The sequence below is a fragment of the Sanguibacter suarezii NBRC 16159 genome (assembly GCF_001552735.1).
GTDB classification, from domain to species: domain Bacteria; phylum Actinomycetota; class Actinomycetes; order Actinomycetales; family Cellulomonadaceae; genus Sanguibacter; species Sanguibacter suarezii.
This window is the reverse complement of sequence record NZ_BCRT01000022.1, coordinates 1-110,705: the sequence shown is the minus strand read 5'-3', so window position 1 is coordinate 110,705 and position 110,705 is coordinate 1. Positions and strand designations below refer to the sequence as shown.

Genomic DNA, 110,705 nt, shown 5'->3' with positions numbered 1-110,705 from the left:
GGTGCCCCGGTGGGCACCGCACGTCATGTGGTCTGTCTGCGGGTGCGTCAGCGACGGCTCTTGCTCGTCGCCCCCACATAGATGGAGATGAAGATGATCGACACGACGATCGAGATGATCCAGCGGATCCAGTCGATCCCGGCCGTGTCCTCAACACCCAGCAGGCCGGCAAGCCAGTAGCCGACCAGCGCACCGAGCACCCCGAGGATGATCGTCCACAGCACCCCGATGGGTTGCGACCCCTTCATGAACAGCCGTGCGAGCGCTCCGATGACTGCACCGAAGATGATGAGTCCGATGAGTTCCATGTCGCTACCTCCTGGTTCATGGCCGCTTAACTGCGACTTTGCACAATGATCTTGTCAACGACACAGGAACACCGCATCTTGGGAGGGTGTGATCTGGACCTCTCCGCGCTGGCACGGTTGCCTCGACGATCAGCCGCCGACTGCCTCGAGCACGCCCGCCCCGAACTTCTCAAGCTTGGCCGCCCCCACACCGCTGACTGTCCCGAGCTCGTCGAGCGTCGACGGGCTGAGCACGGCGATGTCTCGAAGGGTCGCGTCGTGGAAGACGACGTAGGCCGGCACCCCGGCCTCCTTGGCCGTCGCACCGCGCCAGGCCCTCAACCGTTCGAAGACCGCAGCGGCAGAACCGTCCAGGTCCACCACAGCCTTTCCGCCGCGAGCCCCTGATCGTGGGGTGCGTGCGGCCTTGGCTGCCTTGGGGGCCTCCCGGCGCAGCATCACCGGCCGGCCGCCGGACAGCACCTCGGCGCTCGCCTCGGTGAGCTCGAGGGTCCCGTACCCCTCGCCGTCCACCCCGAGCAGACCGCGGGCCAGCAGCTGGCGCACGACGCCGCGCCACTCGCCGTCGGACAGGTCGGCGCCGATGCCGAAGGTGCTCAGCGACGTATGGCCGAGCTGGGTGACCCGAGGGGTCTCCTTCCCCAGCAGGATGTCGACGAGGTGTCCGGCGCCGTAGCGCTGGCCGCGGTCACGTTCCAGGCGCACCACGGTCGAGAGGAACTTCTGCGCCGCGACCGTCCCGTCCCAGGTCTGCGGCGGCGCGAGGCAGGTGTCGCAGTTGCCGCACGGCGCGCTGACCTGGCCGAAGTAGGCCAGCAGCTGCACGCGGCGGCACTCCACCGTCTCGCACAGCCCGAGCATGGCGTCCAGGTGAGCGGAGAGCTTGCGCCGGTGCGCGGCGTCGCCCTCGGAGGTGTCGATCATGCGGCGCTGCTGGACGACGTCGGCCAGGCCGTAGGCGAGCCATGCGGTGGAGGGCGCGCCGTCACGACCGGCGCGGCCGGTCTCCTGGTAGTACCCCTCCACGGACTTGGGCAGGTCGAGGTGGGCGACGAAGCGCACGTCCGGCTTGTCGATCCCCATGCCGAAGGCGATGGTCGCGACCATGACGAGGCCGTCCTCGCGCAGGAAGCGCGACTGGTTGGCGGCACGCACCTGGGCCCCGAGACCCGCGTGATAGGGCAGCGCCGGGATCCCCTGGGCGACGAGGTACTCCGCCGTCTGCTCGACCGACTTGCGGGAGAGGCAGTAGACGATCCCCGCCTCGCCGGGGTGCTCGGTGCGCAGCAGCTCGAGGAGCTGCGCCTTCGGGTTGTTCTTCGGTGCGATGCGGTACTGGATGTTGGGGCGGTCGAAGCTGGCGACGAAGTGCCGGGCGTCGGTGAGCTGGAGCCGCCGGGCGATCTCGGTGTGGGTGGTCTCGGTCGCCGTCGCGGTGAGCGCGATGCGCGGCACGTCCGGCCAGCGCTCGTGCAGCACGGACAGCTGGAGGTAGTCGGGACGGAAGTCGTGCCCCCACTGGGAGACGCAGTGCGCCTCGTCGATCGCGAACAGCGACACCTGGCCACGGTCGAGCAGGGCCAGGGTCTCGGGCACCCGCAGCCGCTCGGGGGCGAGATAGAGGAGGTCGAGCGTCCCGTCGAGGAAGGCGTCCTCGACAGCCCGGCGCTCGTGGGGCATCTGGGTGGAGTTGAGGAAGCCGGCACGCACCCCGAGCGCAGACAGCGCGTCGACCTGGTCCTGCATGAGGGCGATGAGCGGGGAGACGACGACGCCGACGCCGGGCCGCACGAGGGCCGGCACCTGGTAGCACAGGGACTTTCCACCACCGGTCGGCATGAGCACCAGCGCATCCCCGCCCTCGATGACGGTCGCGATGATCTCCGCCTGGTCACCGCGGAAGGCGTCGTAGCCGAAGACCGAGCGCAGCACGTCGAGCGCACTGAGAGGGGCGTCGGAGGCGGCGGGCGGCGGGGTTACATCGAGCGAAGTCACCTGCCCACTGTAGGCGGCGCCGCTGACGTCCCGGGCTGGTCCACAGGCGGGCATCGCCGATCCCCCGGATCACTGCACCTGATCAGCAGGTCTAAGATGCAACTTGTATCTATGGTGCGATCGAAAGAAGTCCTCCCATGCTCCAGGGCCGCCCGCTGTGACCGGTGACAACTACTCCCCCGGGGCCAGCACCCCGCGTACCCCGCCCCCGGCCTCCGCCGCAGACCGCGCGCACGCCCTCCTGCACGAACGGATCCTCGACGGGACGCTGCCGGGCGGCACCCTCATCAGCGAGGGACAGATCGCCGACGAGCTCGGCGTCAGCCGCACCCCGGTGCGCGAGGCCTTCCTCCGGCTGCAGGCCGAGGGGTGGATGGACCTCTTCCCCAAGCGCGGGGCCCTGGTACGCCCGGTCCAGCCCGGCGAGATCGCCGAGGTGGTCGAGGCCCGTCAGGTGATCGAGTCCGCAGCGGTCGCCAAGGTCGTCCGGCACGGCGACGACGCCGCACGGCTCGCCGCGCACCTGCGCGAGGTCGTCGCCGCCCAGGACCGCGCCGCCGCGGCGGGCGACCTGGCCGCCTTCGCCCGGGCCGACGTCGACTTCCACCAGGGCATCGTCGACGCCGGCGACAACTCGATCCTGCGGGAGGTGTACCGGACGCTGCGGGACCGTCAGCACCGGATGACCGCCCGCTCGGTGCGAGCGCGCGACGGTCAGCTCCAGGCGATCGTCGCCCAGCACACCGCCCTCGCCGCCCTCATCGCCGACCAGGACGCCGCCGGCTTCGCCGAGGCGCTCGGCGCGCACATGAACGACATCCACCGGGACCTGCTGCGATGACTGCCGCCACCACCGTCGAGCCCGCCCGCACCGCGTCACCGCGCACTCGCCGACCGATGGCCCAGCCCTGGCTGCGCGCCTGCGGCGGGCTCTTCGCCGTCGCATGGGGCGGCAACGAGTTCACCCCGCTGCTGGTCATGTACCGCCACGAAGGCCTCGGCTCCCTCGCGGTCAACGCCCTGCTCGGCGCGTACGTGCTGGGGATCGTCCCCGCGCTGCTCATCGGCGGTCCGCTCTCGGACCGGTACGGGCGCCGTCCGCTCATGCTGCCCGCACCCCTCATCGCCATCGCCGGCAGCGCCCTGCTCGCCCTCGGGCCGCACATCCCGACCCTGCTCTACGCCGGGCGGGTGCTCTCCGGGATCGCGCTCGGCCTCGTCATGGCGGTGGGGACGAGCTGGGTCAAGGAGCTCTCCCAGCCGCCCTTCGAAGACTCCGCCGACGACGGCCTCGGCGCACGCCGCGCCTCCCTCGCCCTGACTGCGGGCTTCGGCCTCGGTGCGGCCGTCGCCGCGGCCCTGGCCCAGTTCGGCCCCGCGCCGACGGCCCTGCCCTACGTGGTCAACATCGTCATCACCCTCGCGCTGTCCACCCTCATGCTCTCCGTCCCCGAGACCCGGCCGCGCACCCTCACCCCCGGACGGCTGCGCGACGACCTGCGCGTCCCGGCAGCCCGCCACCGCCGGTTCCTGCTCGTCGTGGTCCCCGCGTCACCGTGGGTGTTCGGCGTCGCCGCGAGCGCCTACGCGATCCTGCCCACCCTCGTGGCCCACCAGCTCCCCGGCTACGAGACGGCGTTCTCGGGGCTGCTCTGCTTCATCGGGCTCGGGTGCGGCTTCATCACCCAGCAGCTCGCCAAGCGGGTGGACACCCCGCACAGCTCTCGCGCGGTGGCCGTCGCCCTCGTGGTGACGGTGGCCGGGATGCTGCTGGCGGTGTGGGCCTCGGCCACGCTGAGCATCCTCGCCACGCTCGTCGCGGCGGCCGCGCTCGGCTCGGCCTACGGTCTGCTGCTCGTCTCGGGGCTCATGGAGGCGCAGCGGATCGCCGACCCGGACGGACTCGCCGGCGTCGTCGCGGTGTTCTACTCCCTCGCCTACGTCGGCTTCTTCGTCCCGGTGCTGCTCGCAGCGCTCGCCGGCAGGTGGACGTACCCGCAGATGTTCACCGCCGGCGCGGTGATCGCGCTCGGCTGCCTCGCCGTCGTCGTCTCCAGCTGGCGCAGGCACCTCCCCCAGCGCCTCCACGAGCCGGCGCCGGCCGGGCAAACCGGCCCGCTCGCGTGAGCGCGGGCAACCCGTGAGGCACGCCACAGGGCGCCGCCCCATCCCTGCGGCTGCCCGCGTCGAACCATAGATGCCCCGGCACCCGTCGGGGACGCACAGCACCAGGACCTGAGGCAGACTTGTGCGCGTGGCAACCGCCAGGACGAGTGGACCCGACGCCCTAGACGCAGCGCTGATCGCCTGCGCCACGGGCACTGCAGACACGTTCGCTCCCGTCTACGACGCGTTGTCCCCCGCCGCATACGGCACAGCCCTGGCGGTCCTGCGCGATCCGGACCACGCGGCAGAGGTGACCCAAGACGTGATGGTCGAGCTCTGGCAGACCGCTGCGCGCTTCGACCCGGCGCGCGGCTCCGCCCGCACCTGGGTCGTCACGCTCGCCCGACGCCGTGCGGTCGACCGGGTGCGCTCGGAGCAGGCACGCCGTCACCGCGACCAGCGGGACATGGACCAGTCCGGTGCGACCGCGCAGTACGACGTCGTAGTGGAGCATGTCGAGCAACGGCTCGAGGCCGCGGGCGTGCGACGCTGCCTGGGGTCGTTGACGCAGACCCAGCGTGATGCCGTGCTACGGGCCTACTACGGCGACCGCACCTATCGTGAGGTCGCTGAAGACCTCGGCGCCTCGTTGCCCACGATCAAGAGCCGCATCCGTGACGGGCTCATCCGACTTCGCACGTGCCTGGGGGTGGACCATGGCTGACGACGACCACGACCTCCTGCCCTCCTACGCCCTCGATGCCGTGGACGACACCGACCGGCACGCCGTGGAGCGCCTGCTCGCCGCCGACCCGGACGCTCGACGCGAGCTCGACGAGTACCGGGAGGTGGTCGCGGCATTCACCGTCGACGAGCGTCCGCCGACCTCGCTGCGCGACCAGGTGCTCACCCGCGTCGCCGCGGACGCGAGGCACAGCACCGAGACCGCGAGCGCCACCGGCGCCGCGCCGTCCCCCCGGCCGGTGACCCGGACCTCCCACCGTCCCGTCGCCCACCCGCTGCGGCGCCGCCTGGCCGCCCTCGGCATGGCTGCGGCCGTGGTGGTCGCCGTCGCGATCCCGACGACGATCGCGATCCAGTCCCAGCAGACCCAGCGCGAGCTGCAGGCCGAGGCCGACACGATCGCCCAGATGCTCGCCGACCCCGACGCCCAGGTCCTCACCGCTGAGATGGACGGTGGTGGTGAGGTGAGCGCCCTCGTCTCGGCCGGCCACGTCATGCTCGCCGCCTCCGGCATGGCCGACCCCGGTGACGGCCACGACTACCAGCTCTGGGCGATCAGCGGGGACACCATCAGCTCCGCCGGTCTCATCCATCCCGTCGACGGGTCGGCGACGGCGCTGCTCGAGGCGCCTGCCGGGACCACGCTGGCCGTGACGCTCGAACCGGCCGGAGGGTCTGACCAGCCGACCTCCGAGCCTCTCGTCGCCGTCGAGACCTGACCGGCGCACGAGACCTCACCCGCGGCCCCCCTGAGCTGGCGCACGTCGTCGGACCGCTGCGCACGAGCGGGCCCGGGCACGACACAGGCCCGCTCCCCAGGCGGGAGCGGACCTGTGCCCGGGGGGGCTGGTGTCAGGACGTCGGCATGAGGACCGAGTCGATGAGGTAGACCGTGGCGTTGTCGGTCATCACGCCACCGCAGAGCACCTGGGCGTCGTTGACCATGAGGTCGTCGCCGGAACCGGTGACCGTGACGGTCCCGCCCTCGACGGTGGTCTGGTCACCGGTGACCTCGTCGGGGGTGAGCTGGCCGGGGACCACGTGGTAGGTGAGGATCTTGGTCAGCGTGTCCGAGTCTGTCTTCAGACCCTCGATCGTCGCTGCGTCGATCTGCGCAAAGGCGTCGTCGACCGGTGCGAAGACCGTGAACTCTCCGCCGTCGAGGGTCTCCACGAGGTTGACGTCCGGGTTGAGCTGACCGCTCACCGCGGCGGTGAGGGTGGTGAGCATCGGGTTGTTCGAGGCTGCCTCGGTCACCGAGGAGGTCGACATCCCCTCGATCGATCCTGGTCCTTCAGGGACAGCGGCGGCGTAGGCCTCGCACTCGGTGCCCACGAGGTTCGCAGCCGGGTCTGCCATGGTGTCTTCGCTCTCCATCGACTCCTCGGTGGTAGCCGCTGCTGACGAGCTGTCTGTGCTGTCGTCGTCGTTGCTACAGGCGGACAGCCCGAGCAGTGCGAGCACGGCAACACCTGTGATCGTGTACGAGGTGCGGTTGCGAACGTTCATCGGAGTCTCCTCGGGTCGTCACCCCGCTCGTGCGGGGCGTCTCGCACGAGGTTCGGAGGCAGGGTGGGGCGCGGATGGGTCCAGCACGGGACGTGTTCCTCGGCGGTCCCTCTACCTCCCGGTCAGCCCGCACTCATAGGCCAAGATGACGGCCTGGACCCGGTCGCGGAGACCGAGCTTGGCCAGCATGTTGCCCACATGCGTCTTGACCGTCGTCATCGACAGCACGAGGCGCTCGGCGATCTCCGCGTTGGACAGCCCTTCCGCGACGCACCGCAGGACGTCAAGCTCTCGGGGCGTCAGCGCTCGGAGCGCCGGGCTCACAGCCCCCGATGGTGGGGCGGCCGCGCCGCTCGGCAGGTGCGCGGCAAAGAGGTCGAGCATGCGGCGCACCACCCGCGGAGCGACGACGGAGCTCCCAGTCGCTACCGTGCGGATCGCGTCGACGAGCTCCTCAGGACGCGCGCTCTTGACGAGGAACCCGCTCGCGCCCGCGCGAAGGGCCGCGAAGGCGTACTCGTCGACGTCGAAGGTGGTCAGGACGAGAACGCGTGTGGAGGGGTGATCCTGGGCGAGGAGCCGGGTGGCCTCGATGCCGTCCATCCCGGGCATGCGGATGTCCATGAGCACGACATCGGGCGCCAGGGCGGCGACCTGGTCGACAGCGACAGCGCCGTCGGAGGCCTCACCGACGACGTCCAGGTCGGGCTCGGCGTCGATCACCATGCGCAGTCCCATGCGCAGCAGCGCCTGGTCGTCGACCAGCAGCACCGTCGTCATGGTCACCCTTCCGTCGCACACGGCAGCACGACGAGGACACGCCAGCCACCGCCGGTCCGTGGGCCGGCCAGGACGTGGCCGCCGAGAAGCGCAGCCCGCTCCCGCATCCCGGAGAGGCCGCGACCTGATCCCTGCACGCCGGGCATCATCGCACCGGTCCGCTCCAGCCCGGGCGAGGCGTCGTCGAGCACCTCGACCTCGACGTCGGTGTCGCTGCGGCGCACGGCCACCTGGACCGACGTCACGCCGTGGGCGTGCCGCAGAGCGTTGGTCAACGCCTCGGAGACGATCCGCACGAGCGCCAGCCGCACAGTGGTGTCCAGGGGCAGGGCCACGTCGAGGCCCGTTGCGGTCAGCGGGAGGCCAGCAGTTCGGAACCTGTCGACGATCGTCTGCAGGTTGATCTCGGTCGGTTCCATCGGATCCAGGTGCGCCTCACGCTCGTCCGCCGGGTCGAGCGCTCCGAGGACCCCCTGCATGTCTGACAGCGCGGACCGTCCGGTCCGGGAGAGCTCACGCAGCGCCTCGCGCGAACGGTCGGGGGCGTGGTCGAGGACAGCAGCTGCACCGTCCGACAGAGCGATCATCACCGAGACGCTGTGCGCGACGATGTCGTGCATCTCGCGCGCGATCCGGGCACGCTCGGAGGCGCGCCCGAGCGCCGCGCTCGCCTCGTGGTCACGTGCCGTCGCCTCGCGGCGGTCGACGACGGCCTGCGCGTCCAGCCGCCGGGCCCGCACGCCGGACCCGGTCGCGACCGCCAGGAGCAGGAGGACGAGCAGGAATGCCGCCGAGGCAGTTCGTCGGCCTGCCGAGAACTCAGGCTCAGCCATCCGATGGACAGTCTCGATCCCCTCCGGCAGCACGAAGCCCGCCCAGAGCGCCATCTCGCCCGCACCGATGTCTTGCCACCGCCACATCGCCGCCGTGAGCGCGACGAAGACGACGGCCACCGCAGCCCACGTGACCGGGGCCGACCGCGCGCTGGCGACGCGATAGACCGCGATCGCGACACAAGCACCGAGGATCCCCAGGACGCCGCTCGTGACCAGCGAGAGGATCCCGAGTGCCGTGAGAACCACAGCAACCACGAGCGGCCGCGCCCGCCCGACCGCGAGCGCTGCGGCAGCCAGAGCCGTGCCGGCGAGCCACGCTGCCGGCACCGACCAGAGCTGGACGGCGCCCTGGGGGAACATGCCCAGCTGGACGATGCCCTCGACCGTCGACCGGGCGAGCAGCGCCGTGAGGCACCCGCTCAGCACGACGACCAGCGCCGTCACTGCGGCGGTGCGGGAGGCGGGCAATGTGCCGTCCTTCTCAGGCATGGTGCCTACCTTCTCATCTGAGACGGGCAGCGGGTCACTGCCGAGCCGCCATCGTCACGTCGGAGTGCCGCAGCCGGACAGCCGCGGCCAGCAGGACGACGACGACCCACCCGAGGAGGACGAGGGCCGCACCACCGACCCCCAGGGTCGGCCCGAGGTTCGCGGCCTCGGTGGCGGCGACCTGCGCGTCGTCCTGGAGGAGCCTGGTCCCGACGCCGGGCAGCAGCGAGCGCACCGTGTCGCAGATCCGTCCCGGGTTGGCCGCGAGCGCACTGTCGAGCACGAGGAGCAGCCCGATCCCACTGACGAGTGCGGCCGCCGGGTGGCGCAGGAGGGAACCCGCGCCCAGGCCGAGAAGTGCCACGCAGACGATGTACACCGCGAAGCCCGCGAGGGGGCGCCACGAGCTGGCCTCGGCGAGGGCCAGGGGCAGTCCGGCGGTGTCGCGCTGCGCGGCGGTGACGAGGATGGACGCCGCGAGGGCGAGCATCGCGGTGACGAGCGCCGCAGCGACGACGACGAGTGCCTGCGCTGCGAGAACCGGGAGCCGTCGCGGGACTGCGGTGTAGGTCGTCGTCGCCGTCCCCCAGGTGTAGTCGGCGGTCCCCACCAGCACGCCGAGGACGAGGGCGCCGAGCTGAGCCACGACCGCGCCGGAGACGACGAGAGCCGTCCCTGAGGTGCCATCGCCGGTCTGGACGAACAGCCCCAGACCGAGAGCGACGCTGGCGGCGGCGGCGACCGTGGCGAGCGCCGTCCACCCGGTCGACCGCACGCTCGCCAGACGCGTGCCCTCCGCCGCCACGACACGGGCGAAGGTCACGGTCCGCCCTCTGGCTCCGGAGGCCCTGGCCGGGCGCCACTGTGACATCGTCACGTCAGATCACGGGTACGTAGGCGGATGCCGGCTGCGACGAGCGGCAGGAGGATCCACGCGGCGAAGACCAGACCGCCGCCGACCGGGCCGAGGTCAGGTGCGCCGTCGGGTCCTGCGCTGTCCGGAGTGGTCGTCATCCGGTACGCGGCATTAGAGGGCATGAGTTCCATGACCGTGCTGACTGGGTCGAGCTCGGTCACCACAGTCTCGGTCGAGACCCCCACCTGGGGCGGCGAGGCGAGATCTGCAGCGAGGACGAAGCCGACGGGCAGGACGAACACCAGGGCGAGGGCCACTGTCACCGCCAGGACGGTCCGGCGCACGAGCGAGCCGACGGCCAGCCCGAGCAGCGCCATCCCGAGCAGCAGCAGGCCTGAACCCAGAAGCACCTGCGGCGTCCACTGGGCGGTGAGGTCCAGCGGGATGTCGCGCGAACGCGCCGCCGGCAGCACTCCCAGGACCAGTGCCGCCAACGACACGACCGCGACCACGCCTCCGACGAGCGTGGTGACGAGGACCTTGGCCATGAGGACGGGGAGCCGGCGCGGGACCGCTGTGAACGTCGTCCGGAAACCCCCGGCGCGGAAGTCTCCCGTGCCTGCGAGGACTCCGAGCACGAGCATGGAGAGCTGGGAGAGCACGAGGCCCTGCGACAACGAGCTGAGCGGTTCGAAGCCCGGGTCTCCGGATGAGGCGTTCGCGGAGAGATAGGCCGTGACCCAGGTCAGACCGACGGTGACTGCCGCGGTCCAGGCTGTGGAGCGCAGGCTGACCAGCTTGCTCCACTCCGAGGCGACGACCCGGAGGACGGTGGGACCCTTCGTGGTGGGAGCAGGGCGGGACGTGGGGCTGGACGTGGCCCGGTCTGTTGCCGCGGCGGTCACCGCGCACCTGCCTCGGGGCCCACCGTGGTGGCGCGTCCGCGGTACTCCACGGCGTCTGCCGTGAGCTCCAGGTAGGCGTCCTCGAGAGAGCCCCCCTCGGTCGCCAGCTCAAAGACCATGGCACCGCACCGGCCGGCGGCGACGCCGACCTCGTCGACGGATACCCCGCGGACGCGGAGCACCCCCCGCGGCGTCCCCGGCTCGACGGACAGCACCTCGGCACCCAGCGCGCAGAGCGCCCTCTCGAGCGCCTCCGGTTCGCTCGATCGCACGCGGACCGTACCTGCACGTTCGGAGCGGTCCACGATCTCCTGCACCGTCGCGTCGGCGAGCAGGCGGCCGCGGCCGATGATGACGACCCTGTCGGCGCACAGCGCGAGCTCGTGCATGAGGTGGGAGGACAGCAGGACGGTCCGCCCCTGGCGGGCGAGGTCGCGCACGAGCCCGCGCACCCAGAGCACACCGTCCGGGTCGAGCCCGTTGACCGGCTCGTCGAGGATGAGCACCTCCGGGTCACCGAGCAATGCGGTGGCGATCCCCAGCCGCTGCCCCATGCCGAGAGAGAACGTGCCCGCGCGGCGTCGCGCCACGGGCTCGAGGCCCGTCATGGCGATGACCTCCTCGATACGTGACCGGCCGATGCCGTGGGTCCGCGCATGGGCGAGGAGGTGCCGGAAGGCGGTGCGCCCGGGGTGCACCGAGCGCGCGTCCAGCATGACCCCGACGGCGTGCAGCGGGGCGTCGAGGTCGGCATACCGCCGACCGGCGACCGTCGCGGTGCCCGACGTCGGTCGTTCCAGCCCCACGATCATCCGCATGGTCGTCGATTTCCCGGCACCGTTGGGTCCGAGGAACCCGGTGACCGTGCCGGGGCGGGCGATGAAGCTCAGCCCGTCCACGGCAGTGGTCGCTCCATAGCGTTTCGTCAACGCCTCTACCTGGATCATGTGCCGTCCCCTCGTCATGGCCGACTCCCTCGGTCCGGGAGTCTGTCTGCCGTCGACGCTATGGCGGACGCCCGTGTCCACGGGACCTGCTGGCGACCGAGATCGCTCGCGGCGCCGCCTCCTCCTCAGGGATGAGACGCGTCATCCCTGCTGCGGGTCCCCCAGACCGGAGATGACCTGCACCTTCACCCCCGGCGGAGCGGAGCACGTAGCCTGGGACCAAACCGTCCCCCGATCGAGGAGAACCATGCCCTGGACCGTCAACGCCGTCGTCGCGCTCGCCAAAGATGAGCCCGTCTCGACCGTGCAGATCATCGTCCCCGACCCCGGACCCGGTGAGGTCGTCGTCGACGTGGCTGCCTGCGGCGTCTGCCACACCGACCTGCACTACCGCGAGGGTGGCATCACCGACGACTACCCCTTCCTGCTCGGCCACGAGGCCGCCGGGACCGTGTCGGCGATCGGTGAGGGCGTCGAGAACGTCGCCGTCGGCGACGCCGTCGTGCTCAACTGGCGCGCGGTGTGCGGGCTGTGCCGGGCGTGCCGTCGCGGCCGCCCGCAGTACTGCTTCGCGACGCACAACGCGACCCAGAAGATGACCCTGCTCGACGGCACGCCGTTGAGCCCCGCGCTCGGCATCGGTGCCTTCGCCGAGAAGACGCTCGTGGCCGCCGGCCAGGCGACCAAGGTGGACCCGGGCGTCGACCCGGCCGTCGCCGGGCTGCTCGGCTGCGGTGTGATGGCCGGGCTGGGCGCGGCGGTCAACACCGCTCCCGTCCAGGTCGGTGACACCGTCGCGGTCATCGGCTGCGGCGGCGTGGGCTGCGCGGCCGTGGCCGGCGCGAATCTGGCCGGCGCACGCCGGATCATCGCGATCGACCTCGACGACTCCAAGCTGGAGTGGGCACGGACCCTGGGGGCCACGCACACCATCAACTCCTCCGGCATGGACACCGACGGCGTGGTCGCGGCCATCGCCGCCCTCACCGACGGCGTCGGCGCCGACGTGGTGATCGACGCCGTCGGGCGTCCCGAGACCTGGAAGCAGGCCTTCTACGGCCGCGACCTCGCCGGGACCGTGGTGCTCGTGGGCGTGCCCACCCCGGAGATGACGCTCGAGATCCCGCTGGCCGACGTCTTCGGTCGCGGCGGGTCGCTCAAGTCCTCCTGGTACGGGGACTGCCTGCCCGAGCGCGACTTCCCGGCGCTGCTGGAGATGTACAGCCAGGGCCGCCTCCCGCTCGACGCCTTCGTCTCCGAGCGGATCGGCCTCGGCGACGTCGAGCAGGCCTTCGCCACCATGAAGTCCGGCACGGTCCTGCGCTCGGTCGTGGTCCTGTGACCGCGCGGGTCGAGCACCTGGTCACGTCGGGGACCTTCTCCCTGGACGGTCAGACCTTCGACGTCGACAACAACGTGTGGATCCTCGGGGACGACTCCGAGGTGGTGGTCCTGGACGCCCCGCACGACGTGGACGCGATCGTCGAGGCGGTCGGCGGGCGCACGGTCGTGGCGATCCTGGCCACCCACGCCCACGACGACCACGTCCGTCAGGCGCCCGTCCTCGCGGAGCGTCTGGGTGCTCCCATCTGGCTGCACCCGGCCGACCGCGAGCTGTGGGCCCTCACGCACCCCGGCACCGCGCCCACCCACGACCTGACCGACGGCCAGGTGATCACCGTCGCCGGGACCGACGTGCACGTCCTGCACACCCCGGGCCACAGCCCCGGGTCGGTGTCCTTCTCGGTGCCCGAGCTCGCCGTCGTGTTCACCGGCGACACGCTCTTCGCCGGTGGGCCGGGGGCGACCGGGCGCAGCTTCAGCGACTTCCCGACCATCGTGGAGTCGATCCGCACCCGGCTGCTGACGCTGCCGCCCGAGACGGTCGTGCACACCGGGCACGGGGACTCCACCACCATCGGCGCCGAGGCGCCGCACCTGGCGGAGTGGATCGCTCGAGGCCACTGACTCCCGCGGTGCGGACCGGTCGATCCTGCGAGGACGACCGGTCCGCCCCGGCAGGACCGCGTGACGTTGCCTATGCTCGGAGCATCGGTCACCCACGACGCGTGAACCTGCGGAGGCAATGATGTCTACTCGTCCAGTTCGAGTCGTGATCTACGGCTGCGGGAACATGGCCCGGGTGATCACCGGGTACCTCGTCGACAAGGGCGCCGAGATCGTCGGCGCGATCGACACCGACCCCGCGCTCGTGGGACGTGACCTCGGCGAGGTCGCGGGGCTGACGGAGCCGCTCGGGGTGACCATCTCCGACAACGCCGAGGGCGTGCTGGACGCGACCATCCCCGACGTCGTCGTCCTCACCCTGCTGTCGCTCATGACGGACATGGAGCCGTTCTTCGAGGACTGCGCCTCCCGCGGCATCAACGCGGTGTCCACCTGCGAAGAGGCCTTTTTCCCCTGGAACACCTCCCCCGAGATCACCGCCCGGCTCGACGAGCTCGCCCGGCGCAACGACTGCACCCTGCTGGGGACCGGCTACCAGGACGTCTTCTGGGGCTCGCTGGTCACAGCGACCGCCGGCGCGACCCACCGGATCGACACCATCCGGGGGTACTCGACCTACAACGTCGACGACTACGGCATCGCCCTGGCCCAGGTCCACGGGGTAGGGCTGGACCTGGCCACCTTCGACGCCGAGATCCGCGCGGCCGCGCTGCCCTCCTTCGCGCTCAACGTGCCGCCCTGGCTCGCCGGGGCGCTGGGCCTGGACGTGTCGTCCATGACCCAGGAGCTCGAGCCGATCTTCGCCAGCGGAGCGATCACCTCCCGCACCCTCGGCCGGGAGCTGCCCCCGCACGAGGTCATCGGCATGCTGGCCCGGGCCACGGCCGAGACGGTCCAGGGTCCGACGCTGATCATGGAGGTGGTCGGCAAGGTCTACGGCCCGCGCGACGTCGACCACAACGACTGGATCATCGAGGGCGAGCCGCGGACCGAGCTCGTGGTCACCGAGCCCAAGACCGTCGAGCTCACCTGCGCCACCACGGTCAACCGCATCCCCCAGGTCATCGACGCCCCGGCCGGTTTCATCACCGGCGACCAGCTCGGTCCGGTCGCCTACCTGACCGGGCCGCTGACCACCAGCCTCGGCATCGACTGAGCCGGTGGCTGACTTCACGCCGCAGCTGGTGCTGCTGCGCCACGGTGAGACCGAGTGGAGCCGCGACCGCCGGCACACCGGGCGCACCGACCTCACCCTGACCAACGACGGCGAGGCTCAGGCCGTCGCGGCGGGCCGCTTCGTCGCTCGGCTGCCGATGCTGGACGGGCGTCGCTTCGCGCAGGTGCGCACCAGCCCGCTGCTGCGGGCCCGGCGCACCGCGGAGCTGGCCGGGTTCCCTGATGCCCTGGTGGACCCCAACCTCATGGAGTGGGACTACGGCCCCGTCGAGGGACGCACCTCCCGGGAGGTCAGCGACGACGCCGGACGCGAGTGGCAGATCTTCCGCGACGGCGTGCACCCCGGCGCCCCACCGGCCGCGGACGACTCCGCCGGTGACGGCACGCGGGGCGAGACCCTCGCCGAGGTGGCGCACCGGGCTGCGCAGGTCATCGAGGAGGTGACCGAGACCCTGGACGACGGCGGGGACGTGCTGCTCGTGGCGCACGGGCACCTGCTGCGGGTGCTCGGCGCGCTCTGGCTCGACCTCGACCCGGGCGCCGCGGCCCGCTTCGAGCTGGGGACCGCGGCGGTCTGCGTGCTGGGCGCCGAGCACGGCCTGCGGACGGTCGCCGGCTGGAACCTTGTGACGTGGTCGCCATGACGGCACCGGCAGCAGGCGAGCCGGGCGCATCCGGCCGTGAGGCTCCTCGTGAGAGGTGGCCCCATGTCGTCGTCGTCGGCGGCGGGTTCGCCGGCGTCGCTGCGGTGCGTGCGCTGGCCAAGGCCCAGGTGCGGGTCACCCTCGTGGACCGGCGGGTCTACAACACCTTCCAGCCGCTGCTCTACCAGGTGGCCACCGGAGGGCTGAACCCCGGTGACGTCATGTACTTCCTGCGCAGCCTGCGGGTGCGCCAGCGGAACCTGCGCGTGGTCCACGAGCAGCTGGTGTCCATCGACACCGACGCCAAGACCATCCAGCTGCTCGACGACGCCGTCATCAGCTACGACTACCTCGTGCTGGCCAACGGCGTCACGACGAGCTACTTCGGAACGCCGGGGGCGAAGGAGCACGCCTTCGCGATGTACTCCCGGTCCCAGGCCCTGGCCATCCGCGACGCGCTCTTCGTGCGGCTCGAGCGGGCGGCGGTGGGCGCGGACACCGACGGGCTGCACCTGGTGGTCGTCGGCGGTGGGGCGACCGGGGTGGAGGTCGCCGGCGCCCTGGCCGAGCTGCGCGACCAGGGACTGCGCCCGGCCTACCCCGAGATCGCCGGCGACGCCTTCCGGGTGACGGTGGTCCAGCGCGGGGACGAGGTGCTCAAGGCCTTCCCCGCATCCTTGCGCCGCTACGCCAAGGACCAGCTCACCGCTCGCGACGTCGAGCTGCGGCTGGGAGCCGGTGTCGCGGCCGTGCTGCCCGACGCCGTCGAGCTGACCGACGGCACCCGGATCAGCTCCGACCTGACGATCTGGGCGGCCGGAGTCGCCCCGCACGAGGAGGTCAGCCGCTGGAACCTGCCGCTGGACGAGCACGGGCGCGTGCGGACCGGACCGGACATGCGCGTCGTGGGGCTCGATGCGGTGTTCGCCGCCGGGGACATCGCCAGCACTCCCTTCGACCTGCCCCAGCTCGCCCAGCCGGCGATCCAGGGGGGTCGCCACGCCGGCCGGCAGATCCTCAACCTCATGGCCGGGCGGCCCACGACGCCCCTGCGCTACCTGGACAAGGGCACCCTGGCTGTCATCGGGCGGCGGTCTGCTGTGGGCGACATCGCCGGCAAGCTCCGCCTGCGCGGGCTGCCCGCCTGGTGGGTGTGGCTCTTCGTGCACGTGGCGGGGCTGCTCGGGTCACGCAACCGGTTCACCACGATCGCCGGGCTGCTCTCGCGGTACTCGGTCGGCTTCCACCGCAGCCCCGTGCCGATCGTCGGCGAGGTGCCCTCGGTCCGTCCGTCGAGGACTCAGCCGGCGCAGGACCCTGCACCGGCGGCGGCAGCGCCGGATCAGTCCTCCAGCCGCTCGTCCCAGTAGTCGCCCAGCAGGGTGGCGGTCGCGGCAGGGTTCTCCTCCGCCGGGCAGTGCCCGGCGTCCGGGATGACCCGGTACGGCGCGTCCAAGACCTCGGCCATCTCCTTCTGCCACGCCTGCGGCCAGGCGTCGTCGGTCGCGCCGTGCGCGACGAGCACCGGCAGCCCGGTCTCGCGCAGCTCGACCGTGCGGTCCGTGGTGTCCCACAGGACGTCCATGATCGCCCGCAGGTTGTCCGGTGAGGTGAGCTCGGCCCGCAGCCTGCGGTAGGCGTCGTAGGGCTCGAGGTCGGTGGCGGGCAGCTCGGCCAGGGCCGGGTTGGCGTTCGCCCACAGGCCCAAGGAGCCGCTCTCGTCGACGATCGAGCGCAGGTCGTCCTTGCTCGAGCCGAAACCGCGCGGCCCCGAGCACAGGAGCACCACGTCAGCGAAGGCCTGCGGGGACCGCAGGGCAGCCGCGCGGGCGACGAGGCCGCCGAAGCTGTGACCGACGAGGTGGACCGGGGCACCGCCGCCGACGATGTCAGCGACCTCGCAGGCATCGGCGGCGAAGTCCTCGAGCCGGTAGGCGTCGTGCCCCTCGGGGGCGACAGAGTCGGCCTGACCACGCTGGCTGTAGGCCCAGACGTCCCAGCCCTGCGCGGCGAGCAGCGGCAGCAGCGGGAGGAAGTCTTCCTTCGACCCGGTGAACCCGGGGACGAGGAGCACCGTGCCGCGCGCTGCGGCGACAGGCTCGGCGTGCAGGCCGGTGAGCTCGCCGACGGTGGTGCGGATGGTCACAGGGGCGACGCCGTCGACCAGCGGGAGCGGGCCGAAGGCCTCCCAGGGACGGACGAGCACGCTCGGGGTCTGAGGATCGTTGGAGATCATGAGCGTCGACTCTACGTGCTGATCCCGTGACTGGACGACTCGTTTGCACTAATGTATTGAGTCATTGATCAATGACTCGATCGGAGCACGGCAATGACGCCTGTTGTCTGGATATCCGGCATCACCCTGGTGATGCTCATCGCACTCGTCGCGGTGACGGTCGGGGTCGTCGTCACCCTCACCCGCCGCACCCGCAGGCCCGGCGACGCCCGCGAACCGCTCACCGCAGCGAGCGCAGCCCGCACCCACGCCCGACGGATCCACATCGCCGCCTGGTGCGCCCTCGTCCTGGCGATGGTCACCATGACGGCCGTCGCGTCCTCGGCGCGCGGCCTGGAGGCCGGGCGGATCACCGGCCTCGTCCTCGCCGCCGGCGGGCTGACCTTCCTCGCGGTCTCTGCCCTGGGCGAGATCACCTGGCCGCGCCCGACCGGCTCGGTCCGCACCGCCACCCTGGTCCGTCGCACCGTCCGCGACGTCACCCCACGCCCGGCGGCGGTGCTGCTCGGCGTCACCTCCGCCCTGCTGCTCGCCGCGCTGGTGGCCGGCGGGCTCACCGCGCTCCCGGACGGGCGCAGCTACGGCCGGACCACCATGGCCGCCGACGGCGTGGCCGTGACCTGGGCGTCCAGCCCGTACCCCGGATGGTTCTACGCCGTGCCGCTCGCCCTGGCGGCCGCCGTCATCCTCCTGGCCTGCGGCGGGTGCCTGCTGCTCATCGCCCGGCGCCCGGCGATCACGGACACGGCATCGACCTGGGACCTGGCGATGCGCCAGCTCAGTGCGCAGCGGGTGCTGCGGGGCGCAACGCTCAGCCTCGGCGCGACGGCGGCTCCCGTCTACGGGCTGCTCGCCCTGCCCTTCCTGCGGGAAGGTCCGTGGGGCATCGCCGTGCTGCTGCTCCTGGGCGCCCTGGCCTCGATCGGTGTGGCCGCGGCGGCTGTCGCCCTGCCGGGCACCGTGGTGCCCGCAGCACCGGAGCAGGCGCGCCGCACCGGATGGGCAGTGGCGTGAACGGGGACCTGAAGATCACCATCGACCTGGACTCCGGCGTCCCGCCCTACGAGCAGATCCGGTCCCAGATCATGGGGCACGTCGCGGCCGAGAACCTCTCCCCCGGCGACCGCCTGCCCCCGATCCGCGCGCTCGCGACCGACCTCGGTCTGGCGGCGGGGACGGTGGCCCGCGCCTATCGCGAGCTCGAGCTCGCGGGAGTGGTGACCACGCGGCGTCGGGCGGGGACGGTGATCTCGGACGGGGCGGTCGCTGCGGACGTGCTCGTCCAGCAGGCCGCGCGGGCCTTCGTCGACCAGGTGCGCGGGGCGGGCCTGTCCGACGAGGCGATCCTCGACGCCGTGCGCGGCGCCCTGCTCAGCCCGCCACCGACCGTCTAGACCCGCCTAGACCCACCCAGCCCGCTTGCCGTCGCCTCGCCCAGCCCGTGCTGGGCGAGCCAGTCCACGACCGCCGCGAGGTAGGCGCTGCGTGCCGGCTCCGGTGAGAGCGCGAGGTCATGGATGCCGCCCTCGATCTGCACGACCGTCACGTCCGACCCCAGGGCGGGGGCGCGCGCGACGATCTGGGCCACGTCGAGGATCACGTCGCAGCGGTTGAGGTCGGGGTTGTCCGCGCGGTTGGGTCCGCTGCGGGTCGAGGCGCACACGAGCACCGGACAGTCGAGGTCCAGCCCCCGGGCCAGGCGAGCCTGGCCCGACCGGATCGCCCGGAGCCAGCCAGCGAGCACCGCGAAGCCCTCCGGCGGCTTGAGCCGCCGGTCGTACTCCCACTCCCCGCCGGACTCGCGGTGCAAGGACCGTGAGTACTCCGACGGCGCGTGCTTCACCACCACGTACCGCGCGCGCCCGCCGACGACGTCGAGGAGCGCGGTCCCCACGACCCGGTCGACAAACGGCCGGTTGAGGTCCAGGAACGGGCTGTTGAGCACGAGGGCGTCGACCGTCGCCCGCCCGGTCGCGCTGTGCGCCCACAGCGCGGCGAGCAGACCGCCGGTCGAGTGCCCCATGAGCACAAGACGCTGACAGCCCAGCTCCTCGCGCAGGATCCGCGTCGCGGCCGCCAGCTCTTCGCCGTACTCACGCAGGTCCATGCAGAAGTTCGGGGTCTGGTGGGGCAGCAGCGAACGACCGTAGCCGTGCAGGTCGATCGCCACGAGGTCGAGTCCGTGTGCGGCCAGGTGCGCGGCGAGGTGCGTCTGGAAGAAGTAGTCGACGAAGCCGTGGATGTAGAGCACCACGGGCCGGTCAGGGCGGTCCGGCGGGTCTGGCCAGCCCGGCTGGTCTGGCCGGTACGTGGCTGCTCGGGCGTCGAGGGTGGCCCGCCGCGTGACGAGGGTCGCGACGACCTCGCCGTCGTCGTCAGGGAGCAGCGGCACCGTGCGCGCGACCCAGTCTCCCCCGAGCACGTCGGGCAGCCACGGGTCGCTCTCCGCCATGAGAGCCAGTCAATCACCTCCCCGCCGGTGGCGACCCGCCGGGACGGTGCCACGATGAGAGGGAGAAGCCCTCCACGACCGCCAGGTGCCGCCATGTCCCAGCTCCGCGCGTACAACCTCTCGATGTCTCTCGACGGCTTCATGGCCGGGCCCGACCAGAGCCTGGACGACCCCCTGGGCGTGGGTGCCATGCGCCTGCACGAGTGGGTCTACCCCACCCGCGCCTTCCGCGCGGACCACGGGCTCGACGGCGGCACCGAGGGGCTGGACGACAGCTTCGTCCAGCGCGGCACGACCGGGATCGGCGCGACGATCATGGGTCGCAACATGTTCGGCCCGGTCCGCGGGGACTGGGGAACGTGGGCAGAGGACCACGACGGCGAGCCGTGGACCGGCTGGTGGGGGCCCAACCCGCCCTTCCACCACCCCGTGTACGTGCTGACCCACCACCCCCGTCCGCCGCTGACCCTGTCCGGCGGGACGACCTTCCACTTTGTCTACGGCGGCGTCGAGGACGCCTATGCCCAGGCCACCGACGCTGCGGGGGACCTCGACGTGCGGCTGGGCGGCGGTGCGTCCACGGTCCGCCAGTTCCTGGCGGCCGGGTTGGTCGACGAGATCCACGTGGCTGTCGTGCCGATCCTGCTCGGGTCGGGCGAACGTCTCTTCGGCGAGCTGGGTGAGCGGGCCAGAGACCTCGACTGCGTCGAGATGGTCGCCTCCCCGACCGTCAGCCACGTCCGGCTGGCGCGCCAGAGCGGCTAGGCCCGTCGGCAAGGCCCGGCGGCTAGAGCGAGACGCCCACCAGCACCGGCTCGGGGACGAGCTCGATGCCGAAGGTGTCGCGGACGCCGTCGCGCACGGTGCGGGCCAGGCGGACGATGTCCGCGGCCGTGGCCGACCCGCGGTTGGTGATCGCCAGGGTGTGCTTGGTGGACAGGGTGGCCGGGCTGTCCGGGCCGTCCACGCCGTAGCCGCGGGTGAAGCCCGCCTGCTCGATGAGCCAGGCCGCGGACGTCTTGACCAGGGTCTCGTCGATCCGGCCCAGGCTCGGCCCGGTCGTGGTGATGGGGATGGCTGACCGCACGGGGTACACCGGCGCGCCCTTGGGCAGGGAGGCGGCGAGCTCGGCGGGCAGGATCGGGTTGGTGAAGAAGGATCCGGCGCTCCACCGGTCGTGGTCCGGGGCGGCCGGGTCGGTGTCCAGGAGCATCCCCTTGCTGCCGCGCAGCTCGAGCACGGCCTCACGGACCGCGGCGTTCTCGGCGCGCTCACCGACAGCGACGCCGAGCCGACGGGCGAGCTCGGGGTAGGCGATCGGGGCGGACAGCGTCCCGAGGCGGAACTGGAAGCTCACGTCGAGGACCACGTACCGCGGGCTCGGGTACCACGGGGCGAGCGGGTCGACGGGGTCCGTCGACCCTGCTCCGGTCAGGGCGTCGGGCAGCTGGGTGGACCGCTTGAGCTTGGAGGTGCGGTAGCCGAAGTTGAGGTCGGTCAGCGCCAGGGTGCGCACCCGCGACTCTCCGCGGTCCCACACCCGTACGGTGGCCACGGTCCCGGAGACCTCCTGGCCGTAGGCGCCGATGTTCTGCACCGGAGCCGCGCCGACGGTCCCGGGGATGCCGGACAGCGCCTCGACGCCCACCCAGCCGTTCTCGATGACCTCGACGACGAGGTCGTCCCAGCTGTGCCCGGCCGGGACGGTGACGCTTGCCCCGCCGCAGGTGTCCGCGCTCTCCAGGTGGATCCCGGTGCGCGTGTCACGCAGCACCACCCCGGAGAACCCCTCGTCCGCCACGAGGAGGTTGGAGCCGCCGCCGATGATGAGCAGCGGCTCTCCGGCGTCGTCCACGGCGCGCACCGCGTCGATGAGCTCGGCCTCGGTGGAGGTCGTCACGTAGGAGTCGATCTCACCGCCGACGCGCAGCGTGGTGAGGTCGGCGAAGGTCGGTTCGGTCAGAGCTGGAAGATCAACGGTCACTTCACCAGACTAGTTCGCTCCGGTGCCCGGCGCTGGCGCTCCTCGGGCGAGGCCACGACCGCGGACACCAGCAGGCCGAGCACCAGGGGCAACGCGATCGACAGCAGGGCGTTGCGGTAGCCGATGTGCGCGGCCAGCTCCCCCAGCAGCGGCGGGCCCGCGAAGAACGCGGTGTAGCCGATGGTCGAGACGACGCTCAACCGTCCGGCCGCGCGCACCGGGTCGTCGCTCGCGGCGCTCATCCCCACCGGGAAGCCCAGCGCGGCGCCCATCCCCCAGCCCACGACGCCGACCAGGGCCAGCGGCAACCACGGGCTCAGACCGAAGAGGACCAGACCGGCCAGCGCCAGACCAGCCGACAGCCGCAGGACGGTCACCCGCCCGTACCGGTCGAGCAGCGCGGTGCCCAGCAGGCGCATGCCGGTCATCGCGGTGAGGAAGATGAAGAGGGACAGCGCGCCGGTCGAGTGCGAGGAGTCGAAGCCGTCCACGACTGCCAGGCTGAGCCAGTCGTTCGCAGCGCCCTCGGTCAGCGCGGCGGCGAGCACCACGACGCCGATGAGCAGGGTCCGGCGCTCCAGCCACGCCCCGAAGGGGTTGGGCTTGGCCGTCGTGACGGCGACAGCGGGGTCGACGCCGTCGAGCTCGCGGCCCTCGGGCGCACCAGGCGCTCCGGGCGCAGCCGCTGACACCGCGGCGGACTCCACCACGGCGTCGGGCAACAGGTAGCGGACGGCGACCAGCACGAGCACGAGGGAGACCACGACCGCGGCGCACAGGTGCATGAACAGCGACATCTCGACCCGTGAGGCGAGCGCCCCCAGACCGGCCCCAGCCATGGTGCCGAAGGAGAAGCTGGCGTGGAAGCGCGGCATGATCGCCCGGCCCAGGCGCTGCTCGACGGCGGCGCCCTCCAGGTTCATCGCCGCGTCCCACACACCCAGACCGATGCCGGACAGAAAGAGCCCGGCGATGGCCAGCGGCAGCGAGGCGTGGGTCACGCCCGAGGCCGCCAGGACGAACCCGGTGACGTTGATGGTCGCGAAGATCGCGATGGCCAGGCGACCACCGATGTGCTGGACGATCCACCCGGACAGCGGCAGCGCGATGATCGACCCGATGGCGGCGATGAGCACGAAGCGCCCCATCTGCGCCGGGTCGTAGCCGAGCAGGTCTCGCACGAGCGGGAGCCGCGACGCCCAGTTGGCGAAGTTGAACCCGGAGAGGAAGAAGACCGCGTAGACGGCCTTGGCCGCCGTGGAGACGACGGCCTCGTCGCGGCGCTGGCTCATGCGTCGACGCGTTCGTGGACGGCGAGCGGCACCGGAGCGGGGGCGCCGGCGTCGAGCAGGGCGGCGTCCAGGACGGCGGCGTCGAGGACTGCCTCGTCCTGGTCCTCTGCGTCACTGCTCGCCTCCCGCACCGGCGAGCCGCCATGGGCACCCGGCTGGGCAACGGTCGCGCCCTCAGGAAGGATCTTGGTCACGTGCTTGGACAGCAGGAGGCTGGCCACGAGCGCGACGACGATGAGAGTGAGCGCGTGCCGGGCGCCGATGGCCTCAGCGGCCAGGCCGAGCAGCGGAGGTGCAGCCAGGGAGGACATCGAGGCGAAGGCAGAGACGACCGAGACGCGGGCGGCAGCCTTGAGCGGGTCGTCCGAGGCGGCGGCGATCGCGAGCGGCACGGCGAGGGCAGCACCCATTCCCCAGAGCACGGCGCCCAGGCCGGCGACGACGAGGGTGGGTCCGAAGCCGAAGAGCAGCAGACCGACGATGGCGATCACACCGGACAGGCGCAGCGTGACCACACGACCGTAGCGGTCGATGAGGCGCGTGCCGAACATCCGGATGACGGTCATGGCGGTGACGAAGGCACCGAAGACGAAGGCGCCGATCGCCTCGGTCTCGGCGAAGCCGTCCACGACGGCGATGGGCAACCAGTTGTTGGCCGATCCTTCCGACAGCGAGGCCGCCATGCAGACGATCCCGATGAACAGCGTCCGCGGCTCCCGCCACGCGGCCAGGGCGGAGCCGAGGCTCGCCTTGCGGGCCCCCATGGCGGCACGCGCTCCCGTGGTGCCGGCCTCCGGGACGACGACGCCGGCGCGGATCTCGGCCTTGCGCACGCGCGCCGTGCGCGCGGTGTCCGCGCGGTCCCAGCGGACGGCGTCGGGCAGGTGCGTGTCCAGGACGACGTGCGGGATGGAGACCAGGCGCCAGACGAGGGTGATGGCGGCGATGGTCGAGAACTGCACGATGATCGGCACCTCGAGCATGGAGGCACCAGCGCCGATGAGCGAGCCCACGACGGCACCGATCGAGAAGGCGGCATGGAACTGGGGCAGGACTGCGCGGCCCATGCGCCGCTCGACAGCCGCGGTCTCCACGTTCTGCGGGACGTTCATGAGGGCGATGGACATGCCGTTGAGCACGAGCCCGATGGCGAGGACGAGGGTGGACCCGATGGTCGGACCGATGCCCTCGAGGGTGAGGGCGAAGAAGCTGGCGATCGCGGCCACCACGAGCACCCGCCGTCCGCCGAAGCGGGCGACGATCGATCCGGCGAGCGTCACCGCCACGAGCGAGCCGACGGCACCGACGAGCAGCACCGCGCCGAGCTCAGAGGTGCTCAGTCCGAGCAGCTCGCGGACCGTGGGCAGGCGCGCGAGCCAGCTGGAGGTGTTGATCCCTAGGAGCAGGAACAGGCCGAGCAGGCCCATCCGTGCGCGGTGGACCTGCTGTTCGGGAGTGGTTGGAGCCTTAATGCGTTGTTCCCTCGTCTTCGAATCGATTCGATCGCCCTCCACGATTCGATCGAATCGTTTCGAGGCAGTGTCACAATTGTCGGGTACGCTGGCGGCCTCCGTCAATTGGGTTACTCGAGCAAAAATGTGAGGTGGACGTGTCGGCACACAAACCGACCCTTGCGAGCGTCGCCGAGGCGGCCGGGGTCTCCCTGTCCACTGCCTCGCTCGCCTTCGCGTCCTCGGGACCGATCGCGGAGAAGACCCGCGCCAAGGTTCTCGCGGCCGCAGCCGACCTCGGCTACCGGGGCCCCAACCCGCTGGGCCGCCAGCTGCGCTCAGGGCGCACCGGGATCGTGGGGGTCGTCATCGGCGACCAGCTGCGTCGCAGCTTCCGCGACCCGGTCTCGGTCCAGGTGCTCGACGGCCTGGCCAGCACCCTCGGCGCCCTCGGGCTCGGCGTGCTGCTCATCCCCGGCACCCCGCCGGTCGACGGACGCCGCGTCGTCGCCCCCCTCGTCGAGGACGCGGGCATGGACGTCGCGATCCTCATCTGGGGCGTGCACGCCAACGACCCCACCCTGGACGCTCTGCAGCGCCGCGGGGTCCCCGTCGTGGTCGGCGAAGGCCACCCCGTCGAGGGCGCACCCCTGGTCGGCATCGCCGACCGGACAGGCACTGCCGAGCTCGCGCGGTACCTGCTGGACCTCGGCCACGAGCGTTTCGCCTCGATCACGCTGCCCTTCGGCTTCGGCGGCCACGCCGGCGAGGTCGACCCGGCCGGACCGGTCGACTGGACCGCCACCCAGCACCGACTCGAAGGCCTCGCCGACGCGGGGATCACCCCGGTCGTCTGCTGGGAGGCCGAGGCGTCCCTCGTCGAGCAGGGGCACGCCGCCGCACTGGCGATCCTCTCCCCCGATCGCTTCCCCGACCCGTCCCAGCGCCCGACGGCGATCATCGCCCAGTCCGACCTGCTCGCCGCCGGTGCGATCCTCGGCGCGCGCGAGCTGGGCCTGCGGGTCCCCGAGGACGTCTCGATCGCCGGCTTCGACGGCCTCGACCTGCCGTGGCTGGGCGCCGACGTGCTCACGACCGTCAAGCAGCCCCTCGCCGAGAAGGGCGCAGCCCTCGGCCACGCCGTCCAGAGCCTGCTGGCGGGCGACGAGCCCACCGTGACGATCCTCGACGTCGAGCTCGTCATCGGCACCACCACCGCCCCGCCACCAGCCCCCTAACCGGCCCCGCCCTCCACGCCCCCGAGCGTCCGCACCCCCGAACTCGTGAGCGGATCGCCGAACTCGTGAGCACGGGCGGTTGCGAGGTGAAAGAACGGGTCCTGCTCACGAGTTCGCCGAAGGGTTCACGAGTTCGGGAAGGGGCGTGCAGGAGCACGGAGAGACGGTGCGAGCTGAGAGCGTGGCGTGGTGGCGCCGGGCTCGGGGCCTAGAGGGCGACGACGGCCTGGGACTTGCCGAGGACGCGGGCGCCCTCGAAGGTGACGGTGAGGTCGACGCGGACGGTGCGGGCCTCGAGGTCGATCGCACCGATCGCGGCGGACACCTCGACGACGGCCTCTCCCGGGTTGGGGACGGCGACCGGACGGGTGAAGCGCGTCTGGTAGTCGACGACGGCGCCCGGGTCACCGGCCCAGTCCTCCACGAGAGCCACAGCCGCACCCATCGTGAACATGCCGTGGGCGATGACGCCGGGCAGGCCGACGCTCTCGGCGACGGTGTCGTTCCAGTGGATGGGGTTGAAGTCACCGCTCGCGCCGGCGTAGCGGACCAGGCGGGCGCGGTCGACGACGACGGACCGGGTGCCGATGACGTCACCGACGGCGAGGGTCGTGATGTCAGGGCGGACGGCGCTGACGGGGGACGTGGCGCTCACAGGCCTTCTCCTCGCACGGCCAGCGTCGACGTCACGGTCGAGACCAGCTCGGTCGCAGCGCTCACAGCGTCCAGGGCGTAGATGTCGCAGCGGGTGGTGACCATCGCCAGTCCGGATCGCTCGGTGATCGAGGCGACGGTGAGCACGGTCACCAGCTCGTCTCCGGCGTGGATGGGGCGGTGGTGGACGAAGCGCTCGTCAGCGTGCACGACCCGGGTGAAGTCGACCCTCGCGGCCGGGTCTTCGATGTACTGCGCCTCGGCCCGCTGAGCGACGATGACCGCGAAGGTGGGAGGCGCGATGAGGTCCGGATAGCCCAAACCCCGCGCAGAGTCCACAGAGTGGTGCGCGGGGTGGGTCGAACCTACGGCAGCGGCGAACTCACGGATCTTCTCCCGACCAACCGAGTACGGGGCGTTGGCCGGATACTCGCGCCCGACAAAGTCGAGGTTGACGGAAGAAGTCGTCATCGCTGCTGCGTGCTGACCGAGACGGTCAGCGGGTCTCGCGGTGGGCGTTGTGCTTGCCGCAGCGCGGGCAGAACTTCGCCAGCTCGAGACGGTCGGGGGTGTTCCGACGGTTCTTCTTGGTGATGTAGTTGCGCTCCTTGCACTCAACGCATGCAAGCGTGATCTTGGGGCGAACGTCAGTACTCTTAGCCACGGTCGTGCCACCTCTCGCGCCGCCGGGGCGCTACGTACTTCGTTGACGCGCACCGCCGGCCGGCGCGCGCAGTGTTGCCAGTGCTGGTAGCGGGGGCGGGGCTCGAACCCGCGACCTCACGATTATGAGCCGTGCGCTCTGACCAACTGAGCTACCCCGCCGCATCGATGCTCAGCGACCGGCATGAGAAAAATATTCCCACGCCGACCGGCATCGCACCAACAGAGCCCCCGATGGGAATCGGACCCATGACCTCAGTCTTACCAAGACTGCGCTCTACCACTGAGCTACGGGGGCAGCGCGGAAAACGATACATGCATCTGGGCTGGTTCATGAAATCGGCTCCCGGGGGAACGATCTCGGCCCTTGCGATCCGCGACGCGCCAACGATACATGAGCCGAGGCCTCCTTCGCACCACCCGCCCACCCGCGGGCACGGGGCCTCTCGCAGGGGGGCCGCAGGGCGCCGTGCGGGAGACGACGACGCGGCTGGCAGGGGCCGACACGGGCCGTCCGGGAGGCCGTCCAGCGGCCGTCGAGCACCGCGACCAGGTCGTCGATCGCGCCGACCGGACACGTCATGGACGCACGGGTCGAGGATGCACAGGTCGTGGATGCACAAAGGGCGCCATCCGATGGATGGCGCCCTCATGTGTGGCGGCTGAGGGATTCGAACCCACGTAGCATTACACGGCAGATTTACAGTCTGCTCCCTTTGGCCGCTCGGGCAAGCCGCCGAGCTTCTCCTCCGGATCTGCCTCATGACCTCAGTCATGGAACCGATCTGCAGGAGCGAGACAACGATACAAGACAGACCCGGTGAGAGGAAATCGGCGCCCGGACGGCTGGCGACGGGGTCTACCAGGACGTGCTCGGCAGCCGTCGCTCGTATCGTTGACCCGTGCCCGAGACCCTCGCCTCCCCCACGACCACCACCCCGGACAGCCGCACGCCGTCGGTGCGCTGGGGGATGACGCTCGGGATCGCGTGCTACGTCATGTGGGGCGCGCTCCCCCTCTACTTCCCGCTGCTCTCCCCCGCGGGCGCCCTCGAGATCATCGCTCACCGGGTCGTGTGGAGCCTGCTCTTCTGCCTCGTGCTGTTGCTCCTGACCCGCCAGATCCGCCAGTTCGTGCAGGTGCTGCGCTCGCGCCGGTTGCTGCTCGCACTGTCCGTGGCCGCCGTCCTCGTCGCGGTGAACTGGATGATCTACGTCTTCGCCGTGACCTCCGGTCATGTCGTGGACGCCTCGCTCGGGTACTTCATCAACCCCTTCGTCACGGTGCTGCTCGCCGTGATCGTGCTCAAGGAGAAGCTGCGACCGGCCCAGTGGGTGGCCCTGGGCTTCGGCCTGGCGGCAGTGATCGTCATCACCGTAGGCCTGGCCGCCGTGCCGTGGCTCTCCCTCGGCCTGGCACTGACCTTCGGCTTCTACGGTCTGATCAAGAACCGCGTGGGCCCTCACGTGTCGGCTGTGCCCAGCCTCGCCGTCGAGACCACCGTGCTCACCCCGGTGGCCCTGGCCTACATCCTCTGGCTCACCGCTCAGGGCACGAGCACCTTCCTGCAGGACGGCGCGGGGCACGCCCTGCTGCTGGCGTCGTCGGGCATCGTGACCGCGCTGCCGCTGCTCTGCTTCGGTGGCGCGGCCCGCATCCTGCCGCTGCGAGTCATCGGGATGCTGCAGTACATCGCTCCGATCATGCAGCTCCTCGTGGGAGTCCTCGTCTTCGACGAGCACATGCCGCCGCTGCGGTGGGCGGGCTTCGCCCTCGTGTGGGTCGCCCTGACCATCCTCACCGTCGACGCGCTGCACGCCTCTCGCGCGATGCGCCTGTCCCCCACCCGCTGACCGACCCAGTGGCCGGCGTCGGCACGCTCCGCGCGCCCGCGACGTCGCGGACCAGGGCAGATCGCCTCCCACCACCGCAGATGCGGTGGGGCTGGTGCGGCCGGATCGGATACGGTGGGATCAGCCCATTTCTACAGTGCGACAGGAGACCTATCGTGGCTGATTCATCGATGGACATCGTGAGCAAGGTCGACCGCCAAGAGGTCGACAACGCTCTCAACCAGGCAGTCAAGGAAGTAGCCCAGCGCTACGACTTCAAGAACATCGGCGCCTCGATCGCGTGGAGCGGCGAGAAGATCGTCATGACCGCGAACTCCGAGGAGCGTGTCCTGGCCATCCTCGACGTGCTCGAGACCAAGCTCATCAAGCGTGGGGTCTCGCTCAAGCACCTTGACGTCCCGGAGAACGGTCCCCAGCTCTCGGGCAAGGAGTACCGCCTCGAGGTCAGCCTCAAGGAGGGCCTGGCCGGCGAGAACGCCAAGAAGGTCACCAAGATCATTCGCGAAGAGGGCCCCAAGGGCGTCAAGACGCAGATCACCGGTGACGAGGTCCGCGCGACCAGCAAGTCCCGCGACGACCTCCAGGAGGTCCAGGCCCTGCTCAAGGGCGCCGACCTCGACTTCGCGGTCCAGTTCACCAACTACCGCTGAGGTGACGGCCCCGCAGGTCGTCGCGACCGACCTCGACGGCACGCTGCTGCGCAGTGACGGGTCCCTCTCGGACCGCACCCGCAGCGTGCTCGCCGGTCTTGACGACCGCGGGATCCACGTGGTCTTCGTGACCGCACGGCCACCGCGCTGGCTCGCCGCCGTCGCCGGCGCGGTGGGCGGGCACGGGTTGGCGATCTGCCTCAACGGCTCGTGCGTGGTGGAGGTCGCCACCGGGACCGTCTCCCAGGTCCACGGCTTCGACGCCCCGGCCCTGGCGGAGGTGGTAGCTGACCTTCGTGCGGCGCTGCCCGGCGTCGAGCTGGGTCTGGAGCGGCCCAGCGGCGCCGTGTTCGACCCGCACTACACCCACGACCATCACGCGCCCGCAGACGCCCACCGATCGACCGTCGAGGACCACCTCGACGAGCCGGTGGGCAAGCTGCTCGCGCGCCTCACGTCCATGCCCGACGACGCGTTCTTCGCGCGGGTCGAGTCCGTGATCGGGGCCCGCGCCCAGCTGGCCTACTCCGGCGCGACGGGGCTCGCGGAGATGACCGCTCCGGGGGTGAGCAAGGCCGCTGCCCTGGCCCGGTGGTGCACCGGGCACGAGGTGGACGCCCGCGACGTCTGGGCCTTCGGCGACATGCCCAACGACCTGCCGATGCTCACCTGGGCAGGCACCTCCTTCGCCGTCGCCAACGCCCACGACGCCGTGCTGGCCGCAGCCACCCACATCACCGCCTCCAACGACGACGACGGCGTCGCCCAGGCGCTCGAGGGGCTGCTCGTCCCGTAGGCGAGGGCGCTGCCCACCTCAGGGCTGCGCCTGCCTCAGGGCTACGACCGTCAGCCCCGGTTCACACCCGTGGGGCGCCGGGCAGCCCGGCCATCCGCTCCAGGCGGTTGATCCGCTCAGTCATGGGCGGGTGGGTCGCGAAGAGCTTGCCCATGCCGCCGCCGCGGAAGGGGTTGGCGATCATCATGTGCGAGACGTCCACGAGGTTCTGGTTCTGCGGCAGTGGCATGCGCTGCGTCCCGGCCTCGAGCTTGCGCAGGGCGGAGGCGAGGGCTAGGGGGTCGCCGGTGAGCTTGGCGCCGTCCTCGTCGGCGTCGTACTCGCGGGTGCGGGAGATCGCCAGCTGGATGAGGCTGGCCGCGACCGGCGCGAGGAAGGCCATGAACAGCGCGGCGATGGGGTTGCCTCCGCGCTCCCGGTCCCCGCCGAAGAACATGAGGAACTGCGCCAGCCCGGTGATGATCCCGGCGAAGGCAGCAGCGATCGAGGACGTGAGGATGTCGCGGTTGTAGACGTGCATGAGCTCGTGGCCGAGCACCCCGCGCAGCTCGCGCTCGTCGAGGATGGCCAGGATGCCCTCCGTGCAGCACACAGCCGCGTTCTGCGGGTTGCGCCCGGTGGCGAAGGCGTTCGGGGCAGGCGTCGGGGAGACGTAGAGACGGGGCATGGGCTGGCGCGCCGCCGTCGAGAGCTCGCGGACGATCCGGTACATGACCGGCTGCTCGATCTCGCTCACGGGCCGGGCGTGCATGGCCCGGATGGCGAGCTTGTCGGAGTTCCAGTAGCCGTAGGCGGTGCCGATCAGGCCGATCCCGCAGAACAGCACCAGCATCGATGTGCTGCCGCCTCCGACGATCGCCCAGAGCCCGAGCAGGAAGGCCCACATGATGCCGAACAGGACGGCAGTCTTGAGGCCGTTGAAGTGCTTGTGTCCCACGTGCGCCACCTCTCTCCACCTCGTGCGTCGCGGTGCCAGGAATGCACACGACGGACGACGCACGTCTGCACATGTCAACGCACAGGCCCCTGTGAGCGTTCCCGATTCAGGATACTCACAGGGGCCTGGCGGTGCTGTGTGACAGCAGGTGACAGCAGGTGGCAGCACGTGACTGCTGCCGGACGGCGGACTACTGCTGTGCGCCTCGGGCGATCTCGATCATCTCGTCGCGGGAGATGACCTTGATCCGCTCGCGGCCCTTGGCCTCACCGAGGGCGCGCTCGTGGGCGTCGAGCAGCTCCCAGCCGGACCACTCGATGACCTCGACGCCGCGGTCGGCGAGGAAGCTCGTGATGGCGTCCGGGTCCGGCTGGGTGGCCGAGGCGAAGCCGTCCTGGGTCAGGGCGTCCTCGACGAGGTTGCGGATGGTCTCCGAGGCGTCGGACTTGGTGTGCCCGATGAGACCGACGGGGCCGCGCTTGATCCACCCGGTGCAGTACACGCCCGGGACCTGCTCGCCGTCGATGTCGACGACGCGACCCTCGGCGTTGGGGATGACGCCCTTGCGGTCGTCGAACGGCAGCTCGGGCAGCGGCGAGCCGAAGTAGCCGACGGCGCGGTACACGGCCTGCACGGGCCAGTCGTGGAACTCACCGGTGCGAGAGACGGTGCCGTCGCCGTTGAGCCGGGTGCGCTCGGTGCGCAGCGCGTCGACCTTGCCGTCGCCGTCGGTGTCGAGGATCTCGGCCGGGGCGTGCAGGAAGTGCAGGTGCAGACGACGCGAGGCGGAGAAGGTCGACGGGTCGTTGAGGGTCCAGTCCGTGAGCGTCTTGACGATCTGCTTGGTCTGGTTGGACGAGCCGATCGCGGCGATCGATCCCTCGTCGAACTCGAAGTCCTCGGGGTAGACGATGACGTCCACGTCGCGGACGTGGCCGAGCTCGCGGAGCTCGAGCGGGGAGAACTTCGCCTGGGCGGGGCCACGACGGGCGAAGACGTGCACGTCGGTGACCGGGGAGCTCTTCAGTCCCTCGTAGACGTTGTCCGGGATCTCGGTGACCAGGAGGTCGTCGGCGTGCTTGGACAGGATCCGGGCGACGTCGAGGGCGACGTTGCCGGCGCCGATCACGGCGACCTGCTGAGCCTCCAGCGGCCAGGTGGTCGGCACGTGGGGGTGGCCGTCGTACCAGGAGACGAAGTCCGCTGCGCCGTAGGACCCGTCGAGGTCCGCGCCCGGGATGGGCAGGGCGGCGTCGGTGATCGCACCGGTCGAGAAGATCACGGCGTCGTAGAACTGACGCAGGTCGTCGAGCTTGAGGTCGATGCCGTAGTCGACGTTGGACAGCAGGCGGATGTCGCCGCGCTCGAGGACCTTGTGCAGCGCAGTGATGATCTGCTTGATCCGCGGGTGGTCGGGGGCGACGCCGTAGCGCACCAGCCCGAACGGGGCCGGCAGGCGCTCGAAGAGGTCGATGGACACGTCGAGATCCGTCTTGGACAGGATGTCGGCGGCGTAGATGCCGGCCGGGCCGGCCCCCACGATGGCCACGCGGAGTTGACGGTCAGTGCTCACGGAATTTCATGCCTTCCGGTTGGAGTCGGCGAGTGCATCTGGGGTTCAGATCTCAAGACTTCTCAAAGTCTAGGCGCATGCGCAAGATGCCAACATTCCCAAACATCTCGCCCTGTGGATACAGCGTCTCGCAGGACGGACGAGTGTTACACCCGGTAAATCGGGTCAGATGAGGATGAGAGAGTCCTGAATCTCACGGATCTGGGCGAAAGCTGAGTCGACCTGCGTCCCGGCGCACGTCCCCGTGATCTGCACCACATCAAAGACCGGACCCGCTGGCAGGACGCACATCCGCAAGGCCTGCACAAGAGTTCCACCCTTCCCGTCGGAAAAGTAGCCCTCGACCCGCAGTCCGCTCACACCGAGCATCTCGGCGGCGTCCTCACGCAGCGTCTCGGTGAAGCGCGGCAGAGCCTTGAGCCGCTTGGCCACGTCCTTGCGGGCAGCGGCGACGGTGAAGTCAGCGCCGAAGCGCGTGACCGTGACCAGCACGTTCGGGCGGAACTGGCCTGCCGGCACCTCCTGGGCGAGAGCGAGCGGCAGCCCGACGCCCGCCAGCCCGACCCAGCCCTGCGGCTGGGCCACCTGCAGGCTCGGGTAGGCGGGGAAGGCGTCGCTGGGGAAGGTCAGCACGTCACCCATCAGTCCTCCGAGGCCACATCGAGGAGGGGCAGGTCGGCCGGGGTCACCAGGCGCGAGGTGACCGCGTACTCCACCAGCCGGGACCGGCGGTTGGTGGCCAGCTGCTTCGGTCCCCCGCGCAGACCCTTGACACCCATCCGGTCGAGCTTGTCGCAGACGTTGTCGAGCTTGCGGTTGAAGCGGGTGGTGGCCCATCCCAGCCGCTTGGCGGCCTCGGCGGTCGAGGGGATCTCGCTCAGGCCCGCGCCGTCACGCTTGAGCATCGGCTCGCACAGCGAGACGATGAGCTGCTTCTGGCTGGTGGTGAAGGAGATGGCGCCGATGGTCGTCTCGCCCACGAGCGCGTCGTCGGGCACGATCTCCTGGGACGGGGTGCCTTCCAGGTGCACGAGCAGCTCGTAGGTCGTGGGGCCCGCGGTGAAGACGACGGTGGTCGTGCTGAAGACGATGGGCAGGCGGTTGCCGGGCGAGAGCCAGGACTGCACGCCCCCGCTCGCGTCGCACACGGTCACCGAGATGAGCGAGCCGATGTTGGACAGCCACCAGATCCCGTCGGTGTGGGTGAACCTCAGGAACCGGCGGTGCAGGTAAGGGTTGTCGTCGATGGTGAGGTCGGCCTCTCGGCCGATGTCGAAGGGTTCGTCCAGGCTCGGCCGGAACCACTCCCCGCAGTAGTCGATCGCGAGTTCTGTCATCGCACCCAGGCTCCTTCGTCCGCATCGCACGCCGCCGTGCGCACCAGGCGAGCAGTCCTGCGCCCACCTGCCCGCAAACTGTATCGAACAAGTGATGCACACCGAGGCGCCCGCGCCGCGATCTCGCGGGCTTCACCCGCTCCCTCGACGGGTTCACCCGCTGGCGCGGACCGGCACCACTCAGACGAGGCCGCGGAAGGTCAGCGTGATGCCGTCACCGAGGTCGACGACGTCCCCGTCCGCCACGAGGGTGGGCTCCGAGGGGTGCAGCCGGCGCAGCGGCTGGCCTGCGCGCAGCAGCATCGTGCCGTTGACCGTGTCGAGGTCGACGAGCAGCACGTGCCACCCGTCGAGGCGGATCTCCACGTGGGAGCGGGAGATGTCCTGGCTCGGGCTGGGGACGGTGACCAGCCGCTGAGCGACCGGCGAGGCGGTTGCCTGGGCCTGCGGGAACCGGCCGACCACGATCGGCACGCTGAGGTCGACGCTCTCCCCGGTCGAGATCTCGACCTGCCCGAGCGAGGGGCGCTCGACGAGCTGCGCCGTGGGGCTCAGACCGCCCCCGCACTGCGCGCAGGCCAGACGGGACGGGGGGTTGGGGTGACCGAAGAAGCAGGACCGCGCCAGGATCGTGGTCCCCTGCGGTGCCGGGTCGCGGAACGGCGCGACCGTCACAGCCACCTGCTGCGCCTGCGGCAGCACCGGCGGCACGTGCACGACGGCGGAGGTGGGCGGAGGTGGGGGCGGCGGCGGAATCGCACCGGTCGTCGTGGCGGGGACCGGAGGAGCCGGGCTGGGTGCCGCTGGCGCGGGAGCCGGGGTGAGAGCTGGAGCTGCGTGAGGGGCAGGAGACTCGGGAGACGCAGCGGCGGCTGCGGCCGGCTCGGGAGCCGCCGTGGTCGCAGCGGAGGAGGTCGAGGCCTTGATCTCAGCCAGCGCCGAGGCGAAGAAGGTGGTGTCGTCGAAGTCGTCCTCGTCGGCCTCCTCAGCCTCGTGCTCCCACTCCTCGGGGACGGAGGCAAGGGTCCGCCCGAAGTCCGTCTCGCCGTGGTGGGTGGGCATCAGCCCGTCTCCCGCTGCGCTCAGCGCGTGGGACGGGCTCATCGCGTGAGCCGGGACCGGCGCTCGCGCAGGCACCGCGGAGGCGAGAGACCTGGCACCGTAGCCGACAGCGGGGTCGGCCTCTGCGTCGGCGTCGGCGTGGGCCTCGGCGGCACTGATCCCCGGGGCATCACTCTCCGGGCCACTGAGGCCATCAGCTGCGCCGGCACCCGCACCGTCATCCCCCGCGACGGCCACGTCTCCCAGTCCGTCCACGACGTCCCACCGCAGCCGCTCAGCCTGGACGATCCCGTCCACGATGGCCAGCGGCGGCGCCGCGTCGGCATCGGCGCCGGTCACCAGCTCCATCCGCACGACGTCGCCGATGGTCTTGTCCACCCAGGTGGTCACGTCGGGTCCGCTGACCTTCTCGGTCGCTTCCTGGGGCGCGCCGCCGGGCGCACGGTCCGCCGCGCGCGTGGTCACGACGGCGGAGAAGGCGCCTCGCACGGCGACCTGCACCACAGCAGGCTCAGGAACGACGGACGCACCGAGGTCGGCGCTCGCGCCGTCGGTGGCACCCGCAGCGTCTCCCGCGCCCAGGACGACGACCGCGAAGGACGGCAGGGCACGCCAGGTCGGGTCGAGCACCTCGGTCACGGTGTCCAGCAGCGTGGCCAGGTCCCAGCCACCGGGCGTCGCCGTGGACGTACCCGGTGCGCGGGCCGCGTCGACGGCCTCCCAGAGGTCAGCGGCCACCGCGGTCCCCACGCAGGCGTCGACGAGGACGACCGCGCCCGGGCGCACCAGCGCGAAGGCCGGTCCGGGAGCGTAGTGAATCGACATGGCTACCTCTCTGAGATGGGGAGACCAGCGCGACGCACCGGACCCTACCGACTATGCCGGATGAGCGGAGCCGTCCAGCTGCCTGTCCGCGGACGCGCTCTGCGCGCCTACCGGCTGCTCCACGTCGACGACGAGGACGGTGATGTTGTCCCGCCCGCCCGCCAGCAGGGCGTAGTTGACCAGCTGGTCGGCGGCGAGCTGGGGGTGCGGCTGCTCGCGCAGGACCTGCGCGATCGCGTCGGGGGCGACCTCCTCGGTGAGGCCGTCGGAGCAGATCATGAGGCGCTCGCCCGGGACGATGGGCAGGTACCAGCAGTCCAGCTCGGGTTCGACCATCCCGCCGAGCGCACGGGTGATGACGTTCCTGCGGGCGAAGGTCCGGGCCTCCTCCGGCGAGACCTCCCCCGCGGCCACCAGCTCCTGGACGAGCGAGTGGTCCGTGGTGACCTGGCGCAGCTCCCCGCCGGAGAACCGGTACGTCCGTGAGTCACCGACGTTCGCCACCAGCCAGCACGGCACGCCGTCACGCTCGACGACGACGGCGCCGGTCACCGTGGTCCCCGCGTTGCGGCCGGGGCGGGTGGCGATGCGGGACACCGCCCGGTGGGCGTCGCTGACAGCGGCCTGCAGGTCCGCCTCGGAGGCGCTCCCGGCATGGCCGAGGGAGCAGAGCACGGCGACGGCGGTCGCGCTGGCCTGGGCACCGGCCTCGTGGCCGCCCATCCCGTCGGCGACGAAGTACATCCCGCGCTCAGCGTGGAAGGCATCCTCGTTGGCCGGGCGGCGACGGCCGGCATGGCTGGTGGCCCCCCACCGCAGTGGAGGGACGGAAGCGGGGGCAGGGTGACGCTGGTCCACTCGCCGTCCACCTGCCTGTCCCGTCGGATGCTCATGTCCGACGCTAGCCGTCGCACGGCGAGCCTGCGATGGGGACAAGTCCCCAGCCCAGACTGTCCTGATCAGGACGTTCGGTCCACCAACGACTCGGCGAAGGACACCAGGGCGTCCTTGACGGGCCCGGCCGGCAAGGGCTCGAGCTCGCTGACCGCGGCGGCTGCCCAGGCGACCGCCTGGGCGCGCGTCTCGGCGACGACGTCGTGCAGGCGCAGGGCGGCGACTGCGGCCTCCAGTGCCTCGTCGGAGGTGAGGTCGCCGTCCAGCAGCGCCAGCAGCGCGGCGTCCTGCTCGGCGGTCTCCGACGGGCTTCCCGCACGGCCACGGAGCAGCAGGACGGGCATCGTGGGGACCTGCTCACGCAGGTCGGTCCCCGGGGTCTTCCCGGTGAGGTGCCCGTCCGAGGTGAGGTCGATGACGTCGTCGGCGAGCTGGAAGGCCACGCCGAGCTTCTCCCCGTAGCTGGCGATGATCTCGACGACCTCCGGGGAGCACCCGGCGAACATCGCACCGAAGCGGCCGGCGGTCGCGATGAGCGACGCGGTCTTGTCCGAGAGCACCTGGATGTAGTGCTGGATCGGGTCGTCCTGCGGCGTGGGGCCGACGGTCTCGTGGAGCTGGCCCAGGCACAGCCGCTCGAAGGCCTCCGCCTGGATCCGGACGGCGTCCGGGCCGAGGCCCGCGACGACCTGCGACGCCCGCGCGAAGAGCAGGTCTCCGGTGAGGATCGCGACCGAGTTGCCCCAGACCTCGTGGGCCGAGGGAGCACCGCGGCGCAACGGAGCGGAGTCCATGACGTCGTCGTGGTAGAGCGAGGCGAGGTGTGTCAGCTCCACCACGACGGCCGCGTCGGCGACCTCGGGGCGGCTGGCGTCCCCCAGCTCGGCTGCGAGCAGGGCGAGCATCGGGCGCAGCCGCTTGCCACCGGCGTCGACCAGGTGTCGGGACGCGGAGTCGGCCAGCAGGTCGACGTTCGCCACAGAGCCCCGCAGGCGCTCCTCCACGTCTGCAAGCCGTGAGGCGAGCCTCTCGGCGAGCTCGGGGTCAGGGAGTGGCAGCCCAATCGAAGCAGTAGTCACAGGTAGAACTTAGCCGGTGCGCGGCCAACATCGTGCACTGACACTCACCCGACGTCCGTCACACGGGCGATGAGATCGAGCACAGGGGCCGGCACGATGCCCAGCAGCAGCACTCCGGCAGCCATGATCGAGATGGTCGCCGCACTGAGCCCCTCCGACCTCACCACGACCACGGCCGGAGCGCCGGTAGCCACCACGACCGACGTCTGAGCCGGGTTCATCGCGATCTGCTCGCCTCCCACCAGCACCTCCGCAGGCACCTCGGCCACCTCGACGACCTCGGTGACCGTCTCGGTGGGCGGCATGAAGAACATGATGACGATGACGCGGATGTAGAAGAACACCGCCACAGCCGAGGCGAGCACACCGATCACCGCGAGCACCGTCCCGGACCCCAGGAGAGGGCTGCCCTCGACGGCGGCACTGAAGGCGGTGAACTTGGCGATGAAGCCCGCGGTGAGCGGGATGCCCGCGAAGGACAGCAGGAAGATGGAGAAGCAGGTGGCCAGCCACGGGCTGCGTCGCCCCAGACCGGCCCACTGGCCCAGGTGGGTCGCCTCACCGAGGACCTCCCCGCCCGGCCCGGTCTCGCGGACCAGCGTGATCACCGCGAAGGCGCCGATGGTCGCGAGGGAGTACGCGAGGAGGTAGAAGATGACTGCCTTGATCCCCGCGTTGTTGAAGGACAGGATCCCCACCAGCACGAAGCCGGCGTGGGCGATCGAGGAGTATCCGAGCATGCGCTTGATGTCGGTCTGGGTGGCACCGACGACGGTCCCCACGATCATCGTGGCGATGGCCACGACCCACAGCGCGACCTTGACGGCCTCGAGCATGTCGATCGAGCCGGAGAAGCCGCCGGTGTAGATGAGACGCAGCAGCGCACCGAAGGCCGCGACCTTGGTGCAGGCCGCCATGAACCCGGTGATGGGTGTGGGCGCGCCCTGGTAGACGTCAGGGGTCCAGGCCTGGAAGGGCACCGCACCGACCTTGAACAGCAGGCCGGAGATGACCATGAGGATGCCCACGAGCCAGAGCAGCTCCCAGTTCTCCGGCGCACCACCCTGGGCGACCGCACCGGAGATGCGCCCGATCGCGTCGAAGCGCACGGAGCCGGAGTAGCCGTAGAGCAGCGCGGCACCGAAGAGGAAGACCGCCGAGGCGAAGGCCCCCAGCACGAAGTACTTGAAGGACGCCTCCTGCGAGAGCAGGCGGCGCCTGCGTGCCATGCCCGAGAGCACGTACAGCGGCAGCGAGAGCACCTCGAGGGCGATGAACATCGTCAGCAGGTCCCCGGCCGCGGGGAAGATCATCATGCCGCCGACGGCGAACATGAGCAGCGGGTAGACCTCGGTCTGGACCAGGCCCAGTCGCCGCGCCAGCTCCTCGTGCTCGGAGCCGGGGATCGACGCGGCGCTCGGGGTGAAGGCGTCCTGCTTCACCGCGGTGCGGTCCACGACGACGGCCAGCGCGAAGAAGGCCATGAGCACGATGGTGCCCTGGAAGAGGAGTGCGACGCCGTCGAGCTGGAGCACCCCGCCGAAGACGACGACGCCACCGGGGCCGCCCTCCCCCAGCCAGGTCACGCCCTGCCACACGATGACGGCGAAGGCGGCCGCCAGCGCGACCATGGTCATGACGACCTGGACCGTGCGCCGGTGAGCGGCAGGGACGAAGGACTCCACCAGCACACCGAGCACGCCGGCGCTGATGACGATGATGAGCGGGGTGAGCGCGAACCACGCCACCTCGGGCGCGACGAAGGTTCCCGCGGCTGCGGCCGTCTGTGCTGCCTGGGCGATCATGAGTCGCTCCCCTCGGTTGACGCGTCAGAGGACTGTTCTGCGATGGCGCCGTCGGTGACCACGCCTGCCACGCTCACCGCAGCCGGGTCCCTGACGAGGTCGAGGGCAGGGGCGGGGTAGAAGCCGAAGATCAGCAGGACCGCGATGAGCGGAGCCACCACCCACTTCTCCCGTCCGGACAGGTCCGGGGTGCTGGAGAGCTCGCTGCGGACCGGACCGGTGAAGATCCGCTGGTAGGTCACCAGGATGTACAGCGCCGCGAGGATCACCACGAAGGCCGAGACGATCGCGGCGACCGGGTTGGTCTCGAAGGCGCCGATGAAGACGAGGATCTCCGAGACGAAGGGGGAGAGACCAGGCAGCGACAGCGCGGACAGACCGGCCACGAGGAAGGTCCCGGCCAGCACGGGGGTGACCTTGGCCAGGCCGCCGAGGTCGGCGATGTTCCGCGACCTGCCCGACGGGGACCGCAGGATGATGAACCCCGCGATGAGGAACAGCAGCCCGGTCGAGATCCCGTGGTTGAACATGTAGAAGGAGGATCCGGCCACGCTCACCTCGGTGAAGGCGAAGATCCCCAGGATGATCACACCGAAGTGGGAGACCGAGGTGTACGCGATCAGGCGCATGAGGTCCTGCTGGCCCAGAGCGAGCAGGGCGCCGTAGAGGATCGAGATCACCGCGAGCACGATGATCACCGGCGCCGCCCACTGGGAGGCGCCCGGGAACAGCGGCAGGCACAGGGTGAGCATCCCGAAGGTGCCGACCTTGTCCAGCACACCCACGAGCAGCACGGACGTGCCAGCCGGTGCGTGCTCGGCGGCGTCGGGCAGCCAGGAGTGCACGGGGAACATCGGCGCCTTGATCGCGAAGGCGAGGAAGAAGCCGAGGAAGAGCAGCCGCTCGGTGACCGGAGCCATCTCGAGCCCGGTGAGGTTGGCGGTGAGGAAGCCCTGCTCCCCGCCCGGCCCCTGGAAGAACAGCGCGATGACCGCGACGAGCATGATCAGCCCGCCTGCCAGGGAGAAGATGAGGAACTTGATCGCCGCGTAGCGGCGGCGGGCGCCCTCGCCGAATCCGCCGATCATGAAGTAGACGGGGATGAGCATCGCCTCGAAGACGACGTAGAACAAGAAGACGTCGCGGGCGGCGAAGATGAGCACCATGCACGTCTCGAGCAGCAGCACGAGCGCGAGGTAGTGGCGGAGCCGGCGGGCACCGACGAGGGCGACCTCCGAGCCGGGCTCGCCGGCGGTCACACCCTGCTCACGCCAGGCGGCACCGATGACGAGCGGGACGAGCAGCACCGACAGGACGACGAGCAGCAGGGCGACACCGTCGACGCCGAGGGCGTAGCTCGCCCCGATCTGCGGGATCCACTCGTGCTGCTCGCTCAGCTGGTGGACTCCGGCGGCCGAGGTGTCGAAGGCCGCGACGGCCAGGGCCACCAGGACGAGCTCGACGAGGGAGAAGCCCAGTGCGACGGGTCGCACCAGGGACAACCGGCTGGCCGGCAGGGCCCACAGGACGAGCGCACCGACGAGCGGCACGACGACGAGGATGGTGAGCCAGGGAATGGTCGGATCGATAGTCATCAGGGCGCCCCTCTCAGTTCCACACGAACAGGACGACGACAACCAGCACAAGGAACCCCGCAAGCATCATGGCGGCGTAGGACCGCACGAATCCGTTCTGCATCCGCTTCACACCGGCGCCGATCAGCGCCAGCATCCCCGCCAGGCCCATGAAGGCGCCGTCGACGACCCTCTTGTCCAGGTAGACCAAGGACCGGGTGAGGTACTGCCCCGGACGCATGAACAGGTTCTCGTTCACAGCGTCCTGGTAGAGATCCACGCGAGCCGCCCGGGTGAGCGGGGTGCCGTGCGGAGGGGTGAGGGGCACGGCTGAGGCCGCGTACTGGCGCCAGGCCAGGAATGCCCCGATGAGCACGAGCACGATGGTGGTCACCACGATGACCGGGATCGGCAGCACCGGGTCGTGGTGAGCCACGTGACCGGTGACCGGCTCCAGCCAGGTGGTGAAGCCGCCGCCGATGGCGAGCACCCCGCCGAGGCCGGCGGAGCCGACCGCAAGGATGATCATCGGCCACGTCATGAGGGCAGGTGACTCGTGGGGGTGGCGCACCGGCAGCTCGGAGCCGTCGGAGAGGTCCTTGGTCCAGCGCTTGTCCCCGTAGAAGGTCATGAAGAACAGCCGCGACATGTAGAAGGCGGTGATCCCTGCGCCGACCAGCGCCACCATGCCGAAGACCCAGGGCTGCCAGCCGTGGCCCTCCCCGGCGGCGAAGGCGGACTCGATGATCTTGTCCTTGCTCCAGAACCCCGAGAACGGCGGGATACCGAGGATGGCGAGCCACCCCAGACCGAAGGTCACCCAGGTGATCTTCATGAACTTCGACAGCGCGCCGTAGTGGCGCATGTTCACGTCGTCGTCCATGCCGTGCATGACCGAGCCGGCGCCGAGGAACATCCCGGCCTTGAAGAAGCCGTGGGTGATGAGGTGGAAGATCGCGAAGGCGTAGCCGATCGGTCCCAGGCCCGCGGCGAGCATCATGTACCCGATCTGGGACATGGTCGAAGCGGCGAGGGCCTTCTTGATGTCGTCCTTGGCGCAACCGACGATCGCTCCGAAGAGCAAGGTGATCGCACCGATGATCGCGGTGACCAGGAGCGCGTCCGGGGCGCCGGTGAAGATGGGGCCGGAGCGCACCACGAGGTAGACACCGGCGGTGACCATGGTTGCTGCGTGGATGAGCGCGGAGACCGGCGTGGGGCCGGCCATCGCATCCCCGAGCCAGGACTGCAGCGGGAACTGTGCGCTCTTGCCGCACGCCGCCACCAGGAGCATGAGCGCGATCGCGGTGAGCGTGCCCTCGTCGGAGATGCCCGGCGCCTCGGTCAGCACCGTGGAGAAGTCCAGCGCACCGAAGGTGTTGAACATGAGCATGAGCGCGACGATCATGCCGACGTCGGCCACGCGGTTGACGATGAACGCCTTCTTCGCGGCGGTCGCGTTGGCCGGGACGTGGTTCCAGAACCCGATGAGCAGGTAGGACGCCAGACCCACGCCCTCCCAGCCGACGAACAGCAGCAGGTAGGAGTCAGCCAGCACGAGCAGCAGCATGGCCGCGACGAAGAGGTTGAGGTAGGCGAAGAACCGGCGGCGGTCGGCGTCGTGCTCCATGTAGGCCACGGAGTACACGTGGATGAGGGTGCCGACGAAGGTCACCAGCAGCACGAAGGTGAGGCTCAGCGGGTCGATCCGCAGGCCCGCCTCGACGGTGAGGGGCCCGGCGTCGATCCAGTCGAAGAGGTTGACGTCGACCACCCGGTCGCTCGCGTCCCGGCCCAGCAGGGCGACGAGGACGAGCGCGGCGACGACGAAGCTCGCCCCGGAGGTCGCGACGCCGAGCCAGTGGCCCCAGGCGTTGCTGCGACGTCCGGCGAGCAGCAGCACGGCGGCGCCCAGCAGCGGGATGGCGATGAGCAACCAGGCAGCATCGATCATGGAGTTGTCCACTCTGACCGTTCCCCTGTCAGTTCTTCAGCAGGTTGGCGTCGTCGACCGACGCGGACCTGCGGGTGCGGAAGATGGACACGATGATGGCGAGACCGACGACGACCTCGGCGGCGGCGACGACCATCACGAAGAAGGCGATGACCTGACCGGTGAGGTCCCCGTGCATCCGGGCGAAGGTCACGAAGGCGAGGTTCGAGGCGTTGAGCATGAGCTCGATCCCCATGAACACGATGATCGCGTTCCGTCGCAGCAGGACCGTCGCGGCACCGATGGAGAAGAGGATCGCGGACAGGACCAGATAGTTGGTGAGCTCCATCTCAGCGCTCCTCCTCGGTGGTTCGGGGGGACTGCTCCTGCGCAGGGAGCGGCGCCTGCGGCTCCACCAAAGGCTCTACCGGCGGCTCTGCCTGCGGCTCGACCAGCCGTTCCACGGCCGGGCGGACCGGACCGGTGGGAGTCTGCGTGCTCTGCTTGAGCTCGGTGAGGATCGGCAGCTCGTTCTCGAGCGGAGCGCCGCGCTCCTGACCGCGCACCCGCAGCACCCGCGAGACCGAGGCCTCGATGGGCTGACCGTGCGGGTCCAGGGCCGGCACGTCCATCGCGTTGCGCTGGGCGTAGACGCCGGGTGCCGGCAGCGGCACGAGCGACTTGCCGCCGAGCACGCGGGCGTCGGCCATCTCCTTCTGGCCCACCCGCGGGGTGAGCCGCGCCTTGTGGGTCAGGGTCAGCGCCGCCAGGGCCGCGGTGACCAGCAGGATGCCGACGACCTCGAGGTCGAAGACGAAGTCGGAGAAGAGGATGCGGGCCAGCCCCACTGGGTTGGTCTCCGCGTTGGCTGCGGCGAGGCCGACCCCCTCGGGGAAGGCCACCCGGGTGATGACCCCGACCAGGACCGCGCCCAGGCCCAGCCCGAACAACCAGCCGGCCAGGCGCTGACCCTTGATCGTCTCCACCAGGGAGTCCGAGGCGTCCACGCCCACGAGCATGATGACGAAGAGGAAGAGCATCATGACCGCGCCGGTGTACACCACGACCTGGACGATCCCCAGGAACGGGGCCTCCTGCGCGACGTACAGCACGGCCAGGCAGATCATGACGAAGACGACGCAGAGGGTCGCGTGGACCGCCTTGCGGGCGAAGACCAGCCCGAGGGCAGCCAGCACCATGAGAGGGGCGACGCACCAGAAGAGGACTGCCTCGCCACCGCTCACCATCAGCGCACCGTCCCGGTCGACGGAGCGGCCGGAGACGACGGCGAGGAGGGCGCTGCTGATGACGCTGACGAACCTGACGCGGCGGCGACGGCTGCGCGCGCGGAGTCGAGGGTCGGGTCGTCGGGGCGGTGCTCGGCGACCCAGTCCACCTGCTCGGCGACGGGGCCGGTGATCTCACCCCGGTAGTACTGGGTGTCCTCGGTCCCGGGGACCATGGGGTGGGGCGCGGCGAGCATGCCCTCACGCAGCGGGGCCAAGAGGTCCTCCTTCTCCCAGATGAGACCCGCGCGGGTGGGCCCGGCAAGCTCGTACTCGTTCGTCATCGTCAGGGCGCGGGTGGGGCAGGCCTCGATGCACAGCCCGCAGAAGATGCACCGCAGATAGTTGATCTGGTAGACGCTGCCGTAGCGCTCACCGGGTGAGCGGTGGGCACCGTCGGGCAGGCCGGCGTTGCTGGCGCCCTCGACGTAGATGGCGTCCGCCGGGCACGCCCAGGCGCACAGCTCGCAGCCGATGCACTTCTCGAGCCCGTCGGCGTACCGGTTGAGCTGGTGGCGGCCGTGGTAGCGGGGCTTGGTCGGCACCTTCTCGAAGGGGTACTGCTCGGTCACGGTGGGCCGGAACATCGAGGCGAAGGTCACGCCGAAGCCGGCGATCGGGGCGAGGATCTCCCCGATCCCGGTGGGCGGCTCGATCTGCGGCTCGTACGGCTCGTGCGGCTCGTGCGGCGTGCGCTCGTCACTCATCGTCGTCCTTCCCGGTGGTCGAGGTGTCGGTCGAGGAAGGTGTCCCCGGGGCTCCCGCGCCGATGGCGGCACGGGCGCGGCGCTCAGCGCGCGGTGAGGGCGGGAGCTTCTGACCAGGCAGCGGCGGCACCGGGTACCCGGCGGCGAAGGCGTCGAAGGCCTCGTCGGAGCCAGCGGCTCCTGCGGCTCCCGCAGCCCCGGCCGGGGCCTTCTCCGGGATGAACCGCAGCACGACGATCACCACGATCGCGACGGCGAAGATCACCACACCCACGGTCTGCAGGTTGACGTCGTGGAACTCACGCAGGCCGCGGATGATCGAGACGCAGACGATCCAGCCGAGGGCGAAGGGGATGAGGACCTTCCAGCCGAAGCGCATGAACTGGTCGTAGCGCAGTCGCAGCACCGTGCCACGGACCCAGACGAAGAGGAACATGAACATCCACATCTTCACCAGGAACCAGGCGATGGGCCACCAGCCCTCGTTGAACATGCCGTCGTTGATCGACGAGATCGGCCACGGTGCGCGCCACCCGCCCAGGAACAGCGTCGTGGCAACGGCCGAGACGTTGATCATGTTGATGTACTCGGCGAGGAAGAACCAGGCGAACTTCATCGAGGAGTACTCGGTCATGTAGCCCGAGACGAGCTCTCCCTCGGCCTCGGGGAGGTCGAAGGGCAGGCGGTTGGTCTCACCGATCATCGAGATGACGTAGATGAGGAAGGCCGGGAAGAGCGGCAGGATGAGCCAGTAGTCGGTCTGGCCGGCCACGATCTCACCGGTGGACATCGATCCGACGACGATGAACACGCTCACCAGGGACAGGCCCATGGCCAGCTCGTAGCTGATCACCTGGGCGGTCGAGCGGACCGCGCCGAGCAGGGGGTAGGTGGACCCGGAGGCCCAGCCGCCGAGGATGATGCCGTACACCCCGACCGAGGCGCAGGCCAGGATGTACAGGACCGCGACCGGGAAGTCGGTCAGCTGGGCCGGGGTGGTGATGTCCGTGAAGGGGATCCGCACCTGCGGGCCGAGCGGGATGACCGCGAAGGTCAGCAGCGAGCAGAACACCGCGATCATCGGGGCGATGAGGTAGACGAACTTGTCCGCCGCCTTGACCGTGATGTCTTCCTTGAGCAGCAGCTTCATCGCGTCGGCCAAGGACTGCAGCAGCCCGAAGGGTCCGTGCACGTTGGGGCCGGGCCGCACCTGCATGCGGGCCACGACCTTGCGCTCGAACCAGATCGCCAGCAGCACGCTGGTGAGCAGGAACACGAGGATGAGGACAGCCTTGACGAGATACGTCCAGAAGGTGTCGTTGGAGAAGTCGACCATCACGCGTCCTGCCCTTCGACGTTCTCGGACCCGGGGCGAGTGTCGCCGTCGTCGGGCCGGGAGACCTCGACGATGGCCCCCGGTCCGACGCCCAGGGTGCGGTGCACCTGCGAGCCGGGAGAGTTGAGCGGCAGCCAGACGACATGGTGAGGCATGTCCGTGACCACGAGCGGCAGCGTGATGCTGCCCGACGCCGTGGAGACGGCGACGAGAGCGCCGTCACCGGGGAGGTCGAGCGCCTGGGCGGTGCCGGCGGACATCCGCGCGACAGGCCGCTTGGCCGTGCCGGCGAGGAAGGCCTCGCCGTCCTGACCCCGGCCGCAGTCGAGCAGCATGCGCCAGCCGGCCAGGACTGCCTGGCCCGGTACCGGGCTGGGCGGCTCGTGGGCCGAGACGTCCGGGGCAGGCACCCGGGCGCCGTCCCAGGGGCCGAGCTGGTCGATCTCGGCACGCACCGCGTCGAGGGTGCCCAGGCCGAGCTGGACGCCCATGGCGTCGGCGATCGCGTCGAGGACGCGGTGGTCAGCCATCGCCACGGAGTCCAGCGCCTGGCCGAAGGGACGCACACGTCCCTCCCAGTTCCAGAACGCCCCGGCCTTCTCGGCCGGCGGGGCGACCGGGAAGACCACGTCGGCGTGGGCGGTCACGTCAGAGGCGCGGACCTCGAGGGAGACGACGAAGTCGGCCACCTCCAGGGCCGCCCGTGCGGCGTCAGGGTCGGGCAGGTCGCCGAGCTCGACCGAGCCGGTCACCACGGCGCGCAGGTCGCCGTCGGCGAGCCCGGCGAGGATGGCGGCGGTGTCGCGGCCGGAGGCCTGCGGGAGGGACGGTGTCCCCCACGCCGCGGCGAGGTCGACGCGCGCGGCGGCGTCGGCCACCGGACGGCCCCCGGGCAGCACCGAGGCGAGCGCACCCATCTCGAGCGCACCGCGCTCCCCCGCACGGCGCGGGATCCAGGCGACGCGGGCGCCGGTGCGCTGCGCCAGGCGCAGCGCCGCGGAGTATCCGCCGGGCACGGCGGCCAGCCGCTCACCGACGATGACGATCGCACCGCCGGCCCCGGCGGCACCCTCGAGGGCGAGACGTACGTGAGCGAGGTCCTCCTCGGAGCCGATCGCGTCGAGCACCTCGGCCTCGGTGCCCGGGGCGGCGCGCAGCAGCGTGCCGCCGTCGGCTCCGATGCGAGCCAGGCCGCGGGTGGCGAAGGGGGCGATCGAGTAGGCCTTGAGGCCGTTGGCGAGGGCGCCCTTGCGCAGCCGCAGGAAGACGATGCCGGCTTCCTCCTCGGCCTCGATCCCCACGAGCAGCACCACGGAGGCCCGCTCGAGGTCGGCGAAGGTCACCCCGATCCCGGACCCGGCCACCGTGGAGGCGAGGAAGGCCTCCTCCTCGGCGGAGTGGTCACGGGCGCGGAAGTCGATGTCGTTCGTGTCCAGGGCCACCCGGGCGAACTTGGCGTAGGCGTAGGAGTCCTCGATGGTCAGTCGACCACCGGTCAGCACGCCGACGCCCCCCGCGGAGCGACCGTCAGCGCCCTGCGCGGCGCGCAGCCCGGCGGCGGCCGCGTCGAGGGCCTCCATCCAGCTGGCAGGACGCAGCTCGCCGCGGAACCCGCCCTCGCCGCGCTCACGGATGAGCGGGGTGGTCAACCGGTCCGGCGCGCTCTGCCAGGTGAAGGCGAAGCGGTCCTTGTCGGTGATCCACTCTTCGTTGACGGCCGGGTCGTCCCCCGCCAGACGGCGCATGACCGTCCCGCGGCGGTGGTCCACCCGGATCGCCGACCCGGAGGAGTCGTGCTCGGAGACCGACGGCGTCGAGACGAGGTCGAAGGGCCGCGAGCGGAAGCGGTAGGCCGCCCCGGTGAGGGCGCCGACCGGGCAGATCTGGACGGTGTTGCCCGAGAAGTAGGACGCGAAGGGCAGGCCGGACTCGTCCGGCTCGGCGAAGCCCGCCGGGGTCTCCGCCCCGACCAGCCCTGGGTCGACGTCGTCCCAGCGGTCGATCGAGGAGTCGGCGAAGCCGAGGACCGACGGGTCGAAGCGGCCGATCTGCTGCTGCGCTCCGCGCTTCTGCAGGTCGATGAAGGCGTCTCCGGCGATCTGCTTGGAGAACCGCGTGCAGCGCTGGCACAGCACGCAGCGCTCCCGGTCGAGCAGGATCTCGGTGGAGATGGCGATCGGCTTGGGGAAGGTCCGCTTGACGTCGATGAACCGGCTGGTCGCCCGGCCGTTGCTCATCGCCTGGTTCTGCAGCGGGCACTCCCCGCCCTTGTCGCACACCGGGCAGTCCAGCGGGTGGTTGATGAGCAGCAGCTCCATGACCCCCTGCTGGGCCTTGTCGGCGACCGGGGAGGTGTGCTGGGTCTTGACGATCATGCCCGGGGACGCCTCGAGCGTGCAGGAGGCCTGCGGCTTGGGCATCGGGCGGACGTTGCCCTCCCGGTCAGGCATGGCGACGTCGACCAGGCACTGGCGGCAGGCGCCGGCCGGCTGGAGCAGCGGGTGGTCGCAGAACCGCGGGATCTGGATGCCCACCTGCTCGGCTGCCCGGATCACCAGGGTGCCCTTGGGCACGGCCATCTCCACGCCGTCGATCGTGAAGGTCACGAGGTCCGCCGCAGCGGGGCCCTTCTCGACAGCGCCCTTGTTGTCGGTGACGGTCATCAGTGGCCTCCTGCGCCAGTTCCCGCGAGCACCGCGCGCGGCTTGGGCGTGTAGTCGAACAGAGCAGAGCGCTCCGGGGGGAACAGCTCGCTCACGGGGGTGTGCATGCCGGCCTCGAACTCCTCGCGGAAGTACTGGATCGCCGAGGTGATGCACGACGTCGCGCCGTCGCCGAGGGCACAGAAGGCGCGGCCGAGGATGTTGTCGCAGGTGTCCAGCAGGGTGTCGATGTCGGTCTGGGTGCCCTGACCGAGCTCGAGCCGACGCAGGATCTGCTTGAGCCAGTACGTGCCCTCCCGGCAGGGGGTGCACTTGCCGCAGGACTCGTGGGCGTAGAACTCCGTCCACCGCGTCACCGCGCGGACCACCGAGGTGGTCTCGTCGAAGATCTGCAGCGCACGGGTGCCGAGCATCGAGCCGGCCTTGGCGACCGACTCGTAGTCGAGGGGCACGTCGAGGTGGGCGGCGGTGAAGATCGGCGTGGAGGACCCGCCCGGGGTCCAGAACTTCAGCTCCCGGCCGCCGCGGACCCCTCCCGCCATCTCGAGCAGCTCGCGCAGCGTGATACCCAGCGGCGCCTCGTACTGACCCGGGCGGGTGACGTGCCCGGACAGGGAGAACAGACCGTGACCGGCCGAGCGCTCGGTGCCCATGGACGTGAACCACTGCGCCCCCCGAGCCACGATCTGGGGCACGGAGGCCACCGACTCGACGTTGTTGACCACCGTCGGGCGGGCGTAGAGCCCGGCGACGGCGGGGAACGGCGGCTTGAGCCGCGGCTGCCCGCGCAGACCTTCGAGGGAGTCCAGCAGAGCCGTCTCCTCACCGCAGATGTACGCACCGGCTCCGGCGTGCACGGTGACGTCGAGGTCGAAGCCCGAACCCTGGATGTCCTTGCCCAGGTACCCGGCGGCGTAGGCCTCCTCGACAGCCTTGAGCAGGCGGCGATAGACGTGCAGCACCTCACCGCGGACGTAGATGAAGGCGTGGTTGCAGCCGATCGCGTAGGACGTGATGATCACGCCCTCGATGAGGAACTGCGGGGTGGCGAGCATGAGCGGGATGTCCTTGCAGGTCCCCGGCTCAGACTCGTCGGCGTTGACGACGAGGTACCGCGGTCCGCCGTCGGGGGCCGGCAGGAAGCCCCACTTCATGCCGGTCGGGAACCCGGCGCCGCCGCGTCCGCGCAGGCCGGAGTCCTTGACCGTCTGGACGACGTCGCCGGGAGGCTGGGCGAGCGCCGCGCGCAGGCCCTCGTAGCCGCCGTTGGCGAGGTAGGTCTCCAGCGTCCAGGACTGGTCGGCGTCCCAGAAGGCTGACAGCACAGGGGCGAGCACGGTGGGGTGCGGTGCGTCCGTGGTGGCTGGCTGGTCGCTCATCGCTCTGCCTCCGGGGTGGTGTCGGCAGGGCCGACGGGTGGACGTTCGGCGCTCGACTGCTCGGCGCCGGTGGAGGGGGCGCCGTCCGTGGGCTGAGCGCCGGAGGCGTCACCCGTGGCTGCGCCGCTGGTGTCCTCGGTGGCGCCGTCGCCCTGGTCGGGCTGCTCCGTGCCGGGGGCGACCCAGCCGTGCTCCCGGGCCAGGACGGTGCCGGCGACCGTCGGGGCTCCGGCGCCCACGCCTTCGTCGGCGCGGCCGTCGGTGAAGCCGGCGAGCACCCGGGACATGGCCTTGAAGTCGCAGACGGACAGGGCGCCGCGGCTGGGGGCGACGTCCTTGCCCAGGCGCAGGTCGTCGACCATGGCGGTGGCGCTGGCCGGGGTCTGGTTGTCGAAGAACTCCCAGTTGACCATCACCACGGGGGCGTAGTCGCAGGCCGCGTTGCACTCGACCCGCTCGAGGGTGATCGCGCCGTCCTCGGTGGTCTCGTCGTGCCCCACGCCCAGGTGGTCGCTCAGCTCGTCGAAGATCTCGTCACCGCCCATGATCGCGCACAGGGTGTTGGTGCAGACGCCGACGGTGTACCGGCCGTTGGGCCGGCGCTTGTACTGGGTGTAGAACGTGGCGACCGCGGAGACCTCGGCGGGCGTGATGGACAGCATGTGCGCGCAGAAGCCGATGCCGTCGCGCGAGACGAAACCGTCCTCGGCCTGGACCAGGTGCAGCATGGGCAGCAGCGCCGAACGGGCCTGCGGGTAGCGGGCGATGATCGCGCGGGCGTCCGCCTCGAGGCGGGCGAAGGTGACCGAGTCGTAGCCGGACCCCGGACGGGGTCCGGGCCAGCCGCCGGTCGGCTGAGTGTCGATGCTCATCGGTCCACGCCTCCAAGAACTGGGTCGAGTGATGCCACGGCCACCACGACGTCAGCCACCTGGCCGCCCTCGCACATGAGCGCCACGGCCTGCAGGTTGTTGAACGACGGGTCCCGGAAGTGCGCCCGGTAGGGGCGCGTGCCGCCGTCGGACACGATGTGCGCGCCGAGCTCACCGCGCGGGTGCTCCACGGTCTGGAAGACCTGACCGGTCGGCACCCGGAAACCTTCGGTGACCAGCTTGAAGTGATGGATCAACGACTCCATCGACTCGCCCATGATCTCCTTGATGTGATCGAGGGAGTTGCCCATCCCGTCGGTCCCGATGGCCAGCTGGGCCGGCCAGGCGATCTTCCGGTCCGCGACCATGACCGGCTCGCCGGTGGACTTCTCCAGGCGCTCGATGCACTGCGCGGCGATCTTCAGCGACTGGTAGCACTCCTCGATGCGGAGCACCACGCGGGAGTAGGCGTCAGCGTCGGTCGAGGTGGGCACCTCGAAGTCGTAGGTCTCGTAGCCGCAGTACGGGTTGGCCTTGCGCACGTCGTAGGGCAGGCCCGCCGAGCGCAGCACGGGACCGGTGACCCCCAGCGCCATGGCGCCGGCCAGGCTGAGGTGCCCGGTGCCCTTGAGCCGCGAGACGAAGATGGGGTTGGCGAGCATGAGGTCGGTCAGCTGCTTGATGTACTTGCGGACCTCGGTGTCCACCCGCGCGAACTCCTGCGCCAGGCCGGCTGGGACGTCCTGGGCGACTCCGCCGGGACGGACGAAGGCGTGGTTCATCCGCAGCCCGGTGATCATCTCGAAGATCCGCAGGATCTCCTCGCGAGCGGTGAAGGAGATGGTCATGACGGTCGTCGCGCCCATCTCGTTGCCACCGGTCCCCAGGCACACGAGGTGGCTGGCGACGCGGTTGAGCTCCATCAGCAGGACCCGGATGACCTGGGCACGCTCGGGGACGTCGTCGGCCACGCCGAGCAGGCGCTCGACGGCCAGGCAGTACGCCGTCTCCTGGAAGAAGGGCGCGAGGTAGTCCATCCGTGTGCAGAAGGTCACACCCTGGGTCCAGGTGCGGAACTCCATGTTCTTCTCGATGCCGGTGTGCAGGTAGCCGATGCCGCAACGGGCCTCGGTGACCGTCTCCCCGTCGATCTCGAGCATGAGGCGCAGCACGCCGTGGGTGGACGGGTGCTGAGGGCCCATGTTGACGACGATGCGCTCTTCGCCGAGCTCGGCGATCTCCGCGGCGATCTCGTCCCAGTCGCCGCCGGAGGCCTCGAAGCTCGGCAGGCCGGCGTCGTCCACCGGTGCCTTGGTCGCGTGCGGGCGACCCTGTGATGGCGTCATGAGTACGACCTCCTCGTGTCCGGCGGGGGCACCGTGGCGCCCTTGTACTCCACGGGGATGCCGCCGAGCGGGTAGTCCTTGCGCTGCGGGTGCCCGGGCCAGTCGTCAGGCATCTCGATGCGCGCGAGGGCCGGGTGGCCGTCGAAGATGATGCCGAAGAAGTCCCAGGTCTCGCGTTCGTGCCAGTCGTTGGTCGGGTAGACCGTCGTCGTGGTCGGGATGTGCGGGTCGGCGTCCGGGACGGCGACCTCCAGGCGCAGGTTGCGTCCGTGGGTGATCGAGGTGAGGTGGTAGACGGCGTGCAGCTCGCGGCCGGTCTCGCTCGGGTAGTGCACCCCGGAGACGCCCAGGCTCAGCTCGAACCGCAGGTCCTGGTCGTCGCGCAGCGCCTGGCAGACGGCGACGAGGTGCTCGGGCGCCACGTGCAGGGTCAGCTCGGAGCGCGTGCTGGAGGCGAAGGGCGGGTCGACGAGAACGCTCTCGATCGCGGCATCAGCGTCCACGCCGGCCTCGGCGAGCACCTCGGCCAGGACGTCCACGACCTCGTCGTACCAGCCACCGTAGGGGCGGGGGCTGGCCGAGGGCATGACGACCGGGCGGACCAGGCCGCCGAACCCGGAGGTGTCTCCGGTCCCGTGCACCCCGAACATGCCGGTGCGGACCTCGACGACCTCGAGAGGAGGTCGGCGACGCTCGGTCCCGGCGAGGGCCTCGACGTCGCCGCCAGGGGTGACGTCCGTCATCGCAGGAGCCCCTTCATCTCGTGGGTGGGGGTGGCCACGAGCGCGGCCGCCTCGGCGGCGCGGGCCGCCTCCTTGCGGTTGACCCCGAGCGGCTCGTCCTGGATCTGCTTGTGCAGCTCGAGGATCGCGTTGATGAGCATCTCCGGGCGCGGGGGGCAGCCGGGCAGGTAGATGTCCACGGGCACGATATGGTCGACGCCCTGGACGATCGCGTAGTTGTTGAACATGCCGCCGCTGGAGGCGCAGACGCCCATCGACAGCACCCACTTGGGCTCGGCCATCTGGTCGTAGACCTGGCGCACGACGGGGGCCATCTTCTGGCTCACGCGGCCGGCGACGATCATGAGGTCAGCCTGGCGCGGGGAGGCGCGGAACACCTCCATGCCGAAGCGGGACAGGTCGAACCGGCTGGCGCCGGCCGCCATCATCTCGATCGCGCAGCACGCCAGACCGAAGGTCACCGGCCACAGCGACCCCTTGCGGAAGTATCCGGCGAGGTCTTCGATCGTCGTCAGGAGGAATCCTGAGGGAGCCTCTTCGATCCCCATGTCTCAAACCCTTTCGTCGAGCAGAGTGTCGTGCGACGGTGCGGTGGTCAGACCCACTCGAACCCACCCCGGCGCCACTCGTAGATGAACGGCACGGTGATGAGCGCCAGGAAGGCGAGCATCGCGACCAGACCGAAGGTGGCCAGCGTGGTGAAGTCCACGGCCCACGGGTAGAGGAAGACGACCTCGATGTCGAAGATGATGAAGGTCATCGCCACGAGGTAGTACTTGATCGGGAACCGCCCGCCGCCAGCAGCCTGCGGGGTCGGTTCGATCCCGCACTCGTAGGCGTCGAGCTTGGCCCGGTTGTAGCGCTTGGGACCGATGAGCGCGCTCGCACCCACACCGCCGAGGGCGAGCACCAGGGCGATTCCCATGAGGACGAGAAGAGGGACATACGGATTGTTCATGCGGAGCGCACCACCCTGGTCAGACCCGCGATGACTCGGTCGACGACGTCGCCACCGTGGGGTTCGTAGCAGTCGGACAGGAGCTTGACGACGAACTTCATGATCAACGGCCGGGGCAGCCCGTACTTCGTGCACAGGTGCATGACCTGCGGGTGCTCGATGAGCTTCACGAAGTACCGCCCGAGCGTGTAGTACCCACCGAGGTCGCGGCGCATGATCTCGGGGTAGGTGGCGAGCGCCCGCTCGCGGGAGGCGTCGGTGCCGCGCACGCGGGCCTGCGCGACGACGTCGGCCGCGGTCCGGCCAGCCTGCATGGCGTAGGCGATGCCCTCACCGTTGAAGGGGCTGACCATCCCGCCGGCGTCGCCGACGAGCATGAGGCCGCGGGTGTAGAGAGGCTTGCGGTTGAAGCCCATCGGCAGCGCGGCGCCGCGCACCGGGCCGAGCTGGTTCTCCGGGGTGAAGCCCCACTCCTCGGGAGTGTTCTCCATCCACCGGGCGAAGAGGTTCTTGTAGTCGATCTTCGTGGCCGCGGCGGTCGAGGACACCGAGCCGAGGCCGACGTTGACCGTGCCGTCGCCCAGGGCGAAGATCCAGCCGTAGCCGGGCAGCAGGTTCGACTTGCCGGGCTTGCCGTCCCACAGCTCGAGCTGGGACTCCATCCACGGGTCGTCGTGACGGGGGCTGGTGAAGTACGTGCGCACCGCGACGCCCATCGGGCGGTTGTTGGCCTTCTCGATCCCCAGCGAGGTGGCCATCCGGGCCGAGACGCCGTCGGCCGCGATGACGACGGGGGCACGGTAGGTGCGCTCCTCCCCGGCGCGGCGGCCGGCCTCGTCCACCGGGCGTGCTGTCACGCCGACGACGCGGCCGGTGCGCTCGTCGGTGACGGCGCCGGTGACGTTGGTGCGCTCCATGAGCTTGGCGCCGGTGGCGCGGGCGTGCTCGGCCAGCGTCTGGTCGAGGTTCATCCGCGAGCGCGCGAGCCCGTAGGAGGGGTAGGACTTGAGCTCGGGCCAGGGGAACTCATAGGACCGTCCGCCGGCGACGGCGCGCAGCCCGACGTTGCGGATCCAGCCGTCCTCTTCACGGGTGGGAACGCCCATCCGGACCAGCTCGCTGACCGCGCGCGGGGTGAGCCCGTCGCCGCAGATCTTGTCCCGGGGGAAGCTGGACTTCTCCATGAGCAGGACGTCGAGGCCCGCGGCGGCGCAGTAGTGGGCGGCGGCAGAGCCAGCCGGCCCTGCGCCCACGACGATGACGTCTGCGTCATCGCTGCCTGTGAGTCTCATGTCCTGCCTCTTCGCGAACCGAACGGGTCGTGCCTGGGGGAAAACAGACGCAGCGCCGTGGGGGCGCGCCGACGAGCCATCGTTTGTGAATCGGATCACAATCAATGACGCCACTCTAGTCACGGTCCTGCCCGATGTCTGCTTAGGCATGCCTTCCTTAGGCCTGCCCCGCATGTCCGTCGCACAAGCCGCGGACCTGCGTCGACTATGTTCTGCGCAGGGAGACCGACCCCCTCGTGGGCGCCTGCCAGGACGCTCGTGCGCTCGCTGAGCGAGCGTCTGCCACCTGACCGCACGAGGGACCGGAGCACCATGCCGACGCCGCACCGCTCGCCGCTGGACCACATGCTGGGACGCTCCGTGCGGCTGCTCGTCGCGGGCGCGCTCGCCGCGACGCTGGTCGCCTGCTCCGGCTCCGCTCCCGTCGACGAGGCCGGCGCGTCCTCGTCCCCCTCCCTCGCGGCGCCGGTGACACCGTCTGACTCCGCGACGCAGACGCCGCCGCCACCGACGTGCGCGGTGGAGTACACCGTGACGAACCAGTGGCAGGGCGAGTTCCAGGCCGACGTCGTCGTCACGGTCCTGGCTGCTCCCGTGGCCACCTGGACGCTGGGGTGGACCTTCGCCGACGGCCAGAGTGTGGGACAGACGTGGAACGCGACCGCGAGCCAGACCGCGACCGCGGTCTCGATGACCTCCGTCGAGCACAACGCCGCGCTCGACGTCGGGGAGAGCGCCACCTTCGGCTTCATCGCGTCGTGGCAGGGCTCCAACGGCGTGCCGACAGATTTCACCCTCGACGGGGAGCCGTGCACCGGCCCGGCGCCGGGCACGCCCGCAGCTCCGAGCGCCGGGCCCCCGGCTGGACCTGCGCCCCAGGCCCTGACCGGCTTCTACACCAACCCGGCCACGCAGGCCGCGACGGCCGCCCAGGCCGCCTCGGGCGAGACGCGGACCCTGCTCGACAAGATCGCCCAGACCCCCCAGGCGCTGTGGGTGGGCAGCTGGTCCAGCGCGGACCAGGCGCGCGCCTCGCTGGCCGACCACACGAGCCAGGCGGCCGCCGCCGGACAGATTCCGCTGGTCGTGGTCTACGCCATCCCCGGCCGCGACTGCGGCAACCACTCCGCGGGCGGCGTCGCCACGAGCGAGTACGCGGCCTGGATCGACACGATCGCCTCCGGCATCACGGGGACCCCGTGGATCGTCCTGGAACCCGACGCCCTCGCCCAGCTCGGCGACTGCGACGGTCAGGGCGACCGGGTGGGCTACCTCCGGTACGCCGCCGAGAAGCTCACGCTGGCCGGTGGACGCGTCTACGTCGACGCCGGGCACCCGGCGTGGTTGAGCGCCGCCGAGGCCGCCCGGCGGCTCGCTCTCGTCGGCTTCGACCACGCTGCGGGCTTCGCCCTCAACACCTCCAACTACCAGACCACCGAGGCCTCACGGGCCTACGGCGAGGAGGTCTCGGCGCTGGTGGGCGGGAAGACCTTCGTCGTGGACACCTCGCGCAACGGCGCGGGGCCGGACGGCACGCAGTGGTGCAACCCCGGCGGGCGCGGGCTCGGAGAGCCGTCGCAGATGGTCTCCGACGGCACCCGGCTCGACGCGCTCATCTGGGCCAAGGCGCCGGGAGAGAGCGACGGCGCCTGCAACGGCGGCCCGGCCGCGGGCCAGTGGTGGCAGGACGGCGCCCTCGAGCTGGCGCGCAACGCCAGCTGGTGACCGCCCGTCCGGTCAGTCCGTGCGGGTGCCGCGGTGCAGCGCGACGATGCCACCGGTGAGGTTGCGGTAGCCCACCGAGCTCCAGCCGGCCGACAGCATGAGCCGGCCCAGCTCCTCCTGGTCCGGCCAGGCGCGGATGGACTCAGCCAGGTACTCGTAGGACCCGGCGTCCTTGGTCACCATCCCGGCGACCTTGGGCAGCGCGCGCATGAGGTACTCGCTGTACACCGTGCGCAGCGGGGCCCAGGTGGGTGCGGAGAACTCGCAGATGACGATGCGTCCCCCGGGGCGGACCACCCGGCGCATCTCGGTGAGCGCACCCAGGGTGTCCACGACGTTGCGCAGGCCGAAGGAGATGGTCACCACGTCGAAGGACTCGTCCGCGAAGGGCAGCTGCGTCGCGTCGCCGGCCGTGAAGGGCAGGTCGGGACGGCGCTCCTTGCCCACCGCGAGCATGCCGAAGGAGAAGTCGCACGGCACGACCTGCGCGCCGGCCGCGGCGAAGGGCTCGCTCGACGTGCCGGTGCCCGCAGCCAGGTCCAGGACGCGGTCGCCCGGACCGGCGCCGACGGCCTTGACCGTCGCCCGACGCCACGAGCGGTCCTGCCCGAGCGAGATCAGGTCGTTGGTGAGGTCGTAGTGGCGAGCGATGCCGTCGAACATCGAGGCGACCTCGGTGGGCTTCTTCTCCAGGCTGGCGCGTGACATTGCCCCATCGTCTCATCTGAGCGCAGGTGGCGGCGCACCCCCGCGCGGGCGCCGTGGGACGGCACCACGCCCACAGGATGAGTCGTAGGCTTGGTGGCGATGAGTTCCCAGCCGGCCGCCCCGAGCGATTCCCCCCAGCCCCGCCCCACAGCCCTCGTGGTCCGCACCACGTCGCTCGACGGCGATCTCGACACCGACGTCGCAGCGCTGCTGCGCCTGCTCCCGGCCACCGGCCCGCTGGCGTGGGTGCGCCGCGGCGACGGCCTGGTCGCCTGGGGCGAGGTGGCCCGGATCGAGACGACGGGCGCCGCGCGCTTCGCCGACGCCGAGGCCGCCTGGGCCCGGCTGCGCGCCCACGCGATCGTGCGAGACGACATCATGCTGCCCGGCACCGGCCCGGTCGCCTTCGGGTCCTTCGCCTTCGATGAGTCCTCCGCCGCCGGCGGGGTGCTCGTGGTGCCGCGCGTCGTCGTCGGCCGGCGCGGTGAGAAGTCCTGGATCACCACGATCACCACGGCCGACGCCGTGCCCGCGCTGAGCCCGGCGCCCACGCTCACCGAGGTCGTCACCGAGGCGGGCGGCGCCACGCCGATCTCCTCCCCCGGCACGGTGACCTACTCCCAGGGAGCCGTCACCGACGACGCCTGGACGGCCGCCGTCGAGGAGGCGGTGGACCGGATCCGAGCAGGGGCGCTGGAGAAGGTGGTCATGGCGCGCGACGTGCTCGCCCGCACGAGCGAGCCGATCGACCCGCGCTGGCTGCTGACCCGCCTGGCGGACTCCTACGCCGGGTGCTGGACCTTCAGCGTGGACGGCATGGTCGGAGCGACGCCCGAGCTGCTCGTGCGCAGCGAGAAGGGGCTGGTCACCTCCCGCGTGCTCGCCGGGACGATCCGCCGGACCGGCGGCGAGGAAGCAGACCTGGCGCGGGCCGCAGTGCTCGCGCACTCCTCCAAGGACCTCGAGGAGCACGAGTATGCGGTCACCTCGGTGGCTCAGGCCCTCGAGCCGTTCTGCCAGTCGCTCAACGTCCCCGAGACACCCTTCGTGCTGCACCTGCCCAACGTGCTGCACCTGGCCAGCGACGTCACCGGGGTGCTGTGCACCACGGGCGAGACGACGCCGTCGAGCCTGTCGCTCGCTGCGGCGCTGCACCCCACGGCTGCGGTCTGCGGCACGCCCACCCCGGTGGCCAACGCTCTCATCCGCGAGATCGAGGGTATGGACCGGGCCCGGTACGCCGGGCCGGTGGGATGGATGGGCGGCGACGGGGACGGGGAGTGGGGCATCGCCCTGCGGTCCGCCGCGCTCGACCCCGCCGACCCCCACCGGATCCGGCTCTTCGCCGGGTGCGGGGTCGTGGCCGCCTCCGACCCCGACGCCGAGCTCGCCGAGACCGAGGCCAAGCTCGAGCCCATGCGGCACGCGCTGGGCTGAACGCCGCTGACCGCCGCTGTACGCCGCTGGGCCGCACCGGGTCGGGATGCCACAAAGGCCAGCGCTCGGGGGGAGAGCACTGGCCTTTGCCTGTCCTCGCCGGGTGATCAGGGGGGCGAGTCACCCGTGAGGAAGCCTGTTGAGTTCTAGCCGCGCTGGCCGGGGAACAGCTGTCCCAGGTCAGGGATGGCGCTCGGGCTGTCGGAGCCGCCGCGTCCGGAGCCGAATCCACCCTGCCCGGAGCCGCTCTGGCCCGAGCCGCTCTGTCCGGAGCCGTCCTGGCCCGACCCATCCTGGCCGGAGTTGGACTGGGCTTCCTCGGCCTTGGTGACCAGGGTGGCCTCGACGTCCAGGGCCTCGCCGTCGCGGACCACGGTCAGGATGACCTCGGTGTCCGCGGGCAGCGCCCGGACGAAGCCGGTGAGGGACTCCGCGCCGGTCACGGCCTCGCCGTCGATCGCGACGATGACGTCACCGACCTTCAGCCCGGCCTTCTGCGCCGGGGACCCGTCCGAGACGGACTCGACCACGGCGCCCTGACGGGTGGTGCCGTCCGCGGTCCCGGTGCCGTCCGAGAGGCTCACGCCCAGGAAGGCGTGCTCGGCGGAGCCGGCCTCGATGAGCTGGGCACCGATGTTCTGGGCGAGGTTCGCCGGGATGGCGAAGCCGAGGCCGATCGAGCCGGACTGGCCCGAGCCGGAGGACAGCGAGGCGATCGAGGACGTGATGCCGATGACCTCACCGCTGGCGTTGAACAGCGGACCACCGCTGTTGCCCGGGTTGATGGCGGCGTCGATCTGGATCGCGTTGGTCACCACGGCAGTCTGGTCCGCGGTGGTCGTGGCCGTGCTGACCGGACGGTTGACCGCCGAGACGATGCCCGTGGTGGCCGTGTTGGACAGCCCGAGCGGGTTGCCCATGGCCATGACCGGCTCGCCGACGACCACGTCGGCCGAGTCAGCGAAGACCGCCGACTTCAGGTCGCTGGGCGGGTCCACCAGCTTGACGACGGCGAGGTCGGTCGCCGGGTCGAGACCGGTGATCGTCGCCTCGTAGATGCGCCCGTCGTAGAGGGTCACCTGGACGGTGTCGTCGTTGGCGCCGGCGACCACGTGGTCGTTGGTGAGGATGTGTCCCTCGTCGTCGATGACCACGCCGGATCCTTCACCGGATCCCTCGGGGGTGGTCACGGCGATGGCGACCACGGACGGAGCCACGGCCGAGGTGACCTTCTGCCAGTCGGGGTTGGTCACGGTGGACGAGGCCACGGGGACCGAGACCGACGAGTCGCTCTTCTGCCCGATCGACCCGAAGGCCGAGGAGGTCGTGGTCGTGGAGTCCTTGTCGCCGTCGAACTGGCCGGTCACCGCGGCCGTCCCGAGGCTGGCGAGCACCGCGGCGGCGACTGCGGTGACGGCCACCGGGGCCATCATGCGACGCTTCGCGGAGCTCTGTGCGGGCTGTGCGGGCTGGCTGCGCTCGGCCGACGAGCTCATGTACTGCTGGTGCACGGCGTAGGGCTGCTGGGTGTGCGGCGCCTGGTGCTGCTGTGCGTCAGGTGCCGGGGGCACAGGGGGCAGCGGCGCGGTCGCGCCGGGCTGGGCGGGGCCGGCGGGGCGCACCTGGTCGATGCGCTGCGTCGGCTCGCCAGAGTGCTCAGGGTTGAAGCCGTTTCCGGGAGTCTTGTCGTTGATGCTCATGGGGTCCACCTTCCTTCGACTGAACCCCACTTAACCGTGTCGAACTGTGATGCGGCTTGAACTTCCCTGAGGATTTGCTGCGAATTATCGGCGATCACACCGACGCCCGGAGGGTCGCGAGCAGCTCTCCTTCCTGGGTGGCACGGCCGTCGCGGCTGACGGCGACCTCGACGACGGAGAGCCCCGGACGCGGGTGCGCAAGCACCTCTGCCAGCGTCGCCAGGTCGTCGAGCAGCTCGTGGTGCACGCCGTAGCCGGCGCACAGCGCTCCCAGGTCTGCGCCGTGCGGCGTGGCGAACACCCGCTCGAAGAGCATCGGGTTCCCGGTCCGGCCGTGCTCGAGCCCGGCGAAGATCGACCCGCCGTCGTCGTTGACCACGACGATCTGCAGCGAGACCGCCGGTTCGAAGGGCCCGCGCAGCAGCCCGCCGACGTCGTGCAGGAAGGTCAGGTCACCGAGCAGGGCCCGCACGGCGCCGCCACCGGTCCCCGGCCCGTGCGGCGGGGTCTGCAGGCCCAGGGCGACGCCGATCGCGGTCGAGACCGTGCCGTCGATCCCGGCCAGCCCGCGGTTGGCCACCACCGCCGGCGGCTCCGACCAGCGCGCCACGAGGTCGAGGTCGCGCACCGGGCTCGACGACCCGACCACGAGCGCGTCGTCCGGCCCGCTCGCCGCAGCCACCGCGTCGACGACCGCGAGCGCCGTGAGGCCCTGGGAGAGGTCCGCGCTGGCCTGCGCGACGACGTCCGTCGCGGCCTTGGAGGCTGCCCGCCACGCCTGGAGGGCGTCCACGCTGCGCAGCTCGAGGGGGTTGGTGAGCCAGTCCGCAGGCACGTGGTCGAGGACGAAGGAGGCGTTGCGGGCGGCGTCGGGCCACTGCTCGGCGCCGGTGGCCACGACGACGACGCGCACGTCGGGGCGGGCCAGCAGCTGCTGCACCGGCCGGGAGACGGTCGGTCGTCCCAGCAGGATCACCTGACGCACCTGGTCGGCCAGATCACTGATCCCGAGCACGAGGCGGTGGGCGCGGATGAGGTTCTGGCCGCCGGCGGCCCCTGAGCAGGCCTCGGCCAGCAGCGGCCAGCCCCGCGCCTCGGCCAGCATCCGGGCCACCGGACCAGCGCCGTCCCCGGCCACGACCACGGTCGCCGGCTCGGTGTCCAGGCGCAGCTCGTCCACGAGCGGGTCGTCGGCGGGCGGTGTGCGGGCCAGCACCGTCCCCAGTCCCTGGCCCAGCCCGGTGGGGCCCTCGTCGTCGGCCAGCGGCGCCTCTCCGGACAGGCCGTCGCCGCTGACGTCCATCGCGGCGAGCTCCTGCGGGCTGGGCGCGAGGGGCTCGCGGTAGGCGAGGTTGAGGTGCACCGGCCCCGGGTGCGCGCTGCGCGTGCCCGACGCCGCGGCGATCGCGCGGGTCACCAGCGCGCGCAGGTCGCGCAGCTCTTCGGGGCGCCCGGACGGCGCAGGGACGTCCACCGCGAGCCGGGTCGCCGAGCCGAAGATCCCCACCTGGTCCCCGGTCTGGTTGGCGCCCGTGCCGCGCAGCTCGTGCGGTCGGTCCGCGGTGAGCAGCAGCAGCGGGATGCCGCTGTAGTGCGCCTCGAGCACCGCCGGCAGGAGGTTGGCCACCGCGGTCCCGGAGGTGGTGACCACCGCGACCGGAGCCGTGGGCTCAGGGCCGTCCTGCCCGCCGGCCCGCAGCTGGGCGGCGCGCGCCAGCCCCAGGGCGAGGAAGCCGGCGTCGCGCTCGTCGACACGCACGTGCAGACGGATGAGCGGCGAGCGCCCTCCCGGCATCGTGTGCCCGGCGGCGAGGGCGAAGGCGTAGGCCAGCGGCGCGCTGCGCGAGCCGGGCGCCAGCACGACGTCGCGCACGCCCAGCCGGACGAGGGAGCGGACGAGGTCTCGCGCTGCGGCGATGGACGGCGAGGTGGTCACGGGGTGGTGTCTCCTGACGTGGTGTCTCGGGACGGCGCAGGCAGGGCCTGGGCCAGCCGGGCGACGCGGGTTGCGCGCTGCTCCCAGCGCTGGGCGACGCCCGGGTCGAGCAGGTGGGCGTCGGTCGCGGCGAGGCTCACCGCGTCCGGGACAGGGCGGCGGACCTCGATCATGCCGCCGGTGGGCAGCAGCGGGTCGGGGACGGTGTCGTGGACGAGGAGCTGGGAGGTCGCCAGCCCACAGGCATGGTCGAGCCGGGGCAGCGCCGCAGCGAGCGCGATCCCGGCAGCCAGCCCGACCGAGCTCTCCAGCGCCGACGAGACGACGACGGGCAGCCCGACCTGCTCGGCCAGGTCCAGGCAGGCCCGCACCCCACCGAGGGGCTGCACCTTGAGCACGATGATGTCGGCGGCCTGCGCCCGGACCACCGCGAAGGGGTCCTCGGCGCGCCGGATGGACTCGTCCGCGGCGACCGGGACGGAGGTGCGGCGCCGCACCTCGGCGAGCTCGGAGACCTCGGCGCAGGGCTGCTCGACGTACTCCAGGCCGCCGGCCGCGCGGTCGAGCACGCGCAACCGCTCGACGGCGGTCTCCACGTCCCAGGCGCCGTTGGCGTCGATGCGGATCGCCCCACCCGGACCGAGGACGTCGCGGACGGCCTCCAGCCGGGCGATCTCCTCCCCCACGCCCTGCCCGCGCTCGGCGACCTTGACCTTCGCGGTGCGGCAGCCTCCGGAGGCCAGGACGATCCGGTGGGCGCGCTCGGGGTCCGTCGCCGGGACGGTGACGTTGACCGGGACGTGGGTGCGCACCGGCGCCGGCCACCCCAGGTGAGCGGCCTCCCAGGCCGCGCGCCACCAGGACACGGACTCCGCGTCGTCGTAGTCCCAGAAGGGGGAGAACTCACCCCAGCCGGCCGGACCGGCCAGCAGCACGCCGTCGCGCACGTCGATGCCACGAAACCGGGTGGTCAAGGGGGTGGAGTAGACGTTCACCACCCCAGGTTAGGCGGTCGAGGGCGACCTCCGCCCGTGGCGTCAGCCGAGCCCCGTGCCCTCCAGCGAGGACGACGGCCGCTGATCGGGCAGGCGCAGCATCCGGAAGGAGTTCCCCAGCCCCAGCAGACCGGCGAGGACCGGCACGAGGAGGGCCACCTGCAGCGACAGGTTGCGGGCATCGTCGTTGATGGACACCACAGCCTCCTCGACGGCAGGCGGCTGCCCCGTGATCTGCTCTGCCAGCTGTGTGTTGCTCATGACCTCGGCGTCCTCCTCGAGGGCGGCGGCGATCTGCTGCTGCTCGGCGGGCGGGATGACCGAGCTGTCCTGGGTCATCTGCGTGAAGCTCACAGACAGCGCAGCCAGCAGGATGCCGCCGGTCATCGCCAGGCCGAAGGACAGCCCGAAGGACCCGGCCGCGGAGTTGACGCCGGCTGCCTCGCTGACGCGTTCCTCCTCGACGGGGGCCAGCGTGTAGTTGTTGAGCTGGGAGACGAGCAGGCCCAGTCCGCACCCCGCGACGGCGAGCGGGATGGCCGTCCACCAGCCGCTGTCCACCCTCGGGACCACCGGGATGATGGCGCCGATCCCGAGGGTGGCGAGCAGGAAGCCGGCGCGGATGATCGCGGCGGGGCGCCGTCGCCCGGCCGTCCTCCCGGCCATGACAGCCGCGGCGAACATGGTCAGCGACAGCGGTGCCAGCGAGAGGCCAGCCTGGAGCGCGTCGTACTCCAGGGTCATCTGGAAGAACAACGGCAGGGCGATCATCGCGCCGCCCAGCGTCACCTGCTGCAGCATCTGGCCGGTGACCCCGGTCGTGAAGCTCGGGTGCCGGAAGAGGTCGGGATCGAGGAGGGTCACGCGGCCGGCGCGCCTGCCCCGGACGAGCCACCGGGCCAGCGCCACGAGCGCCGCGACCCCGATCACGATGAGCAGGCCGACGTACTCCCCGCCCTCCTGCCACACGAGGATCCCGAGCACCACGCCGCCCATGCCGATCACCGACAGCACGGCTCCGACGACGTCGACCCGGCGCTGGCCGGTGTAGGGGACGTCACGGACCAGCCTGATCTGGCTGAGCACGACGGCGATGACGAGCACCTCGAGGGCGAAGCCCACCCGCCACGACAGGTAGGTGGTGACGAAGCCGCCCAGCAGCGGACCCACCGCGGCGGCGATCGCCGCTGCCGCACCCACCAGCGCGTACGCCTTCTTCTGGGCGGCGCCGGTGAAGTTGCCGTGGATCAGCGACTGCATCGCCGGGAGCAGGAGGGATGCGCCCAGACCACCGATGACCGCCCAGAAGACGACGATCGCCGTGAGGCTCTGGGCCAGGGTCATGGCCAGCGCACCGAGGGCGTAGGCGCACAGCCCCAGGACGTAGGCCCGCTTGCGTCCGATGAGGTCCCCGACCTTGCTGTTGATGAGGATGAACGCCGCCGAGACCAGAGCTTCCAGGGCGATGGCGGACTGCACGCCGCTGGCCGTGGTGTCGAGGTCGGTGATGACCGCGGAGATCGACACGTTCATCAGCGAGGTGTCGACCACCAGGACGAACATCGCCGCAGCGAGCAGCAGCATCAACCGCCGGCTCGCTGGCCCCGGCGCGCTGCCCTCCGGCGACGCGTCGTCGTCTCGCCGTGTGCCCATGTCGACGCCCCTCGGCTCGCGATGCGCCGTCCGGGCGGGTCCGTCGCTGTCTTCATCGTATCGAGGCAGCCCACGCTCGGCGCTGTGGAGGACGGGGCTCGCGGCCCCTCCCCTAAGGTGGTCGGATGAGCGCACTCCCCACCACGGTGTCCCAGACCTTCGAGCCCGAGCGCTGGCGCGTGGTCGCCGGCTTCGAGGGCCTGACAGACATCACCTACCACCGCGGCGTCGACCGGACCGGGCCCGTCGAGCGTGACCTGCCGGTCGTGCGGGTCGCCTTCCACCGTCCCGAGGTCCGCAACGCCTTCCGCCCGCACACCGTCGACGAGCTCTACCGCGTCATGGACCACGCCCGGATGACCTCTGACGTGGCTGCGGTGATCCTCACCGGCAACGGCCCCAGCGCCAAGGACGGCGGCTGGGCCTTCTGCTCAGGAGGCGACCAGCGCATCCGCGGGCGCGACGGCTACCGGTACACCACGGACGACGCCTCGGGGCAGGCCGCGCAGACGGCCGACCACATCGACCCCGCCCAGGCCGGGCGGCTGCACATCCTCGAGGTGCAGCGCCTCATGCGCACCATGCCCAAGGTGGTCATCGCCGTGGTCAACGGCTGGGCAGCCGGTGGCGGGCACTCCCTGCACGTGGTCGCGGACCTGTCGATCGCGAGCCGCGAGCACGCCCGGTTCAAGCAGACCGACGCCAACGTCGGGTCCTTCGACGCGGGCTACGGGTCGGCGCTGTTCGCCCGGCAGGTCGGTCAGAAGCGGGCCCGTGAGGTCTTCTTCCTGGCGCGGGAGTACTCCGCCCAGGACGCGTACGAGTGGGGCGCCGTGAACGAGGTGGCCGACCACGCCGACGTGGAGAACCTCGCCCTGGAGTACGCGCGGATCATCGCGACCAAGTCGCCCCAGGCGATCCGCATGCTCAAGTTCGCCTTCAACCTGGCCGACGACGGCCTGGCCGGGCAGCAGGTCTTCGCCGGTGAGGCGACGCGGCTGGCGTACATGACCGACGAGGCCGTCGAGGGGCGTGACGCCTTCCTCGAGCGGCGCGACCCGGACTGGTCGGGCTTCCCGTACTACTTCTGACCCGGCGGCGACGTCCTGACCCGGGTCCTGCGCCGGCCGCCCGGGTCAGGTCCCGAGCAGCTGTCCGATGACGGCGATGAGGTCACGACCGAAGTAGGCCGCGCCGAAGGCGACGGCGAACAACGCCCCGAAGGCCGCCAGCACGGGGAAGACGGACGACGCCTTGCTCGGCTCGTCCCCCGGCTCGTAGCCGCTCACCTTGCGTGAGGTGACCGTCTTGGCCGGGATGGTCGTGGGTGCCACGGCACGCGGGGTGGTGCGTGCAGCGGTGGAACGCGCAGAGCGCGGGGTGCCCGGTGTGCTGATCCCAGCCGGTCCTGAGTGGGGGACGTAGGTTGCCATACATCAAGGATGCGCGCGGACGGCCTGCGCGCACGTCGGGCTGGCGGCTGGTTCTGACGGCCCCGCGGTCATCCGGTGGGCTGACTGCCGGACGCCCGGCTCCACCCAACGGATGAGCCGGGCCCGGCGGTGGCGATCAGCCGGTGGTGACCGACCCGGAGCTCGTCGGCATGAGCTCGACCCAGGTGTTTCCCGGTGCGAGGGTGATCGGCGTGCCGTCGGCGGCGGTCAACGAGAAGGGTGAGGCGGCGTCGGGCTTGGTCCACGTCGCGGTGACCGACTTGCCGCCCGAGGCGACCACGGCCTCGCCTGAGCCGATGACCTGGGTCTCGGGGACCGGGGTGCCCGCCGGATCGAGGAACTCGGTGTTGACCATCTCGACCTTGAGGACGACGACGTTCTTCGCGGCGAGCTGCGCACCGGTCGAGGAGACCGCAGGTGTAGTCCCCTCCGACCGCAGGAAGGTCCCCGAAGCCTCGTCCCAGGCCCAGTTCGGCTGGCTCGAGGCAGACATCACGACGGCGATCGATGAGGTCGGCGTCCCCGAGACGACGGCCGAGGCCTGAGCAGCGTCGGCAGCGAAGAGGAACTCCCCCTTCGGGGAGTCCTGGTGCGCCGCGTCTGCCTGCTCGAGGAAGGTCGCCGGGGTCCCGAAGACGTTGTGCGGGGCACGGCGGTCCTTGGTCCGGTAGAAGCCGGCGCTGCCGGCGTCGTTGCTGATGACCTGAAGGCCGACGTCGCTCACCGACTGGACGAAGGGAGGCTGTCCGCCTGAGAAGGCCATGAGTCCGGTGGTCGGGGCGATGATGTTGGCATCCATGGGACGCACCGAGCGGATCGGTCCGACGGTCTCGGGCACCTGAGAGTGGTAGACGGCGATGTAGCGGGTGATGCCCCCCTCAACGACTTCTTCCCACACGACGTCGGAGTACTCCAGCCCGGTCTGGGGGCGGGCCTCGCGGGAGTTCTCCACCTTGATCGCCAGGGCCGGTCGGTTGACCAGCTCAGAGGACGTCACCCCGGTCAGCGCCCAGGTGGTCGGGAGCGCAGGGTCGGGAGCCGCGGACTTGTCTGACGTCGCGTCCGTCGTGACTTCAGCAGTCGAGCTCGCGGGGTCAGAGTCAGAGGAACACCCGGCCACCAGCAGGCTCGCAGAGACCACGGTGGCCGCGAGCGCACCCCAGGGTGCGCGGCGGCGCACGGGGGTTCCGGTAGTCGGCACGCTGTGGATTCGCAGCACGGTGAGTACTCCTCGGTTCGATATGTCAGTCAGTCGGCGGGGCCCGGACCGCCCAGCAGATCTGCGCGAGTCGGGACCACCCTAGGGGCCGATCTACGCTGATCTGGTGACCGGCACACCCCAGAGCGTACATATTCCCCTCCCCGATCCCACCAATCAGGTGGTAGACCGCGTGCGAGAGCAGGTCACGGCGGCGCTGGCCGCACCGGACGGGTCGCCGGGGGCCGAGCTCCGCGTGCCGACCTCCGGCTCGACGGGTCAGCCGCGTCAGGTGGTCCTGTCCGCCCGAGCCGTGCGTGCCTCCGGCGAGGCGACGGCGTCCCGGCTCGGGGGGCACGGGCAGTGGCTGCTCGCCCTGCCCACCACGCACGTCGCCGGCCTCCAGGTGGTGGCCCGCTCGGTGCTCGCCGGCACCACCCCGGTACTCATGGACCTGCGCGACGGCTTCCGCTCGCAGCACTTCGCCGAGGCCACCGGCCGGCTCACCGGCGAGCGCCGCTTCACGTCCTTGGTGCCCACCCAGGCCCACCGGCTGGTGGCCGACGCCGCAGCGGGCTCCCCCGCCGGCCTCGAAGCCCTCGCGCGCTACGACGCCGTCCTGCTGGGCGGGGCCGCGCCGGCGCCGGCCCTGCTCGCTGCGCTGGCGCAGGCCGGCGTCCGCGTGGTGACGACCTATGGCATGTCCGAGACCGCGGGCGGCTGCGTGTACGACGGCGTCCCGCTCGACGGCGTCGCGGTGCGGGTGCACGAGGGACGGATCGAGATCAGCGGACCGGTGCTCGCCGAACGCTACGCCGACGACCCCGTCGCCACCGCGCAGGCCTTCCGCACCGGCAGCGACGGGGTGCGGTGGTTGCGCACCAACGACGTCGGCGTGCTCACCACGGTCGACGGCGTCGACCGTCTCACGGTCCAGGGCCGCGGGGACGACATGCTCATCACCGGCGGCGTGAACGTCGCACCGGCCGCGGTGGAGGCGCTGCTGACCGGGGCGCACGGGATCGCCCAGGCGTGCGTCGTCGGGCTGGCGGACGCGGAGTGGGGGACGACGGTGGTGGCCGTGATGACCCTGGCACCAGGAGTGGAGCAGACCCCGCAGGAGCTGCTCACGCAGATCCGGGGCCACGTCACCGATATCCTGGGAGCCCCGGCCGCTCCGCGTCACGTCGTGATCGTCGACGAGCTCGCTCAGCGCGGACCGGGGAAGATCGACCGACGCGAGGTCGCGAGCCTCGCAGCTCGCAGGCTCGGCCGGACCGGTTCGACGTCGCACAACTGATCGGAGCCCCATGGCAACGCCCTCTGAGTGGATCGCTGGCGCCCGCCCGCGGACCCTGCCCGCCGCCGCGACCCCCGTGCTCGTGGGCTCGGGGGCAGCCGCCCAGGTCGACGGCTTCGCGGCGCTGCCCGCCGTCCTCGCCCTGCTCGTGGCGCTCGCCCTGCAGGTAGGGGTGAACTACGCCAACGACTACTCCGACGGCGTGCGCGGCACCGACCTCGACCGCGTGGGACCGCTGCGCCTGACCGCTGCCGGGGTGGCCCGCCCGTCCCAGGTCAAGACGGCGGCCGTCACCGCCTTCGGTGTCGGTGCGCTGTTCGGCCTCGCCCTGGTCGTGGTCTCCGGGCACTGGTGGCTCATCGCGGTCGGAGCCCTCGCCATCGCGGCGGGGTGGTTCTACACCGGTGGCAGCAAGCCCTACGGCTACCTCGGTCTGGGTGAGGTCGGGGTGTTCATCTTCTTCGGCCTGGTGGCCGTGCTCGGCACGACCTACACGCAGATCGACCGGGTGACCGTCCCCGCGCTGCTCGGCGCCGTGGCGGTGGGGCTGCTCGCCTGCGCCATCCTCATGGTCAACAACATCCGCGACATCCCCACCGACGCGGTCGTCGGCAAGCGCACCCTCGCGGTGCGGATGGGTGACCACCGGGCCCGGCGGGCCTACGTCGCGATGATCTGGCTGCCGCTGCTCCTCGGCGCGGCCTGCGCCCTCGTCAACGGCTGGGCCGTGATCGTCCTGCTGCTCGCCTTCCCGGCGGCGCTGCTGAGCATCCCGGTGATCGCCGGGGCACGGGGCCGTCTCCTCGTCCCGGTGCTCGCCGCGACGGGGATGTACGAGCTCGCCTTCGGCGTGCTGCTGGGGCTAGGGCTCGCGATCTGAGGACGTCTCGTCCGCGACGGGCGGCTCCTCGGCGGCGGCGCCAGCGCCTCCCGACACGCCCGGGCGGCCGGCGGCCGTGTCTACCTGCTCGTCCTCGAAGGCGGCGTCGCCGCTGACGGCGCGGCTGAACCGCTCGCCGGTCTCCTCGCGGGTCTTCTTGCGACCGGCGAGGTAGACCGCAGCGGCCTCACGCTGGGTGCCGAGCACCAGGTAGGACACCATGAGCGCCAGCACGATCGCCAGCACGGGAAGCAGCAGGTCACGCACGCCGACGGCGTAGAGCACCACGCCGAGCACGAGGATCAGGGCGAGGCGGAGCACAGAATAGATGATGAAGGGCATCCACTCAGCGTAAACGCTTAGGCTGGAGAGATGTTCCGCGCCATCGCAGTCATCGCAGCCTTCGCACTCCTCGTCTACGCCCTCGCCGACTTCGCCACCAGCGACGAACGCGACCGTGGGGGGATCCCGGGCTGGTTGTGGGTCGTCATCATCATCGTGCTGCCGTACTTCGGACCGATCGCCTGGATCGCGTTCAGCCGCTCGCGCCGTGGGCAGGCAGTGCTCCCGGGCGCTCCGTCGGCCGGCAACGGGCCGAAGGCACGCCGGCGACCCAGCGGCCCCGTCGCTCCCGACGACGACCCCGAGTTCCTCTGGCGTCTCGCCCGCGAGCAGCAGCGTCAGGGACGCCCCGCCACGCCGGGTACCCCCGGCACCCCGGACGGCCCTCCCGCCCCGCGCACGGACGGCCAGACGCCGTCGCAGCAGGACGCTGCCGGGCACGCACCGCGCGAGCAGGGACCGCACGGCCCCACGCCGGGCGGGACGTCCTCGCACGAGCCCACCTCACGGGACCAGACGCCCCGCTCGGGAGCCCACGACGACCCGGACGCCGCACCTGAGGGCTGACCGTCCGCCCCATCGGCGTCTTGATCGGCGACTGGCCGCTGAGCGGCTGGCCCGCGCCAGGAATCAGGAGTTGGGCGCGTTCTGCACTCCCGAGTATGAGTGCAGCCCGGAGAAGAGGATGTTCACGCCGGTGAAGTTGAACAGCACGCAGGCGTAGCCCACCAGGACGAAGTAGGCGGCACGCCGGCCGGACCATCCGCGGGTGGTGCGGGCGTGCAGGTAGGCCGCGTAGACGACCCAGACGATGAAGCTCCAGACCTCCTTGGGGTCCCAGCCCCAGGGACGTCCCCACGCGCCGTCGGCCCAGATGGCACCACCGATGATGGTGAAGGTCCACAGCACGAAGCCGAGGGCGTTGAGGCGGAAGCTCAGCGCCTCCAGGGCGACCGGGTTGGGGATGGCGTCGAGGAAGCGCCAGTTGAAGAACCTGCCCGCCAGGACGTTGCGGCCGCGGACGACGGTGCCCTGACCGTGCAGGAAGGTGGACCCGTGGTCCCGGGAGTCGCGTAGCAGCTGCAGCAGGCTGACGGCGAAGGCGACGGTGAAGACCGCCGTGCCACCCACCGCGACGCCCACGTGGATGACCAGCCAGTAGTTCTGCAGCGCGGGCTGGACCTCGTCGGCCACCGCGTGGAACACGTTGAGCGCCAGGACCAAGAAGGTGACCGCGAGGAAGGTGATGATCACGCCGAGGAAGCGGACGTCGATCTTCAGCTGGAGCAGCAGGAAGATTCCCACCGCCACGAAGGTCCCGGTGAGCCAGAACTCGTACATGTTGGCCCACGGGACGTGCCCGGCGGCCACGCCGCGGGTCACCACGGCGACCGCGTGGATCATGAAGCCCAGCCACAGGGTGGACATCGCGATGCCGAGGGCCTTCGACGTGCGGCGCCCGGTGGCGGGGTCCTGGGGGAAGACGGGCGAGGCGGCGGGAGCCTTGGAGCCGGCGCCCACGGCGACGGGCACCTGCGCACGCCGCTCCGCCTGCCGCTGGCCGATCGCGTCGGACATCTTCGACAGGTCCATCGCGAAGGCGATCATGGCGACGGTGTAAGCCGTCGCTGCCCCCCAGGCGAGGAGATCGCTGATCTCAGAGAGGTTCATCGGACGGCCTTTCAGGAACGGTGCTCGCAGGAGCAGGGCTGGCGGGAGCGGTGCTGGACTGAGCGGAGGGTGGTTCAGGAGTGTCGGCAGTGTCGGCGGGGTCGAGGCGGCTGATCGCCGCGACGAGCGAGTCCACCTCGCCCTGCAGGCCCATGTCGTCGCCCCGTGCCAGGCCGGCCACCTCCACCACTGTACGAGGGGTGCCGTCGGTCGCCAGGGTGCGGGCTCGCACCCAGACCCGGCGGCGGGGGGTGAACAGGGACACCGAGACGCCCAGGAGGGCGGTGAGGGCGAAGACGAGCACCCACACCAGGGACGGGTCGTACCGCAGGTCGAGGGCGACGAAGCGGGGCAGCTCGCTGAACTCGATGGTCCCCAGGCCGTCCGGCAGGTCGACCGTGGTCCCCTTGCCCACGATGAGCGTGACCGGGGTCCCGTCCTCCTCGACCGACTGGGTCATCTCGTCGGTCTGCAGGCGGTAGACGTTCTGCGGCACGCCGTCGTCCAGCCCGAGGTCACCGCGGAAGACGGTGAGCACGAGCGCGGGGTTGATCGGGTCGGGGAAGATCGAGCGCGCACCGTCGTCGGTGATCTCGGCGGTGGGGAGGAGGTAGCCGACGAGGCCGATCTGCTCCCCCGTGGAGACGTCAGGCACCTTGATGACGCCCTGGGAGGTGTACATGTCGTCCTCGGGAAGGAAGGGGACCGGGCCCGAGAACGCGACCTCACCTGCGGCGTCGCGCACGGTGACGTAGGGCGCGTAGCCGTTGCCCTGCAGGTACACCTTGGCCCCGGACTGGCTCAGCGGCTGGTTGACCTTGATGGTCTCCTGGCGCTCAGAGCCGTCGGTCTCGCGGACCGTGACGGTCGCCACGAAGTCCTGCGCCTTGGCGTCGGTGATGCGGAAGGTCGACTCGAAGGAGTCGAGGGTCATCGAGAACGGGCGCAGGGAGTCCTCGGTGAACAGCGCCCCGCTCTCGAAGGTGTCGTACTCCACGACGGAGTTGGCGAAGCCGCGGCCCTCGGTGATGAGCACCTGGCCCCGGTACTCGAGCAGCTGCCCGGCGCCGAAGGAGATGAGCAGGCCAAGCAGGGAGATGTGGAAGAGGAGGTTGCCGCTCTCCCGCAGGTAGCCACGCTCGGCGCTGACGGTGCGTGCGCCGTCGGCCTCGGTCGCGGTGACCACGCGGAAGGTGGGCAGCCCGAGGAAGCGCCGGCGCAGGTGGGTCCGGGCGGCGTCGACGACGGCGTCGGGGTCGGTCTGCTCTCCGGCCAGCTCGAGGCGCCCCTGGGCGGGGAACCGCGCGAAGCGGCGCGGCGTGCGCGGCGGGGCGTCACGCAGGTTGTGCAGGTGCGCCTTGACCCGCGGCAGGATGCAGCCGACGAGGGAGACGAACAGCAGGATGTAGATCGCCGAGAACCACACCGAGGCGTAGACGTCGAAGAACCCCAGCCGGTGCAGCCACTCCCCCAGGGTGGGGTTGTCCCGCATGTACTGGGCGACCTCGGCCGGCGCCTGCGCGGTCTGGGGGAAGATCGAGCCCGGCACGGCCGCCACGGCGAGCAGCATGAGCAGGAAGAGGGCGACGCGCATCGAGGTCAGCTGGCGCCAGACGAAGCGCAGCATCCCCCGGACGCCGATCTGCGGCGCGCTCGCGGGCGCCGCGTCGGTGCCGGCGAAGGAGTCGTCGATCCCCTCCGGGCGGTAGGACCGGTCCTGCGCCTGGGGCGCCTGGTTGTCCGGCTGGTCGGTCTTCTCGGCCACTAGATCACTGTCCCTGTTCCACCGATGAACCCTTGCATGGCGCGGCTCCACTGCCCCCACAGGCCGGTGACCAGCGCCAGGCCGATGAGCACGAGCATGGTGCCCCCGATCCGCATGATCGCCAGACGGTGACGCCGCAGGAAGGCGAGCCCGCGCTTGGTGCTCTGCGTCCCGAGCGCGATGAGCAGGAACGGCAGTCCCAGCCCGACGCAGTAGAAGACGGCGAGCAGTCCCCCGCGCGCCGCCGAGCCCTCCGTGAGGGCGAGGGCGTTGATCGCGGTGAGCGTGGGACCCAGGCACGGCGTCCACCCCAGCCCGAAGACGAAGCCGAGCACCGGGGCGCCCCACAGGCCCGCCGTCGGGGAGACGTGCATCCGTCGCTCCCGCTGCAGGAACGGCATGGCGCCCAGGAAGGCCAGCCCCATGAGGATGACCACCACGCCGAGCACCCGCATGAGCAGGTCCTCCCACCGCACCAGGAACGACCCGACGGTGCCGAAGAGCACCCCGATCGAGACGAAGACGAAGGTGAAGCCGGCGATGAACAGGCTCACCCCGAGCACCACGCGTCCTCGCCCGGCCGACGGCGCGGTGGCGACCTGACCCCGCGCGCCGCCGCGGGCCCCGCCGCGACCGGGCGCACCGACGGTCGCGGCCGACAGACCGCTGACGAAGCCGAGGTATCCGGGGACCAGCGGCAGCACGCACGGCGAGGCGAAGGACACGAAGCCGGCCAGCAGCGCGATCGGCACGGCCAGCAGCATGGAGCCGCTGAAGATGGTGGTGCCGACCGAACCGGCGATGCTTGCGACCACCTGGGTGGGCTCGGTCAGCAGAAGGGTCGAGGACACGACGGGATCAGGCTCCCGGGGTCTCGGCGAGGACGTCGTCGATGAGACCGTCCAGCGTCGTGGCGTCGACCTGACCGAGCACGCGGGCGGCGACCCGGCCCTGCCGGTCCAGCACCACGGTGGTCGGCACGGCCTGGACCGGGACCACCTTCTGCAGGGAGGCCACCACTGATCCGGTCGTGTCGGCGATGGACGGCCAGGTGATGCCGTGCTCGCGCTCGAAGGCCAGGGCCGCGCCGGCGTCGTCGGTGCCGTTGATGCCGATGAACTGCACGCCGTCGTCGGCCCGCTCGGTCGCGACCGTGAGCAGGTCCGGCGCCTCGGCGCGGCACGGCGGGCACGCGGCGAACCAGGTGTTGAGCACGACGACGTCGTCGGCGAAGTCCGTGGAGCTGATCGGTGCGCCGGTGAAGTCGGTGCCGGAGAGCACGACGGCCTCGCCGCGGTCGTCGGCGGCCCAGGTGCGCAGGCTGCCGTCCCCGGACTGGTATCCCTGGTCAGCGACGTCGTTCGGGTTGGTGTTCCCGGAGTCCGCTGCGCACGAGGTCAGCAGCAGCCCTGCGAGCGCCACGACAGCCAGCACACCGCGCCGACGAGCGGCCCGCGGAGCGGGGTGACGAGCAGGGTGGGGGGCGGGGCGAGAGTCCGGCTGCGGGGCCGGGTGAGTTGCAGAGAGCACCGTCCCACTATCCCTGACCGGACTGGGAGAACTCTGAGAAGTTGGGTGCAGATCTCCTGTGATCTGTGTGACGTCGGTCGCCTCCCGAGCGGCTCGGGAGTGGCTCTGGAGCGGCTCGGGAGGCGACCTGGGCGTCAGGCCCCGGAGACCTTCTGCGCACCCGGCAGCAGGTCCGCAGCGGGCTCGGTGTAGTGGACCCCGACGAGGCGGTCACCGTCGAAGCGCAGCGAGGTCACCGAGGCGAGGGAGCACTGGCGCTTGCGAGGGTCGTGCCACAGGCGCTTGTTCTCGAAGGCCTGGCGGGCGATCCAGATCGGCAGCTGGTGGCTGACCAGCACAGCCTCGTGACCCTCGGCCTGCTGGCGGGCGGTGTCCACGGCCGCGTGCATCCGCGCGACCTGGTCCTTGTACGCCTCACCCCATGAGGGACGGAAGGGGTTGATCAGGTGCGGCCAGTGCTCGGGGTGGCGCAGGGAGCCGTCACCGACGCCGAAGGTCTTGCCCTCGAAGTAGTTGCCGGCCTCGATGAGGCGCTCGTCGGTGCCCAGCTCGAGGTCGAAGGCCGCGGCGATGGGGGTCGCCGTCTCCTGCGCCCGCTGCAGCGGGGACGCCGTCACCACGGTCACGTCGAAGTCGCCGGCTGCGAAGTGGTCGGCGACGCGCTGGGCCATGAGGTGGCCGAGCTCGGAGAGGTGGTACCCGGGGATGCGTCCGTAGAGGATCTTGTCGGGGTTGAAGACTTCCCCGTGCCGCATGAGGTGGACTGTCGTGATGGCCATGGCAGAAGTCTCGCAAACTTCTGGCGGGATCAGCGCATCGACTCAGTCGCGGCAGGCCTGCGAGACGCGTTCCATCGCTTCCCCGAGCACCGTGAGCTGCTCGGGGGTGAGGACGTCGACGAGGTGGCGGTGCACCGAGCGCACGTGGTTGGGGGCGGCGTCGACGAGGACTGAGTAGCCGGCGTCGGTCAGCACGGCGTTGACGCCGCGGCCGTCCGCCACGCAGGACACCCGGTCGACGAGGCCGCGCTCCTCCAGACGGCGGACCGTGTGGGTGACCCGGCTGCGGGAGTGGGCAAGGCTGTCCGCCAGGTGGGACATGCGCATGGTCCAGCTGGCGTTCTCTGAGAGCCGAACGAGGACCTCGTACTCGTTGAGAGACAGGTCCGAGTCCTTCTCGAGGTCCCGGTTGAGCGCCTCGACCAACCGGGACGAGCCTTCCAGATATGCCCTCCAGCTGACCTGCTGATCGTCTGAGAGCCACGGGATCTCAGTAGTTTCCGTCGCCATGATGATGCCTCCCCCTGCTCGGCGCGCTACCCCAGTGCGGCGTACCAATAATCTGAGACGATAGCGCCCCAGCGCGGCGATTCGGGCCGAACGCGTCGTTCGCCGCGAATCTCACCCGCAACTGGTACGGCCTCCGCACTTGCGCCCGCCCCCCTTTCCATAGTAGAACTTTCAACTATTGAAGGTGACAGTTGTTCACCGTCAGCCGGACCTCTGATCCACCCGGCACCGGGCCGGCCCCGGTGCGACACCGCACGCACGACTTACAGGAGCACCTCATGACTGCAACGACCACTCTCCCCGCCGGCCTCGTCGCCGGAACCTACAACGTCGACGCCAGCCACTCCAGCGCCACCTTCACCGTGCGCCACGCCGGCATCTCCAAGGCCCGGGGCACCCTGGCCATCGCCGAGGCTGTCATCGTCGTCGGCGAGGACATCGAGTCCTCCACCGTCACCGCTGTCATCGACGCCACCTCGGTCAACTCCGGCAACGCCGACCGCGACGCGCACCTGCAGAGCGCTGACTTCTGGGACGCCGAGAAGAACCCGACCTGGACCTTCGTCTCCACCTCGGTCAAGGCCGACGGCGACGACTTCGAGGTCACCGGTGACCTGACCCTCAACGGCGTGACCCGCTCCGTGGTCCTGGAGACCGAGTTCACCGGCACCGCCGTGGACGCCTACGGCAACCCGCGCGCAGGCTTCGAGGCCAAGACCGAGATCTCCCGCAAGGACTTCGGCCTGACCTGGAACGTGGCCCTCGAGGCCGGCGGCGTGCTGGTCAGCGACAAGGTCAAGATCAACCTGGACCTGTCCGCCATCAAGGCCTGACACCTCTGCCGGCGCCTGCTGGCCGCCGACGAACACCCGACGAACCCCCGGTGAGCGCACGACGCTCCCCGGGGGTTCGTCGTCTCTGCGGCCGTCACGCCCTCACGGGTGGCTGCTGGTGTGGAAGGCCAAGATCTGCAGCTCGCTCCCCAGGTCGACCGAGCGCAGCGCCACCCCGGACGGCACCTGGAGCACCCGCGGAGCGAAGTTGAGGACCTCGCGCACCCCCGCGGCGACCACCGTGTCGCAGACCGCCTGAGCCTGCTCGGCCGGCACGGCGATGACGACGATCGCCACCCGCCGCTGCGCCAGCACGTCGGCGAGCGCCGCGAAGTCCTCGACCTCCACCCCGCCCACGACGGTGCCGACGATCTGGGGGGCGGCGTCGAACAAGGCGGCGACGGTGAAGCCGCGCGCGGCGAAGCCGGGGTAGTTGGCCAGCGCATGCCCGAGGTTTCCCACCCCGACGATCGCCACCCGCAGCTCCTGGGCACCGCCCAGCGCCGCCCGGACCCGCTCGCGCAGGCGGACCACGTCGTACCCGACGCCGCGCGTGCCGTGCGACCCGAGATGGCTGAGGTCCTTGCGCAGCTGAGCAGACCCCACTCCGGCGAGCTCAGCCAGCTCGGCCGAGGACGCCCCGCGCACGCCACGCGCCGCGAGGTCGTCGAGGACCTGCAGGTAGCCCGGCAGCCGCTCGATGCTGGCCTGCGGGATCGTCCGAGCCGCGCCCGGCTGGGGCGCCGTCGGCGTGGTGGGGGTCATCGCGACAGCAGGCGCGTCAGCCGCGCCTCGTCGATGCGCCAGAACCCCTGCTGCACCCCGTCGACGAGGACCACCGGCACGTAGTCCCCGTACCGCGCCACCAGCTCGGGCGAGTCGTCCACGTCGACGCGGGCCCACCCGACGCCCGTCGCGGCGCACACCCGCGTGACGACGGCCTCGGCATCGACGCAGAGATGGCAGCCTTCCCGGGTGTACACGACGACCCGTTCATCTGCTCGTAGTTCGGCGTTCATGACCTCAACCCTAGAGGTCTGGATAGAGTGGGTGGTGTGCGCATCGACAGGACAGACCTCGGGACCGGCCCAGACGCGGCTCTGGCCCCGCAGACCGCGTCCGACGTCCAGCAGGCGCCCACCGCTGCTGAGCCCGTGACCGGGCGGCAGACGACAGTCCCCGCAGCGCCCGGCGCGCCGGTCGCCGACCTCGTCCCCGGCCTCGCCGCCGTGGCGGTGTCTGCACCGGTCCCCACCGCGCGACCCGTGGCGGCCTTCTTCGACGTGGACAACACGATCATCCGTGGGGCGAGCTCCTTCCACCTGGCTCGTGCACTGTGGCAGCGCGGGTTCTTCCGCAAGCGGGACATCGTCAACTTCGCCTTCCAGCAGGCTCGTTACCTGGCCGTCGGCGAGACGAAGTCCCAGATCGACGACGTCCGCAACCGTGCGCTCTTCCTCATGACCGGGCACTCCGTCGCCGAGGTGGTGGCCATCGGCGAAGAGGTCTACGACCAGGTGCTCGCGCTGCGCATCTTCCCCGGGACCCAGAAGCTCCTCGACGCTCACATCAGCGCCGGCCACCAGGTGTGGCTCGTCACCGCGACCCCGGTCGAGATCGGTGACCTCATCGCCCGCCGGCTCGGGGCGAACGGAGCGCTCGGGACCATCGCCGAGCACGAGGCCGGGCACTACACCGGCCGCCTCGTCGGAGACATGATGCACGGCCAGGCCAAGGCCGACGCCGTCGAGGCCCTCGCCGAGCGCTACGACATCGACCTCGACGCCTCCTCGGCCTACGGCGACTCGATGAACGACGTCCCGCTGCTCTCGACCGTGGGTCACCCCTGCGCGATCAACCCGGACCCGCGCCTGCGCAAGCACGCCAAGACGATCGGCTGGCCCATCCGCGACTTCCGCGGCCGACGCCGCGCGGCCCAGCGCGGCCTCAAGACCGCCAGCTGGGCGGGCCTCGCCTGGGCGACCGGCCTGGCCCTGCGGTCGGCCGCTCGGACGATCAAGCACCGGATCGACGGCTAGAGCGTCCTAGCTCATGAGCTGGGCGGCCACGCCGCCGAGCACACCGCCGACGATGGGCCCCACCACGGGAACCCATGCGTAGGACCAGTCGCTGCTCCCCTTGCCGCGGATGGGCAGCAGCGCGTGCGCGATGCGTCCGCCGAGGTCGCGCGCCGGGTTGATCGCCCATCCGGTCACGCCCCCCAGCCCCAGCCCGACTCCGAGCACGGTCAGAGCCACGCCCAGCGGGCCGATCGCCGACGGCGTGAGCGCGAGCTGGAGCAGTACGAAGACGAGCACGAAGGTCGCCACACCCTCACCGAAGGCGTTGCGGCCGAGGGACCGCACGGCCGGGCCGGTGGCCATGGCAGCCAGCTTGTCCGGCGCGACCGGGTGCTTGTCGAAGTGCGCTCGGTACACCGACCATGCCAGGACCGCGCCGGCGACCGCCCCCGCCAGCTCCGCCACGAGGTAGGCGAGCGTCGTGGCCCCGGTGATCGCGATGCCCGGCGCGTACTCGCCGGGTCCGCCGGGCATGAAGGACCGGCCCAGCATCCCCAGGGTCATCGCGGGGTTGAGGTGAGCACCCGACCCGTGGGCGACGTGGACGCCCGCGAAGACGCCGAGCGCCCATCCGAAGGCGACCATGAGGTAGCCGCCGCCCTTGCCGAAGGTCCCGGAGAGCGTGACGTTCGCGCCGACCCCCACCCCGAGAGTCATGAGGATCCCGGTACCCACGAACTCTGAGACCAGGATCTGGCCGACGTCTCCCACGGGTGCTCCTCGTTCGTCCTGCTCGGTGGCCGATCGTCGCGCGGGGCGGTCGGATCGTGTGGTCCCTGTCTACCAAGGCCTTCGCCGCCAGACGTAGGACGATCGTCGCCCCTGCACCTCACGGTCCCGTCCGGGGCGCCGGAGCCCGGACCTGCGGTTCTACTCGGCCGGCTCCGCCCGGGCCACGAGCTCCGCCTCGGTGCGCGCCACCGGCCACCCATCCTCGGTCCAGGCGAGCTCGCGGATGCCGAGCTGGAAGTCTCCGCCGAGCTCCTCGTCGTAGTAGTGGAAGGCGAGGTAGGTCGTGGCGCCCACCGCGTACGCCGACTGCCCTCCGGGGCCGATCATCGTCCCGGCGGTGTCCAGCACGTCCGTGCCCCCGCCGTCGAGCAGCGGGACGCCGTCGGCGTCGAGGTAGGGGCCGGTCACGTCCTGGGACCTGCCCACGGCGATGTTGTAGGTGCTGCTGGTGCCCTGGCAGCAGGAGTCACGGGAGACGAAGAGGTAGTACCAGCCGTCGCGGGCCAGCAGGTAGGGCGCCTCGATCGCGTTGGTCGCGGTCCCGCGGTCGGCCAGGTGGACGGGCACCGCGGTGCCCTGCGGCTGCTCCGGCGTGGCGCCGACCGGCAGGCCGGAGGGCCACTCGAGCTCGATCATGAACAACCCGTCCCAGAAGGACCCCAGGGCCATCCAGGGCGTCCCGGCGGCGTCGGTGACGATCCCGGGGTCGATCGCGTTGTACGGGCTGGACCCGTCCGAGCGCCAGACCTCGCCGCGGTCCACCCACCGGTAGTCGGGGTCGTCCGGGTCGAGTGTGGTGTTGGTGTACAGGCCGATGAGGGAGGTGTTGGAGCCGAAGGTCGAGGCCGAGTAGTAGGCGTAGTAGGTGCCCTCGTGCTCGACGACCTCCGGCGCCCAGAAGTTGTCGACCCCCTGGATGATCTGGCGGGCCCAGTACGGCTCGTCCGCGGCGGTCCACAGCTCCCCGGTGTACTCCCAGGTGGCTCCCTGGTCGAGGGACCGCCGGATCTGCGGTGCCCCGAGGCCCACCCGCCCGTCGCCGGTCGAGAAGACGTACCAGACGTCGTCGTCGGTGGCGGCGGTGCCGGCGTCGTCGACCACGAGGGCCGGGTCGTGGGTGCGCAGGTCTCCGGCGACGGCCACCTCGGTGGCGGCGGGGCCGACGTCGGGCGCGGCGGCCTCGGAGGAGCAGGCGGCGAGCGTGCCAGCCAGGCTGAGCGCCGCGAGAGCGGCCAGGGCACGGGATCGGACGAGCACGACGACCTCCTCAGAGAGCCGCGTCCGGCCTGCCAGGCAGACCGGACGCGGCGGCGAGCGGATGATGGAGCGGATGTGACAGGACGGCGCAGATCAGCCCAGGCGGATCATGTTCCACGACACCGGCGGCACCTCGACGGTGAGCACACCGTCGACCACCTTGGCGGTGTCGTTGTCGCGGGGCAGCACCGACGTGGAGTCGTCCGCCGTGGCGGCCCAGGTGTGGTCCGGGTTCGACAGGCTCGTGGACTCCACGACCTCGAGGTCTCCCGCCGTGGTCAAGGAGCGCACGTCCACCGAGATGGTCGTCGCCTCGGTCAGCGACCGGTTGACCGCGAAGATCGAGACCGCACCGGTCTCGGGGTCGCGGGTCGCGACGGCGTCAGCCACCGGGACCGCGCCGAAGCGGGCCGTGTCGTAGGTGGGCGCGTCGATGCCGACCTGCAGCACGTCGCCGACGGCGTGCTGGGAGGCCTGGGCGAAGGGGTGGAAGATCGTCTGCTTCCAGGAGCGCCCGCCCGGCTCGGTCATGATCGGGGCGATGACGTTGACCAGCTGGGCCAGGGACGCCGCGTGCACCCGGTCGGTGTTGCGCAGCAGCGAGATGATGAGGTTGCCCACCACCACGGCGTCGGCGACGTTGTACTGGTCCTCGAGCAGGACCGGGGCGACGGGCCAGTCGTCACCCGTCGGCGGCTTGGACTCCGCGCGCTTCTGGTACCAGACGTTCCACTCGTCGAAGGAGATGTTGATCCGCTTGGTGTGCTTGCCGGCGGCGCGCACGTAGTCGGCCGCGGCCGTGACCGACTCGATGAAGTGGTCCATGTCCACGGCGGAGGCGAGGAAGGAGGCGAGGTCGCCGTCCTCCTCCCAGTAGTAGGCGTGGGCGGAGATGTAGTCGACGTGCTCGTAGGTCTCGGCGAGCACGGTCGCCTCCCAGGTGCCGAAGGTCGGCATGTCCGAGGAGGAGGACCCGCAGACCACGAGCTCGATGGTGGGGTCGAGCAGGCGCATGGCGCGGGCGGTCTCGGCGGCGAGGCGGGCGTACTCCTCGGCGGTCTTGTGGCCGATCTGCCACGGGCCGTCCATCTCGTTGCCCAGGCACCACATCGTGATGCGGTAGGGCTCCTCGTGACCGTTGGCGCGGCGCAGGTCGGAGAAGTGTGTGCCGCCGGGGACGTTGCAGTACTCGAGGAGGTCGAGGGCTTCCTGGATGCCGCGGGTTCCGAGGTTGACGGCCATCATCGGCTCGACGCCGGTCTTGCGTGCCCACTCCATGAACTCGTCCAGGCCCACGAGGTTGGGGTCGCTGGAGTGCCAGGCGAGGTCCAGCCGGGTGGGGCGGTCCTCACGGGGACCGACGCCGTCCTCCCAGCGGTAGCCGGAGACGAAGTTGCCGCCCGGGTAGCGGACGGTCGAGATACCGAGCTCGCGGGTCATCTCGATGACGTCCTCACGGAAGCCGTTCTCGTCCGCGCTGGCGTGCTCGGGGTCGTGGATGCCGGTGTAGACGCAGCGGCCCAGGTGCTCGACGAAGGACCCGAAGGTCCGACGGCGCACGGGTCCGACCGTGAACGCGGGGTCGAGGGTCAGGGTGACGGGAAGCATGGTTCTCCTAGGTGTGACACAGGGACGGAGCTGGGAGCCGGCACCAGGTGCCGCTCGTGCTGACAGCCACCTCGCTGCGCTCGGGTCGGCGGTCCGGATCCATGACCGGCCGCGTTCTACATCGTTGTAGAGGGATCATGCACCAGCGTCGAGGTGGACGTCAACACCTCTCGGACCATCTCCTGCTCACGATTGTGCATCGATGTAGAAATTGATGGGCGCCACGTCTTGACCGAGCGGCCAACCATGTGCGACCTTGTCTTCAACGATGTAAATCGGAGAGGTCAAAGACGACTCTGAAGCCGTATGGTTGTTGCCAGCACCAGCCATGGATCTTCTCTCCGCAGCCGAACTCCGTGGTTCGACGCGCAGTGAGAAGTGGGTTCACAGGCACAGTCCGGCCTTACACACCCAGTGGGATATCGAGAGGATCCGTGATGAAGAAGTCACGTCTGCACGCCGCCCTTGCCGGCACCATCATCGCCTCAACCCTGCTCGTCGCGGGATGCTCCAGCGACGCCAGCAGCGACGACGGCACCAAGCAGCTCACCTTCATGTTCCGCGGCGGAGAAGACGAGAAGGCCGCCTACGAAGGCGCCGTCAAGGCCTTCGAAGCAGCGAACGACGTCAAGGTCAAGATCATCGTCACGACCGCTGATGACTACAACACCAAGCTCAAGGCCGCCATCACCGGCCGCCAGGTCCCCGACGTCTTCTACATCGCCCCCGGCGACGTGCAGGGATACGTCAACAACGGCGTCATCAAGGACATCACCTCCTACGTCGAGGGGTCGGAGACCATCGACCTGGACAACATCTGGGCCTACGGCGTCGACTCCTACCGCTACGACGGCACCCTCCAGGGACAGGGCTCCATCTACGCCCTCCCCAAGGACGTCGGCCCGTTCTCCTTCGGCTACAACAAGACGATGTTCGAGGCCGCCGGCATCCCGCTGCCTGACCCGGACAAGCCGTACACCCTCGACGAGTTCGTCGCCGTGGCCAAGCAGCTCACCCTGGACACCAACGGCGACGGCGCCCTGGACCAGTGGGGCACCGGCCTCAACGTCAACTGGAACCTGCAGCCCTTCGTGTGGAGCAACGGCGGCGACTGGATCAACGAGGACCGTACCGAGGTCACCGTCGACACCCCTGAGTTCGCCGAGGCGCTCCAGTGGTTCGCCGACCTGCAGAACGTCGAGGGCGTCACCCCCTCGATCGCCGAGGGCCAGACCCTGGACACCTACCAGCGCTGGATGAAGGGCGAGATCGGCTTCTTCCCCGTCGGTCCCTGGGACGTGAGCACCTACGCCGAGCTCGACTTCGACTGGGACCTCATCCCCTACCCGGTCGGCGCGACCGGTGAGACGGCGACCTGGACCGGGACCCTGGGCATCGCGGTCTCCAACTCGACCAAGCACACCGACGAGGCCGTCAAGCTGGCCGAGTACCTCTCCGCCAACGTCGAGGCCCAGCAGTCCCTCGTCGACGCCGGGATCCAGATCCCGACCCTCAAGGACATGGCCGACACCTGGGTCGCGGACTCCACCACCCAGCCTGCCAACAAGCAGGAGTTCCTCGACATCGTCCAGGACTACGGGCGCGCTCTGCCCGCCAACAACACCTACAACGGTGAGTGGTACGACGAGTTCTTCACCAACATCCAGCCCGTGATCGACGGCAAGCAGACCGCCGCCGACTACGTCAAGGAAGCCCAGCCGAAGATGCAGGCCTTCCTCGACAGCGCGAACGAGCAGGCAGCTCAGGCAGCCGCGATGAACAAGTGACCCGCCGCGGGAGGCGCCCAGCGCCTCCCGCTCCGAGTCACCTGGTGCGCCCGGCTCGTCGCCGGGCGCACTGCACCCCCACAGTTCGACGCACTCGAGGGAGATTGCGATGGCGCACTCAGGCGCTAGCACGAGCACCGACGTCGGCGCTCCGGTCAGGAAGCGATCCGCCTCCGCCCAGACCACCCCGCAGACAGCCACCGGCTCACCCGGGGCACCCCGCAAGTCCAAGCTGCACAAGCGTGAGCACCGCGTGGCGCTGGCCTTCGTCGCCGTCCCGATCATCGGCTTCCTCATCTTCACGCTGTACCCCTTGGGCTACAGCGTCTACGCCTCGATGACCAACTGGAACGGTCTCGGCGTGATGAGCTGGATCGGCCTGGACAACTACACCAAGATGTTCGGCGACGCCTACTTCCGCAAGGCGCTGTTCAACACGTTCTTCCTCATGATCGGCATCCCGATCGGGCTGATCGTCTCGCTCCTGCTGGCCCTTGCGCTCAACCGCAAGATGCGCGGGACGACGTTCTTCCGCACGGTGTACTACCTGCCCGTCATCTCCTCGATCGCCGCGATCGCGATCATGTGGCAGTGGGCCTTCAACGGCGACTACGGCCTCATCAACCAGGTCCTCGCCATCGTCGGCATCGACGGGCCCAACTGGCTCATGGACAAGAACACCGTCAAGCCCGCCCTCATCCTCATGAGCGTGTGGAAGGGCCTGGGCTACTCGATGCTCCTATACCTGGCGGCCATCCAGTCGGTGCCGCGCAGCCTCTACGAGGCCGCCTCCCTTGACGGCGCCAACGCCTTCCAGAAGTTCCGCAAGATCACCCTCCCGATGGTCCGCCCCGTGACGTTCTTCCTCGTGGTGACGTCGATCATCGGCGGCTCGCAGATCTTCATCGAGATCAACATCATGACGCCGACCGGCGGCCCCGAGTTCGGCTCGGCCACCATCGTCTGGTACATCTGGCAGAAGGCCTTCGAGAACATGCAGATGGGCTATGCCTCGGCGATGTCCGTGGTGCTCGGTCTGATCGTGTTCACCATCACCGCCATCCAGTTCCGGGTCAACGCCCGCAACTCGTTCTCGGTCGACTGAGCGAGGGAACGGATCATCATGCCTTCAACTCTCATCTCCCCCACCCCGACCGGCGCCCCGGCCAAGAAGCTGCCCAGCCTCGGCCGGCGCAGCAACCAGGACGGCGCACGCGGGATGTCCGCGAAGTCCTCCTACAAGCTGGGCAACGTCCTGGCCACGATCGTCCTGGCAGCCGGGTCCATCGTCATGATCGCGCCGCTGCTGTGGACGTTGTCGACGTCCATGAAGACCAAGGCCGGCGTCTTCGCCCTGCCCCCGCAGTGGATCCCGGACCCCTTCATCTTCGACGCCTACTCACGCATCTGGACCGCCGGTCCGCTGCTCAGCGGTATCAAGAACAGCCTCATCGTGGCCTGCTCGGTGACGATCCTGGGGACCGTGGTCTCCTCGCTCGCGGCCTTCGCCTTCGCCAAGCTCCACCTGCCGCACAAGAACGCGCTGTTCCTCGCGCTGCTCGGCGGCCTCATGATCCCGTTCCCGACGCTCATGATCCCGCAGTTCATGATGTTCTCGAACCTCGGCTGGGTGGACACCCTGCTCCCCCTGATCGTCCCGGGGCTGTTCGGCAACATCATGATGATCTTCTTCCTGCGCCAGTACCTGACGTCCATCCCGGACTCGATGATCGAGGCCGCGAAGATCGACGGCGCCAGCTACCTGCAGATCTTCGCGAAGATGATCATGCCGCTCATCAAGCCGGCTCTCGCGGCGCAGTTCATCTTGTGGTTCATGGCCGTGTGGAACGACTACCTCGCGCCGATCATCTACCTGAACTCCCCCGAGAAGCAGACGCTGCAGCTGGTCATCGCGAGCTTCAACGCCCAGTACGCCATCCAGACGGACTACCCGCTCATCATGGCCGCGTCCTTCGTGGCGCTGCTGCCGGTGCTCACGATCTTCCTCATCTTCCAGCGTCAGATCGTCGAGTCCATCGCGCTGACCGGCGCCAAGGGCTGATCTCATGACCACAGCGTCGGCACCGTCCGCGCCCGCTCTGCTCGGTGGCGACCAGACCGTCTCTGGTCCGGCCGCCACCGAGCTCATGAGCCTGGGCACCCGTCACGCGCACGACCCCACGGTGGTCCGCGGCGACGACGGCACGTACTTCATGTTCTGCACAGACGCCCTGGGTGGGCCGCGCACGTCCCCGGACGGCGCACCGCACCCGCCGGCCGGCGTCCACGTGCGCACCTCCCCCGACCTCGTCACCTGGACCTGGGCCGGCACCGCGCTGGACGGCGTGCCCGCCGAGGCGCAGGCCTGGACCGGCGCCCCCGGGCTGTGGGCACCGGAGGTCGTGCGATGGCCCGGGGCGGCAGGGGACCCTGCGTGCTTCCACATGTACTACTCGGCCTCCACCTTCGGCTCCAACACCTCCGCGATCGGTCTTGCCGTCGCCGACAGCCTCGCCGGACCGTGGACCACGAGCGGTCTCGTGGTCCGCACGCGGGCCGGGGAGCAGACGCAGAACGCCATCGACGCCGCGGTGACCTGGGACGGCGACGGCTCCCCGTGGCTCACCTACGGGTCCTTCTTCTCCGGCATCTACACCCTGCGCCTGGACCCGTCGACCGGGCTCGCTCTGACACCGGGCGACCTCGGCGTCTGCATCGCGCGCCGGGCCCACTCGGTCGAGGCCGCGGTCGAGGGCGTGTTCATCGTGCACCGCCCCGAGGCCCGCACCCACCGCTACGTCATGTTCGCCAGCTATGACTCGTTGTTCTCCACCTACAACGTCCGGGTCGCCACCAGCGAGCACATCACCGGTCCCTACCGCGACCGCGCCGGCAACCTCATGACGGACACCGACCTGCCTCCCGGTTCCGTGGGCACCCCGGTCCTGGTGGGACATCAGCTGACCGGTGGCCCGGCGTGGATCGGCCCCGGGCACAACTCGGTGCTCACCGTCCCCGCCGATGGCACAGGTGACACAGGTGACGCGGGTGACGCAGGTGATGCGGCGGACTTCATGGTCCACCACGTCCGCCTGGCCCAGGACCCGACCGAGCACACCGCCCAGGTGCGCCGGCTGGTGTGGACGGCGTCGGGCTGGCCCGCAGTCTCGCCGCAGCCCTACGCCGGCGAGGGACCAGGCGTCCCCACGACCGTCCACGCCGGCGGACCGGACCCGCGGCTGGCCGGTGTCTGGGACGTGCTGGACCTGCGTGACCAGCCGGTCGCCGGGCCGACCGGCCCGGTCACCGCGAGCCGCCTGGTCGACGTCGTGGACGGCGACCTCAGGCGCACCGGCGCCGCGGACGTCGTCGTGCTCACCGCCTTCGACTGGGTCGCCGGACGTGAGACCGTGTGCTTCACGGGGTACACCGCGGACGAGACCGCCATCTCGGGGACGCTCACGTCCCCGGCACTGCGCTAGAGCTCGGCGGCGGCGCAGCGGACGAGAACCACGCTGCGGCGCCGCACGAGACGGATTGGACGAAGGATGCAGGAGTACGGCTGGGCCGGACGGGTCATGGTGGTGCTGCGCTACGCGGCGCAGCTCGTGGCCATCAACGTGCTGTGGATGGTGGGCACCATCGGCGGACTCGTGCTGCTCGGGGCCTTCCCGGCCACCCGCGCAGCGGCTCGGCTGCTCGAGGCGCTGCGCCGTCGCACACCTTCGGAGCACCTGCTGCGAGACTTCTGGGACGGCTACCGGACGGACTTCTGGCGCACCAACCTCCTCGGGGTGCCGTTCTGGGTGCTCGGCGCCCTCGCGGCGCTCGACCTGCAGATCTTCCGCGTGGCTGCGGCGGCCGGCGAGCGGTTCGCGAGCGTGCTGCTCGCGCCCTTCCTCATCGTCGTCGTGGTCAGCGCGGTCGCGCTGGCCTTCCTCGTCGCGGTGGGCCTGCGCTTCCGGGACGGGGTGCTGGCCACCTGGCGCTTCGTCTTCCTGGCGCCCTTCCTCTCCCTCGCCACGTCGGCGACCATCCTGCTCACGGTCGGTGCCTTCCTCGTGCTGAGCTGGCAGCTGCTCATCCTCGTGCCGCTCGTCGGTTTCTCCGCACCGATCTTCCTGGGCACGTCCTTCGCGGGGCGCCGCCTGGACCAGCTCTTCGACGACGGGCTGCTCCCCGACCCGCTGCTCACTCCCCCACCGGTCGAGGTCGACGAGGTCACCGGGTCCGAGCCCGCGGGCGCCTGGCGGAGCTAGTCCGCGCTCGTCGGCGCCGGTCAGCGTTCTCGGCGCCGGTCAGCGTTCTCGGCGCCGGTCAGAGCCCACGCATCTGGCGGTAGGCCTGGCGGACCACGGCAGCACCGGGCTTGGCGTACATGCAGTAGTCGTCGTCGCTGTCGGCGTCAGCCGGAGCGTAGAGCTCGGCCGGCCAGTCCCACAGGAAGAACCCGGACACCCAGGGCCGCTCCTGGCAGGCGGTGAACATCTCCTCCAGGTACCCCGCCTGCTCGCTGCCCGACGCCGTCCCCAGCAGCGACCAGTCGTTGGGGCGCGCCGCGGACCCGGTCCGGCTAGGACACCCGGCCTCGAGGAAGACGAAGGGCTTGTCCTCGCGCGCGACCACCGCTTCGATGCGGTCCAGGTGCTCCTCCCACGTCCCCGCCGGGTAGTACCCCGAGGAGCTGATCACGTCCACGGCGTCCCACCAGGTCAGTCGGTCCTCCTGGTACTTGTCGCAGTTGTAGGTCACCAGCCCGGAGTACACCTCACGGACCTGGCGGACCAGCTCACGCCAGGCATCCTCGTGGGCGTCCGCGCGCACCATCTCGCAGCCCACGCAGAACATCTCGGCCCCCACCTCCTGCGCAAGACGGGCGTGGTGGACGATGAAGGCCGTGTACGAGGCGAACCACTGCGCCCAGGCCGGTTCACCCGGCACGTCCTCGTCGAAGAAGCCGATGTGCCCGCGCCACGTGCCGTCCGCGCAGTTGACCACCGGCTTGAGGCACACCTTCCAGCCACGCGCCCGGGACTCGCGCACCGCCCGCCGGATCTCCTCGTCGGTCACCGTCGTGGCAGCCGCGACGGGGATCTCGGTCGACTGGGCTGTCGCCTGCTCGGCGGCGTAGGCCAGCGCCACCCAGCTCACGTCGAGGGCGGCCAGCTCGTCCATCGAGCGGTCCGCGGCCGCCGTCTCCCAGCTGCCGCGCACGCCCGTCCATCCCCACGTCATGCCCGCGACCGGCGCGCCGGTGAAGACCGTGGGGCGGACCTCGCCGAGCACGGCGGCCAGCTCCTGGTGCCCGGGCGGGTTGGCCCCGGCGCGCGAGACCGTCACCGACGCCGCCGCGCCCGCGCGCCGCGCTGCCCAGCGCAGGGCGGCGTCGGACAGGGCGCGCAACCGGTCACGGCCCCGCGGGCCGTGCACGCCCATCGCGGCCAGCGAGTCCAGCAGCGCGCCGGTGAAGGTGTCTCCCGCACCGACCGTGTCCACGACCGCCACCGGCCGCGCCTGCACGTCCTGGTGGCTGCCGTCCGGGCGCACCAGGGCGCATCCGTCGCCGCCTTGGGTGACCACGACCAGCCCAGGGCCCCACGTCGCCCAGCGGCGCGCGACGGCGAGCGGGTCCTGGCTCGGGTAGAACCACCGCAGGTCCTCGTCGCTCGCCTTGACGACGTCGCTCAGCGCGACCAGCTCCTCGACGCGGGCGCGGGCCGCCGTGGCGTCCTCCATGAGGTCGGGGCGGGCGTTGGGGTCCAGGGAGACGACCGCGTGGGTGCGAGCGCGCCGGACGGCGTCGCGCACGGCGTCGGCGCCCGGAGTCAGGACTGCGGCCACCGAGCCCACGTGCAGCACGTCGGCGTCTGCGGCGTCGACGTCGCGCGCGTCCCAGGTGAGGTCGAAGTCGTAGGTCGCGGCCCCGGCCGTGTCCAGGGTCACCCGCGCCGTCGACGTCCGTCCTGAGGCGGGCAGCGCAGCCCGCACCTGGACGCCGCTGTCTTCCAGCCAGGCGCGCACCGCCTCGCCCCGAGAGTCTGTGCCGAGGGTCGTGACCAGGACCGGAGCGTTGCCGAGGCGGCCGAGCGTCAGCGCGACGTTGGCGGGGCTGCCACCGGGGAGCTCGCGGAGCCCGCCGCCGGGGGCCGGGACGATGTCGATCAGCGACTCGCCGACGACGCGGAACGCAGGCTTCATGACGGGACCTCCAGGGACGCGGTCGAGGTCCGACGCCGCCCCTCTCGGCCCAGGGCCGGTCGGCCGCCACGTCGGAGCCAGGCCGCCCCTGCGGAGCGACGAGGTTAGTTAAGCGGTTAAGTTCGGGGAAGTCAACGCCCAGGACCCGCAGGAGCAGGTCAGCGGGCTGGGTTCGCGGGCGCGGTCGTGCCACGCAGCCGCAGCACCGGGGTCGAGTCCAGGTACGCCCCGGGTGCCGCGCCGTCCATGACCTCGAAGAGGCGACGGGTCACGTGAGCGCCATAGCTCGTCACGTCGTGGCTGAGCGCGGACAGCTGTGGGTACGTCGCCTCGCACAGCGGCGAGTCGTCCCAGGCGACGAGGGAGAGGTCTGCCGGGACCTTCACCCCGAGCTCGGCGGCGACCCCGAGCCCGGCGAGGGCCATCACGTCGTTGTCGTAGACGATGGCCGTGGGCGGCGCATCGCCGGTGAGCAGCCGACGCGTGGCGGCGCCACCCTGGGCCGCGGAGTAGTCGGTGCCCACGACGCGGCCCTCCATGGCGAGCCGCGCAGTCTCGGTCGTGAACGCCTCGTCCCGGATCGCCGTGTGCCCGAACTCCGCGAGCCCGCCCACACGCGCGACCCGGCGGTGGCCCGCACGGCACAGGTGGCGCACGCACTCCCGCAGGGCGCCCGCGTCGTCAGTCCACACGCTCGTCAGCCCGCCGGCCAGCGACGGGTCGCCGACGACGACCACCGGGAGGGCGCCGTCGGCCTGGAAGAGCGGGATGCGCGGATCGCTCGACCGCGGATCGACCATGACGACCCCGTCCACCCGGCGCGCCGCGCGCCACCGCCGGTAGGTGCGCACCTCGCTCTCCAGGTCCGGGACCACCTGGAGCAGCAGGGCGTAGGACCGCTTGGCCAGCTCGGACTCCACCCCCGCCAGGAACTGCATGTAGAAGGACTCGACGCCGAGCATGCCCGGGTCACGGGCCAGCACCAGGGCGATCGCCTCGGACCTCGCCCCGGACAGCGACCGCGCGGCCGCGCTCGGCGCCCAGCCCAGGTCGTCGGCGACCTTGAGGATGCGCGCGCGGGTCTGCTCCGAGACGCCCGGGCGGTCGTTGAGCGCGTACGAGACGGCCCCGGTCGACACTCCTGCGTGCCGGGCGATGTCAGCGATCGTGATGCGAGCCACGGCTCTCCTCGGTCCCAGGTCGACGGTCTACCGCTCAGGCGGGTGCACGCCGGGCCTACAGCGGCGTGCGCGGTCCCCCGTGCGAGCCGACGGTCGACTCCCGCAGCGCCAGCTCGAAGTCGGCCACCACCTCGACCGGCGGGCGCCCGTCAGCCGGAGCGTCGATCCGGTCCCGGAGCAGCTGCACGGCGGTCCGAGCGATCTGTTCACGGCCCGGCGACACCGAGGACAACGGCGGCGAGGCGTAGCGGGCCTCGTCGACGTCGTCGAAGCCGATGACCGCGACCTGCCCCGGCACCGAGATGCGGCGCATGTGCAGGGCGTGCAGCGCGCCCAGGGCGAGCGCGTCGTTGAGGCCGAAGACGGCGTCCACCTCGATCCCGGCGTCGAGCATCCGGTGCATGGTCTCCGCGCCGTTGGCACGGTGCCACGGCCCGGACTCTCCCAGGAGCGCCGGGTCAGGCTCGATGCCGGCCTCGTGCAGCGCGGTGAGGTACCCCTCGGTGCGCAGCCGCGCGGAGCCGACCTGCTCGCCCTCGTGGGCGCCGATCAGGGCGATCCGACGCCGTCCCTGGCTGATGAGGTGCGCCGTCGCCGCACGCGCCCCCTCGACGTTGTTCATGGTCACGTGGTCGTGAGCGGAGCCGAAGATGCGCTCACCGAGCAGCACCATCGGAAAGTTGACGTCGAAGGCCGCCCGGTCGTCCGGGCCCAGCTCGAGCGGGGAGAAGATCAGGCCGTCGGTGAGGTGCTTGCGCTTGCCTGAGAGCACCTCGAGCTCGCGGTTGCGGTCGGCGCCGGTCTGCTCGATGAGCACCGTCATGCCCACGTCCTCGGCGGCGCGGATGACGGAGTCGGCCAGCTCGGCGAAGTACGGCAGGCTGAGCTCGGGGACGGCAAGGCAGATCATCCCGGTCCGGCCCGAGCGCAGGCTGCGGGCCGAGACGTTCATCTGGTAGTCGAGCTCTTTGATCGCCGCGAGCACGCGCTCGCGCGTGGTGTCCCGGATGTAGGGGTACCCGTTGACGACGTTGGAGACCGTCTTGATCGAGACGCCAGCGAGCTGTGCGACGTCGTGCATCGTTGTAGACACGGGGAGGCCTCCGACTGGGTCATGATGATGACACCTCATCGCTGAGAGTCACCTGAGATTATCCTTCACACCCGCCCAGGCCCAGCACCCGCGCGCGACCGTGCGCGTCGAGGCTGGGTCCACCCGAGCTTGGTGGGAACGTGGGCCCACCTGATTCCGGATACGACTCAGGCCCGGTCGAAACCGGGCCCGGTCGGGAACTGCTTTACTTCTTGTTACGACGCTGGTGGCGGGTCTTACGAAGCAGCTTGCGGTGCTTCTTCTTAGCCATACGCTTGCGGCGCTTCTTGATGACGGAGCCCATGGGTCCTCGCAATGTTGATCGGGTCTGCTCGCGCAGCACGCCGTAGAACCGCTCAGAACCAAGCGGCCGGTAGACCGCAAGACTGCAAGTGGTACATGTGACGCCCACGCTCGGGAAAGTCCGAACCTATCCTATCGTCTCCTGAGAGGTCTCTGCGACGCGGCACTCAGGACGAGATCCGATCACCCTCGATGTAGGCCGCCGCGAGGTAGCTGGTGAGCGCGTCCTGGGGCACCCGGAACGACTTGCCCACCCGCACCGCGGGCAGCTCCCCGGAGTGCACGAGCCGGTACACCGTCATCTTCGAGACGCGCATGACCTCGGCCACCTCGGAGACGGTGAGGAACTGCACGCGCGGGGCCTGCGACGTCATGTCGGAACCTTCTTGTCGTGGAGCTCGCCGGCGGGGCCGCTGAGCTCGTGGAGCACTGTGCACCACCCTAGGGCCTGGGCCGGTCCGGTGAGAAGCGGTGAACGGTCACAGATCTGCGCTGACGTCCACCCCGAGCAGCGGGAACGCTGCCTGACGCGTGGCCCGGATCGCTCTGTCGACGGCGTCCTCCGGGTCATACCCAGTCTGCCACGGGACGTACCGGACCTCACCTGCGACGTCGGACATGAGCTCAGGGGGCTCGTGGTCGAGCACCTCGCGGACGTGCAGGCGCCAGGCCGGGGGCACCGGCGCGAGCGGGCTGATCCCGCGGTGCTGGGCGATCGCGAGCACGTGGCACCACACCAGCGGCACCACGTCGATCACGGCGTACCCTCCCCCTCCCAGAGCCACCCACTTGCCCCCGCACACCTCGTGCGCGAGGTCGTGCACCCAGGTGGCCACCTGGCGCTGGGCGTCGACTGCGACGTCGAGGTCGCTCAACGGGTCCTTGCCGTGGGCGTCGCAGCCGTGCTGGGAGACGATGATCTCGGGTGCGAAGGCGCGCACCGCCTCGGGCAGCACCGCGTCGACCGCCCGCAGCCACCCGCTGGCGCTGGTCCGCACCGGCAGGGCCACGTTGACGGCCGAGCCGTGCGCCTCCGGTCCCCCGGTGTCGCTCGCGTGCCCGGTCCCCGGGAAGAGCGTCGCGCCGCTCTGGTGGACCGAGACGGTGAGCACCCGTGGGTCGTCCCAGAAGGCAGCCTCCACGCCGTCCCCGTGGTGGGCGTCGACGTCGATGTAGGCCACCCGCTGGGCTCCTGCGGCGAGCAGGCCGGCGATCGCGACCGCGGCGTCGTTGTACACGCAGAAGCCGGCCGCGCCGCCCGGCATGGCGTGGTGCATCCCGCCGGCGACGTTCACGCCGTGCGTGGCGCGCCCCTCCCACACCGCCTGCGCGACGCCGTCCGTGCCCGCCACGATGCGGGCGGCGGCGTCGTGCATGCCGGCGAAGATCGGGTCGTCCTCGGTGCCCAGGCCCCGCCGGACGTCCTCGACGCCGTCGTCGGAGGCGGCGTGCACGGCCGCGACGTAGGCAGGCTCGTGGACGAGGGTGAGCGTGGCGTCGGAGGCGATGCCGTGGTCGACGACGTGCACGTCGGGCGCGGCGAGCAGACCGAGCTCGGTCGCGAGGCGGACGGTGAGCTCGAGTCGGACCGGTGCCATGGGATGCCCGGCGCCGAAGTTGTACTTCATGAGCTCGGGGCTCCAGGCCACATCAACGCTGAACGGCATGGGTTCACGGTAGCGCGAAGCCCACCGGCGCGCGGGATCGCGCGCCGGTGGGCTCTCAGCAGGCATCGCCAGCCAGGATCAGCCGCGCTACTTGACCGCGCCGCTGGTCACGCCGGAGATGATCTTGCGCTGGAAGACCATGAACACCACGAGCAGCGGCAGGCTCATGAGCACGACGTAGGCGAAGATCAGGTGCCAGTTGTTGAGGTACAGCCCTGCGCTGGCCACCGTGAAGAGGTTCAACGGCAGGGTATCCATCTGCCCGCCCAGCACGAAGAAGGCGTAGAAGACGTCGTTCCAGACGTACAGGCAGATGAGGATGGTCGCCGTCGACAGCACCGGGACGAGCAGCGGCAGGATGATCCGGGCGAAGATCTTGACCGGCCCTGCACCGTCCATCCGGGCGGCCTCCTCGAGCTCGAGGGGGATGTTGCGGACGAAGCCGGTGACGAAGAAGATCACCGTGGACAGGTAGATCCCCATGTACACGCAGATCATGCCGATCGCGGTGCCCGCGATGCCGAGCTGGCGCAGCAGCAGCACCACGGTGACCACCGCGGGCGGCAGGATCAGCCCGGAGATGGCGGCGGCGTACATGAGCGAGTTGAGCCGTCCGGAGCGCCGCGCCAGGATCCACGAGGCCATGGCCCCGAGCAGCAGGGTCGCCAGGACCGCGGGGACCATGATGAGCAGGGATCCGACGAAGCCGGCCGGGATGTCACCCCTCGTCCAGATCTCGGAGAAGTTCTCCCACAGCCGCCACTGCGTGGGCAGCGCCATGGTGGGGACGACCGCCTCCGCCTGGCTCTTGCCGGCCGTGACCACGACGAGCCACAACGGCACGCCCATCGTCAGGATCGTGACGATCACGACGGCGGCGGGCTGGATCTTTGCCCAGGGGCCCTGCCGTCCACCCTTGGGGGTGGGACGCGGGCGGCGCGGCCTGGTGGCCGGGGGCTGCTGGCCCGAGCGGGCCTGGGGCTCGGGGTGCGCCGAACCGGCGCTGACAGTCTGGGTGCTCACAGGACTTCCTCCCGACGACGCAGCATTCCGATGACAGGGAAGGCAAGGACCGCGACGACCACGAAGAGCAGCAGGCTCATGGTCGTGGCCTGCGCGTACAACCCCTGGCCGAAGGTCCGGAAGACGAAGATGTTGAAGATCTCGGTGCTGCGGGCAGGCCCGCCGCCGGTCGTCGCCTGGACGATGTCGAAGCCGTTCATGGACCCCAGCAGCGCGGTGGCGACGTTGAAGGTGATGGCCGGGCCGATCAGTGGGAAGCGGACCTTCCAGAACATCTGCCAGGAGCTCGCGCCATCGAGGCGGGCGGCCTCCATGACGTCGTCGCTGATGGTCTTCAGGCCGGCCAGGTAGACGAGCATGGACAGCCCCATCCACTTCCAGGCGTGGATCATCGCGACGATGACCAGGGTCCAGGTGGTCGAGCCGAGCCAGGCGATGGTCACGTCCTGGCCGGTGACGAAGGACAGGATCTGGTTGAGCGCCCCCTCCGGCTTGAGCAGCGCCTGGAAGATGTAGCCGACGGCCAGCGCGCTCATCACCACGGGGATGAAGAACACGACGCGGGCGGCGCGGTTGACCGTGGAGTCCTTCTCCAGGAACAGCGCGAGCAGCAGCCCGAAGAGGTTCTGGAAGATCGCCACCATGACGGCGTAGGCCAGGGTGATCCGCAGCGACTTCAGCAGCGTGCCGTTCTCCAGCAGCGAGGAGAAGTTGTCGGTGCCGATGACGTTGATCTGGGACTTGAAGCTCGACCAGTCGGTGAAGGCGTAGACGAAGTTGTAGACCGTGGGGACGAGGAAGAAGACGATCAGGACAGCGAACGCGGGCGCGAGGAACCACCAGGGGTGGATCTTGCGCTCGGTGACCATCTCGGGTCGTCTCTTCACCTTGGCTGGGGCTGGCGCGTAGCTGGTCGCCACGATCGCGCCTCTCTCTCGGGTAGCTGGGCGGGTCCTGACCACCCCGCGGCGTGCGCGGGGGGACGTGCCTGCGGGGCGGTCAGGACCTCGAGGGTTCGAGCGGAGCCGTCTGTGCGCCGGCCCCGCCCGAAGAGGGGTGGGGAACCGGGTCAGAACCCGGCGACCCCGGCGGCCTTGGCCAGCTCGGCGAACTGGGACTGGGTGGCCTTGGCGACGTCCTCAGGGGTCTTGACGTCGTTGATCATGTCCACGAGGTTGAGCCAGAGGTCCGGGTTGGCGACCGCGGCGGCCTGCATGGACGGCGCGGTGTCCGTCAGCGTGGCGTGGATGTCCAGCACGAGCTGGGGAACCTCAGGAGAGTTCTCGACGCCGGTCACGATCGAGACCGCGTTGGTCGACTCGACGAAGGTGGGGTAGCCCTCACCCATCCAGAAGGACATGAACTGGCGCGCCGCGGCCTGACGCTCGGCGTCCCCGGTGTTGAAGGCGACGATCGCGTTGGACTGGTCCGGGATGGACGTCGCGGTGGTGCCCTCGCGGGAGATCGGGAAGAACCCGATGCTCGCGTCGAGCTCGTCGGTCGTGGCCATCGCCTGGAGCTGGGTCATGTAGGCGTTGTTCTGGACGACCATCGCGGCCTCGCCGGCCAGCAGCGCAGCGCCCTGGTCGTTGAAGGTCGCGGTCTTGATGTCGTCGTTGAACAGGCCTTCGGTGATGAGGTCGTCGTACTCGGTGATCGCGTCGAGCATCTCCGGGGAGGAGAAGGTCTTGGTCCCGGCGTTCACCTCGTCCCAGAAGCCGGCCTTGGCGTCGTCGGCCAGGAGCATCTGCGGGAACCACTGCGTGCCCCAACCGTCGCCGGCCATCTCGAAGAAGGCGTCGGTCCCGGCGGCCTCGATGGCGCGGGCGTCGGTGAGCAGCTCGTCGACGTTCTGCGGGACCTCGCTGATGCCGTTCGCCGCGAAGACGTCCTTGTTGTAATAGACGCCGATGACGGACGGGCTGGCCACCAAGGTCGCGTAGCGCGTGCCGTCGAGGATGCCGGTGAGGTCCTGCAGGCTCGGCTCCATGGTCTCGACCCAGGGTGCGCCGTCGAGCGGAAGGAGGTTGTTCTTGGCGTTGATCGCGGTGAGCATCGACGGCGTCGGCTGCCAGAACGCCAGGTCCGGCTTCGCGCCGGTCGCCACGCGGGTCTGGACGTTGGCCTCGTAGGAGTCCGGGATGACCTCGATGGTCACCTCCGCGCCGGTCGCCTCCTCGAAGGCCGCAGCGACCTCTTCAGGGACGCTCACGCTGGACTGGGCGGCCCAGAACGTCAGCTCGACCCCGGAGAGGTCGGCGTTCTGGTCGGCCCACTCGGCCGGGGCGCTGGCCCCGGCGTCGGCGCCGCTGGGGTCGCCGCAGCCCGCCAGGGTGAGGCCGAGCGCTGTGACGATCGCGGTGGTGGCTGCGAACTTCTTCATCGAAGGGTCCTTTCATTTCTGCAAGTCATCATCGACTGCGTGGGGTGATGCGCGGTAACGGGGGTGGACGGACAGAGGTCAGGGAGCGGAGCGGCGGGTCACCTTGAGCACCCGGGCGGAGGCCTGCTCGTCGGCGCCAGCGGGGACGCTGGTGCGCAGCGTGCCGGTGACGGCGTCCCAGCTGACCTGCCAGGACCCCAGGTCCGCCGGGAAGACCGGGCAGATGTCGACCTGGGCACCGGCGAGGCCGGCGAGCGGGAGGTCGACGACGTCGGCGGCACCCGGGCGCCGCCAGAGCGTGACGTATGTCACGTCGTCGGCGACGAGGGCGAGGGCGAGGGCGGGGTCGTCCCAGGACGGCAGGCCGATCGGCCAGGACGGGAAGGCCCGCGCCAGGTCGTGGCGGATGCCCTGGTGGGCGGCGACGGCGCTGGCCACGAGGGCCCGCTCGGCGTCGTCCATGCGGTTGAGGTGGCCGGTGAGGTACATCCGTCCGAGCACTCCCGTGGCGAGGGTGAAGGTCATCTCCTCCGCCGTCATGCCCGGCTGCGGGTAGGCCCAGTTGGCGGCCTGCTCAGGCAGGATCGCCGCGGGAGCCGCAGCCGCGATGGGCGGGTAGCGCAGCAGGTCCTGCTGGTCGGAGGTGGACTGCAGCTGCAGCTCGGAGAGCATCGCGTAGTCCATCCGCATGGCACCGGAGGCGCAGTTCTCCAGGATGAGGTCCGGGTGGCGGTCGAGGACGGAGCGCAGCCAGCCCAGGTAGGCACGGTTGTGCCGCAGCAGCCCCTCGCCCGGGGCCGACGGCGCGCTCGCACCGTCGGCGGCGCCGTCGGTGCCCGGACCGGGGACGACGTTGTAGTCGAGCTTGAAGTAGCGGATGCCGAGCTCGGAGACGAGGGCGTCGACCCGCGAGTCCATGTAGTCGCGCACGGCCTGGCTGGAGAAGTCCAGGTGGTGGCGCTGGTGCTCGGAGATCCGGTCACCGGCGCGCTGCATGAACGCCTCGTCGGGATAGGACTGCGCGAGCGGGCTGCGCACACCGATGAGCTCGGGCTCGAGCCACAGACCCGGCTCCATGCCGTTGGCCCGGATGTGGTCGATGACTGCGGCCAGGCCGCCGGGGAAGCGGGTGGTGGACGGCTGCCACTCCCCGACGCCGTCCCACCAGTCGCTGTCGTCCGCGTACCAACCGGCATCGATGCAGAAGTAGTCCGCGCCGACCGCGCCGGCTGCCTCGATGAGCGGCAGCAGCTTCTCGGTGGTGGGGTCGCCCATGAGGGTGTTCATGTAGTCGTTGAAGACCACCGGCAGCGTGTCGACGTCGTGGTGGGGACGGCGGATCGCCCGGCGCTGGCGGGTGAGCTCGGCGAAGGCCCCCTCGGCGCCGTCGCGGGAGACGACCATCGATGCCGTCACCGAGGTGAAGGACTCGCCGGGCGCGAGGTCGCTGGTCCACTGGTGCTCGTCGTCGGTGGGGCCGGTCAGTGCGAGGTACAGACCGTCCGCGCGCTCGCCGACCTGCCAGTGCCAGGGTCCGTTGTGCTCGACCTGCCACCCCCAGGTGACCCCGGTGACGCGGTCGCGCAGGATGCCGGTGGGCAGCGCCTGCCCGGTCGACCATGCGCCGATCCCGGTCACCCGGAAGGCACCGCGCGGGTCGTGCTCGTGGTCGGCGCGGGACAGGTCGATGACCGCCTGGTCGCGCAGCGCCTCGGTGACCCAGCGGCTCTCGCCGAGCCAGTCGGTCGGTGCCCAGAGCACGTCGACGTCCGTGAGCTCGGTCGACGGGAAGGACCCGACGGCGAGGCTGGTCACCGCGCGCAGGCGCAGCACCGTCTCGCTCTCGTTCGTCACGGTGCTCCAGGCCTGCAGGCCCGCCACCGACTCGTGCGAGCGCAGCGTGGTGACCACGCGCAGCCCGCTGACCGGGTCTGCCTGCTCGATCTCCAGGACGGACCACTCCCCCGCGCCGCGGGCGGGCTCGGTGCGCTGGCTGTGCGCGACGTAGCGGAGGCGTTCGCCGATCATGGTGCCCGAGTAGCGCGTCGAGGACCAGGCGCGACCGTGGCCGGAGGCGATCACCTCGACGAGCCGCTGGGCCGAGGTCGAGGGGTTGATGAGGTGCGCCAGCGTGGCACGGTCGATCGTCGCGCCGAAGGCCTCCGGCGCGCCGTCTGCGACGGGGCGCAGCGTCTCGATGCCCACGGGGGCGTCGTCGCCCGCCGACAGCTCGATGTGCAGCCGGGGTGCGTCCCAGCTGATGATGTGGCTTCGGTGCCGCATGACAATCCGTTCCTCGACGATGAGTGAAGTCGTGCTCTGGTCTTATGAAAACGTTGATCAGATCAGATTGCAAGACCCCGGTGTCACGTCTTGATAACGCTTTCACGCCACGGGTTGCCGAGAGGCGCCCGCCGCGGTCGCCCGCCCCCGCCCCGCGAGCCACCCTCGCGACCTCCTCCCGCGCCCCGCGAACTCGTGAGCCCGCGCGCCAGCTCGTGAGCCCGCGCCCGAACTCGTGAGCCAGGGCAGAGTGAACGCCCCTGGCTCACGAGCTCGGCGAGGGGTCACGAGGTCGGCGAGGGGGTCACGAGGTCGGCGAAGGGGTCACGCTGCCGGTGATGGGGCCGCCGGCAGGGGTCTGGAGGACGGGGCCGTGACTCGACGGCCGTTGCTGGACGGCCGGGGTGCGTCGGACCGAGTACAGGGTGAGGGTCAGGCGCGGGGGGCGGCGGTGCTCTCGCGGACGACGAGGCGGGGAGCGGACGAGGAGGACATCGGCGCCTCGCCCGTCGTGATCAGGAGGCTGAGCTGGGAGAACGCCCGGTGCCCGAGGTCGATGAAGTCCTGGGCCACGGTCGTCAGCGCCGGGATGGCGACCGCTGCGAGCGGGGAGTCGTCGAAGCCGACGACGCTCACGTCGTCGGGCACGCGCTTGCCTGCCTCGTGGAGGCCGCGGATCACGCCGATCGCCACCTCGTCGTTCCCGCAGATCACCGCGGTCACGTCCGGCCGGTCAGCGAGCTGCAGTCCGACCTGCCGGCCGGAGGACGGCTCCCAGTCAGCCGCGATGATCTCGGGGACCTCCAGGCCGGCCGCGCGCAGCGCGTCCTCCCAGCCCAGGGTCCGGCCCATGCGGGGCACGGCCTGCGGCACGGAGACGTGGTGCACGGTCGCGTGCCCCAGGCCCAGCAGGTAGTCGGTCGCCTCCTTGGCGGCCACACGGTCGTCGAGGAAAGCCTGCGGCTCGCGCGCCGCGGAGTCCCCCACCGCGACGGCGGAGACCATCGGCACCGTGGCCGGGAAGGCGCCCTTGGCGAGGATGCCCGCCTCGTCGAAGGCGAGCACGACGATCCCGGCGACCGGCTGGCCGAGCACCAGGTCGACCGTCGTGGCGACGGTCGTCTCGTCAGGGGTGTCCACGACGGTGATGACCACGAGGTACCCCGCGGCCCGGGCGGCCTCTTCGATGCCCTGGATGGTCATGGCGTAGCCGTAGCGGGTGGTGTTGCCGGCGACGACCGCGATCATCGACTGCCGGCCGCTCACCAGCGCGCGGGCCGCGGCGTTGGGTCGGTAGCCGAGCTCCCGGATCGCCGCCATGATCCGTTCGCGCTTCTCGTCGCTCACCGGGGTCGAGCCCGTGAGCACGCGCGAGACGGTCGGGACGGACACGCCTGCCAGGCGCGCGACGTCCGCGATGACGGGAACCTTGACAACCTGGGGCGTGGGCACCTTCAGACAGTAGCGGGAACAGCGCCCTCAGGTGCCCGTTTTGCCCCCGCCACGGTGTATCTCACCCGCAACTCGTGGCAGAGTTCGGATGTACAGGTTGAGTGACTTGAGGAGAGCGGATGGCATCGGGTCTCTCTGGGCGCCTGTGGATGGGCCGCGAGCTGATCGACCGCATGGCCCGGCAGTCGCCGGCACGCCTGGCCATCAGCGTGTTCGCAGCCGTCATCGCCGTCTTCACCGGCCTGCTGTCAACCCCGTTGGCCACCGCTGACGGCACCCGCGCGCCCTTCGTCGATGCCTTCTTCACCGCCACCTCGGCCGTGTGCGTGACCGGTCTGGTCACCGTGCCCACCGGGACCTACTGGTCCACCTTCGGTCAAGCCGTGATCCTCGTGGCGATCAAGATCGGTGGCCTCGGCGTCATGACCCTGGCCTCGCTGCTGGGCATGGCGGTCTCCCGGCGCATCGGCCTCACCCAGAAGCTGCTCACCGCCTCGGAGACGAAGACGACCCGCCTCGGTGAGGTCGGCTCGCTCGTGCGGGTGGTCATCATCGCCTCCACCAGCCTCGAGGTGGCGATCGCGGCCCTGCTCATCCCCCGGTTCCTGGTCCTCAACGAGAGCACCGGCGAAGCGGTCTGGCACGGGGTCTTCTACGCGATCTCGGTCTTCAACAACGCCGGTTTCATCCCCACCGCCGAGGGGCTCGCCCCGCACGCCGGTGACTGGTTGCTGCTCCTGCCGATCATCGTCGGGGCCTTCATCGGCGCGCTCGGCTTCCCGGTCATCCTCAACGTGGCCCGCAACCGCAAGAAGTTCAGCAAGTGGAGCCTGCACGCCAAGCTCACCGTCGTCACCTCGAGCCTGCTCGTCGTCGTCGGCTCGACCCTCTTCATCGCGCTGGAGTGGATGAACGCGGCGACCCTCGGAGCGATGCCCACCGGCGAGAAACTTCTCAACGGCTTGTTCATGGGCGTCATGCCGCGGTCCGCCGGGTTCTCGACCATCGACGTCGGCGAGATGCGCGAGGCGTCGTGGCTGATCACCGACGCGCTCATGTTCGTCGGTGGTGGGTCTGCCTCGACCGCCGGCGGTATCAAGGTCACGACGCTCGCGGTCATGATGATCGCGATCATCGCCGAGGCCCGCGGTGACCGGGACGTCGAGGTGTTCGGGCGTCGGATCCCGCGTGACACGCTGCGGCTGGCCGTGGCCGTCGTCTTCGTCGGTGCCACCGCGGTGCTCGTGGCCTGTCTGCTGCTGCTGGAGATCACCGGGTGGACCCTGGACGTCGTCCTCTTCGAGGTCATCTCGGCCTTCGCGACGGTGGGTCTGAGCACCGGCATCACCTCGGACCTGCCCGAGGCAGGCAAGTACGTGCTCATCGCATTGATGTTCATCGGCCGCACAGGCACGATGACACTTGCAGCAGCCCTCGCGCTGCGCGACCGCCGTCGGGTCATCCGGCTGCCTGAGGAAAGGCCCATCATTGGTTGACAACACAGCGGCACGCATCGCCCGGAGCGCGAAGGCGACCGCCAAGGCCGACGCCGGCGTCCTGGTCATCGGGCTGGGCCGGTTCGGCTCGGCGATGGCGATGACCCTGGACCGGCTGGGCCAGGACGTGCTCGCCGTCGAGCGGTCACCGTCCCTGGTCGCGCACTTCTCCGACCGGCTGCCCATCGTGGAGGCGGACGCCTCCAACCCCGAGGCCCTCGACCAGCTCGGCGCGCGGGACTTCACCGTCGCGGTCGTGGGGGTGGGCACCTCTCTCGAGGCGAGCGTGCTCATCACCGGCAACCTCGTGGACCTGGGCACCCCGCAGATCTGGGCCAAGGCGATCTCGGCCGAGCACGGGCGCATCCTGCAGCGGATCGGCGCTCACCACGTCGTCTTCCCCGAGGCCGACGCCGGGAACCGGGTCGCGCACCTGGTCTCCGGGAAGCTGCTCGACTACATCGAGGTCGAGGACGGCTTCACCATCGTCAAGATGCGTCCGCCGAAGGAGACCCAGGGCTTCACTGTCGCCCAGTCGAAGGTCCGCGAGCGCTACGGCGTGACCATCATCGGGGTGAAGTCCCCCGGGCAGGAGTTCGTCTACGCCGAGCCGGACACCCGCATCTCCTCCAACGACCTGCTGGTCGTCTCCGGGCACTCGGACCTGCTGGAACGCTTCGCGGCGAGGCCGTAGCCGGCCATCACGCACAGCGACGAGCCGGCGGCGCGGGGTGATCCCGCTCCGCCGGCTCATCGCCGTCCGTCAGCCGTCCCGGCCGAGGGCCGTCAGCTCCGTGCCCGAAGCCGGACCAGGACCGAGCCGCCAGCCACCATGGCCGCCGCGAGCAGCGCCAACAGAGCCACCTCCGAGCCAGTCATCGCGAGCGGCTTCGGCGTGCCGCCCGCGCCTGCGTCCCCCTGGGTGTCCGCTGCGCCGGAGGGCGCCGGAGCTGGCGACGGGGCAGCCGGAGCCCCACCCGTCACCGGGTCGCTGGGGACGGGGTCGGTCGGTACTGGTTCCAGGACGGGCGGCACCGGGTCGGTCGGCACCTCCACGACGGGCGGAACGACGGTCGGCAGGTCGGTCCCCAACCGCAGGAAGGTGATGGAGCTCTCCGGGAACTCGTAGCTGAACGAGCTGCCCATCCCGGTGATCTGGCGTTCCACCGGGACGATCCGGCGGGGTGCGGCCATCGTGTTCTGCGCGGCGCGGTCCCCGGTCATCTCGGTGACGGTCGCCTCTGCGTCGATCGTCACGTCCCCGGTGATCCTGACCGGCGCCGTGATCGCCGCCTCCGTGGAGTTGACCACCTTGAGCACGAGATCCCCCGTCGCGTCGTCACGGGTGACGACCTGGTAGAGGTCCTGCTGGACGGTCGTGTCGGCATGCTCGGTCACCAGCACGTCGTCCAGGTAGAGCTTCTGGGTCCGCCCCGCCACGACGACCTTGACCGAGTGCTGCTGCCCTGTGGCGATCGTCGTCGCACTGCCAGCGAGCTCGACCGACGCACCCGAGGCCGTCTGCTGGATGGCAGACCGGGTGTTGGCCCACCCGCCGAGGTTCCACCACGTGTAGGTGCTGGGGTCCTGGGCGCCGTAGCCGACGAGGAACCCCTCCGTGCCTGCCAGCTTGCGGGCGTCGAGCTCGAGCGTGTAGCTGCCCCAGCCGCTGGCGTCGACTCTGGGGGTGCTGCGCGCGTCCTCCACGGTCGTGCTCGTCTGGCGGTACTCACCGTCCACGACCGCCCAGGTGCCTGACGTCGGTGCCCAGCCGGCTGCGCCGTCGGAGAAGTCGTCTTCGAAGAGCACCTCACCGGTCTCGTTGGAGGTCACCCGTACGTTGTCGTAGGCGGCCGCGGTGAGCCAGGTAGACAGGAAGATCCCGCCGGACAGGTCCTCCCCGGCCGTGACGGGCTGCGTCACGGTGGAGGGCACCACCGTGTCCCCGACGTTCTGGGCGAACATCGTCTGCACGTAGTAGTTCACCGAGCCGTAGGCGGTCGCGTTGTCGAACCAGATCGCGTCCGGTGCCCACTGGACGTAGTCCTTGTTCGCCAGGAGCGGGGCGTAGGACGCGAGGTCGACGACGTCGGCGTTGCGCTCGATCCCGGTCATGAAGGCTGCCTCGGCGAGGGCGTTGTAGAAGGTGTTGCCCTTGGAGGCGTACTCCCCGATGAAGACGTGCGGTCCGGAGCGGTCGTAGGAGTCGTAGCGGTTGGCGTTGGCGAAGAACCATTCGGGCGAGTTGTAGTAGTGCTCGTCGACGAGGTCGGCGTCCTCGTCACGGGCGAAGTCCCACAGCTCGTCGAACCAGGCGCCCGCGGAGGTCTGCCCCGAGTTGGAGATGATCGTGATGTCGAGTGATGCCAAGGAAGCGTTTGGCGCGAGCCGACGCTGGCAGGAGTCACGCCACGAGGTGTCCGGTCTTCTCGACGAGACCTTGGAGCGGTTCAGCTCCGCCTTTGACGCACTCGTGGCTGCCGACGCCGCGATCGTGCCCGGGGATGACGATCCGGTCCTGCGTCGGATCGACGCCCTCCTGAATGCGGGTGCCGCGAAGGATCCGGATCCCCTCTTGGTGCGGCAGCGGGTAGAGGATTTCGCTACGTGGCGCGCCCCGAACCAGATACCCCCCGGCTGGAGAGACGTCGCGGACAAGTACACGCCACTCCTGCAGGCTGGTGACTATTTGCTGTGGTCCGAGCTCCTCGACCATGCGGCGCGCACCCCGACACCGTTCCTGCTGGTGACGAACGATCAGAAGGACGACTGGTTCGCCAAGGACGGTGAGCCACTGCGGGCGCTCGTGAACGAGTTCGGTCGTCGAAGCGCGCATCGGTACGGACAGATGAACTTCAACGACTTCCTTGCCCTCGCTCGGACCGCGCTCGGCGCCGCTGTTGCCGAGACGACCCTGGAAGAGATCGTCGAGGAACGTCGAACCAGCGCCGACGCAGCCGGCCCCGACGATAGCCTCCACCTCCTGCGGGCCGCGATGGAGCAACTAAGCGAGCGGGATCGTCAGGTCTTGACTCTCCACTTCTTTGAGGAAATGGATCCTGCGGAGATCGCCAGCGCCATGGGCGTGACACGCCCAACGCTTGCGCGCATGCGCGCCGCTGCGTTATCGCGACTCAGGGACACGTGGAATGAGTTCGCCGTCACCTGACGGTCACCTTTGCTGGGGTCTGTGGGAGCTCATGGTCGAGGGCTTGCCGCTTGTCAGATGGCTGCAACGCACCGAATCTGATCTCTCGAGTCGGATCGCCGGCCGGGCCTCTGCCCCGCATAACACGGTCGGACGGGCCGTCCCGGGTCACGCGAGTGGCGCTGAGGGTCCTAGCCCGTCGTGAGGGTGCTGATGCGCCTGTAGAGGGTGGCGCGGGACATGCCGAGGTCGCGAGCGACCTGAGCGGCTGGCTTACCCGCGGCGATCAGGTGCCGGGCGTTGCGGATCTGGCTGTCGGTGTACTGGGGTCGGCGGCCGCCGAGGTCTTTGCCGGCGGCGCGGCGCTTGGTGACGGAGTCGTTGACGCGTTCGCGCTTGATTTCGAGCTCCATCTGGGCGAGGGCGGCCATGACGGTGAAGATCATGGCGCCGGTCGCGGTGGAGGTGTCCATGCTTGCCCCGCCGAGGTTGAGCACCCGCAGGGCTGCTCCTCGAGCGTGGAGGTCTTCGGCGAGGGTGAGCATGTTGGATGTAGAGCGCCCGAGACGGTCGAGTGTCGTGATGACGAGCGTGTCGCCGGCATGGAGTGCGTCGAGGGCTCGGTCGAACTCGGGGCGGCGTGCGCGAGCTCCGCTGACGCCGTGGTCGACGTAGAGGTCGTCGCGGCGTACGCCGGCGGCGGCGAGGTCGACCACCTGGCGGTCGGTGCTCTGATGACGAGTCGAGACTCGCGCGTACCCGATGAGTTTCCCGCTGGCCGTCATGGTGTCTCGCAACCCAGGTTCATGACACTGAAAGTACCGCTCACTTGCGAGACATAGCTACGAGACACGCGGGTCGCCCGCGCTGCACCGTTTCCATGTCCTCGGCGCCGGCATCGATGAGACGTCTCGCAACCCATGGGTTTCGAGGCGTCTCATGGGCCACCTCGGGCCGCAGCAGTCGACCTCGGGAGCGAGCAACGTCAGTGGCGGCTTCTACTATCACGGCACGAGCGGTCACCCGCTGTCATGCCAACCCAGGGACATACCGTGACCGAGCTGCTCATCGCCTGCATCGGCGCCACCGTCGTCGTCATCACCACTGGATACGCCTTCGGGACCGTACGGCGACGCCGAGCAGTTAAGGAGCTTCTCGAGATCCGCAACGAGCTCGATACCAACGACCTGTCACGTCGAGAGAAGGTCGAGCGCATGCTCGACAGCGAACTAGACGCACTTGAAGGCCTCGGGAACACAACCCGGCGGTGGTTGAAGGCTCGGCTATACAGCGTGCTCGCGCTCCTGTCGATCGTCGTGGGGGCGCTGGTGGCCCAAGGCTTAGTGCCCGATGGCGGGGCCAGACACACTACGAAGTACGTCGCCGCAAGTGCATGCGCGCTAGCCGCGCTCCTGCTCTACGGTCTTGCAGAGCAAGGGCTACAGCGCATCCCTCACCGCGGCTGGCGGATGCTGAGCGGCATCGTGGTTCCTTCAGGCATCCTCTTGGCGGGTCTGCTCGTCGCAGTGACGTTCCTCCAGGACACGCCTTACTACCAGGATGTCTTGCAACGCTAGGCAAGATTTCGCCATTGCCGTGTCCCGAAGTGCGCGACAACCATCGTCGCGCCCATCGTGGCACCTGCCAGCCCCAGCCCGGTACAGCTCTCAAGCAGGCGCGTTAAGGGGGCCCCCGGGGCGGAGTCCACCATCAGTGCGGTGAAACCGAGCGCGAGGACGATTGCCCACGCGAGGTATCCCGCCAGAGCGACCGACACGAGCGCGGCAGCCAGCAGGGCTAGGAAGAAGAGCGTGTCTGGTGCGGCTGCCCTGACCCCCACTGCGCAGGGGGCGTAGCCGACCATGGCGAGCGCGACGGTACCCACTGGTCGCAGCCGTTGATTTCGCGCCTCGCGGACGAGTGAGGGCGCGAGGCTCATGAATGCCGGGTAGAGCGGGGTGATGGCACTGACGACTGCGACGATAGCAATGAGGAGACGGACCGGAACCATGTCTTGGAGGAACGGGACTGGCACGAATGCGGCCTGGTTCAGGTACCCGACTGCGCCGATCACCAGTGCCAGGGCGAGGCAGGTGTCCCATCGGTGCGCCTTGAGCGCTGGCTTCATTGGCCATAACCCCAGGCCGGAATGGTGCTCGCATCGCAGTCCTGCAGCGCTGCGTATGCGGCCTGTGCGGCCTCGATCTCGTTGGGTGCCGAGCCGCCCGTTCCGGAGAGGCGATCGACAACCCACGTCGCAACGTCGCGCTGCGTGTCGAGAAGTTTGAGCGGAGGCTCTTCTCCGTAGTATGCCGGGCACACCGTGGGAGTGGCGATGCTCAGGGCGACGTCCCACTCGGAGAGTTTCCCTTGGTCGATGAGGGTCGGGTTGAGACTGAGCATGCCAACACCCGCGGGCGGCAGAGCGATGGTACCTCGGGGGTAGTCGTAGCGGTCGGGGAGG

The 110,705-nt window shown here is 70.7% G+C and carries 105 protein-coding genes and 3 tRNA genes; 33 read left to right on the top strand and 75 right to left on the bottom strand.

The genetic code is table 11. The features are described 5' to 3' along the window. Window positions 1-47 precede the first annotated feature (47 nt). Both SS2_RS16455 and recQ read right to left on the bottom strand, forming a co-directional pair. The gene (locus tag SS2_RS16455) at window positions 48-308 is read right to left on the bottom strand and encodes a GlsB/YeaQ/YmgE family stress response membrane protein (RefSeq protein ID WP_066466072.1); all 261 of its coding nucleotides are present in this window, start codon (window positions 306-308) and stop codon (window positions 48-50) included. A 129-nt stretch (window positions 309-437) separates the two neighbouring features. Next, window positions 438-2,357 (bottom strand): DNA helicase RecQ, encoded by a 1,920-nt coding sequence (gene recQ, locus SS2_RS16450; RefSeq protein WP_083942363.1) that lies wholly within the window; start codon window positions 2,355-2,357, stop codon window positions 438-440. Between the two features lie 103 nt (window positions 2,358-2,460). On the opposite strand from recQ, the gene SS2_RS16445 reads away from it, so the two are divergent. From SS2_RS16445 to SS2_RS16430, 4 genes are all read left to right on the top strand, one after another. Beyond that, the gene (locus SS2_RS16445; RefSeq protein ID WP_066466062.1) at window positions 2,461-3,144 is read left to right on the top strand and encodes a GntR family transcriptional regulator; all 684 of its coding nucleotides are present in this window, start codon (window positions 2,461-2,463) and stop codon (window positions 3,142-3,144) included. After that, a complete protein-coding gene (locus tag SS2_RS16440; protein ID WP_066466061.1) occupies window positions 3,141-4,430 on the top strand; it encodes an MFS transporter in 1,290 nt (429 codons plus the stop codon). Before SS2_RS16445 ends, SS2_RS16440 begins: the two co-directional genes overlap by 4 nt. A gap of 127 nt (window positions 4,431-4,557) precedes the next feature. Beyond that, complete coding sequence (locus tag SS2_RS16435; protein ID WP_066466113.1) at window positions 4,558-5,133, top strand: sigma-70 family RNA polymerase sigma factor; 576 nt, start codon at window positions 4,558-4,560, stop codon at window positions 5,131-5,133. Next, window positions 5,126-5,872: an anti-sigma factor gene (locus SS2_RS16430; protein WP_066466060.1), complete on the top strand. Its 747-nt coding sequence runs from the start codon at window positions 5,126-5,128 to the stop codon at window positions 5,870-5,872. The genes SS2_RS16435 and SS2_RS16430 overlap by 8 nt, the downstream gene beginning before the upstream one ends. Before the next feature lie 133 nt (window positions 5,873-6,005). Here the strand turns inward: SS2_RS16430 and SS2_RS16425 are convergent, their stop codons facing one another. The 6 genes from SS2_RS16425 to SS2_RS16400 all read right to left on the bottom strand — a co-directional run bounded on the left by SS2_RS16425 (window position 6,006) and on the right by SS2_RS16400 (window position 11,475). Beyond that, window positions 6,006-6,662, bottom strand: a complete 657-nt coding sequence (locus tag SS2_RS16425) for a fasciclin domain-containing protein (RefSeq protein WP_066466059.1) — start codon at window positions 6,660-6,662, stop codon at window positions 6,006-6,008. A 111-nt stretch (window positions 6,663-6,773) separates the two neighbouring features. Beyond that, the gene (locus SS2_RS16420; RefSeq protein WP_066466058.1) at window positions 6,774-7,442 is read right to left on the bottom strand and encodes a response regulator; all 669 of its coding nucleotides are present in this window, start codon (window positions 7,440-7,442) and stop codon (window positions 6,774-6,776) included. A 2-nt stretch (window positions 7,443-7,444) separates the two neighbouring features. Then, on the bottom strand, window positions 7,445-8,767 hold the full coding sequence (locus SS2_RS16415) for a sensor histidine kinase (protein ID WP_083942361.1): 1,323 nt from the start codon (window positions 8,765-8,767) through the stop codon (window positions 7,445-7,447). Window positions 8,768-8,801: 34 nt separating this feature from the next. Next, entirely contained in the window at window positions 8,802-9,590 is a 789-nt protein-coding gene (locus SS2_RS16410) for a hypothetical protein (RefSeq protein WP_245643667.1), read from the bottom strand. A 50-nt stretch (window positions 9,591-9,640) separates the two neighbouring features. After that, the gene (locus SS2_RS16405) at window positions 9,641-10,528 is read right to left on the bottom strand and encodes an ABC transporter permease (protein ID WP_066466049.1); all 888 of its coding nucleotides are present in this window, start codon (window positions 10,526-10,528) and stop codon (window positions 9,641-9,643) included. Then, entirely contained in the window at window positions 10,525-11,475 is a 951-nt protein-coding gene (locus SS2_RS16400) for an ABC transporter ATP-binding protein (RefSeq protein WP_066466048.1), read from the bottom strand. The genes SS2_RS16405 and SS2_RS16400 overlap by 4 nt, the downstream gene beginning before the upstream one ends. Before the next feature lie 247 nt (window positions 11,476-11,722). On the opposite strand from SS2_RS16400, the gene SS2_RS16395 reads away from it, so the two are divergent. From SS2_RS16395 to SS2_RS16375, 5 genes are all read left to right on the top strand, one after another. Beyond that, entirely contained in the window at window positions 11,723-12,817 is a 1,095-nt protein-coding gene (locus SS2_RS16395) for an S-(hydroxymethyl)mycothiol dehydrogenase (protein ID WP_066466046.1), read from the top strand. Beyond that, window positions 12,814-13,443, top strand: coding sequence for an MBL fold metallo-hydrolase (locus SS2_RS16390; RefSeq protein WP_066466044.1), 630 nt, complete (start codon window positions 12,814-12,816; stop codon window positions 13,441-13,443). The genes SS2_RS16395 and SS2_RS16390 overlap by 4 nt, the downstream gene beginning before the upstream one ends. 121 nt (window positions 13,444-13,564) lie before the next feature. Then, a complete protein-coding gene (locus tag SS2_RS16385; RefSeq protein ID WP_217995621.1) occupies window positions 13,565-14,599 on the top strand; it encodes an NAD(P)H-dependent amine dehydrogenase family protein in 1,035 nt (344 codons plus the stop codon). Between the two features lie 4 nt (window positions 14,600-14,603). Next, complete coding sequence (locus tag SS2_RS16380; RefSeq protein WP_066466040.1) at window positions 14,604-15,263, top strand: histidine phosphatase family protein; 660 nt, start codon at window positions 14,604-14,606, stop codon at window positions 15,261-15,263. Then, the gene (locus SS2_RS16375; protein ID WP_083942373.1) at window positions 15,260-16,633 is read left to right on the top strand and encodes an NAD(P)/FAD-dependent oxidoreductase; all 1,374 of its coding nucleotides are present in this window, start codon (window positions 15,260-15,262) and stop codon (window positions 16,631-16,633) included. The genes SS2_RS16380 and SS2_RS16375 overlap by 4 nt, the downstream gene beginning before the upstream one ends. Here the strand turns inward: SS2_RS16375 and SS2_RS16370 are convergent. Beyond that, a complete protein-coding gene (locus SS2_RS16370) occupies window positions 16,606-17,499 on the bottom strand; it encodes an alpha/beta fold hydrolase (protein ID WP_066466039.1) in 894 nt (297 codons plus the stop codon). The two genes, SS2_RS16375 and SS2_RS16370, sit on opposite strands and share 28 nt — an antisense overlap. A 93-nt stretch (window positions 17,500-17,592) precedes the next feature. Between SS2_RS16370 and SS2_RS16365 the strand changes: the two genes are divergently transcribed. Both SS2_RS16365 and SS2_RS16360 read left to right on the top strand, forming a co-directional pair. Then, entirely contained in the window at window positions 17,593-18,513 is a 921-nt protein-coding gene (locus SS2_RS16365) for a hypothetical protein (protein ID WP_157607395.1), read from the top strand. Further along, the gene (locus SS2_RS16360) at window positions 18,510-18,893 is read left to right on the top strand and encodes a GntR family transcriptional regulator (protein ID WP_245643666.1); all 384 of its coding nucleotides are present in this window, start codon (window positions 18,510-18,512) and stop codon (window positions 18,891-18,893) included. Before SS2_RS16365 ends, SS2_RS16360 begins: the two co-directional genes overlap by 4 nt. On the opposite strand, the gene SS2_RS16355 is transcribed toward SS2_RS16360, so the two are convergent. Next, complete coding sequence (locus SS2_RS16355; protein ID WP_083942360.1) at window positions 18,890-19,951, bottom strand: alpha/beta hydrolase; 1,062 nt, start codon at window positions 19,949-19,951, stop codon at window positions 18,890-18,892. The genes SS2_RS16360 and SS2_RS16355 overlap by 4 nt on opposite strands. A 93-nt stretch (window positions 19,952-20,044) precedes the next feature. Here SS2_RS16355 and SS2_RS16350 point away from each other — a divergent pair, with 93 nt between their 5' ends. Continuing rightward, window positions 20,045-20,716 carry a dihydrofolate reductase family protein gene (locus SS2_RS16350; protein ID WP_066466036.1) on the top strand — a complete coding sequence of 224 codons (672 nt, stop codon included), beginning with the start codon at window positions 20,045-20,047 and terminating at the stop codon, window positions 20,714-20,716. Window positions 20,717-20,738: 22 nt separating this feature from the next. Here the strand turns inward: SS2_RS16350 and SS2_RS16345 are convergent, their stop codons facing one another. From SS2_RS16345 to SS2_RS16335, 3 genes are read right to left on the bottom strand one after another with little or no spacing between them, the layout of a single operon-like run. Beyond that, a complete protein-coding gene (locus tag SS2_RS16345) occupies window positions 20,739-21,935 on the bottom strand; it encodes a UDP-N-acetylmuramate dehydrogenase (RefSeq protein WP_066466035.1) in 1,197 nt (398 codons plus the stop codon). Then, window positions 21,932-23,227, bottom strand: a complete 1,296-nt coding sequence (locus SS2_RS16340; RefSeq protein WP_066466033.1) for an MFS transporter — start codon at window positions 23,225-23,227, stop codon at window positions 21,932-21,934. Before SS2_RS16340 ends, SS2_RS16345 begins: the two co-directional genes overlap by 4 nt. Further along, window positions 23,224-24,654, bottom strand: a complete 1,431-nt coding sequence (locus SS2_RS16335; RefSeq protein WP_169796331.1) for an MFS transporter — start codon at window positions 24,652-24,654, stop codon at window positions 23,224-23,226. The genes SS2_RS16340 and SS2_RS16335 overlap by 4 nt, the downstream gene beginning before the upstream one ends. 182 nt (window positions 24,655-24,836) lie before the next feature. Here SS2_RS16335 and SS2_RS16330 point away from each other — a divergent pair, with 182 nt between their 5' ends. Further along, window positions 24,837-25,916 carry a LacI family DNA-binding transcriptional regulator gene (locus SS2_RS16330; protein WP_066466111.1) on the top strand — a complete coding sequence of 360 codons (1,080 nt, stop codon included), beginning with the start codon at window positions 24,837-24,839 and terminating at the stop codon, window positions 25,914-25,916. Window positions 25,917-26,124: 208 nt separating this feature from the next. Here the strand turns inward: SS2_RS16330 and SS2_RS16325 are convergent, their stop codons facing one another. The 6 genes from SS2_RS16325 to SS2_RS16305 all read right to left on the bottom strand — a co-directional run bounded on the left by SS2_RS16325 (window position 26,125) and on the right by SS2_RS16305 (window position 27,971). After that, window positions 26,125-26,571, bottom strand: coding sequence for a MaoC family dehydratase (locus tag SS2_RS16325; protein WP_066466031.1), 447 nt, complete (start codon window positions 26,569-26,571; stop codon window positions 26,125-26,127). Continuing rightward, entirely contained in the window at window positions 26,568-27,041 is a 474-nt protein-coding gene (locus tag SS2_RS16320) for an FAS1-like dehydratase domain-containing protein (RefSeq protein ID WP_066466030.1), read from the bottom strand. The genes SS2_RS16325 and SS2_RS16320 overlap by 4 nt, the downstream gene beginning before the upstream one ends. A 25-nt stretch (window positions 27,042-27,066) precedes the next feature. Next, window positions 27,067-27,234 (bottom strand): 50S ribosomal protein L33, encoded by a 168-nt coding sequence (gene rpmG, locus SS2_RS17200; RefSeq protein WP_083942359.1) that lies wholly within the window; start codon window positions 27,232-27,234, stop codon window positions 27,067-27,069. 84 nt (window positions 27,235-27,318) lie between these two features. Continuing rightward, window positions 27,319-27,395, bottom strand: a tRNA-Met gene (locus tag SS2_RS16315). A 64-nt stretch (window positions 27,396-27,459) separates the two neighbouring features. Beyond that, window positions 27,460-27,531 (bottom strand) — tRNA-Thr (locus SS2_RS16310). 358 nt (window positions 27,532-27,889) lie between these two features. After that, window positions 27,890-27,971, bottom strand: a tRNA-Tyr gene (locus SS2_RS16305). Between the two features lie 164 nt (window positions 27,972-28,135). Between SS2_RS16305 and rarD the strand changes: the two genes are divergently transcribed. From rarD to SS2_RS16290, 3 genes are all read left to right on the top strand, one after another. Beyond that, a complete protein-coding gene (gene rarD, locus SS2_RS16300) occupies window positions 28,136-29,086 on the top strand; it encodes an EamA family transporter RarD (RefSeq protein WP_369405225.1) in 951 nt (316 codons plus the stop codon). Between the two features lie 155 nt (window positions 29,087-29,241). Then, entirely contained in the window at window positions 29,242-29,736 is a 495-nt protein-coding gene (locus SS2_RS16295; RefSeq protein WP_174523207.1) for a YajQ family cyclic di-GMP-binding protein, read from the top strand. 1 nt (window position 29,737) lies between these two features. Then, entirely contained in the window at window positions 29,738-30,532 is a 795-nt protein-coding gene (locus tag SS2_RS16290; protein ID WP_066466029.1) for an HAD family hydrolase, read from the top strand. Window positions 30,533-30,593: 61 nt separating this feature from the next. On the opposite strand, the gene htpX is transcribed toward SS2_RS16290, so the two are convergent. From htpX to SS2_RS16180, 22 genes are all read right to left on the bottom strand, one after another. Continuing rightward, a complete protein-coding gene (gene htpX / locus SS2_RS16285; RefSeq protein WP_066466098.1) occupies window positions 30,594-31,469 on the bottom strand; it encodes a zinc metalloprotease HtpX in 876 nt (291 codons plus the stop codon). A 190-nt stretch (window positions 31,470-31,659) separates the two neighbouring features. Beyond that, a complete protein-coding gene (locus SS2_RS16280) occupies window positions 31,660-33,042 on the bottom strand; it encodes an FAD-dependent oxidoreductase (RefSeq protein ID WP_066466028.1) in 1,383 nt (460 codons plus the stop codon). 165 nt (window positions 33,043-33,207) lie between these two features. Continuing rightward, window positions 33,208-33,684 (bottom strand): LpqN/LpqT family lipoprotein, encoded by a 477-nt coding sequence (locus SS2_RS16275; RefSeq protein WP_066466027.1) that lies wholly within the window; start codon window positions 33,682-33,684, stop codon window positions 33,208-33,210. Beyond that, the gene (locus SS2_RS16270; protein ID WP_066466024.1) at window positions 33,684-34,379 is read right to left on the bottom strand and encodes an FHA domain-containing protein; all 696 of its coding nucleotides are present in this window, start codon (window positions 34,377-34,379) and stop codon (window positions 33,684-33,686) included. The genes SS2_RS16275 and SS2_RS16270 overlap by 1 nt, the downstream gene beginning before the upstream one ends. A gap of 180 nt (window positions 34,380-34,559) precedes the next feature. Then, on the bottom strand, window positions 34,560-36,266 hold the full coding sequence (locus tag SS2_RS16265) for an FHA domain-containing protein (protein ID WP_066466023.1): 1,707 nt from the start codon (window positions 36,264-36,266) through the stop codon (window positions 34,560-34,562). A gap of 51 nt (window positions 36,267-36,317) precedes the next feature. Then, window positions 36,318-37,124 (bottom strand): PP2C family protein-serine/threonine phosphatase, encoded by an 807-nt coding sequence (locus SS2_RS16260; RefSeq protein ID WP_066466021.1) that lies wholly within the window; start codon window positions 37,122-37,124, stop codon window positions 36,318-36,320. A gap of 101 nt (window positions 37,125-37,225) precedes the next feature. Then, a complete protein-coding gene (locus SS2_RS16255; RefSeq protein WP_066466020.1) occupies window positions 37,226-38,239 on the bottom strand; it encodes a polyprenyl synthetase family protein in 1,014 nt (337 codons plus the stop codon). 44 nt (window positions 38,240-38,283) lie between these two features. Then, window positions 38,284-40,044, bottom strand: coding sequence for an NADH-quinone oxidoreductase subunit NuoN (gene nuoN / locus SS2_RS16250; RefSeq protein WP_066466018.1), 1,761 nt, complete (start codon window positions 40,042-40,044; stop codon window positions 38,284-38,286). Next, window positions 40,041-41,639, bottom strand: coding sequence for an NADH-quinone oxidoreductase subunit M (locus SS2_RS16245; RefSeq protein WP_066466016.1), 1,599 nt, complete (start codon window positions 41,637-41,639; stop codon window positions 40,041-40,043). Before SS2_RS16245 ends, nuoN begins: the two co-directional genes overlap by 4 nt. Window positions 41,640-41,652: 13 nt before the next feature. After that, window positions 41,653-43,572 carry an NADH-quinone oxidoreductase subunit L gene (gene nuoL / locus SS2_RS16240; protein WP_066466014.1) on the bottom strand — a complete coding sequence of 640 codons (1,920 nt, stop codon included), beginning with the start codon at window positions 43,570-43,572 and terminating at the stop codon, window positions 41,653-41,655. 28 nt (window positions 43,573-43,600) lie between these two features. Then, on the bottom strand, window positions 43,601-43,900 hold the full coding sequence (gene nuoK, locus SS2_RS16235; RefSeq protein WP_066466012.1) for an NADH-quinone oxidoreductase subunit NuoK: 300 nt from the start codon (window positions 43,898-43,900) through the stop codon (window positions 43,601-43,603). Window position 43,901: 1 nt separating this feature from the next. Further along, window positions 43,902-44,798: an NADH-quinone oxidoreductase subunit J gene (locus tag SS2_RS16230; RefSeq protein WP_066466010.1), complete on the bottom strand. Its 897-nt coding sequence runs from the start codon at window positions 44,796-44,798 to the stop codon at window positions 43,902-43,904. Then, the gene (gene nuoI / locus SS2_RS16225) at window positions 44,798-45,544 is read right to left on the bottom strand and encodes an NADH-quinone oxidoreductase subunit NuoI (protein ID WP_066466007.1); all 747 of its coding nucleotides are present in this window, start codon (window positions 45,542-45,544) and stop codon (window positions 44,798-44,800) included. Before nuoI ends, SS2_RS16230 begins: the two co-directional genes overlap by 1 nt. Beyond that, a complete protein-coding gene (nuoH, locus tag SS2_RS16220) occupies window positions 45,537-46,880 on the bottom strand; it encodes an NADH-quinone oxidoreductase subunit NuoH (protein WP_066466005.1) in 1,344 nt (447 codons plus the stop codon). The genes nuoI and nuoH overlap by 8 nt, the downstream gene beginning before the upstream one ends. Continuing rightward, on the bottom strand, window positions 46,880-49,543 hold the full coding sequence (locus tag SS2_RS16215) for an NADH-quinone oxidoreductase subunit G (RefSeq protein WP_066466004.1): 2,664 nt from the start codon (window positions 49,541-49,543) through the stop codon (window positions 46,880-46,882). The genes nuoH and SS2_RS16215 overlap by 1 nt, the downstream gene beginning before the upstream one ends. Next, window positions 49,543-50,922 (bottom strand): NADH-quinone oxidoreductase subunit NuoF, encoded by a 1,380-nt coding sequence (gene nuoF, locus SS2_RS16210; RefSeq protein ID WP_066466003.1) that lies wholly within the window; start codon window positions 50,920-50,922, stop codon window positions 49,543-49,545. Before nuoF ends, SS2_RS16215 begins: the two co-directional genes overlap by 1 nt. Beyond that, window positions 50,919-51,794 carry an NADH-quinone oxidoreductase subunit NuoE gene (gene nuoE, locus SS2_RS16205; RefSeq protein WP_066466002.1) on the bottom strand — a complete coding sequence of 292 codons (876 nt, stop codon included), beginning with the start codon at window positions 51,792-51,794 and terminating at the stop codon, window positions 50,919-50,921. Before nuoE ends, nuoF begins: the two co-directional genes overlap by 4 nt. Further along, a complete protein-coding gene (locus SS2_RS16200) occupies window positions 51,791-53,140 on the bottom strand; it encodes an NADH-quinone oxidoreductase subunit D (RefSeq protein ID WP_066466001.1) in 1,350 nt (449 codons plus the stop codon). The genes nuoE and SS2_RS16200 overlap by 4 nt, the downstream gene beginning before the upstream one ends. After that, window positions 53,137-53,883 carry an NADH-quinone oxidoreductase subunit C gene (locus SS2_RS16195; RefSeq protein ID WP_066465999.1) on the bottom strand — a complete coding sequence of 249 codons (747 nt, stop codon included), beginning with the start codon at window positions 53,881-53,883 and terminating at the stop codon, window positions 53,137-53,139. Before SS2_RS16195 ends, SS2_RS16200 begins: the two co-directional genes overlap by 4 nt. Then, on the bottom strand, window positions 53,880-54,431 hold the full coding sequence (locus SS2_RS16190) for a NuoB/complex I 20 kDa subunit family protein (RefSeq protein ID WP_066465997.1): 552 nt from the start codon (window positions 54,429-54,431) through the stop codon (window positions 53,880-53,882). The genes SS2_RS16195 and SS2_RS16190 overlap by 4 nt, the downstream gene beginning before the upstream one ends. 47 nt (window positions 54,432-54,478) lie before the next feature. After that, window positions 54,479-54,841, bottom strand: a complete 363-nt coding sequence (locus tag SS2_RS16185) for an NADH-quinone oxidoreductase subunit A (RefSeq protein ID WP_066465993.1) — start codon at window positions 54,839-54,841, stop codon at window positions 54,479-54,481. Beyond that, the gene (locus tag SS2_RS16180; protein ID WP_066465992.1) at window positions 54,838-56,133 is read right to left on the bottom strand and encodes a geranylgeranyl reductase family protein; all 1,296 of its coding nucleotides are present in this window, start codon (window positions 56,131-56,133) and stop codon (window positions 54,838-54,840) included. The genes SS2_RS16185 and SS2_RS16180 overlap by 4 nt, the downstream gene beginning before the upstream one ends. Before the next feature lie 345 nt (window positions 56,134-56,478). On the opposite strand from SS2_RS16180, the gene SS2_RS16175 reads away from it, so the two are divergent. After that, a complete protein-coding gene (locus tag SS2_RS16175) occupies window positions 56,479-57,858 on the top strand; it encodes a glycoside hydrolase family 6 protein (protein ID WP_083942371.1) in 1,380 nt (459 codons plus the stop codon). Between the two features lie 12 nt (window positions 57,859-57,870). Here the strand turns inward: SS2_RS16175 and SS2_RS16170 are convergent, their stop codons facing one another. After that, complete coding sequence (locus tag SS2_RS16170; protein WP_066465988.1) at window positions 57,871-58,566, bottom strand: demethylmenaquinone methyltransferase; 696 nt, start codon at window positions 58,564-58,566, stop codon at window positions 57,871-57,873. A 99-nt stretch (window positions 58,567-58,665) separates the two neighbouring features. Here SS2_RS16170 and SS2_RS16165 point away from each other — a divergent pair, with 99 nt between their 5' ends. Beyond that, window positions 58,666-60,003 carry an isochorismate synthase gene (locus tag SS2_RS16165; protein WP_066466096.1) on the top strand — a complete coding sequence of 446 codons (1,338 nt, stop codon included), beginning with the start codon at window positions 58,666-58,668 and terminating at the stop codon, window positions 60,001-60,003. 146 nt (window positions 60,004-60,149) lie between these two features. On the opposite strand, the gene SS2_RS16160 is transcribed toward SS2_RS16165, so the two are convergent. The 4 genes from SS2_RS16160 to SS2_RS16145 form a co-directional block, all read right to left on the bottom strand. Next, entirely contained in the window at window positions 60,150-61,703 is a 1,554-nt protein-coding gene (locus tag SS2_RS16160; protein WP_066465986.1) for a S1C family serine protease, read from the bottom strand. A gap of 94 nt (window positions 61,704-61,797) precedes the next feature. Beyond that, a complete protein-coding gene (menD, locus tag SS2_RS16155) occupies window positions 61,798-63,639 on the bottom strand; it encodes a 2-succinyl-5-enolpyruvyl-6-hydroxy-3-cyclohexene-1-carboxylic-acid synthase (RefSeq protein WP_066465984.1) in 1,842 nt (613 codons plus the stop codon). Next, on the bottom strand, window positions 63,636-64,637 hold the full coding sequence (locus SS2_RS16150; RefSeq protein ID WP_066465983.1) for an o-succinylbenzoate synthase: 1,002 nt from the start codon (window positions 64,635-64,637) through the stop codon (window positions 63,636-63,638). Before SS2_RS16150 ends, menD begins: the two co-directional genes overlap by 4 nt. Before the next feature lie 39 nt (window positions 64,638-64,676). Next, entirely contained in the window at window positions 64,677-66,287 is a 1,611-nt protein-coding gene (locus tag SS2_RS16145; protein ID WP_066465982.1) for an MFS transporter, read from the bottom strand. Between the two features lie 125 nt (window positions 66,288-66,412). Here SS2_RS16145 and SS2_RS16140 point away from each other — a divergent pair, with 125 nt between their 5' ends. Further along, window positions 66,413-67,378, top strand: a complete 966-nt coding sequence (locus SS2_RS16140) for a 1,4-dihydroxy-2-naphthoyl-CoA synthase (protein WP_066465981.1) — start codon at window positions 66,413-66,415, stop codon at window positions 67,376-67,378. A gap of 45 nt (window positions 67,379-67,423) precedes the next feature. On the opposite strand, the gene SS2_RS16135 is transcribed toward SS2_RS16140, so the two are convergent. After that, window positions 67,424-67,720, bottom strand: coding sequence for a hypothetical protein (locus tag SS2_RS16135; RefSeq protein WP_066465975.1), 297 nt, complete (start codon window positions 67,718-67,720; stop codon window positions 67,424-67,426). A 136-nt stretch (window positions 67,721-67,856) separates the two neighbouring features. Further along, window positions 67,857-68,942, bottom strand: a complete 1,086-nt coding sequence (locus tag SS2_RS16130; RefSeq protein WP_245643665.1) for a DUF3048 domain-containing protein — start codon at window positions 68,940-68,942, stop codon at window positions 67,857-67,859. 190 nt (window positions 68,943-69,132) lie between these two features. On the opposite strand from SS2_RS16130, the gene SS2_RS16125 reads away from it, so the two are divergent. Both SS2_RS16125 and SS2_RS16120 read left to right on the top strand, forming a co-directional pair. Further along, entirely contained in the window at window positions 69,133-70,239 is a 1,107-nt protein-coding gene (locus tag SS2_RS16125; RefSeq protein WP_066465973.1) for an AMP-binding protein, read from the top strand. A gap of 10 nt (window positions 70,240-70,249) precedes the next feature. Beyond that, window positions 70,250-71,119: a 1,4-dihydroxy-2-naphthoate polyprenyltransferase gene (locus SS2_RS16120; protein ID WP_066465972.1), complete on the top strand. Its 870-nt coding sequence runs from the start codon at window positions 70,250-70,252 to the stop codon at window positions 71,117-71,119. Here the strand turns inward: SS2_RS16120 and SS2_RS16115 are convergent. Beyond that, window positions 71,102-71,461, bottom strand: a complete 360-nt coding sequence (locus SS2_RS16115) for a DUF4229 domain-containing protein (protein WP_066465971.1) — start codon at window positions 71,459-71,461, stop codon at window positions 71,102-71,104. The genes SS2_RS16120 and SS2_RS16115 overlap by 18 nt on opposite strands. Window positions 71,462-71,491: 30 nt before the next feature. Here SS2_RS16115 and SS2_RS17195 point away from each other — a divergent pair, with 30 nt between their 5' ends. Further along, complete coding sequence (locus tag SS2_RS17195) at window positions 71,492-72,028, top strand: PLD nuclease N-terminal domain-containing protein (protein WP_083942358.1); 537 nt, start codon at window positions 71,492-71,494, stop codon at window positions 72,026-72,028. A 63-nt stretch (window positions 72,029-72,091) separates the two neighbouring features. On the opposite strand, the gene ccsB is transcribed toward SS2_RS17195, so the two are convergent. The 6 genes from ccsB to SS2_RS16080 form a co-directional block, all read right to left on the bottom strand. After that, window positions 72,092-73,132, bottom strand: coding sequence for a c-type cytochrome biogenesis protein CcsB (gene ccsB / locus SS2_RS16105; RefSeq protein ID WP_066465970.1), 1,041 nt, complete (start codon window positions 73,130-73,132; stop codon window positions 72,092-72,094). Further along, on the bottom strand, window positions 73,119-74,897 hold the full coding sequence (resB, locus tag SS2_RS16100; RefSeq protein ID WP_245643664.1) for a cytochrome c biogenesis ResB family protein: 1,779 nt from the start codon (window positions 74,895-74,897) through the stop codon (window positions 73,119-73,121). Before resB ends, ccsB begins: the two co-directional genes overlap by 14 nt. Continuing rightward, window positions 74,897-75,661 (bottom strand): cytochrome c biogenesis CcdA family protein, encoded by a 765-nt coding sequence (locus SS2_RS16095; protein WP_066466094.1) that lies wholly within the window; start codon window positions 75,659-75,661, stop codon window positions 74,897-74,899. The genes resB and SS2_RS16095 overlap by 1 nt, the downstream gene beginning before the upstream one ends. Window positions 75,662-75,755: 94 nt before the next feature. Beyond that, complete coding sequence (locus SS2_RS16090; RefSeq protein ID WP_369405224.1) at window positions 75,756-76,427, bottom strand: TlpA family protein disulfide reductase; 672 nt, start codon at window positions 76,425-76,427, stop codon at window positions 75,756-75,758. A 134-nt stretch (window positions 76,428-76,561) separates the two neighbouring features. Further along, window positions 76,562-77,206, bottom strand: coding sequence for a histidine phosphatase family protein (locus SS2_RS16085; protein WP_066465965.1), 645 nt, complete (start codon window positions 77,204-77,206; stop codon window positions 76,562-76,564). Window positions 77,207-77,248: 42 nt separating this feature from the next. Next, window positions 77,249-77,632 carry a MarR family winged helix-turn-helix transcriptional regulator gene (locus tag SS2_RS16080; protein ID WP_245643663.1) on the bottom strand — a complete coding sequence of 128 codons (384 nt, stop codon included), beginning with the start codon at window positions 77,630-77,632 and terminating at the stop codon, window positions 77,249-77,251. Window positions 77,633-77,994: 362 nt separating this feature from the next. Here SS2_RS16080 and SS2_RS16075 point away from each other — a divergent pair, with 362 nt between their 5' ends. Then, window positions 77,995-78,549 carry a YceI family protein gene (locus SS2_RS16075; protein ID WP_066465961.1) on the top strand — a complete coding sequence of 185 codons (555 nt, stop codon included), beginning with the start codon at window positions 77,995-77,997 and terminating at the stop codon, window positions 78,547-78,549. Window positions 78,550-78,651: 102 nt separating this feature from the next. Here SS2_RS16075 and SS2_RS16070 read toward each other — a convergent pair whose 3' ends face one another. Together SS2_RS16070 and SS2_RS16065 are read right to left on the bottom strand one after the other, a co-directional pair. Next, complete coding sequence (locus SS2_RS16070) at window positions 78,652-79,314, bottom strand: redox-sensing transcriptional repressor Rex (RefSeq protein WP_066465959.1); 663 nt, start codon at window positions 79,312-79,314, stop codon at window positions 78,652-78,654. After that, complete coding sequence (locus tag SS2_RS16065) at window positions 79,311-79,568, bottom strand: glutaredoxin family protein (RefSeq protein WP_066465958.1); 258 nt, start codon at window positions 79,566-79,568, stop codon at window positions 79,311-79,313. Before SS2_RS16065 ends, SS2_RS16070 begins: the two co-directional genes overlap by 4 nt. 27 nt (window positions 79,569-79,595) lie before the next feature. On the opposite strand from SS2_RS16065, the gene SS2_RS16060 reads away from it, so the two are divergent. Further along, window positions 79,596-80,588, top strand: coding sequence for an HAD family hydrolase (locus tag SS2_RS16060; RefSeq protein WP_083942357.1), 993 nt, complete (start codon window positions 79,596-79,598; stop codon window positions 80,586-80,588). A gap of 6 nt (window positions 80,589-80,594) precedes the next feature. Here SS2_RS16060 and SS2_RS16055 read toward each other — a convergent pair whose 3' ends face one another. The 3 genes from SS2_RS16055 to arfA all read right to left on the bottom strand — a co-directional run bounded on the left by SS2_RS16055 (window position 80,595) and on the right by arfA (window position 84,227). Beyond that, window positions 80,595-81,341, bottom strand: coding sequence for an MIP/aquaporin family protein (locus SS2_RS16055; RefSeq protein WP_083942356.1), 747 nt, complete (start codon window positions 81,339-81,341; stop codon window positions 80,595-80,597). 159 nt (window positions 81,342-81,500) lie between these two features. Further along, window positions 81,501-82,619 (bottom strand): arabinan endo-1,5-alpha-L-arabinosidase, encoded by a 1,119-nt coding sequence (locus tag SS2_RS16050; RefSeq protein ID WP_066465956.1) that lies wholly within the window; start codon window positions 82,617-82,619, stop codon window positions 81,501-81,503. A 93-nt stretch (window positions 82,620-82,712) separates the two neighbouring features. Further along, window positions 82,713-84,227, bottom strand: coding sequence for an arabinosylfuranosidase ArfA (gene arfA / locus SS2_RS16045; RefSeq protein ID WP_066465955.1), 1,515 nt, complete (start codon window positions 84,225-84,227; stop codon window positions 82,713-82,715). 437 nt (window positions 84,228-84,664) lie between these two features. Here arfA and SS2_RS16040 point away from each other — a divergent pair, with 437 nt between their 5' ends. The 5 genes from SS2_RS16040 to SS2_RS16020 all read left to right on the top strand — a co-directional run bounded on the left by SS2_RS16040 (window position 84,665) and on the right by SS2_RS16020 (window position 90,273). After that, window positions 84,665-86,014 (top strand): ABC transporter substrate-binding protein, encoded by a 1,350-nt coding sequence (locus SS2_RS16040; protein WP_066465954.1) that lies wholly within the window; start codon window positions 84,665-84,667, stop codon window positions 86,012-86,014. A 109-nt stretch (window positions 86,015-86,123) separates the two neighbouring features. Beyond that, window positions 86,124-87,119: a carbohydrate ABC transporter permease gene (locus SS2_RS16035; protein WP_083942355.1), complete on the top strand. Its 996-nt coding sequence runs from the start codon at window positions 86,124-86,126 to the stop codon at window positions 87,117-87,119. Window positions 87,120-87,137: 18 nt separating this feature from the next. After that, entirely contained in the window at window positions 87,138-88,076 is a 939-nt protein-coding gene (locus tag SS2_RS16030; RefSeq protein WP_369405223.1) for a carbohydrate ABC transporter permease, read from the top strand. Between the two features lie 4 nt (window positions 88,077-88,080). Beyond that, entirely contained in the window at window positions 88,081-89,496 is a 1,416-nt protein-coding gene (locus SS2_RS16025; protein ID WP_066465953.1) for an arabinan endo-1,5-alpha-L-arabinosidase, read from the top strand. A gap of 66 nt (window positions 89,497-89,562) precedes the next feature. Beyond that, on the top strand, window positions 89,563-90,273 hold the full coding sequence (locus SS2_RS16020) for a YesL family protein (protein ID WP_066465951.1): 711 nt from the start codon (window positions 89,563-89,565) through the stop codon (window positions 90,271-90,273). Window positions 90,274-90,331: 58 nt separating this feature from the next. Here SS2_RS16020 and SS2_RS18280 read toward each other — a convergent pair whose 3' ends face one another. The 11 genes from SS2_RS18280 to SS2_RS15970 all read right to left on the bottom strand — a co-directional run bounded on the left by SS2_RS18280 (window position 90,332) and on the right by SS2_RS15970 (window position 103,597). Then, window positions 90,332-92,212 carry a PfkB family carbohydrate kinase gene (locus SS2_RS18280; protein ID WP_369405222.1) on the bottom strand — a complete coding sequence of 627 codons (1,881 nt, stop codon included), beginning with the start codon at window positions 92,210-92,212 and terminating at the stop codon, window positions 90,332-90,334. A 158-nt stretch (window positions 92,213-92,370) separates the two neighbouring features. Next, window positions 92,371-93,393: a LacI family DNA-binding transcriptional regulator gene (locus SS2_RS16010; protein WP_066465949.1), complete on the bottom strand. Its 1,023-nt coding sequence runs from the start codon at window positions 93,391-93,393 to the stop codon at window positions 92,371-92,373. A gap of 55 nt (window positions 93,394-93,448) precedes the next feature. Further along, complete coding sequence (locus SS2_RS16005; RefSeq protein WP_245643662.1) at window positions 93,449-94,486, bottom strand: LacI family DNA-binding transcriptional regulator; 1,038 nt, start codon at window positions 94,484-94,486, stop codon at window positions 93,449-93,451. Between the two features lie 205 nt (window positions 94,487-94,691). Beyond that, entirely contained in the window at window positions 94,692-94,790 is a 99-nt protein-coding gene (locus SS2_RS17185; RefSeq protein ID WP_003792170.1) for a 30S ribosomal protein bS22, read from the bottom strand. A 166-nt stretch (window positions 94,791-94,956) separates the two neighbouring features. Continuing rightward, on the bottom strand, window positions 94,957-95,163 hold the full coding sequence (locus SS2_RS16000; RefSeq protein ID WP_066465945.1) for a helix-turn-helix domain-containing protein: 207 nt from the start codon (window positions 95,161-95,163) through the stop codon (window positions 94,957-94,959). A gap of 105 nt (window positions 95,164-95,268) precedes the next feature. Beyond that, entirely contained in the window at window positions 95,269-96,456 is a 1,188-nt protein-coding gene (locus tag SS2_RS15995) for an acetoin utilization protein AcuC (RefSeq protein ID WP_066465940.1), read from the bottom strand. A gap of 87 nt (window positions 96,457-96,543) precedes the next feature. Then, window positions 96,544-97,479 (bottom strand): carbohydrate ABC transporter permease, encoded by a 936-nt coding sequence (locus SS2_RS15990; protein ID WP_245643661.1) that lies wholly within the window; start codon window positions 97,477-97,479, stop codon window positions 96,544-96,546. After that, window positions 97,476-98,399: a carbohydrate ABC transporter permease gene (locus tag SS2_RS15985; RefSeq protein ID WP_245643660.1), complete on the bottom strand. Its 924-nt coding sequence runs from the start codon at window positions 98,397-98,399 to the stop codon at window positions 97,476-97,478. The genes SS2_RS15990 and SS2_RS15985 overlap by 4 nt, the downstream gene beginning before the upstream one ends. 149 nt (window positions 98,400-98,548) lie before the next feature. Next, on the bottom strand, window positions 98,549-99,862 hold the full coding sequence (locus SS2_RS15980) for an ABC transporter substrate-binding protein (protein ID WP_066465936.1): 1,314 nt from the start codon (window positions 99,860-99,862) through the stop codon (window positions 98,549-98,551). A 78-nt stretch (window positions 99,863-99,940) separates the two neighbouring features. Beyond that, window positions 99,941-102,145, bottom strand: coding sequence for a glycoside hydrolase family 36 protein (locus tag SS2_RS15975; protein WP_066465934.1), 2,205 nt, complete (start codon window positions 102,143-102,145; stop codon window positions 99,941-99,943). A 432-nt stretch (window positions 102,146-102,577) separates the two neighbouring features. Then, entirely contained in the window at window positions 102,578-103,597 is a 1,020-nt protein-coding gene (locus tag SS2_RS15970) for a LacI family DNA-binding transcriptional regulator (protein WP_066465932.1), read from the bottom strand. A 119-nt stretch (window positions 103,598-103,716) separates the two neighbouring features. Here SS2_RS15970 and SS2_RS15965 point away from each other — a divergent pair, with 119 nt between their 5' ends. Beyond that, window positions 103,717-105,093: a TrkH family potassium uptake protein gene (locus SS2_RS15965; RefSeq protein WP_066465930.1), complete on the top strand. Its 1,377-nt coding sequence runs from the start codon at window positions 103,717-103,719 to the stop codon at window positions 105,091-105,093. Then, window positions 105,086-105,787, top strand: a complete 702-nt coding sequence (locus SS2_RS15960) for a potassium channel family protein (protein ID WP_066465928.1) — start codon at window positions 105,086-105,088, stop codon at window positions 105,785-105,787. The genes SS2_RS15965 and SS2_RS15960 overlap by 8 nt, the downstream gene beginning before the upstream one ends. Window positions 105,788-105,879: 92 nt before the next feature. Here the strand turns inward: SS2_RS15960 and SS2_RS15955 are convergent, their stop codons facing one another. Next, a complete protein-coding gene (locus SS2_RS15955; protein WP_066465926.1) occupies window positions 105,880-107,463 on the bottom strand; it encodes an alpha-L-arabinofuranosidase C-terminal domain-containing protein in 1,584 nt (527 codons plus the stop codon). Here SS2_RS15955 and SS2_RS15950 point away from each other — a divergent pair. Beyond that, window positions 107,447-108,262 carry a PIN-like domain-containing protein gene (locus tag SS2_RS15950; protein WP_169796330.1) on the top strand — a complete coding sequence of 272 codons (816 nt, stop codon included), beginning with the start codon at window positions 107,447-107,449 and terminating at the stop codon, window positions 108,260-108,262. The genes SS2_RS15955 and SS2_RS15950 overlap by 17 nt on opposite strands. A 170-nt stretch (window positions 108,263-108,432) precedes the next feature. Here SS2_RS15950 and SS2_RS15945 read toward each other — a convergent pair whose 3' ends face one another. Continuing rightward, window positions 108,433-109,026 carry a recombinase family protein gene (locus SS2_RS15945; RefSeq protein ID WP_066465920.1) on the bottom strand — a complete coding sequence of 198 codons (594 nt, stop codon included), beginning with the start codon at window positions 109,024-109,026 and terminating at the stop codon, window positions 108,433-108,435. 267 nt (window positions 109,027-109,293) lie between these two features. On the opposite strand from SS2_RS15945, the gene SS2_RS15940 reads away from it, so the two are divergent. Then, entirely contained in the window at window positions 109,294-109,818 is a 525-nt protein-coding gene (locus SS2_RS15940; RefSeq protein WP_066465916.1) for a hypothetical protein, read from the top strand. Here SS2_RS15940 and SS2_RS15935 read toward each other — a convergent pair. Together SS2_RS15935 and SS2_RS15930 are read right to left on the bottom strand one after the other, a co-directional pair. Continuing rightward, complete coding sequence (locus SS2_RS15935) at window positions 109,815-110,369, bottom strand: hypothetical protein (protein ID WP_066465914.1); 555 nt, start codon at window positions 110,367-110,369, stop codon at window positions 109,815-109,817. The two genes, SS2_RS15940 and SS2_RS15935, sit on opposite strands and share 4 nt — an antisense overlap. Beyond that, the coding region (locus SS2_RS15930) for a hypothetical protein (RefSeq protein ID WP_217995620.1) at window positions 110,366-110,705 on the bottom strand (340 nt) is incomplete at its 5' end. The genes SS2_RS15930 and SS2_RS15935, both read right to left, overlap by 4 nt.

What these genes read in the sequence shown, in the direction of transcription:
- SS2_RS16455 (WP_066466072.1), bottom strand. Translation starts at nt 308, where the DNA reads ATGGAACTCATCGGACTCATCATCTTCGGTGCAGTCATCGGAGCGCTC.
- recQ (WP_083942363.1), bottom strand. Translation starts at nt 2,357, where the DNA reads ATGCCCGCCTGTGGACCAGCCCGGGACGTCAGCGGCGCCGCCTACAGT.
- SS2_RS16440 (WP_066466061.1), top strand. Translation starts at nt 3,141, where the DNA reads ATGACTGCCGCCACCACCGTCGAGCCCGCCCGCACCGCGTCACCGCGC.
- SS2_RS16430 (WP_066466060.1), top strand. Translation starts at nt 5,126, where the DNA reads ATGGCTGACGACGACCACGACCTCCTGCCCTCCTACGCCCTCGATGCC.
- SS2_RS16425 (WP_066466059.1), bottom strand. Translation starts at nt 6,662, where the DNA reads ATGAACGTTCGCAACCGCACCTCGTACACGATCACAGGTGTTGCCGTG.
- SS2_RS16420 (WP_066466058.1), bottom strand. Translation starts at nt 7,442, where the DNA reads ATGACGACGGTGCTGCTGGTCGACGACCAGGCGCTGCTGCGCATGGGA.
- SS2_RS16415 (WP_083942361.1), bottom strand. Translation starts at nt 8,767, where the DNA reads ATGCCTGAGAAGGACGGCACATTGCCCGCCTCCCGCACCGCCGCAGTG.
- SS2_RS16400 (WP_066466048.1), bottom strand. Translation starts at nt 11,475, where the DNA reads ATGATCCAGGTAGAGGCGTTGACGAAACGCTATGGAGCGACCACTGCC.
- SS2_RS16395 (WP_066466046.1), top strand. Translation starts at nt 11,723, where the DNA reads ATGCCCTGGACCGTCAACGCCGTCGTCGCGCTCGCCAAAGATGAGCCC.
- SS2_RS16385 (WP_217995621.1), top strand. Translation starts at nt 13,565, where the DNA reads ATGTCTACTCGTCCAGTTCGAGTCGTGATCTACGGCTGCGGGAACATG.
- SS2_RS16375 (WP_083942373.1), top strand. Translation starts at nt 15,260, where the DNA reads ATGACGGCACCGGCAGCAGGCGAGCCGGGCGCATCCGGCCGTGAGGCT.
- SS2_RS16370 (WP_066466039.1), bottom strand. Translation starts at nt 17,499, where the DNA reads ATGATCTCCAACGATCCTCAGACCCCGAGCGTGCTCGTCCGTCCCTGG.
- SS2_RS16365 (WP_157607395.1), top strand. Translation starts at nt 17,593, where the DNA reads ATGACGCCTGTTGTCTGGATATCCGGCATCACCCTGGTGATGCTCATC.
- SS2_RS16355 (WP_083942360.1), bottom strand. Translation starts at nt 19,951, where the DNA reads ATGGCGGAGAGCGACCCGTGGCTGCCCGACGTGCTCGGGGGAGACTGG.
- SS2_RS16350 (WP_066466036.1), top strand. Translation starts at nt 20,045, where the DNA reads ATGTCCCAGCTCCGCGCGTACAACCTCTCGATGTCTCTCGACGGCTTC.
- SS2_RS16340 (WP_066466033.1), bottom strand. Translation starts at nt 23,227, where the DNA reads ATGAGCCAGCGCCGCGACGAGGCCGTCGTCTCCACGGCGGCCAAGGCC.
- SS2_RS16335 (WP_169796331.1), bottom strand. Translation starts at nt 24,654, where the DNA reads ATGGGCCTGCTCGGCCTGTTCCTGCTCCTAGGGATCAACACCTCCAGC.
- SS2_RS16320 (WP_066466030.1), bottom strand. Translation starts at nt 27,041, where the DNA reads ATGACGACTTCTTCCGTCAACCTCGACTTTGTCGGGCGCGAGTATCCG.
- SS2_RS16275 (WP_066466027.1), bottom strand. Translation starts at nt 33,684, where the DNA reads ATGGGTGACGTGCTGACCTTCCCCAGCGACGCCTTCCCCGCCTACCCG.
- SS2_RS16270 (WP_066466024.1), bottom strand. Translation starts at nt 34,379, where the DNA reads ATGACAGAACTCGCGATCGACTACTGCGGGGAGTGGTTCCGGCCGAGC.
- SS2_RS16265 (WP_066466023.1), bottom strand. Translation starts at nt 36,266, where the DNA reads ATGTCGATTCACTACGCTCCCGGACCGGCCTTCGCGCTGGTGCGCCCG.
- nuoN (WP_066466018.1), bottom strand. Translation starts at nt 40,044, where the DNA reads ATGATCGCCCAGGCAGCACAGACGGCCGCAGCCGCGGGAACCTTCGTC.
- SS2_RS16245 (WP_066466016.1), bottom strand. Translation starts at nt 41,639, where the DNA reads ATGACTATCGATCCGACCATTCCCTGGCTCACCATCCTCGTCGTCGTG.
- nuoL (WP_066466014.1), bottom strand. Translation starts at nt 43,572, where the DNA reads ATGATCGATGCTGCCTGGTTGCTCATCGCCATCCCGCTGCTGGGCGCC.
- nuoK (WP_066466012.1), bottom strand. Translation starts at nt 43,900, where the DNA reads ATGGAGCTCACCAACTATCTGGTCCTGTCCGCGATCCTCTTCTCCATC.
- SS2_RS16230 (WP_066466010.1), bottom strand. Translation starts at nt 44,798, where the DNA reads ATGGTGAGCGGTGGCGAGGCAGTCCTCTTCTGGTGCGTCGCCCCTCTC.
- nuoI (WP_066466007.1), bottom strand. Translation starts at nt 45,544, where the DNA reads ATGAGTGACGAGCGCACGCCGCACGAGCCGCACGAGCCGTACGAGCCG.
- nuoH (WP_066466005.1), bottom strand. Translation starts at nt 46,880, where the DNA reads ATGGTCGACTTCTCCAACGACACCTTCTGGACGTATCTCGTCAAGGCT.
- SS2_RS16215 (WP_066466004.1), bottom strand. Translation starts at nt 49,543, where the DNA reads ATGACCGTCACCGACAACAAGGGCGCTGTCGAGAAGGGCCCCGCTGCG.
- nuoF (WP_066466003.1), bottom strand. Translation starts at nt 50,922, where the DNA reads ATGAGCGACCAGCCAGCCACCACGGACGCACCGCACCCCACCGTGCTC.
- nuoE (WP_066466002.1), bottom strand. Translation starts at nt 51,794, where the DNA reads ATGAGCATCGACACTCAGCCGACCGGCGGCTGGCCCGGACCCCGTCCG.
- SS2_RS16200 (WP_066466001.1), bottom strand. Translation starts at nt 53,140, where the DNA reads ATGACGCCATCACAGGGTCGCCCGCACGCGACCAAGGCACCGGTGGAC.
- SS2_RS16195 (WP_066465999.1), bottom strand. Translation starts at nt 53,883, where the DNA reads ATGACGGACGTCACCCCTGGCGGCGACGTCGAGGCCCTCGCCGGGACC.
- SS2_RS16190 (WP_066465997.1), bottom strand. Translation starts at nt 54,431, where the DNA reads ATGGGGATCGAAGAGGCTCCCTCAGGATTCCTCCTGACGACGATCGAA.
- SS2_RS16185 (WP_066465993.1), bottom strand. Translation starts at nt 54,841, where the DNA reads ATGAACAATCCGTATGTCCCTCTTCTCGTCCTCATGGGAATCGCCCTG.
- SS2_RS16180 (WP_066465992.1), bottom strand. Translation starts at nt 56,133, where the DNA reads ATGAGACTCACAGGCAGCGATGACGCAGACGTCATCGTCGTGGGCGCA.
- SS2_RS16175 (WP_083942371.1), top strand. Translation starts at nt 56,479, where the DNA reads ATGCTGGGACGCTCCGTGCGGCTGCTCGTCGCGGGCGCGCTCGCCGCG.
- SS2_RS16170 (WP_066465988.1), bottom strand. Translation starts at nt 58,566, where the DNA reads ATGTCACGCGCCAGCCTGGAGAAGAAGCCCACCGAGGTCGCCTCGATG.
- SS2_RS16165 (WP_066466096.1), top strand. Translation starts at nt 58,666, where the DNA reads ATGAGTTCCCAGCCGGCCGCCCCGAGCGATTCCCCCCAGCCCCGCCCC.
- SS2_RS16160 (WP_066465986.1), bottom strand. Translation starts at nt 61,703, where the DNA reads ATGAGCATCAACGACAAGACTCCCGGAAACGGCTTCAACCCTGAGCAC.
- SS2_RS16145 (WP_066465982.1), bottom strand. Translation starts at nt 66,287, where the DNA reads ATGGGCACACGGCGAGACGACGACGCGTCGCCGGAGGGCAGCGCGCCG.
- SS2_RS16140 (WP_066465981.1), top strand. Translation starts at nt 66,413, where the DNA reads ATGAGCGCACTCCCCACCACGGTGTCCCAGACCTTCGAGCCCGAGCGC.
- SS2_RS16135 (WP_066465975.1), bottom strand. Translation starts at nt 67,720, where the DNA reads ATGGCAACCTACGTCCCCCACTCAGGACCGGCTGGGATCAGCACACCG.
- SS2_RS16120 (WP_066465972.1), top strand. Translation starts at nt 70,250, where the DNA reads ATGGCAACGCCCTCTGAGTGGATCGCTGGCGCCCGCCCGCGGACCCTG.
- SS2_RS16115 (WP_066465971.1), bottom strand. Translation starts at nt 71,461, where the DNA reads ATGCCCTTCATCATCTATTCTGTGCTCCGCCTCGCCCTGATCCTCGTG.
- SS2_RS17195 (WP_083942358.1), top strand. Translation starts at nt 71,492, where the DNA reads ATGTTCCGCGCCATCGCAGTCATCGCAGCCTTCGCACTCCTCGTCTAC.
- ccsB (WP_066465970.1), bottom strand. Translation starts at nt 73,132, where the DNA reads ATGAACCTCTCTGAGATCAGCGATCTCCTCGCCTGGGGGGCAGCGACG.
- SS2_RS16095 (WP_066466094.1), bottom strand. Translation starts at nt 75,661, where the DNA reads ATGCTGCTGGCCGTGCCGATCGCGCTGCTGGCCGGCTTCGTGTCCTTC.
- SS2_RS16085 (WP_066465965.1), bottom strand. Translation starts at nt 77,206, where the DNA reads ATGGCCATCACGACAGTCCACCTCATGCGGCACGGGGAAGTCTTCAAC.
- SS2_RS16075 (WP_066465961.1), top strand. Translation starts at nt 77,995, where the DNA reads ATGACTGCAACGACCACTCTCCCCGCCGGCCTCGTCGCCGGAACCTAC.
- SS2_RS16070 (WP_066465959.1), bottom strand. Translation starts at nt 79,314, where the DNA reads ATGACCCCCACCACGCCGACGGCGCCCCAGCCGGGCGCGGCTCGGACG.
- SS2_RS16065 (WP_066465958.1), bottom strand. Translation starts at nt 79,568, where the DNA reads ATGAACGCCGAACTACGAGCAGATGAACGGGTCGTCGTGTACACCCGG.
- arfA (WP_066465955.1), bottom strand. Translation starts at nt 84,227, where the DNA reads ATGCTTCCCGTCACCCTGACCCTCGACCCCGCGTTCACGGTCGGACCC.
- SS2_RS16040 (WP_066465954.1), top strand. Translation starts at nt 84,665, where the DNA reads ATGAAGAAGTCACGTCTGCACGCCGCCCTTGCCGGCACCATCATCGCC.
- SS2_RS16035 (WP_083942355.1), top strand. Translation starts at nt 86,124, where the DNA reads ATGGCGCACTCAGGCGCTAGCACGAGCACCGACGTCGGCGCTCCGGTC.
- SS2_RS16030 (WP_369405223.1), top strand. Translation starts at nt 87,138, where the DNA reads ATGCCTTCAACTCTCATCTCCCCCACCCCGACCGGCGCCCCGGCCAAG.
- SS2_RS16025 (WP_066465953.1), top strand. Translation starts at nt 88,081, where the DNA reads ATGACCACAGCGTCGGCACCGTCCGCGCCCGCTCTGCTCGGTGGCGAC.
- SS2_RS16020 (WP_066465951.1), top strand. Translation starts at nt 89,563, where the DNA reads ATGCAGGAGTACGGCTGGGCCGGACGGGTCATGGTGGTGCTGCGCTAC.
- SS2_RS18280 (WP_369405222.1), bottom strand. Translation starts at nt 92,212, where the DNA reads ATGAAGCCTGCGTTCCGCGTCGTCGGCGAGTCGCTGATCGACATCGTC.
- SS2_RS17185 (WP_003792170.1), bottom strand. Translation starts at nt 94,790, where the DNA reads ATGGGCTCCGTCATCAAGAAGCGCCGCAAGCGTATGGCTAAGAAGAAG.
- SS2_RS16000 (WP_066465945.1), bottom strand. Translation starts at nt 95,163, where the DNA reads ATGACGTCGCAGGCCCCGCGCGTGCAGTTCCTCACCGTCTCCGAGGTG.
- SS2_RS15995 (WP_066465940.1), bottom strand. Translation starts at nt 96,456, where the DNA reads ATGCCGTTCAGCGTTGATGTGGCCTGGAGCCCCGAGCTCATGAAGTAC.
- SS2_RS15980 (WP_066465936.1), bottom strand. Translation starts at nt 99,862, where the DNA reads ATGAAGAAGTTCGCAGCCACCACCGCGATCGTCACAGCGCTCGGCCTC.
- SS2_RS15975 (WP_066465934.1), bottom strand. Translation starts at nt 102,145, where the DNA reads ATGCGGCACCGAAGCCACATCATCAGCTGGGACGCACCCCGGCTGCAC.
- SS2_RS15965 (WP_066465930.1), top strand. Translation starts at nt 103,717, where the DNA reads ATGGCATCGGGTCTCTCTGGGCGCCTGTGGATGGGCCGCGAGCTGATC.
- SS2_RS15950 (WP_169796330.1), top strand. Translation starts at nt 107,447, where the DNA reads ATGTCGAGTGATGCCAAGGAAGCGTTTGGCGCGAGCCGACGCTGGCAG.
- SS2_RS15945 (WP_066465920.1), bottom strand. Translation starts at nt 109,026, where the DNA reads ATGACGGCCAGCGGGAAACTCATCGGGTACGCGCGAGTCTCGACTCGT.
- SS2_RS15935 (WP_066465914.1), bottom strand. Translation starts at nt 110,369, where the DNA reads ATGAAGCCAGCGCTCAAGGCGCACCGATGGGACACCTGCCTCGCCCTG.